This is a genomic window from Streptomyces sp. NPDC002306, from assembly GCF_053593435.1.
The window spans coordinates 346,029-439,096 of record NZ_JBSFCK010000004.1 but is presented as its reverse complement, the minus strand read 5'-3'; the positions used below and the strand labels follow the sequence as shown (position 1 = coordinate 439,096).

The window sequence follows — 93,068 nt, the reverse complement described above, 5'->3', positions numbered from 1 at the left end:
GGGGTGGATCGGTGGCAGGTAGAGGACGTCGAAGCCCATCGCGGCGATGGCGGGCAGCCGGCGGGCGGCGGTGCGGAAGGTGCCGTGGGGGGTGGTGGGGGTGCCCTCGGAGCGGGGGAAGAACTCGTACCAGGAGCCGTACAGGGCCCGTTCGCGTTCCACCAGCAGCGGCAACGGCGCGGAGGCGGTGAGCAGTTCACGTACCGGGTGACGGGCCAGGACCTCGTCGACCTCCGGTGTCAGCGCCGCCGCCAGCCGGGACGCGGCCGGCAGGGAGTCGTCGAGCAGTTTCCTGGCGGCTTCCTTCAGCACGGCGCGTCCGGGTCCCTTGGGCACCTTGGCGGCGGCCCGCTCGTACAGCCGCCCGCCCTCCTCCAGGACCAGGCCGGTGTCGATCCCGGCCGGGATCTTGATCCCGGCGTGCTGCCGCCAGGTGGCGACGGGGTCGGACCAGGCCTCGACCGAGTAGGTCCAGCGTCCCGTCGCGTCCGGCGTCACGTCGGCGCCCCACCGGTCGGTACCCGGGGCGAGTTCACGCATCGGCGTCCACGGGCCGCGCCGGCCCTCGGGGTCCTTCAGCACGACGTTGGCGGCGACGGCGTCATGACCCTCGCGGAACACGGTGGCCGAGATCTGGAACGTCTCACCCACGACCGCCTTGGCCGGGCGTCCGCCGCACTCCACCCGAGGGCGGACCTCTCGTACCGGGATCCGGCCGATGGCCCTGGTGGACTTCATGTGTTGACCTCCGCCGTGCTGGTCGACGGGCCGTTCTCGGCCCGGCTGTCGGAATGTCCAAGCTGCATCGGGAGGGCTACCGCTCCACCGGGGAATGTCCGTGCGTGAGCGCTCCGTTGTGCGCGGGCGTCTTCGCCCTGCCGCGTCCGCTCCGCTCCCGGAGATACGTCCCGCCGCCGGTCCGCAGATAGCGCTCGGCGGCGTCGGCGGCCTCTCGCGCACAGCGCTTGCCCATCAGCACACACAGGGTGTAGCCGGAATCCTCGAAAGCGGCGCGTACCGCGCGGTCGCCCGGAGAGGCGAGCGTGGCGCGCTCCCATGACCGGTAGCGCCTCAGGTGTCGGGCGACTTCGGCTTTCGCGGGTAGCAGCATGGCGCTGTTCACCTTCCGGGATGCGAGAGGTGCGACGCCCGGAAGACCGGGCACGCGGAGGCACCGGTCGGGCGCGGCTCTCGAGGCTTTCACTTATGGTGCACGCGTGATGACCCAGCGTCCTGTTGGATCTTGGTTGTGGTGCGCTCGTGTTGCACGAATGGCGTAGCAACCGCACTGTGGATGTGACTCAGGAGCGATAACCGTTCACGCTTCGTGTTCGGGGTCTCGGCCCGCAGGGTCGAGGAGGAGTGCGTACCTCGCCGGTGAGGAGCCAACGACGATGAAGACCGCAGTGCCCTGTTACTACCACCTCGACGTGGAAGTCGGCCCGGACCGCGTGGGTCAGGTCAGGCGCATCCTGGCCGCCCACCTCCGGCTCTGGGATCTCGAAACACTGGTCGAGCCCGTCTGCCGAGGCACCGAACTGCTGCTGAAGGCCATCGACGAGCACGCCACGGACAAGAAGGCCTCGATCGAGATGTGGTGGAACCGCCAGCATCTGATCACCGCCATCGGCGAGAACGACTGCCATCTGCGCCCGGACCAGGACCTGCGCGGCTGTCTCGAGCACATCGCCGAGATGAGCGACGGCTGGGGCTGCTGCGCCACGCAGACCGGTGCCAAGGTCATCTGGTTCTCCCAGCGCGCCCGGGCCGGCGGCCGTGTCCCGCTGGTGCCCACCGTGCCCGAGCCGAGCCTGCGCGAGGTGCGGCAAGTCCCCCGCGCGATCCCGGTCGCGGCCCTGGCCGCCCCGGTCACGGCGACGGACGGCGTCCTGGTGGACGCCCTGTGACCGCTGCGCCACGTCGCCGAAAGGCAAGGACGAAGGCCAAGGCGGGGGCGGGGGTGCCCGTGCCCGTCTGGAGCGGGCACCCCTACCCGTTGGGTGCCGAATTCGACGGGACGGGAACCAACTTCGCGTTGTTCAGCGAGGTCGCCGAACGCGTCGACCTGGTCCTCGTGGACGACGACGGCGCCCACCGGCAGTTCCCCCTGACCGAGGTCGACGGCTTCGTCTGGCACGGCCATCTGCCCGGCGTCGGTCCCGGGCAGCGCTACGGCTACCGGGTGCACGGGCCGTGGGACCCCGGCTCGGGCCACCGCTGCAACCCCGCGAAGCTGCTGCTGGACCCGTACGCCAGGGCGGTGGACGGGCAGATCGACGAGCACGCCTCGCTCTACGAGCGCGCCGCCGACGGCCCGGACCCGGCCGACAGCGCGGGCCACACCATGCTCGGCGTGGTGACCGATCCGGGCTTCGACTGGGGCGACGACCGCCCGCCCCGCCGGCCGTACGCCGACACCGTGATCTACGAGGCCCATGTACGGGGCCTGACCCGCACCCACCCCGACGTCCCGCCCGAACTGCGCGGCACCTACGCGGGACTCGCGCACCCCGCGGTCGTCGAGCACCTGACCTCGCTCGGGGTGACCGCGGTCGAACTGATGCCCGTGCACCAGTATGTGCAGGACGGTGTGCTGCAAGGCCGCGGACTGTCCAACTACTGGGGCTACAACACCATCGGCTTCTTCGCCCCGCACAACGCCTACGCCGCCCACGGCACCCGGGGCCAGCAGGTCGCCGAGTTCAAGACGATGGTGAAGGCGCTGCACGCGGCCGGCCTCGAAGTGATCCTCGACGTGGTCTACAACCACACCGCCGAGGGCAACGAACACGGCCCCACACTGTCCTTCCGGGGCATCGACAACGCTTCGTACTACCGGCTGGTGGACGGCGACTGGTCGCACTACTACGACACCACCGGCACCGGCAACAGCCTGCTGATGCGGCACCCCTACGTGCTTCAGCTGATCATGGACTCGCTGCGGTACTGGGTGACCGAGATGCACGTCGACGGGTTCCGCTTCGATCTCGCGGCGACCCTGGCGAGACAGTTCCACGAGGTGGACCGGCTGTCCGCGTTCTTCGACCTCATCCAGCAGGATCCGGTGATCAGCCGGGTCAAGCTCATCGCCGAGCCGTGGGACGTGGGCGAGGGCGGCTACCAGGTGGGCAACTTCCCGCCGCTGTGGTCGGAGTGGAACGGCAAGTACCGGGACGCCGTACGGGACTTCTGGCGCGCGGAGGAGCACACGCTCGGCGAGTTCGCCTCCCGCCTCACCGGCTCCTCGGACATCTACGCGCACAGCAGGCGCAAGCCCCGCGCCAGCGTCAACTTCGTGACCGCCCACGACGGTTTCACGCTGCGTGACCTCGTCTCGTACAACGACAAGCACAACGAGGCCAACGGCGAGGACGACCGGGACGGCGAGAGCGACAACCGGTCCTGGAACTGTGGTGCCGAGGGCAGGACCGCGGACCCGGCGGTGCTGGAGCTGAGGGCCCGCCAGCAGCGCAACTTCCTGGCCACGCTGCTGCTCTCGCAGGGCATCCCGATGCTCTGCCACGGCGACGAACTCGGCCGCACCCAGCGCGGCAACAACAACGCCTACTGCCAGGACAACGATGTCTCCTGGATCGACTGGCGGCTGAGCGAGGAACAGGGCCGGCTGCTGGACTTCACCCGGAACGCCATCGCGCTGCGGACCGCGCATCCCGTGCTGCGCCGGCGCCGCTTCTTCCTCGGCGAGACGGTCACCCACGCGGACCAGCCGCTGCCCGACCTCGTCTGGCTGCTGCCGGACGCGCGCGAGATGACCGACCGGGACTGGCGGCGCGCCGACGCGCACTGCGTCGGCGTCTTCCTCAACGGCGACGCCATCGCCGAGCCGGACCCACGGGGCAGACCGGTCGTCGACGACTCCTTCCTGCTGCTGCTCAACAGTTACTGGGAGCCGGTCGACTTCCGGCTGCCGGGTCCCGCCTACGGCGAGCGCTGGACGACCCTGATCGACACCGCGGAGCCGGACGGCACCCCGGACGAGACGGAGCACAAGGCGGGCACCCGCAGGCGCGTCGAGGCGCGCAGCCTGGTGCTGCTCACCCGTCCGTCCCGCCGGGCGGCACGGAAGGGGTCAGCGCGCGAGGTGTGAGGTCACGGTGAACTGGGCGCCGTCGGTGTCGCGCAACACGACCTCGCCGGCGCTCGCGCGCAGGACGCTGCCGCCGTGCCGCTCCGCGGCCCGCGCGCACTCCGTCACGTCGGCGACCGCGAAGTGCACCTGCCAGTGCGGCCGGACGGTGGGGTCGGGAGTCGACTCCAGTGCTCCGGACACGATGCGCGCCACGACGTCCCCCCGGCTGCGCAGCACCACCTCGCCGCCTTCGTAGTGGACCTCGCAGCAGCCGGAACGCTTCGACGCCCAGTCGAGCACCTCGCCGTAGAAGATCGCCGCGTCGAACGCGTCACGTGTGTGCAGCCGGATGAAGGCGGGCGACGCCTGCCGCCAGGTCTCCCAGTCGGAGAAGAGCTTCCCCTCCCAGATCCCGAAGGTCGCGCCGTCCCGGTCGGCCAGCAGCGCCGCCCGCCCGGGCGGGAGGGAGATCGGTCCGACCGCCGACGTGCCGCCGCGCTCCCTGACCCGCGACACCGCCTCGTCCGCGCTGCGCACGGCGAAGTACGGCGTCCACGCCACCGCCATCTGCCACATGTCGGCGACCGCGGCGATCCCGGCGACCGGGACCCGGTCCACCAGCGCGATGCGGAAACGGTCCCCGAGTTTCGCCTTGCGCCATTGCCAGCCCAGCACAGCGGCGTAGAACTCCTCCGTGGCCTCCACGTCCCGACTGGTCAGGCTCACCCAGCAGGGCGCGCCGAAGACGGAGTCCGTCGACAGGACGTTCTTGGTGGAGGTGGAAGGGGGCGTGTACTGGTTCATCGCAGTCGCGTTCCGATCTCGTCGCCCGGAGGGGGGCCACCGGTCCCTCCAGTGTCCGGCCGGAACCGCCCCCGGCGCCTGCCGAGTACCCCCGGCTGCGTGAGCACCCCGATGACGGGCACACACCGGTCGGGTGCCGCGGGGCCGGGCGACGCGCGCACGGCGCGCTCAGTCCGCCTCCGGCCCCCTCCGTGACCGCGACTCCTCGCGCGTTCCGCTCGCTTCGTGCGCCTCGGTCCCGTCCTCCAGCGCCTCGGCCGCGTCCCCCGTCTCGGCGAGGATCTCCGCACGCAGGTGGGCGAAGCAGCCGCTGAGCAGCCGCGAGACGTGCATCTGCGAGATGCCGAGCTCCTCCGCGATGGTGCTCTGGGTCATGCCCCCGAAGAAGCGCAGGTACAGGATCGTGCGCTCACGCTCCGGCAGCGCCTGAAGGCAGGGCGCCACCGACACCCGGTCCACGACGTTGTCGTATCCCGGATCCGGGCCGCCGATCGCGTCCGCGAGCGCGTAACCGTCGGTGCCGGGCATCTCGGCCTCCAGCGACAGCGCGGTGTAGCAGTCGAGGGCCTCCATGCCGGTGCGCACCTCGTCGTCGGTGAGCCCGGTGTACTCGCCGATCTCGGTCACCGTGGGCGGGCGGCCCGGAATGGTCTGCGACAGCTCCTTGGCGGCCTTCCGCACCTGGTTACGCAGATCCTGGACCCGGCGCGGAACGTGCAGCGTCCACATGTGATCGCGGAAGTGGCGTTTGATCTCGCCGGTGATCGTGGGTACCGCGTACGCCTCGAAGGCGCGGCCGCGCGCCGGGTCGTAGTGGTCGACGGCCTTGACGAGCCCGAGGGCGGCCACCTGGTACAGGTCTTCGAGGGCCTCGCCGCGCCCGCGGAACCGGACGGCGATCCGTTCGGCCATGGGAAGCCACAGCCGGACCAGTTCGTCGCGCAGTGCTTTGTGCTCGGGGCCCGCGGGCAGTTCCGCGAGTCGTTCGAAGAATGCGGCGGTGTCCGGGGCGTCGTCGTGCGGATGCTGTTTCGTCCTGATGGCGGTACGCATGTGCGCGCCTCCCTCAGCTGGTGCTGGGTGGACAGTCACACGGGGAGGCGCGCGTCCGGGCCGTGGGGAGGACGGCCTGGGGGTCGGCGAGCGGATTCCCGCGGGGCGTGCCTCCTGTCCGAAGCACTGGAATTCCAATTCCCGGTACGAGTGTATCCAAAACAATTACTTGAATGGTCGCCAAAATGCCACGTTATGAATTCGACGGAATTCGTGGAGTGAAATTCCCGAGGTGGGAGGCGCCGGCCGCGGCCGATCTTGACCCGCCCTCGGGTGCGATACCTCTGCCACAGAGGTAATCTCGCCGGTGTGGAGCACAGGACCTTTGTGGAGCACAGGACCTTTCCCGAAGAACTGGCCGACGCGCTGGTCGGGGTGCAGCGGCTGATCAGGCGCCGGCTGCGGGCCGGCCTGACCGCGCCACGGCTGCGCGGCGCCGAGGTGGAGCTGTTGCGCCTGGTCGAGGCGCGGCCCGGCATCGGTGTCTCGGACGCGGCCAAGGAGCTGTACCTGGCGGGCAACTCGGTGTCGACGCTGGTCAACCAGCTGGTCAGGGACGGCTACCTGCTGCGCGGGACCGACCCCGCCGACCGGCGGGCCGCCCGGCTGCTGCTGACCGAGGCCGCCGAGGCCCGGCTGAGCGCCTGGCAGGAACGCCGTGCCGACCTCGTACGGCGGCATGTGGCGCGGCTCGACGAGGCGGACCGCCAGGCGCTGCTCGCGGCCCTGCCGGCCCTGCGCCAGCTGGCCGTCACCCTGCGCGAGGAGGCTGAGGACGCATGACCCAGGACGCTGCCACCGCCCCGGCCGAGGCTGTGACCTGCGCGGGTCTCGCCTACGCCTTCGGCGCGACCAACGCCGTCGACGGGCTCGACCTCACGGTCGGGGAGGGCGAGATCTTCGGGCTGCTCGGCCCGAACGGTGCCGGCAAGACCACCGCGATCCGCTGCGTCACCACGCTCCTGCCCGTTCCGGCCGGCATGGTCCGGGTCTTCGGCCACGACGCGGCGCGCGAGCGGATGTCCGTACGGCGCCTGCTGGGCTATGTGCCGCAGCAACTGTCCGCCGACGCGGGCCTGACCGGCCGGGAGAACGTCGCCCTGTTCGCCCGGGTCTTCGACGTGCCGCGCCGCGAACGCGCCGAACGCGTGGGCCAGGCCCTCGCCGCCGTGGACCTGGAGGACGCCGCCGACCGCCTCGCGGGCACCTACTCCGGCGGCATGGTGCGCCGCCTCGAACTCGCCCAGGCGCTGGTCAGCGCACCCCGGCTGCTGATCCTGGACGAGCCGACCATCGGGCTCGACCCGATCGCCCGCACCGGCGTCTGGGACCACATCAACGCCGTCCGCGCGGCCACCGGCATGACCGTCCTGGTGACCACGCACTACATGGACGAGGCCGACCAGTACTGCGACCGGGTCGGCCTGATGCACCACGGCCGCATCCGCGCCCTGGGCACCCCGATCGAACTCAGGCGGGCGCTCGGCGAACGGCGGCGCGCCGAAGGCGCCACCACGGACCCGCCGACGCTGGAGGACGTCTTCCGCGACGTCGCCGGCAGCGGCCTCGACGACCGGTCAGGAGACTTCCGCGATGTCCGAAACACCCGCCGCACCGCGCACCGCGTCGGCTGACCGGGTCCGGCACAAGGACATCGGCCTGCTGCTGCGGCCGCCCCGGCCCCGCGCGGGCTGGCGACTGCTGCCCGCCCGGGTGGTGGCGATGTGCGCGGTCGAACTGCAGAAGCTGCGCCACGACCGCACGGAGCTGTACACCCGCGCGGTCCAGCCCGCGCTCTGGCTGCTGATCTTCGGCCAGACCTTCACCAGGATCAAGGCGATCCCCACCCCGGGCATCCCCTACATCGACTACCTCGCGCCCGGCATCATCGCCCAGTCCGCGATGTTCATCGCAATTTTTTACGGCATCCAGATCATCTGGGAACGCGACGCCGGCATCCTCAACAAGCTGCTCGTCACGCCCACTCCGCGCTCCGCCCTCATCACCGGCAAGGCGTTCGCTGCGGGCGTGAAGTCGCTGATCCAGGCGATCGTGGTCGTCGTCATCGCCGCGCTCCTGGGGGTGGCCCTGACCTGGAACCCGCTGAAACTGCTCGGCGTCGCCGTGGCCGTGATCCTCGGCTCGGCGTTCTTCTCCTGCCTGTCGATGACCATCGCGGGCATCGTGCTCAGCCGCGACCGGCTGATGGGCTTCGGGCAGGCGATCACCATGCCGCTCTTCTTCGCCTCCAACGCCCTCTATCCGGTGTCCGTCATGCCGGGCTGGCTCCAGGCCGTCAGCAAGATCAACCCGCTCAGTTACCAGGTGGACGCGCTGCGCGGCCTCCTTCTCGGCACGCCCGCGCACCTGGGCGCCGACTTCGGGGTGCTCCTCGTGGCCGCCGCGCTCGGCATCGCCGCCGCCTCCTCGCTGCTGGGCCGGCTGGCCCGCTGAGTTCACCCTCCCGAACGTGATGTGCGGCACGCCGTGCGCGCGGAACCGCACGGTCCCGATGAGGATTCTTCCTGCGCACGGCTTGATCAACGATCAAATGCGGCGAATTCCCTGGCCACGGCCTATTCCGCTCATTTGACAGTGCGCTGAGCACACGGATAGGAAGCAGCCTCAGAGGTCGAGAGGTAGGACTGTGTACGAGCCGAACGTGGTCGGGGACTGGCACGAGTACGACGAGCATGCCGGTCTGCGTGTCCGCGTCCACGGACTGGAGCCGGCCGAGCCGCCGCGCGGCCGGGACGACGCCGCCGAGGGGATGACGTACTTCCGGCTCAGGGTGACCGTCGAGAACCGGGGCGAGCGGTCCTTCGGCATCCACCTCGAGGACGGCCAGATCGACGTGCGGATCGGGCCCGACGGCGAGAGCGCGTTCGTCGACTGGCGTAACACGCAGTTCATCGAGGGCTTCGACGTCTACCCGCTGCGGCGGGCCACCGCGGTGCTGTACGCCGCGGGTCCCGAGGCCTCTCTCGCCCAGATCGACGTCCAGATCCAGTTGCGGGTCGACGAGGAGTGGGCCGACCGCCGGCTGTGGACCGGCGGCCTCGGTCTGCACGAGGGGTCCGCCGGAGCCCCCGCGGGCGCCGGGCGCGACAGCCTGGCCCGTCAGGTGAGCAACTTCCTGCGCGACCAGGCGGAAGAGGGCACCGCCTGACACGGTCGCGCTCGGGGCGATCGTGTCGGTGGGGGTGTGCCCGTGGTGGTCCTGTCCGGCGCGGCTCGGCCTCCGGCACGCCACCCGCTCGGCCGCGCCACCTGCTAGGCGCTATCCGTTCGGCCGCGCCCCCCGCTCGGCCGTGCTATCCGTTCGGCCGCGCCCCCCGCTCCGATGCGGCCGCGCCCGCGACCCGGCTCCGGCTCAGTGCGGGATGCCGTCGATGATCTCCCGGGCGCCCTGCCGGAGCAGCGCCACGGCGACCGAGGTGCCCAGGGTGGCCGGGTCGAGCCGGCCCGCCCACTCGTGGGCGTTCAGCCGGACCTTGCCGTCGGGGGTGAACACGCAGGCCCGCAGGGACAGCTCACCACTGCGGTCCACGCGCGCGAACCCGGCGATCGGGCTGTTGCAGTGTCCCTGGAGCACGTGCAGGAACATGCGTTCCGCGGTGGCCTCCCGGTGCGTGGCCGGATCACCGAGCCCGCTGACCGCGTCGATGAGATCGGTGTCGCCCTCACGGCACTGGAGCGCCAGGACGCCCGCACCGATCGGCGGCATCATCGCCTCCGGCGACAGCACCTCGCTGATCACGTCCGTGCGGCCGATGCGCTCCAGACCGGACACCGCCAGCAGCAGCGCGTCCGCCTCACCCGCCGCGAGCTTCTCCAGCCGCCGGTTGGCGTTGCCGCGGAACGGCACGCACTCCAGGTGCGGGTGGGTGGCGGCCAGCTGGGCGACCCGACGGACGGAGGACGTGCCGATCCGGGTACCGGCGGGAAGCTCGTCGAGGGTGAGTCCGCCGGGGTGGACCAGGGCGTCACGGATGTCGTCCCGCTTCAGGAACGCGGCGAACACCGTGCCCGCCGGCAGCGGCCGGTCGGCCGGGACGTCCTTGACGCAGTGCACCGCGAGATCGGCCTCCCCGGCGAGCAGCGCCGCGTCGACCTCCTTGGTGAACGCGCCCTTGCCCTCGACCAGGGACAGGTCGCCCATCCACTTGTCGCCGGTCGTCCGCACCGGCACGACCGTGGTCCGTACGCCTGGATGCAGCATCGCCAACTCGGCCCGCACCCGCTCCACTTGGGCGAGCGCCATGGGCGAGTCACGGGAGACGACACGGATCATTTCGGGAACGGACATGCGGGACACCATAGACCCTCACGGGGGTGCCTCAGACGGAAACCGCACTCAACGGTGCACCGGCAGGCTGTAGCGCACCTTCTCCATCGCGCGCCCCCCGAGACGGTCGTAGAAGCGGATCGCGCCCTCGTTCCACGCGGGGGTCTGCCACTGCACCTCGCTCATCCCGCGGCGGCGGCCCTCGGCCACCACCGCGTCCATCAGCAGGGCACCGAACCCCAGACCACGACTGCTGGGCGCCAGGAACAGGCAGTCCATGTGGAGGTACTCGCGGCCGTCCCAGGTGGAGAGCACGGGGGAGCACGTGGCATAGCCGACGACCTCGCCGCCGGGCAGTTCGGCCACCAGACAGACCAGCCGGGGCACGGTGCCGTCCACCCCGTCGGGGCCGTCGCGGTGGCCAGGGGCGTCGGGGCCGTGGGCGCCGCCCCGGCCGTCGAAGAGCAGGGCGGCCAGACGGTCGGCCAGGTCGGGAACGGGTGGCTCGGCCCGCTCGTACCGCGCGTGCTCGGCGGCGAGTGCGGCGACGCGCGGCAGATCGGCGCGCTCGGCGTGCCGGACCCGGGCGGCGGAGGTCATCGCAGTCCCCCCTCGGCGGTGTCGGAGCGCCAGGCGGCCAGGCGGTCCGGGAGGGCGCCGGTGCCGTCCAGGACGTGCCGGGAGAACGCGTCGCGCTCGTGGGACAGCACCGCCGCCTCCCACACGCACGGCGCCAGTCCCGCCCGGCCGGGCCGCAGGGCCTCCGGCCGCCCGGCCGGTCCCGTGAAGATCGCCAGGTCGGCCATGTGGCCCTCGATCCAGGTGTGGACCAGGACGTAGTCGCCGTCGCCGCCCGCGTGCACCAGCAGCACCGCGAGGCCCAGCGAGCCCCGCCGGTCGCCGAGCGAGAGATGGGCGGCCGCGGTCCGCAGCGCCGCCTCGGTGTCCCGCTCGGTCACCGTGCGGCCCGGCGCCTCGATCGCGTACGTCTTGACCAGGTGCCCGGCCGCCTCCCGCGTACCGGTCGCGCGGGCGACGCGGGCGTGGTGGCCCTCGGACAGGGCCAGCAGCGTGTCCGCCCGGACGGCCGACGGCGGTGCGTCGTGAAGATCCATCCGCACATCATGCGGCGCCGGTGCGCGGGAGTCCATGGCCCGGACCGCCCTCGGCGGGCGGCGCCGAGAGCGGCGCCGAGGGGGACTTCGGCCAGGCCGGCACCGCCAGCGCGGCCACCGTGAGCAGCCCGCCCACCAGGAACGCTCCGCGCGCCCCGACCACGGGCAGCAGGGCACCACCCAGCAGCGCACCCGCGGCCACCCCCACGTTGAAGGCCGCCGAGTTCGCCGCGAGGGCCGACTCGGTGCGCCCCGGCGCCACCCGCAGGCTCTCGCTCTGCGTCGCCACGAACACCGGCCCCACGGACGCCCCCAGCAGCATGACCAGCGCGACGACGGCCACCTCGCCGCGCGCCGCGGACAGGCCGAGCAGGGCCACCGCCTGGGCCGCCACCGATACGGCCGGCGTGGCGCGCGGGAACCGGTCCAGCAGCGGTCCGGTCACCGAGACCCCCGCCAGCCCCGCCGCCCCGAAGGCCAGCAGCACCGCGCCCACCGAGTCGGCGGCGAACCCGGTCACGTCCGTCAGGAAGACCGTGATGTACGTGAACCCGGTGAAGGCACCGGTCACCGACAGCGCGGTGGTGGCGAGCACGACGGCGAACCGGCGCCGGTCGGGAGCGGCACCGTACGCCGCGTGACTGTCCTGTGGGCGGGACGTCGGCAGCAGCACGGCGATCACCACCAGGCAGACCGAGGCCAGTGCCCCCAGCACCGCGAACGGCGCCCGCCAGCCGACGTGCCCGCCCAGCCAGGTCCCGGCCGGCACCCCGAGCACCGTGGCCAGCGATCCGCCCACGGACAGCAGCCCGATGATCCGTCCCCGGCGCTCCGGCGGGAAGAGACCGACCGCGACCGGCCCCATCACGGCCCAGAACAACGCCTGCGCGAGCGCGGTCACCAGCCGTGCGGCCAGCAGCAGCCCGTACGACACGGTGTCCAGCGCCGTGGCCCAGCCGGCCAGGGCGAGCAGCCCCAGCAGTGCGGTGAGGACATGACGGCGGGGCACGGACCGGGTGACGTGCGCGAGGGGCAGCGAGACCGCGGCCACGGTCAGCCCGTACCCGGTGACCAGCGCGCCCACCGCCGCGAGGGGCACCCGCAGGTCGGCCGCCATCAGGGAGAGCAGACCGACGGGGAGGTTCTCGGTGGTGTTGAAGGTGAACGCCGCCAGCATCAGCGCCGCGACGACCGCGGCCCCGCGCCACGCGGGCGGACGTGCGCTGTCCATGGATGTGCCTCTCCGGCTGCGGGGTCGACGGCCGGGGGCAAGCGTGTCGGGCCAGGTCCGGGGCCTCTACTCTTTCGGCCGGGGACGAATCGCTCACGGAGGCCGCCTTGCCGCTGACCCTGCATCTGGGCACCGACGACCTGACGCGCTGCCGGTTCGCGATCTCCCCGCTGTGCCAGACCCACGAAGCGCTACGGCTGTTGCGCCGGCCCGCCCGGCACGGCTACCACCGCGCCTGGCTGCGCCGGACCGCGCCGACCGTGGCCGGGCTCGACCTGGCGCCGCTGTGGCTGTTCGTCCCGCGCCCCGGCGGCTACACCCCCGACTTCCTCGGCCCGCCCCCCTCGGAGCCGTACCCCTCCATCGAGGACGAACTGGCCCGGATGCGTGCCACGGACCCCGCCCTCGCCCACGCCGAGATGGTCCGCTCGCTCGCCTGCGCACCCGGACTCGCCGAGTCGCCACGGGGGCGCGCCGCGCTCGACGATCCCGCCGGGACCGTACGACGGCTCGCCGACCTCACCGAGCGCGCCTGGCACGCCCTCCTCGCCCCGGACTGGCCCCGCCATCGCGCCGTCCTGGAGGCCGACATCGCCCACCGCTCCCGGCAGGGCGCGGACGGCGGGCTGGACGCGCTGCTCACCGGCCTGCACCCCGGGATCGACTGGGCCGGCGACACCCTCACCCTGCGGATGTACGGCGATCTCGCCGACGCGCAGGGTGCCGACGGCCGGGGCGTGCTGCTGATGCCGAGCGTGTTCGTCTGGCCGGACGTGGTCAGCGGCTTCGCCCGTCCCTGGCAGCCGACGGTGATCTACCCCGCCCGCGGCATGGGCCGGTTCCACGCCGCCCCGGTGCCGCCCCCGTCGGACGCGCTCGCCCGCCTGCTGGGCGGCGGGCGCGCGGCCGTCCTGGCCGGTCTCACCACGCCCGCCTCGACCACGGAACTGGCCCGCCGGCACGCGCTGGCGCCGTCCTCGGTCTCCGCCCATCTGTCGGTCCTGAGGGAGGCGGGACTCGTCGAGTCGCGACGGCAGGGCTACTACGTGCTGTACCGGCGGACTGGGCTGGGGGACGCCCTGGCGGACCGCCGCTGAGGCTCCCGGCCCTTCGCTGCCTGCTCGTGCCCGCTGAGGCGTCCGGCCCGCCGCTGCTTCACCGTGCCCGCGGCCGAGGCGGTCAGCTCTCGCGGTCGCCGTCGAGCGTGACGTGGACCGTGTGGTGCCCGGATCCGCCGGCCGGCAGGACGGGGTCGGCCGCCCTGCCGTCGATCGCGCAGGAAGCCACCCGGCTGCCGTGGCCGGACAGGCTGATGTCGAGCGTCGTGCCCCGGTACCGCAGGCCGCGCAGGCTCACCGGCCCCCAGGCGCCGGGCAGACAGGGGCGCAGACGCAGCGCGTCCGGGGTGAAGGTCAGGCCGAACAGGCCCTCGTGGACCAGGCGCAGCCAGGCCGTCGCCGACCAGGTCTGGTCGGGCTGGGACACGAAGTGCTCCGGCCGGCCGCTGCCGCCCCGCTGCCAGCCGCCGTCGACGGCGCCGCTCACGGAGTCGTACACCTCCCGGAAGCCGCCCGCGGCGAACAGACCCGCCAGCAGGTCGACGGAGCGCGCGAAGAGGCCGGTGCGGCCGGCGTCGGCCGTGGCCAGGCCGTACAGACCGTGCACCATCGGCCAGAGCATGACGTTGTGCCGGCCCGGCTTGCGGTCGTCGAAGCGCGGGTAGTGCGGCCACACGTTGACGATCCCGTGCGGCTGCCAGTGGGTGCGGTCCAGGATCAGGCCGGCCCGGCGCCGGTCGGCGACGCCGAGGAGCAGGGCGAGGGCGAGTCCGGCGCCCTCCTGCGCGGTGTCGGGCCGTCCGTCGTCGTGCAGCAGGTAGGCGTACGTACCGGCCCGCTCGCGCCACAGATGCCGGTCGATCGAGGCGCGCAGCCGGGCCGCCTCCGTGCGCAGCGGCGCGGCGGGCTGCCCGAGGGCCTCGGCCATGTCCGCCAGGGCCGACAGGGCGCCGTGGTAGAGGCAGTTGGTCGACAGGCACATCAGCCGCTCGGTCCCGGGGTGGTCCAGGACGAAGGAGGAACGGACGTCCTTCGACTCGGGCGGGGCGGGGTAGCCGGAGATGCCGTCGTTCATGAAGCCCGGCCCGCGGAAGAGGCCGTACGCCGGATCGAAGTGCCGGCCGCGGCGCGCGGACAGCGTGTTGACGGCGGTCTCGTGGGCCTTGGCGAGGAAGTCCCGGTCGCCGGTGACCCGGTAGTGGTGCCAGGCGGCCGGGACCCAGACGACCTGGTCCCACCACTGGTTGTCCTGCTGCACGACGAGCCCGTCCGGACCGCGGTCGACGACCGACCAGAGCGTGTTGCGGCCGACGGCGGGCGTCAGGAGGCTCGCCGCGCTCCACGCGTTGACGGCCGCGTCCCGGGTCCACCGTTGCGGTTCCGGGTACCCGCCCCCGGCCCGTACGAGCGTCCCGGGCGGGTCGGTGAGCAGTCCCGCCCTGTCGTACACGGTCCGGTCGGCGGTCACGGTGTTGGTCTCGGTCAGGTCGGTCAGCGCGGCCGCGTACAGACCGCCGAGCCGCCGCTGGGTGGCGGGGTCGGCGAAGGCGAGTGAGGGCATGCTGACACCGTTCCCCGGGGCCGTGGGCCGTGCACCGGCGCCGACGGTTCCCGCCGCGCCCAGTGCCGCGAGGAATCCCCGCCGTGAGACCCCGCCCCGCCGTGAGATTCCGCCCCGTCGTGCGCCGACCGCCGCCACGTCACGCCCTCCCCGCTCGCGCTGCTCCAGGCTCCCGGAGCCGTGGTGACTCCGGGAGCCTGGAGAACGAGCGGGACGGGAATCGGTGGCGCGGTCAGGCGTTGGGGTCGAACGTGATTCCGGACGGCTTCGCCGAGGAGAGGTGCGAGGCGAAGCTGGCGTCCTTCAGACCGAAGTTGGCGCTGCCGAAGTTGTAGGAGCTGAGCTTGTCGCGCAGGCCGGCCGGGTAGCCGTTCCAGCCGACCAGCGGCGGGTACTGCCAGGTGTGCTTGTGGTTCTCCGGCGGCTCGTCGTTGGTGTTGGCCAGCCGGAAGCAGTGCGTGCTGATGCCGTCCTTGTGGTAGACGATCTTCGCGTGCGTGCCCTCGAAGCGGACGGTGGACGCCGCGTGCACGGTGAACGAGCCGTGGTTGGAGGTGGAGACGTACTGCACCTGGTTGTTCTGCACCCACACCACGACGTGCTCCCAGTCGTTGCGGTGGCCGCCGAGGCTGGTGCCCGCCAACGCCTGGTCCTTCTCGAAGTACAGGCCGTAGATGTACGCGCACCAGCCGTTGTTGCACTTGTAGCGCGAGTAGCTGTTCGTGTTGTCGAGGTCGGAGGCGTCCCGGCACGACCCGTTGAGGGCACCGGTCGGGTTGAGACCGGGGTTGATGGTGCCGTCGGAACCGATGGCCGGCGTGGAGTAGCAGCCGTCCGTGTCGTAGTCGAAAGTGGGCTGGAACGTCAGTTCCGCGGCTTCGGCGTTCTGGGGCAGAGCCTGGGGCGGGGCGGCGAAGGCGACGGCGGGGAAGGCGATGACGAGGGCGGCGGCTCCTGCCAGACCGGTGAGCCATCTCCTGCGGTGGGCCTTGAACTTCTGTGACGACACTGCGTCCTCCTCTGTCCGGGCGCAGCCCAACGGCTTTGGGGGAATGGGGAGTTCAGCTTCCCGGGTTTTCCCATCCGGGCCAAGGGGTCACATGCGTACCAGTGGTGAAGCGCAGCCCAATATTTGATCCATGACGTGGTGTCAGGCGGCCTCGCCCGGCAGGTCGGCCGCCGGACAGGGTGTCAGGCGAGCCCGTCCGGCAGGTCGTCCGGCACGTCGGCCGCCGAGTCCTCGGGCGCGAGGTCCGGGCGCAGCCGCAGCCAGGACGGCTGGCGCAGCAGCCCGGCCCGGGTGCGCGTGCTGAAGCGGACCTCGCCGACCAGCCGGGGCAGTACCCAGTGCGCGCCGGGGACCGGCGGCACGGGGTCGAAGGGGCACCGGTCCGTCGCCGCGGTCCGCAGCAGCGCGGTGAGCTCGGCGCGTTCGGCCTCGCTCCAGCCGGTGCCCACACTGCCGACGTAGCGCAGACGCCCGGCGGTGCGCTGGCCGACCAGGACGGCGCCGGGCAGACCGGACAGCCGGCCCTTGCCGGGCAGCCAGCCGCCGACGATCACGTCCTCGCTGCGCAGGTTGCGGATCTTGACCCAGGCCCGGGAGCGCACCCCGGCCTCGTAGACGGAGTCCAGTCGTTTGCAGACCAGGCCTTCGAGCCCGTGCTCGCGGGTGGCCCGCAGCGCCTGCTCGCCATGGCCGACGAGAGCGGTGGGCGTCGACCAGTACGTCCCGTCGAGCCCGAGGTCCTCCAGCTCCGTGCGCCGCCTGCGGTACGGCTCGGTCAGCAGGGAGCGGGCGCCGAGGTGCATGACGTCGAACAGGACGAGGTGGACGGGGACCTCGGCGGCCCGGCGGGCCGCCCTGCCCGGCGCGTGGGCCAGCCCCATGCGGGACTGGAGCAACTGGAAGTCGGCGCGGCCGTGTTCGTCCAGCGCCAGGACCTCCCCATCGAGAACGGCGGGCGTGCCGTCCAGCGCGCGGCCCAGCGTGCGCAGCTCGGGGTAGGCGAGGGTGATGTCCTCCCCGGATCTGGCGCGCAGCAGCACACCGCCGTCCCCGGCCAGGTAGGCCACCACGCGCTGGCCGTCCTGCTTGGTCTCGTAGGCCCAGTGCGCGTCCTGCGCGGCGGGTGGCAGGGCGCCGGACATGGCGAGCATGGGGGCGATCAGCGGCAGGGTCACGGGTGAGGTGTCGACGGCCCGGGCGCCCCTCACGCGTGCCGCCCATCGGTTTCCCCTGAACGGCGCCGTCCGCACCGCCGCCGGCGGCCTCAGTCGCCCGAGCACCCGAAGATGCCAAGGTGCGTCGGCCGGTCGTCCGTGTACAGGACGATGTAGACGCCCGTCCATCTCATCCGGCACTCGTCCAGCAGCGTCCGCGGCCGGGTGCCGGGCGGACCGGAGTGCTCCAGCGACCGGGCGAGCAGGGCGCGGAACTCGGCCTCCGTCGGCCGGTCGGTGCCGAAGTGGTGGGCGACGCGGTCGTCCGGGAGGGGGTGCAGGGTGCCGTACTCCCTGGGGTCGTACTCCCTCGGCGGGGCGCTCGTGCGGTCCACCCGCCGGATGTCGAGGATCGAGTGCGTGCCCTCCTCGCCCATGAACTCCTCGTCCGCCCAGAGTTCGTCGAGGCTCTCGTACGCGTCGTCGTCGCCGTAGTCCTCCTCGAAGACCCGCGCGTGCAGCGCCTCGAGGCACTCCTCGACGCTGCCCGTGTACGAGGTGACGTAGTCCCAGCCGCTCGCGCCCATCGCCCGGTCCTCCCCAGGTGAGATTCATGAAGCGGGCGCAACGCTAGGCGGAGCCACTGACAACGGCCCCGGGCGTGGGCGCGGGGCGCCCGCCTGCGTTTCCGCGCGGCTGCGTAGGCTTGACGTCCCTGGAGACCGCCGGTGCGGCGGCGGACCCGGGACGGCACGGGGACCGGCCGTCCCAGGGCGGTGCGCAGTCCCGGAGCGGTGGTGGTCATGGCGGGCAGGGCGGTGCGGGCGGAGCAGTCCGGCGCGACCCGGGAGCTGATCCTGACCGCGGCGGAACAGCTGTACGCCGAGCGCGGGGTGTACGCGGTGTCCAACCGTCAGGTCAGCGAGGCCGCCGGCCAGGGCAACAACGCGGCGGTCGGCTACCACTTCGGCACTCGCGCCGACCTGGTCCGGGCGATCGCGCGCAAGCACGCCCGGCGCGTCGAGGAGGCACGGGCCCGGCTGGTGGCCGAGGCCGGCGACTCCACGGACCTCCGCGACTGGGTGTCCTGCCTGGTGCGCCCGCTCACCGAGCACCTCGCCGGTCACGGCAGCCCCACCTGGTACGCGCGGTTCTGCGCCCAGGTGATGACCGACCCCGCGCTCCACCAGATCATGGTCGAGGAGTCCCTGTCCTCGCCGTCGCTGCGCCGGGTCCTCGACGCGCTGGACCGGTGCCTGGCCGATCTGCCCGCCGAGGTGCGCGCCGAACGCGCCGCCATGGCCCGCCATCTGATCCTGCACACCTCCGCCGAGCGGGAGCGCGCCCTCGCCGAGCACCTCCCCCCCTCGCGGCACCTGGCACGACGCGGCCACCGGTCTGATCGACGCGATCGTCGGCCTCTGGTCGGCACCGGTCACCCGCGCGCCCTGACGCCGCCGGCCTCCTCCATTTACTTGCGTTACGCAACAAGATGGTAAAGTGGTGTGTATGCCCACGTCACCGCTGCCCGCCGCCCCCGCCGCCTCCCCGGAGGTCGTCGAGATCGAGCGGGCGCTCACCCGCATCACCTACCTGAGCACCCGGGCCCGGCAGCACGAGCGGCTCATGGCCCTGGCCGGGGTGCCACTGGACCGGGCCGCCGTGGCACTGCTGCGGCAGATCGCCGACTCCGACCCGCTGCGGCCGGGGGAGCTGGCCCACCGGCTGGGCGTGGAGGCCTCGCACGTCACCCGTACGGTGCAGCAACTTCAGAAGTCCGGGTACGTCACCCGCGTACCGGATCCCGACGACGGCCGGGCGCAGCGGATCCAGCTGACCGACACCGGCCGGCAGGCCGTCGGCCGGGTCCGGGAGGCCGGCGCCCGCGGGATGCAGCTGGCGCTCGCCGACTGGTCGCCGCAGGAGCTGCGCGAGCTGGCCACGCTCTTTCACCGCATGGTCGACGACTTCCTCTCGTACGCCGTCGACGACGAGGCCGAGCAGCAGACCACCACCGCGACGGGCGGTGCCTGACCTCGCCGGACCCGGCCGCTCTACCGTCGAGTAATATCGCGCGGCAGGTCGTCAGAGGAGGAACCGTGCCACGGTCCGAACGCTCGTCCCTGCTGCTCGCCGGTCTGTTGGCCACCGCGGGCACCGCCCACTTCGCCAGCCCGCGCCCGTTCGATGCCACCGTGCCCCGCGCGCTGCCCGGCTCGCCCCGGGCGTGGACGTACGCGAGCGGTGCCGCCGAACTGGCCCTCGCGGCCGGACTCGCCGTGCCGCGCACCCGGCGGGTCGCCGCGCTGGCCGCCGCGGCGTTCTTCGTCGGCGTGTTCCCCGCCAACGTGAAGATGGCCGTCGACTGGCGCCACCGCCCCACCCCGCAGAAGGCCGCCGCCTTGGGCCGTCTGCCTCTTCAGGTGCCCCTCGTGCTGTGGGCCCGCAGCGTCGCCCGGAGTGCGGAGGGCCAGTCATGAGCACCCAGATCGAGGTCGGCACCCGGGTCGAGGACTTCTCGCTCCCGGACGAGACCGGCACCGTACGCAGCCTGTCCGAGCTGCTCGCCGACGGACCCGTCGTGCTGTTCTTCTACCCGGCCGCCCTGACCGCCGGCTGCACCGCCGAGGCCTGTCACTTCCGTGACCTGGCGGCCGAGTTCGCCGCGGCGGGCGGACGTCCGGTGGGCATCAGCGGCGACTCCGTCGACCGGCAGCAGGAGTTCGCCGGCCGCCATACGCTCGGCATGCCCCTGCTGTCCGACGCCGACGGCGCGGTCCGGGAGCGGTTCGGTGTGAAGCGGGGGTTCTCGCTGGCGCCCACCAAGCGGGTCACCTTCGTCATCGCGCAGGACCGCACCGTCCTGGAGGTCGTGCGCAGCGAACTGCGCATGAACACGCATGCCGACCGGGCCCTGGCCGCGCTGCGCGCCCACGGGGGCTAGGAGCCGGCCGACCGACGGGCCGACCGGAGTGGCTGGTCGCTGATCGCCTTCCCTCCCCGCGCCGCGCCGCCGTCCTTCGTCGGGGACGCGGCTCCACGGTCTCCGCCGCGGCAGTCGCAGCCTGCCGCGGCACCCCGCCCCGTCCCGCCGTACTCGCCTTCGTCGACGGGCGGCCCTGGCGTGTCCTGACGTGATCCGGTGGACCGGCCCTGGGCGCCCCCGGGGCGCCGCGGGCCGCCCTGCGGGAAGCGGAGCCGCCCGCGTTCGATGCGGTGGGACACTCGCGTTCGATGTGGTGGGACACCCGCGTTTGATGCGGTGGGACAATCGGATCATCCTGGATGACATGGAGCATGTCGCCGCCGTGGCGATCGTCGACGTCCGGGGTGTGGTGACCGCTTGGAGTGAGGGTGCCCGCGCGCTGACCGGCCATGCCGCCGAGGAGGTCGTTGGCCGTCGGGCGCGCGATCTGCTCGCGCGGGACGTCCAGGCCGGTTCCCCGCCCCAGCTGACCGGCACCGCCCTGCTGCGGCACCGCGACGGCTCCGCCGTCCCCCTCGACCTCACGGCCTGCCCCGTGCTCGGTACGGACGGCACACCCGGCGCGTACGTGATCACCGCCGAGCGCTCCGGCGGACCGGGGGCCGGCCTCGCGGAGCAGGCCTTCCAGCAGGCGTCCATGTCGATGTCGATCTTCGACACCGAGCAGCGCTACCTCCGCGTCAACGAGGTGGCCTGCCAGGTGATGGGTGTGCCCGAGGAGGCCCTGCTCGGCCGGCACCTCCTGGAGACCGTGGAGGACGCCGAGCAGCACCAGGGATTCCTGGACCATCTGCGCCAGGTCGTCGAGACGGGGCTGCCCGTCCGCTACCAGAGCTTCGCGGGGGCGCCCGCGCTGGAGCGTGAGCATGCCTGGAGCATCGAGATGTGGCCCGTACGGGACCCCGCCGAGGAGCTGACCGGGGTCGCGCTAGTGGCACTCGAAAGCACCGAGCAGTACTGGGCCCAGCGGCGGCTGACGCTCCTGAACGAGGCGGCGGCCGGCATCGGCACCAGCCTGGACGTGGTGCGCACCGCCGACGAACTGGTCGAGCTCCTGGTCCCGAAGTACGCCGACTTCGCCAACGTGGACCTGCTCGAATGGGTCCTCGGCGCGGACGAGCCGCCGCGGGAGCCGGACGCGGAGGACATCGTGCTGCGCCGGGTCGCCCACCGTTCGATCAACGACGGCACACCCGAGTCGGCCGTGCACCTCGGCGAGGCGGAGGCCTACCCGCCGACCTGCCTGCCGGCGCGGGCCCTGCGGGAGGGGCGGGCGGTGCTCGGTCAGGCGGGCGAGCCGGAGTTCCTGAGCTGGCTGGAGCAGCGCAATACCCGCTCACCCGCGGGACGCCCCTTCCGCAGGGGCGCCCACTCGATGCTCGCGGTGCCGTTGCGGGCCCGCGGCACCACGCTGGGCGTCGCCGTGGGTGTCCGGGTGGCCCACCCGGACCAGTACGCGGCCGACGACATCGTGTTCGCCGAGGAACTGGCCAGCCGTGCCGCCGTCTGCATCGACAACGCCCGCCGCTTCGCCCGCGAACGGGCGACCGCGCTCGCGCTCCAGCACAGCCTGCTGCCCCGCGGACTGCCCGGACAGGCGGCGGTCGAGGTGGCCCACCGCTATCTGCCCAGTGGGTCGATCGCGGGTGTCGGCGGCGACTGGTTCGACGTGATCCCGCTGTCCGGCAGCCGGGTCGCCCTCGTCGTCGGCGACGTCGTGGGACACGGCATCCCGTCCTCGGCGACGATGGGACGGCTGTGCATGGCCGTACGCACCCTCGCCGACGTCGACCTCCCGCCGGACGAGCTCCTCACCCATCTCGACGACCTGGTCACCCACCTGGCCACCGACGACGCGGACGACGATGTCGCCGAGCTCGGCGCCACCTGCCTCTACGCCGTCTACGACCCCGTCACGCGCCACCTCACCCTGGCCTCCGCCGGTCACCCGGCCCCCGCCGTCGTCCTGCCCGACGGCACCGCCCAGCTCATCGAGACGGCCCCCGGGCCCCCGCTCGGCGTCGGCGGCCTGCCCTTCGAGGCGACCGAGCTGGAGCTGCCCGAGGGCACGGTCGTGGCCCTCTACACGGACGGTCTGATCGAGGACCGCGACCGTGACATCGACAGCGTCACCACCGAGCTGTGCCACGCGCTGACCGCGCGTACCGACACCCTGGACACGCTCTGCGACACCGTCCTCAAGGCCGTGCTGTCGGAGGAACCGAGCGACGACGTGGCCCTGCTGCTGGCCCGCACCCGCGCCCTGGGCGCGGACCGGGTCGCCACCTGGGACGTCCCGACGGACCCGGCGCAGGTGGCCGTCACCCGGCAGGACGTCGCCGAGCAGCTCGCCGCCTGGGGCCTGGAGGAGACCGCGTTCGTCACCGAACTCGTCGTCAGCGAGCTCGTCACCAACGCCATCCGGTACGGCGAACCGCCCATCCAGCTACGGCTGATCCGTGACCGTGCCCTCATCTGCGAGGTCTCCGACGGCAGTTCCACCTCCCCGCATCTGCGCCGCGCCCACGCCTTCGACGAGGGTGGGCGAGGTCTGCTGCTGGTCGCCCAGCTCACTCAGCGCTGGGGAAGCCGGCAGACCGGCAGCGGCAAGATCATCTGGGCCGAGCAGCCGCTGCCGCCGGAGTGATCACTCGAAGGGGCAGCCCGGGTTCGGCGCGTCCTCGGCGAACGGCGCCCCGTGCGGCAGCACGTAGAGCACGTCGAGCACGACCGGCGTGTCACCGAGGTTGCGGCCGATGTGCACGTTGCCGGACCCGGCCGGCTCCTGGATGGCGCTGCCCGTGCGATAGACACCGTCGGACGCGCAACCGGAGTCGAAGTGACTGAGCGTGCCCTGCCGCACGAAGGCGTAGAGCGGGCCGTCGTGGTAATGCCAGCCGGTGGCCTGGCCGGGCGGAATGGTGATCTCCCTGAGGACGTAGTCGGTGCCCGCGACGGTCTTCCGGGCGATCAGCCGGGCCGCGACCCCGGGGCCGGCCGGGGTGGCGTGGGCGGTGGCGCAGGCGAGCACGGTCGTGGCGGCGACCGCTCCGGTCACGAGGGTGCGGAGCAGGGTGCGCATGGGGAAGGCCTCCTGGGGTGCACGGCGGGCGACGGGCATGTCGCTGTGAACATACGTGCGAGGAAGGCCGGTCGGGGACGGATTCCGCTGATCTCCGTCGGTCGTGTCGGGGCGGTGGCCGCGAGCGGTTCCCGGACCCGTCCGCCCAGGGTCCGGGAACCGCTCGTGCCGGGCTCGGAGTCGGAGCTCCGGGCCCGGCGCGGAGTCAGAACTCCTCGTGCGCTTCCGGGTCCCCGCCCAGTCGCCGGTGCGGGCGGTCGGCGACGGTCGCCATCTGGGCCTGGTCGAGCGCGAAACCGAAGACGTCCAGGTTCTCGCCCTGGCGTTCGGGGCTGGCCGACTTGGGGATGGGGATCGCGCCGAGCTGGGTGTGCCAGCGCAGCACGACCTGTGCCGGGGTCACCCCGAGGGCCTTGGAGACCTCGACGATCGCGGGGTCGTCCAGCAGGTGAGGGCCGCGGCCCAGCGGACTCCAGCTCTCGGTGCGGATGCCCTTGCGCTCGTGGAAGGCGCGCAGGTCGTCCTGCGGGAACAGCGGATGCAGCTCGATCTGGTTGACGGCCGGGAGCACCCCGGTCCGCTCCTCGATGCGCTCGATGTGCTCGGCCGTGAAGTTGGAGACGCCGATCGAGCGGACCAGCCCCTCCTCACGCAGTTTGATCATGGCGCGCCAGGAGTCGACGTACGCGCCGACGCGGGGCAGCGGCCAGTGGATGAGGTACAGGTCCACATAGTCCAGCCCGAGGCGGGCGCGGGACTCCTCGAAAGAGGCGAGCGTCTCCTCGTAGCCGTGGTGCCGTCCCGGGAGCTTCGTCGTGACGACGATCTCCTCCCGCGGAATGCCGCCGGCCGCCACACCGCGGCCGACCCCGGTCTCGTTGCGGTAGTTCGTGGCCGTGTCGAAGAGCCGGTAGCCCAGCTCCAGCGCGTCCACCACCGCCCGCTCCGCCTGCGCGTCGTCCATCGGCCAGGTGCCCAGACCGAGGGCCGGGATCGTCCTGCCGTCGTTGAGTTCGTGCGTCGGAATGCTGATCACCGTCGGACCTTCCCTTGAGTGCGTTCCGCGTCCAGCCTCGTGGACAGGGGCAGGAATGATCAACCGGGCGGACGGCGGACGGCGGACGGGGACGGGCGGTGCCCCGAACAGGCCGGCGACGACGACGCTCGCCCGGCGCGGCGTTCGCTGTCAGGCTCTGACCCGTAGGTGAAGTCGACGAACAGCGGAGTGCGTATGACGACGGACAGCCGTACGGCGGACGAGGCGATGCGGCGTGCCGGGGTGGTGGTGACACCGGTCGCCGGGCACATCGGGGCCGAGATCGAGGGCGTCGACCTGGCGGCCGGCCTGGACGACGTGCAGGTGGCCGTGATCCGGGCGGCGGTGCTGCGGTGGAAGGTGGTGTTCTTCCGGGGGCAGCGGCTCGACCACGCCGGGCACGTGGCGTTCGCGCGCCGGTTCGGCGAGCCGGTCGTACCGGGCAGGCGGGGCGGCGCCTCACCTCCCGACTTCCCCGAGATCGAGACGACCGCCGACCGGCTGGAACTGGGCGGACGGTTCGGGATGGAGCACCAGGAGTGGCTGGAACGCCGTCGGCACACCCTGCTGCGCGGCTGGCACTGCGACCACGGCGCCCGCGTCGACCCGCCGGCCGCGTCGATCCTGCGCGCGGAGACCGTGCCGCCCTACGGCGGCGACACCACCTGGTCCAACCTCGCGGCCGCGTACGCCGGACTGTCCGCGCCGGTGCGGGCGTTCGTGGACGGCCTGCGGGCCGAGCACCGGCTCGGCGTCGGCTACCAGCCGCGTCCGGGCGACGACGCGTACGTCCGGCACCTGCTGGACCATCAGGTCGCCTCCGTGCACCCGCTGGTGCGCGTCCACCCGGAGACGGGCGAGCGGGTGCTGTACGTCAACGGCTACTACGTCGAGCAGATCGCCGACGTGTCCCGCGCGGAGAGCCGGGCGCTGCTGGACATGCTCCTCGAACAGGCGGTCCGGCCCGAGTACACCGTCCGCTTCCGCTGGGAGCAGGGCAGCGTGGCCTTCTGGGACAACAGGGCCACGATCCATCTGGCACCCGGTGACAACGCCCACCTCGGCTTCCCCCGGACCATGCACCGGGTGATGCTCACCGGTGACGTGCCGGTCGGCGTGGACGGCAGGCCGTCGCAGCCGGTCGTCGGGACCGAGGCGGGACGCTGGTGACTCAGCCGGTGGGTCCGGTGGGTCCGGTGGGTCCGGTGGGTCCGGTGGGTCCGGCGGCGTCGGTGGCGGGGCGGCCGAGCGCGGGGCCGAGCCGGGTCGCGATGTCGGTGAGGATCTGCGTGTAGTCCTCGTGCTCGAAGGTGAACGGCAGCGCGAACGCCACCTCGTCGACCTCACGGAACGCGGCGTGCGCGTGCAGGCGTTCGGCGATCTCCTCGGAGGTGCCGACCAGGTCCGGCGCGAACAGCAGACGCGCCGGACCCTGGGGCGCGGTCGTGCGAGGGGTGCGGGTCGCCGCGAACTCCTCGTACTTCGCGCGCTGTTCGGGGGTGGCGGAGTCGGTGGGGATGACCACCAGGCCCTGCGAGACCCGGGCGGCCTCGCCGTCGGGGTGGGCGGCCCGGAAGGCGCGGATGTGGGACAGCTGGATCTCCGCGAAGTCACCGGGCTCGTCCGGGTCGTCCGGCGCCTTGACGACGCTGCTCGTCAGGAGGTTCATGCCGTGCTCGCCGGCCCAGCGCGCCGAGCGCGTGCTGCCGCCGCCGTACCACAGGCGGCGGCCCAGCCCGGGGGACTGCGGCTGCACCCGGTCGGAGAACACCTCGAAACCCTCGGCGCCGCTGAAGTCCGTGACGGGCTTGCCGCGCACGTGGTCCAGCAGCCGTTCCACCCGGTCGTAGCCGAAGTCCTCGGCGTCCGCGGTGTCCGGGTACAGCGCCCCCTTGACCTGGTCGTAGTGCATCGGCGGGCCGACGCTGACCCCCGGGTTGAGGCGGCCCCCGGACAGGATGTCGACCGTCGCCAGGTCCTCCGCGAGGCGCAGCGGGTTCTCCCAGCCCAACGGGATGACCGCCGTGCCCAGTTCGATCCGGCTGGTGCGCTGCGAGGCCGCCGCCAGGACGGCGACGGGGGAGGAGATGCCGTACTGGAGATGGCGGTGGCGGACCCACGCGCTGTCGAAGCCGAGCCGCTCGCCCAGCTCGATGATCTCCAGCGTGGACTCGTGTCCCCGGCGCGGGTCCGCCTCGTCGAACAGTCCGATGGTGAGGAAGCCCAGTTTGCGCAACGGGCGTGAGATGGGCGGCATGGGTTCCTCCGTCGTCCACGGCCCGGCGGGCCGTACCCCGGTCGTCTTCTCGCTCTGCCTCTTGATTGTCGCAGGTGGTCGCCGCGGCGGCCGCTCAGGCCAGCGGGATGACGACCTCGTCCTCCACCGGCGGGTCGGCCTCCTGGGCGAGGTTGCCGGTGGCCGCGAAGCAGCGCAGCCGGACCGTGTCCGGGGTGACGTCCAGCCGCAGGAAGCACTTGAAGAAGGGCGGGCTGTACGTCGCCGAGCCCGGCGAGAACAGCTGGGTGTAGATCTTGCGTACGGGCAGGCGGAAGCGGGAGGGCCGGCCGGGGTCGCCGCCCGCGCCCAGGAGAGTCGCGACGAGGCGGACACGCCGGGTGACCGGGACGGACGGGTCACCGCCACGGACCGGGGCGATGCCGAGCCGTTCGGCGAGCACGGCGGTCGCCTCGGCCTCGGTGAGGGTGAAGAAGCGGCGCAGGCGCAGGCGGCGGCCGTAGAGGCGGCTGTAGAAGGCGAGGGAGTCTCCGCGCAACGGATAACAGCGGAAGTCCCGCTCGCCGACGTTCGCGACGCGGACGCGCGGAATGGTGTGCGTGGCGTGCATGAACGCCCCGCCGCCGCCCGAGACCACGTACTGGACGGTCCGGCCGTCCACGTCCACCGGATAGCGCTGGTAGTTGTGGATGTCGCCGCCTATCGCCGCCACGTAGTGGTGGCCGGGGTCACGGACCACGTCGTCGACCGTGCCGCCGCCCTCGATCGGGCAGGGGTGGTGCTCGCCGTCCACGTAGAGGGGTGAGCCCGTGACGAGGATCTTCGGGCGGGGCCCCTGGGACACCTCGCGCAGCCACGCGCCCTGCTCGGCGTCGATGCCGCCCAGCAGACCGGTGTCGATGCCTACGATCCGTACCGGTCCGGCGTCGATCGCCCAGTACGGGCCGGGCTGGACGGATTGTTGACCGGGCGAAGACCGCAACTTCCGTGCCTCGTCGAGGTGTTGACCGTCTCCCGGACGCGGCCGGTGCCACAGCAGGTGGCGCAGCCAGGCCCGGGTGAGCGGGCGTGGCGCGGGCTCGGCGGCCAGCGGCGGGGCGTCGTCGCAGAAGACGCGCATGAACGCGCCGAGATCCTCGTACCAGTCGTGGTTGCCCGGTATCGCGTAGATGGGCGCGCGATAGTCCTGGTACGGCCGGAAGAACTTGTCGCCGTAGTCGTCGGCGCTGCCCACCGGATAGATCACATCGCTGGTCAGGACGGTGAACCGGGTGTCCTCACCGGCCTTCAGGAAGCCTGGCACGACGGCGTACTGGGACGCGTCGCCCTCGCCGGTGTCACCGATCACCATGAAGGAGAACCGCTCCGGGTCGTCGCGCCGGATCACCTTGTCGGCGGGCGCCCCGGCCGCCGCCCGCTGGGCCGCCCAGCGGCCGCGGGTGCGCCCTGTCGGATCGCCGAACCAGGAGGCCAGGATGCCGTTGCGGGCGGCCCACAGTGTCCTGGGGTTCAGCCACGACAGCTTCTCGACCTCCGTCGGCATGAGCTGCTGGTACGCACCGCGCTCGGCGGCGCCCCAGCCCGCGCCCTCGGCTGTGTCGCGTGAGGAGTCAGACATCGGTGCACCGTAGCAACGATCTCCGCGCGGCCTGTCGGCGGGCCGCTCCGTCGCACGGCCCGGACGTACGACGTCCGACCGGCCGGACGCTTCCGGCAAGTGCGCAGAAGAGGGGGGTAGTTGAGGCCGACGGCGCCCGGCGTGCACGGCACCGCCGCGCGACGCCGGCCCGGTCTCCCGGCCACGCCTCAGGGCAAGCCCTCCGGCCCGGCGGCGGGGCGGACCGACGCATGTCCGCGCCCGCGCCGGGCCGTTCCGTCTCCGCGCTCACACCGCACGTTCCATCTCGGCCCCTACGCCCGGCTGTTGCGGGTCCGTTCCCGGTCGGGCCTCTCGCGTGGGCTTCCGGCCGGGTGGGCGGCGGTCCGTGACCGGGGCTGTCCGTCGCTCACCGCGGCGGCCGTCCGTGCCCAGCCGGCGCGCTGCGGGCCGGTCGCGGTCGAGGCTCGCGGGGGAGCGGGGGCGCGGTTCCACTCGCCCTCGCCGAGGACGAGGAGCGGGTCGAACATCACCACCACCGCGGCCAGCAGCAGGAAGATGACCGGCCCGATGAGCATCGGCAGCAGCAGCGAGGTGGCCGCGTCACCGCCGCGGGCGTCCGTCGTGCCGTGCAGATGGACGCTGACGGAGGCCATGGCCGTGTAGTGCATGCCGGACACGGCCACGCCCATGACCAGGCTGGCCCCGAGGCTGGCCAGGAAGCCGCGGATCGTGACGGCGGCCCACAGGGCGGCGGTCGCGGCGGCGATCGCGATGAGTACGGAGAGGGCGACGGTCCACGAGGCGTACCGGATCGTCCCGTTGACGTGGATCGCCGCCATGCCCAGATAGTGCATCGCGGCGACACCGAGCCCGGTGACGACCCCGGCGACGGCCAGCGCGAGGCCGCTCGCGCCCCGGTGGCCGACGATGAACACCCCTACACCGACCACCACGACGGCCACGACGAGGCTCAGCACGGTGAGCGGGACGTCGTATCCGATCCGGGTCTCCTCGACCTGGAATCCGATCATCGCGATGAAGTGCATCGTCCAGATGCCGCAGCCGATCGACGCGGCCCCGAGCGCCAGCCAGCCCGACTTCCACGACGGTGTGTCGAGCAGTGACCGCACGGTGCAACGCAACCCCAGCGCCCCGCCCAGACAGGCCATCAAGTAGGCGGCGACCGGGGTCACGACCCCGTAGCGGAAACCGTCGATCGTCCCTTGCATTCTGCCAACTCCCCCCAGAGTAAAGGCTGTTGTGGAGGAACATTGCTGGGTGAAGGCCGGGTGGGGCAATGCCTCGTCTCGAGTCTTCGGTCAACTCTTGACTACTTTTCCTTCACTCGTGTCACCAACGGCTGAATTCCGGTCAACATCCTCCGGGATCTGGGCCGGTACATGCAGGGGTCACGTGTACAGAGGGATAACCCTCGATTGCCCCGGACGTGGCTGACATGGCTCGGTCAAGCCTGTCATTCTCGCCCCTGTCGCTGCACACAACCGGCACTCCCCCTTCACGCAGCAACGGTCCCGCACAGCTCGGCTCGTCCCGGACAGCACACCCGTCTGCCCGGTCTGTCATCGGCCGCACCCCGCGGTCGCAGCAGTAGGAGAACGAGTGAGACGCATCCCCCGCAAGCGGACCGCGGTAGGAGCAGCCCTGCTCTCCACCGCCGCCTTCCTCGCCGTCGGCATCCCGTCCGTTCCGGCGTCGGCACAGCCTGCTTCCCCCCACCCCAGCCCCCTGCGCGCCGGGGGCCTGCCGGCCGATCTCACCCCGGCCCAGCACACGGCGCTCATCAAGAGCGCCGCGCAGCGGACCACCGTGACCGCGCAGAGCCTCGGCCTCGGTGCCAAGGAGAAGCTCGTCGTCAAGGACGTCGTCAAGGACAACGACGGCACCGTCCACACGCGGTACGAGCGCACCTACGACGGTCTCCCGGTCCTCGGCGGCGACCTCGTCGTGCACACACCGCCGGCCTCGCAGGGCTCCGGCACGGTCAGCACCACCTTCAACACCCAGCGCGCCGTGAAGGTGGCCTCGACCAGCGCGACCTTCACCAAGGCGGCGGCCGAGACCAAGGCCCTGAAGGCGGCCAGGTCCCTCGACGCGCAGCAGCCCGCCGCGGACAGCGCCCGCAAGGTGATCTGGGCCGCCGAAGGCACCCCGAAACTTGCCTGGGAGACCGTGGTCAGCGGACTCCAGGACGACGGCACGCCCAGCCGGCTGCACGTCGTCACCGACGCCACCACCGGCGCGGAGCTCGGCCGCTTCCAGGACATCAAGACCGGTACGGGCAACACCCAGTACAGCGGTTCGGTCACCCTGAACACCACGCTGTCGGGCTCGACGTACCAGCTGTACGACACGACCCGCGGCGGGCACAAGACGTACAGCCTCAACAACGGCACCTCGGGCACCGGCACGCTGATGACGGACGCCGACGACGTCTGGGGCACCGGCGCCGGTTCCAACACCCAGACCGCCGGCGCGGACGCCGCCTACGGCGCCCAGACGACCTGGGACTTTTACAAGAACACCTTCGGCCGCAGCGGCATCAAGAACGACGGCGTCGCCGCCTACTCCCGCGTCCACTACAGCTCGGCGTACGTCAACGCCTTCTGGGACGACAGCTGCTTCTGCATGACCTACGGCGACGGCTCCGGCGGCACCCACGCGCTGACCTCGCTCGACGTCGCGGGCCACGAGATGAGCCACGGCGTCACCTCCAACACCGCCGGCCTGAACTACACGGGTGAGTCCGGCGGTCTGAACGAGGCCACCTCCGACATCTTCGGCACCGGCGTGGAGTTCTACGCCAACAACAGCAGCGACGTCGGCGACTACCTCATCGGCGAGAAGATCAACATCAACGGCAACGGTACGCCGCTGCGTTACATGGACGAGCCTGACAAGGACGGCGGCTCCGCCGACAGCTGGTACTCCGGCGTCGGCAACCTGGACGTCCACTACTCCTCGGGCCCGGCGAACCACATGTTCTACCTGCTCTCCGAGGGCAGCGGCACCAAGACCATCAACGGCGTCACCTACAACAGTCCGACCTCCGACGGTGTCGCCGTCGCGGGTATCGGCCGGGCCGCCGCGCTCCAGATCTGGTACAAGGCGCTGACGACGTACATGACGTCCAGCACCAACTACGCCGCCGCCCGCACCGCCGCCCTGAACGCCGCGACGGCGCTGTACGGCGCGAGCTCCACCCAGTACGCGGGTGTGGCGAACGCCTTCGCCGGCATCAACGTCGGCAGCCACGTCACCCCGCCGACCAGCGGTGTGACCGTCACCAACCCGGGCAGCCGGACCTCCACCGTCGGCACCGCGGTGACCCTCCAGATCTCGGCCAGCAGCACCAACGCCGGCGCCCTGACGTACGCCGCGAGCGGTCTGCCCGCCGGGCTGTCGATCAACAGCTCCACCGGCGCGATCACCGGTACCCCGACCACCGCCGGGACGTACAGCACCACGGTGACCGTCACCGACAGCACCGGGGCGACCGGTACGGCGACCTTCACCTGGACCGTCAACCCCGCCGGCGGCGGCACCTGCACCCCGGCGCAGCTGCTCGGCAACGCCGGCTTCGAGTCCGGCAACACCACCTGGACCGCGACCAGCGGAGTCATCACCAACTCCAGCAGCCAGGCGGCCCACGGCGGTTCGTACAAGGCCTGGCTGGACGGCTACGGCGCCACGCACACCGACACGCTGACGCAGTCGGTGTCCATCCCCAGCGGCTGCAAGGCCTCCTTCACCTTCTACCTGCACATCGACTCCGCGGAGACCACCACCAGCACGCAGTACGACAAGCTGACGGTCACCGCCGGTTCGACCACGCTGGCGACGTACTCCAACCTCAACAAGGCCACGGGGTACACCCAGAAGACGTTCGACCTGTCCTCGTTCGCCGGCACCACCGTCACCCTCAAGTTCAGCGGTGTCGAGGACTCCTCCCTCCAGACCAGCTTCGTCGTGGATGACACCGCCGTGACGACCAGCTGACCGCTCCCCGCGCGAACGGCGTCCCGCACCCGGGCTCCCTCCGGGTGCGGGACGCCGTCGTTGTTCAGCTCAGCGGGTCCAGGGTCAGGTAGGCCTGCTGCGGGTTGCCGTCGTGGACCAGCGACTCCTGGTTGCCGACGTCGTCGAAGGCGAAGGCGTACGCCTTGCCGTCGGCCATCTGGGCGTGGATGGCACGGGCGTAGTGGTTGGTCACGGCGTCCCGGTAGAAGTTCGCCGTCGTGGTGTCCGGCTGGTTCGGATTGACCAGCAGGGTCGAGCGGTTGAAGCCCGCGCACAGCGTGCGCGAGATCGGGCCGCGCACCAGGTCGTTGGGGGCGTCCAGCAGCCTGTGGCAGCCGAAGACGCTGGACGCGTCGGGCTTCTGGAAGCTGGTGACGACCGCGCCGGAGGTGTTCGTGAAGTTCATGACGTTGCCCGACACCCGCCCGAAGTAGCGGGTGTTCGGCTGGTCGGTGAACGGTGTCACCGTGAGTGTCGCCGTCGTGTACTTCTGCCAGACCCGGTTGATGTAGTCGTCCAGCACGGACGCCGGAAGCGCTCCGGTCTCCAGTCCGTATCCGGGGGACAGGGCCCGCAGGACGGTCCCGTCGGACCGTGTCTGGATCAGGCCGGCCCAGCCGCCGGGCTGGGCCCGCAGGGTGTTGAACACCCCGGTGTAGCCGCCGGACTTGAGGTGTCCGGTGGTGACGGTGCTGCCGTCGGCCCGCTGGACGCCGACCGCGTACGGCGCCGAGAACATGTCGACCTGGGTGCTGTTGAGCCACAGGCCGGAGTCGTTGAGTGTGTACTCCGACCAGTTGAAGAGGATGGGGCGGTTGGGGTCGGTGGGGTTCTGCACGGCCGGTTGTACCAGTCCACCGGTCGTGAGCCGGAACACGAGTTTCTGTCCGTAGGAGAAGTAGATCCGGCCCGAGAACTTCGGGATCCGGATGGTCTTCGACTGCCCGGCCGCCGGACCCGTGATGGACGCGTCGGGCGCGGGGGTCGGCGGATTGCCACCGGCCGGCCAGGCGTGGAACGTGCCGTTCGCGTCCGCCCAGCCCTGCTGGCCGGTCGTCAGCAGGGTGCCGAGGTTGTACACGTAGACCGGCTCGCCGCGGCCGGAGTTGTTGGTCACCTTGAGCGGGATCGTGGCGGGCACCGCGGCCTCGGCCGGCGCGCCGAGCGTGAGCAGTGCGCCGACGAGAGCGGCCACCGCGGCCGCCGCGCCCCATCGGGACATGAGCCTTTCGAACACTCTCCACCTCCGTGCGGGTACAGCTGTGGGGTTGGTCCGTACCTATTCCTGAGAGCGCTCTCAAAGTTGCACCCGGTCGCGTTCATGTCAATACGAAGAACGTGGTGGGCGAGTGCCGCATCGGGCGGGATGGGCCGACCGGCGGGATGGGCCGGCGGGCGCCGCGGCGGTCCGGGCGCCTGCCGGGATCAGAAGGTGCGCGCCAGCAGATCCAGCAGCGCTTCCCAGTGCCGCTCGTCGCCCTCCTTCTGGTACGAGGAGGTGTCGGCCTGGGTGTAACCGTGGTGAGCGCCGGGGTAGACCTCGCAGCGGTGGCGCACACCGGCCGCGGTCAGCGCGTCCTCCAGCCGCCGCATCTGCTCCTCGGGCAGGGACGGGTCGTCGTCCGCATGGCCGAAGTACAGCTCGGCGGTGACGTGTTCGGCCGCCAGGTGCGGGCTGTCGGGCGCGTCGGTCGCCAACTGGCCGCCGTGGAAGCCGGCCGCGGCCGCCACCCGGTCCGGGTAGGCGCCGGCGGTGCGCAGCGCCAGCCGGGCGCCCATGCAGTAGCCGGTGACCGCGACCGGCCCGTCGGCCACCAGCGGGCTGTCGGCCAGCCACCGCAGATAGGCGCCCGCGTCCCGCACGGCGAGCTCCGGGGTCAGGGACTGCAGGACCGGGGCGATCTGCTCCCAGATCTCGGGCCGCGCCGAAGGGTCGATGAACTCGGGGAGGTCGAAGACGGGCGTCCGCCCGTGCCGGTAGAAGACGTTGGGCACCAGGACCGTGTAGCCGGCCGCCGCGAGCCGGTCGGCCATCGACCTCAGGTGCGGGCGGATCCCGAAGGCGTCCTGGTAGAACAGCACCCCCGGGTGGGGGAGTTCGTCAGCGGGGCGGGCCACGTAGGCGTCGGCGGTGCCGTCCTCGGTGGTGATGTCCACGACGGTGCCCTGTACGGAGGTCATGGCGGGTTGCCTCTCTGTGCGGTCGACGACGAGCGGACGTCGGCCCGGCGCGCCGGGCCGCGATCATGGTCGCACGCGTCGCCCGCCCGGTCGGGAACCGCCCTGGCGGCGGGCGACGGCGTGCGCGGCCTCACTCGAAGCGCGTGATGTCACCGGCCCCGCGCCGTACGATCTCCGCCTCGCCGCTGGAGAAGTCGACGACCGTCGTCGGCTCGGTGCCGCAGTCGCCGGAGTCCACCACGCCGTCCAGCACATGATCGAGCCGGTCCTTGATCTCCCAGCCCTGCGTCAGCGGTTCCTCCTCGTCCGGCAGCAGCAGCGTGCTGGACAGCAGCGGCTCGCCGAGCTCGGCGAGCAGGGCCTGGGTGACGACGTGGTCGGGGATGCGCACGCCGACCGTCTTCTTCTTCGGATGCTGCAACATGCGGGGCACCTCCTTCGTCGCCGGGAGGATGAAGGTGTAACTGCCCGGGGTCGACGCCTTGACCGCCCGGAACACGTCGTTGTCCACCCGGACGAACTGACCGAGCTGCGCGAAGTCCTGGCACACGAGCGTGAAGTGGTGCCGGTCGTCCAGGTGACGGATGGACCGGATGCGCTCGATGCCGTCGCGGCTGCCCAGCCGGCAGCCGAGCGCGTAGCAGGAGTCGGTCGGATACGCGATCAGCGCGCCCGCGCGGACGCTCTCGGCGACCTGGGCGATGGTGCGCGGCTGCGGGTTCTCGGGGTGCACGTCGTAGTACTTCGCCATTGGACGAGCTTATGCCGACGCGGGCGGCGGCGCCGCGTCGACGTCCGTCGCCCCCGGTGGCGTACTCACTCCGCTGCCACAGGTGTGAAGAGATGCCCGGTGGGCCACCGGCACGGGCGGAGCCGTCCAGTCCGCTGTGAGGTAACGTCCCCGACCAGGAAAGCGGAGGTCACGGGCGGGAAGGCGGCGAGGCAGGCATGACGGGCGGCGACACCTCGACCTGGGCCGAGGAGCTCCTCGGCCATCTGCGCCCCGCCGGGCGCGACGTCCGCAAGGTCGTCGCCTGGCTCGCCGAGGCGGTGGACGCGACCGTGTCCTTGCGGGACGACACCGGCACGCTCCTCGCCGGGCCGCCCACCGCCCTCGACGGGTCCCCGGCCGCCGACATCGTCGCCGGGCGCCTCGCCTCCGCCGCCTGGCAGGTCCAGGGCCGCCATCTGCGGCTCGTCAGGGTCGAACTCCAGCGCCGGACGTCGGTCGGCCTGCTGACGGTGGAGCGCGCCGCCCCCTTCGACCGCCGCGCCTCCGACATCGTCACCCACACCGCGGCCGTCCTCGAAGTCCTGCTCCGGGCCCGCGAGACGACCACGACGGGACGGCGGCTCAAGCGCGCCGCCGCCGATCTGCGGCTGGCCATCCTGCAACTGCTCATGGTGGAGGACATCGTCTCGGCGCGCCGGGTCGCCTCGGGACTCTGGCCCGGCCTGCTCGACACCGACAGCGCCAGCGTCTACGTCGTCGAGGGCTGCCCCGAGGAACGCGACGAACTCGCCGAGCGATGCCTCGACGTGACCGCGGAGGCGGCCCTGGTCGTCCGCTGTCCCGCCGTCGACGCCCACCTCATCGTCGTCACACCCCAGGAGGGCACGGGCGCGGAACTGCGGGCGCTCGTCATCGGCCGCCCCGGCACCTACCTCGGCGGCAGCACCCGGCAGAGCCTCGCGCACACCGCGACCGCCTACGGCCAGGCCGTCAGCGCCCTCGCCGTGGCCCGCTTCCGCCCGGACAAGGCGGCGGTGTACGCCGAACGCACCCACCCCGAACGACTCATGGACCCGGCCGCCCTGCGCACCTGGACGTCGGCACTGCTGCGGCCGCTCGACGCGCTGCCCCACCACACCCGCGCGGAACTGCTCGCCACCACCCGGCTCGGCCTGGAGTTCACGGCCGTCAGCGCAGCCAAGATCCTCGGCGTCAGCCGCAACACCGTCCGCGCCCGGATGGAACGCGTGGAAGCCCTGCTGGGCACCGACCTCTCCGCGCTCACCGTACGGGCCGCCGTCCATCTGGCGCTGAACACCCAGGTCGGCCTGCCCGCCGACGGCACCACCGCGCGCGCGGCCCGCACCGGCCTGCGGGACCTGCTCGCCGGGCCCCCGCTGGGCGCGTGGGCGCACGACCTCCTGGGCCGGCTGAACACCGATCCGCGCGACCTGCGCCGCACCCTGCGTGCCTGGCTGGCCGCCGGGGGCAACGCCGAACGGGCCGCGCAGCTCGTCGGCGTCCACCCACAGACGGTCCGGGACCACGTCCGCAGCGCCGAACCCGTCCTCGAACGCAGGCTGTTGACCGGGGGAAGTGACCTGTACGAGGTCGTGCTGGCCCACCTGGCGACCGGAGACCTCGAACGGCCGGCCCTGGATCCTGCCCATCGGCCGGACAAAGAGGAGCATCCGGACTCACCTGTGCACGAGTGAGCCCCGAAGGCCGCGCACCGGGCACGGGCGCGATTCACAACCGGCCCGCCGTCCACATAGGTTCGGGGGACCGCCGGGGCACGACCGGAACGGGGGACCGGTCGCGCCCCGGCGCGCGTCTCAGCCGCGCAGCCGGACCGGGATCTCCTGCCAGCCGAAGGCGATGAAGGACGGCACCTGGCGCAGTTCGTCGGCGTCGACGGCGAGCGCCAGGCCGGGGAAACGGTCGAACAGCGCGGGCAGCGCGGTCATCGCCTCCATCCGGGCCAGCGGCGCGCCGATGCACCGGTGCACGCCGACACCGAACGCCAGATGGTCGTCGGCCCCGCGCGCCGCGTCGAAGCTGCCCGCGTCCGGCCCGTAGTGCGTGGGGTCCAGGCCCGCCGCCGCGTACGTCGTGATGATCGCGTCCCCGGCCGGGATCGTCACATCGCCGACCTTCAGGTCGTCGACGGCGAACCGCAGCGGCAGCGAGGCGATCGACGGATGCACCCGCAGCGTCTCCTCGACGACCGCGTCCCAGCCGATCTCGCCCGCCCGCACCGCCGCCAGCTGCGCCGGGTCCCTCAGCAGCGCGACGACCGCGTTGCCGACGAGGTTCACGGTCGTCTCGAAACCCGCCCCGATGACCAGCAGCAGGGTGTAGAGCAGTTCCTCGCCGCTGAGCCGGTCACCGTCCTGGTCCCGTACCCGGATCAGCTCGGTGGTCAGGTCGTCACCGGGGTGCTCGCTGCGGTGGGCGATGAGCGAACCCAGTACCGTACCGATCTGCTCCTGGACGAAGGAGGCGTGCTCCGGGGTCGGGTCGGAGGTGTCCATGATGGCCGCGATGAGCCGGCCGGTCGCGTCCTGCAACTCGTCCGGCACACCGAACAGTTCACAGATGATCCGCATCGGCAGCGGGTGGGCGAGACCGTCCTTGACGTCGACGACCGCGCCGTCGGCTCCGGCGAGGTCCAGGGCGTCGAGCAGTTCCGCCGTGATCGCCTCGACCCGCGGCCGCAGCGCCTCGGTGCGCCGGTGGGTGAAGCTCGGTGCCACCAGCTTGCGCAGCCGGGTGTGGTCGCCGCCGTACGTGGAGAGCATGTTGACCACGCCGACCCAGCCCAGGATCCAGCCCCACGAGGGGTGTTCGCCGATCTCGGGCCACAGCCGCCAGTGCAGTCGCGGGTCCCTGCTGACCTGGGGGTCGAGGATCAGTTCCTTGAGGGTGTCGTAGCCGGTGGGCGCCCAGGCGGGGATGCCGCCCGGCAGCTCCACCGGCACGATCGGGCCGAGCGCGCGCAGTCGGGCGCTCTCGGCCGCGATATCGGTGCCGAACGGGTCCAGCGCGATGCGTTCGGTGACGGTCACGACAGGTCTCCTGGCTGGTCGGGGGATCGGGGGCGGAAGCGCACGGGCAGCGATGTCAGTGAGCGGTGGAAGGGGCCGGGCCGCCAGCTGAGTCGTTCGCGGGGCAGCACCGGTTCGATGTCGGGCAGCCATTGGGTGAGCCGTTCGATCGCCTCGGTCACCAGGAGCAGCGTGTGCTGCCTGACCGGACAGGCGTGCGGCCCCGCACCCCAGGACAGGTGCGAGGCGTCGCCGGGATGCCGTTCCTGGGTGACCTCCCGCTCGGCGAAGTGCCCGAGCGCTCCGTACGAGACCACCACCGGCACCGCGGCCCTGATCCACGCCCCGTGGAACGACAGCGGCCGGACGGCGTAGTAGATGCCGTAGTTGGCCAGGGGCGTCTCGTGGTGGAGCACCTCCACCACCGCGTCCGTGACCGGCCGGGCCCCGTCGGTGAGGGTGGAGTAGTAGAGGGGGTTGCCGAGGATCCTGGACAGCGAGTTGGACAGCAGGTTCGAGGTCGGTTCGAAGCCGGCTCCGAGCGTGAGGAACACCTGCCAGGTGACCTCCTCCGGGGTCAGCCCGGCCGGGTGGTCGAGGAGCCTGCTGGGCAGGTCGTCGCCGCGCCGCTCGGCCTTGGCCGCGATGAGCTCCAGTACGTACTGGGCGTACGTGGCCTCGCCCTCGGCGGCCTGGGCGCCGCCCTCCATCATCTTGCCGAGGCCCTCGTTCAGCCGGTCGCCCTGGCTGTCCGGCAGGCCGAAGAGGTTGTTGAGGACCAGCGCCAGCAGCGGCCGCGTGAAGTCCGCCACCAGGTCGGCCTCACCGCGCGGGCCGAAACGGCTCACCAGCACGTGCACCGCGCGGTGCACCCGGGTGCGCAGGTCGTGCGGTTCGACCTCGTCGAAGACGTCGATGAGCGTGGTGCGGTAGCGGATGTGGGCGGCGCCGTCGGAGAACAGCGCGTTGGGCCGCCAGCGCATCATGCCGAGCACGGGCGAGTCGTCGGGAACCGTGTTCTCCCACGGCCTGGGGTCGTGGGAGAAGGCGTCGGTGTCGCGCAGCACCTCCAGCGCGGCCTGCCGATCGGTGACGACGTACGCCGGTACGCCCGGCGCGAGTTCGCCCCAGCCGACCGGCCCCTGGGCGCGCAGGGCGGCGTAGTAGCGGTCGGGGTCCAGGGCGAAGCCGTCCTCCCACAGCCGCACGGGTGCGGAGAGGGCGAAGGTGTGCTCGGCGGCGGAATGGGTGGTCACCGGTTCTCCGGGGGGTCGCGGTCGATGAGGTGCTCGACCAGGGCGAGCAGCGCGTCGATGGAGGAGTTCGCGTCCCGCGCGTCGCACGTCACCATCGGTGTGCTCGGCTCCAGGTCCAGGGCGGCGCGCAGTTGCTCGGGGGTGTGGTGGCGCGGGGCGTCGGGAAAGGTGTTGAAGGCGACCGCGTAGGGCAGTCCGGTCTCCTCCACCAGCCCGAGCACGTCGAACGACGCGTCGATCCGGCGGCTGTCGACCAGCACCAGGGCACCCAGCGCGCCGTACGCGATGTCCTTCCACAGCGACCGGAACCGTTCCTGGCCGGGTGTGCCGAAGAGGTACAGCACGACACCGCCCGGCAGGCTGATCCGGCCGAAGTCGATCGCGACGGTGGTGGTCGCCTTCTCCCGCACCCCGTCGAGGTCGTCCACCTGCGCGGAGGCCTCGGTGAGGTGTTCCTCGGTGTGCAGCGGCCGGATCTCCGACACCGAGTCGATCAGGGTCGTCTTGCCCACCCCGAAGGGTCCCGCGACCAGGATCTTCACCAGGTCGCGGGCGGTGTCGGGGAGGTGGATGCCACTAGTGCTTGAGGGTGCGGAGGCCATCGGCCACTCTCTTCAGCAGGTCGGGGTCGAACCCTTCGGCGGTCGGGATCGGCGCACGGGCGAGTACCAGGTGGCGGTCGACCAGACCGGCCGTCAGGACCCGCACCGCGGAGACCGGCAGCCGTAGCAGCGCGGCCGCCTCCACCACCGTCAGCGCACCACCCTCCAGGGCTTCCAGCAACGACAGTTGAGCTGCCGTCAGATCGCCGGGACGGGGTTCACCGCTTCCGGTGAGCACCGACAGCCGCTCCAGCTGGGGTCGGCTGGGCCGCGCCACCCCGCCGGTCGACAGGTACGCGGGAACCAGGGGACGGCCGCCTGGGCGGCCGGTCATGCCGGTGCGCTGCCGTCGGCTCCCCGGGGCGCGGCGGCCATCGCCTTCTCGCCCAGTCGCGCCACCTGCGAGTGGACCCGGTGCCCGAGCAGGTCCAGACGGGCCTCCGGGTCTCCGTACGCGGCCACACAGGTGCCGTGGTCCGTCGGCACGATCAGTACGTAGCCGTGGTCGGACTCGATGACGACCTGCCGTAGCTCCGCCCGGTCCCGGTCGGCGAAGGCCGCCGCCGCGGTCCGGCACGCGCCCTGCACGGTGCTGGTGATGGCGGCCACCCGCTCCGCCGACGGCTGGGACAGCGCGTCGGTGTACCCGGTGACGAGTCCGTCCCTGGTCAGCAGGACGGCGGCCACCACGTGCGGCACTTCCAGGATCGGCTCCAGCACCCATGCCGTGTCGCTCGTGTCGCGGCTGGTCATCGAGCCGCTCCCCCTTCGTAGTCGGACTGTTCGGTGTCGTCGGCCGCCTCCGTGGCGCGGCGCCGCGCGGTGACGGGTTCGGGTTCGGCGTCCGCTGCGGTGTCCGGGCCGCTCGCGGAGCGCGCCGCGGCGGTGCCGGACTGGAGCGCGCCGAGGGCCGCGGCGGACTCCTCGGGGCGGCGCGCGGGCCGGGCCGGTGCGGACGCGGCCGTGCCGGTGACCCGGGGCCGGCGGCGGCGCTGCGGCAGCCCGTCGCTCTCCCGGGCCGCCGGGGAGTCGTCGTCGTGCGCCGGGCCGTGGTGCCCGGAGCCGGCCGGCACCGCCTCGTCGTCCGGCTCGGTCCCGTAGCCGTGGGTCGGACTGGCGGGGGCCGGTACGGCGGGAGCCGGGTCCGGCCGCGCGGGGACGCGGGTGGAGCGCGCGGCGCTGGCCGCCGGCGGCTTCTCGGCGGGGTCGACCCGGCTGAGCAGATGGCTGTCGACCCGCAGTACCGCGCGCACGCCACCGTAGGGCGACGGTGAGGACACGTCCACGCCGAGGTCGAACTGCCGGGTCAGCTGGCCGATCGCGGCCAGTCCCATCCGGGGCGGGTCGCCCAGTTCCGTCAGCAGGATCGGCTCGCGGCCGGCCACCAGCCGCTGCGCGCGGGCACGTTCGTCCTGGGTCATGCCCAGGCCCGCGTCGTCGATCGTCACGCACACACCGTGATGCACGTGCTCCAGGTTCACCACGATGTCGGTGTCCGGCGCCGAGTGCCGCAGCGCGTTGTCCAGCAGCTCGGCGACGATGATCGCGACCGGCTCCACCGCGTGCGACACCAGCGCGGTGCCCGGCTGGAGGTGGTTGTGCACCTTGACCCGGTGGTATCCGGGGAGCCGGGCCTGGCCCCCGGTCACCGCGTCGATCAGATGGGACTCCTCGCGGGCGAGCCCGACCCAGGCCCCGCACACGACCGCGGCGACCTGCGCGCGCCGCAGCGACTGCTCGTTCTCGTGGTCCAGCTGGAAGAGGGTCTGCGTCAACTCGGGGTCGTCGTAGCGCTGTTGCAATGCGCGCAGCGCGTCCTGGAGGCGGTACAGGGCTGCCTGGATCTCCCGGGTGGCGCCGCGCATGCCGGCCTGTGCGGCGGCGTCGATGCGCACCGCCTGTGCGGCCAGTTCGATGCGCAGGCCGTCCAGCACGCTCTCCAGCGCGGCGCCCAGCGGGGTCTCGGCGGTCTGTGTCTGTACCGGACCGGGGACCGTGACGTGCGCGTGCGCCTGCTGCCGGGCCGCGGCGGGCAGGCGGCGCAGCGCGAGGTGCTCGACCTCGGCGGTGAACACCTTCGACCGTCCGTCGAGTTGGGCGCGCAGAGCGGCCGTCTCGCGCCGCTGGCGGTTGAGTTGACGCCGTGACCGCAACAGCACCCCGCCGAGGGCGAGTGCGGACAGCGTGCCGGCGGTCAGACCGCCGGCCACCAGGTCCGGTAGTTCGATCATCGAATCGGTTCCAGGGGGAGTCGGGCAGGGCAGAGCGGCCAAGCCCCACTGACGGGGCACGCTCGCAGCACAGTACACACTGTCATCGACCGATCTCGCACGGTCGAGGACTACTTGGCTCCGAATCTGCCCGACCTCTGTGCGCATCTGTGCCGACTGTGCTGAATTGCCGTACGCCAGTGCCGAGTTGATGATCGATGACGGTGCGGAATTCCCTCCGCGGGCCGGCCTCGGCAGTCGTTGTGGTGGTGGGCTGGGTGCCGGCGGTGTCGAACACCGCCTCCGCTCCCGCGCCACGGTGGGTTCGCCCACCACGGCCGCGGCTCCGGAACTCCTGGCCGCACGGGACTGCGTGCCAGGGGGCATGAGGAATGTCCGACGAGGAGATGAGCCGATCAGCGGATGCGGCCGAACGGGGGGCGTGCTCACTCGACCCGGTGAGCGCCGGGGCGCACGCGTACCGCCCGAGCGGGCCCGGCGTTGCCCCGGCATGGACCGAACTTCCCGCGTGCCGTGCCGCACGCCCGGGAGCGACCCGGCTCCCGGCCCCCATGCCGAACCGACCCACGGCCCCTGGTGCCGTGCCCCGATCTACGCCGGACTCGTCGCGGAGTGGCGGGCCCGGGGCCGGACCGTGCCCGCGCGTCCCGAGGTGCAGTGGGTGTCGTCCTTCGCGGGCCTGGCGGCCGGTCTGCGGGGCGAGGGCGAGGAGCCGTCCTGAGGGCTCAGTCGCCGCGGACCGGTGTCAGCGTGGCCAGAGCGCCGTGCGCCTGACGCAGCGCCAGCTCCAGAGTGGTCGGCCGGTGCAGCGCACCCGACCCGTCGGGCGGGACCAGCCACTCCAGGTACCGGGCGGGCCGGTACGGCGGCGGCACGGCGACCCAGGAGCCCCGGCCCGCGTGCCGCAGCCCGGCGCCGACCCATCTGCTGTCCGGTTCGGGCGGCAGGAAGAAGCCGACCCGGTGGGCCACGGTGTCCACGAGCGTCGGCCCGGGAACGGGCAGACCCGGCTGCCAGAGCAGGTCCAGCGTGAGCAGGCCGAGCCGGTCGGGCACGCTGAGCACGTCCCAGAACCGCCCCGCCGCCAGCAGCGCGATGCCCTCGCCCTGGTCCCAGGCCCGCTTGCAGGCCCGGGGGTCCAGCGCCGCCGCCGCGAGCCACTCCACGCCGTGTCCCCACTTCGCATCGCTCATGTCCCGCTCCGGGTGCGGATCGGCCCGTCAGGGCGCAGGAAAGGCCAACGCCGGCCGGGGCCGTCGACGGCGTACCGACCTGGCATATGCATGCTGGTAGATATTTCTACCTGGCGGAAGGGGTGGCGAGGCCTGGCGTTTTTTGGGCCGGCGCGTGTCGGTGGTCGTTCTCCAGGTACACCTTGAGCAGGTCACGCCGTCGCCGCCGCGGTGGCCGCCGTTCGACGTGCGACGGATGGTGTGGACGCGCTGCCGCCGCGGTGTGCCGTGCGGGCCGCGCGTACCGCCGCTGTCCCTGGTGCTGTACGCCGACGGCGACCCGCGCCGTCATCGATCGGCGTGACGGAGCCGTGCGCGCGGTGCGGAGGAGACGCGCGTGTCCCCGGTCCCGCCGGTCCGGAAGAAGTACGTGTCCTCCAGGTGGTCCCGCACCTCCTCCATACGTATCGCGACCCGCCCCTCGTCCGGACAGCCGACGTGCTCGATCCCCACGACGCGGGGGAAGTCGTGCCGGGTGACCGCGGGGGAAGAACTGCCGTGCGGCCGCAAGCAAGTACTGCCGTGCGGCCGCAGGGAAGAACAGCCGGCGAAGTCTGTGAGCGGCCGGTGACGGGCGGACGAGGGGCGGAGAAGGAGGCGCAAGAGGCGGCCCGGGGCCGTGATCACCGTGCGACCGCTGTGCTGCCACTGTCGGCCCGCCCTCCCCGCCCGTAGACTGACAAGTCGCCGACGTGCGCGCGCTGTTGAGGGGGGAGCCGACATGTCAGGGGACTGGTACGGCACGCATCAGAACGGCTTCGTGGTGCCACCGATGCCGTCAGCACCGCCCCCCGCTCCGCCGGACGGCGCGCGGGCCGTCGCGGTGGCCGTGCTCAACCTCAGCGGGCTCGGCCTGGGGTACGCGCTCCTGCGCAAGTGGGTCCTGATGGTGGTGTGCTGGGCCGCGACCGCGGGGCTGCTGCTCGTGGCGCTGCCGGCCGACCCGGACGGCGTCTCACGGACCGCGCTCGTCCTCTACGCCCTGGTCCTCCTCGGGGCGGCGGCGCACGGCGCGGTCGTGGGCCTGCGCACCCGGCTGTCCTGGCCGCCGACCGCACCCCTCGCGCTCGGACTGGGACTGGTGCTGCTCGCCGTCCCGGCCGGCGGCGTGGTGCTGTACGACGACGCCCGCGACGAGGCCGTCGAGCAGATGCTCCTCGAACGCCTCGACGGGGCCGACCGGTTGGTGGCGGCGGGCGGCGGCCAGGCGTTCGACAGCGCACGGGCCGACTACCGCAGGGCCCTGACCGTCTACGGAGACCTGCTGGCCGACCACGCCGGTTCGCGGGCGGCCGCCCAGGTGCCCGACCGGATGGGGACCTTCTACCGGACGGTCGGCGCCTCCTACGGCAAGGGCCAGTACTGCGAGGCGATAGCGCCGCTGACGTATCTGCGCACGGTGCCGAAGAGCCTGCCGGAGGCGGACCTCGACGAACTGGCCGCCTGGCCCGACGACCGGTTGGCCACCTCGCTGTACCAGTGCGCGTCCGACCGTCTGACGGGCGGCGACGCCACCTGGACGACCCACTTCGGCGACCTGCTCACCACCTTCCCCTCGTCGGCACAGGCCGCGAAGGTCGAACCGGCCGTCGCCGCCGCCGTCGGCGCCCAGGAGAAGGCCGTACGCGGCAGTGAACCGTGCGCGGCGGTCGAGCGGCTGGGAACCCTGAGCACTCAGATCGACGGCCTCCCGGGGGAGAAGGCGGGCATCGACGACGCCCTGGCCAAGGACGCCCGGCGCGCACAGGGCAGCGCCGACTCGGGCACCTACACCTGTGGCGTCGACCAGTACAAGGACGGCGACTTCGACGCGGCGCAGGCCACGATGACGAAGTACGCCGCCGCCCACAAGAACGCCGGGAACACCGCGCTGGCCAAGAAGATAGCCATCGCCGCCGAGGTCGCCCAGACCGTGCCGGCCGCGGGCAAGCACCTGCCCACCAACCGCTCCGGCGGCAGCATCTCGGTCACGGTGAAGAACGACAGCCCCGACGAGATCACCGTCCTCTACACCGGACCGGTCACCGGCAGCTTCACGCTCAAGGCCTGCGGCAGTTGCCGGACGTACCCCTTCGCCAGCAGCGTCCTGCTGGGCTTCGACCCGTGCAGCGACAGCGGCAAGAAGTACCCGCAGCGCACCATCAGCCTGCCCGTCGGCACCACCTACTTCGTGCACAAGCCGAAGAAGGACACCCTCTCCTCGGCCGGTTCGGACACCGCCAAGCTCCAGTCCGGCTACATCTACACCGAGTGCGCCTACACCACCGAGGGCCTGGGGAGCGGCTATTGAGCCCGCCGCGGGTGCGCCCCTTTCACCCGTCCGACCGGGACGGCGTCGCGGACGTGTGCGTGCGCACCGCGCACAACGGCGGTGACTCACGGCACATCTACGCCGACCCGCACCTCATGCCGACCCTGTTCGCCGCCCCCTACTGCCACCTCGAACCCGAGCTCGCGTTCGTCCTGGACGACGGTGGCGGCGGCGTCGGCGGGTACATCGTGGGCACGGCCGACACCGAGCGGTTCGCCCGCGCCTTCCGTGACCGGTGGATCCCGCGCGTCGCCGACCGCTATCCGCCACTGTCGGGACCACCCGGGACCCCCACGCAGGAGATGATCGCTCTGCTGCACGAGCCCGAACGCATGGTGCTCCCCGAACTCGAGGCGTATCCGGCGCACTTGCACATCGACCTGCTTCCCGCCTGGCAGCGACGCGGCCACGGACGACAGTTGATGGACACCTTGCGGGCCGCGCTGCACGCGCGCGGTGTCCCGGCCGTGCACCTCGGCATGGTCACCGCCAACACCGGGGCACGTGCCTTCTACGACCGGCTCGGCTTCCACGAGATCCCGGTGGCGGACCCGGGACCGCTGACCTACCTGGGCCTGGCCACCGAGACGCGCTGACCGGGCCGACAGGACCGATGCGATCGACGCGCGCGCGGGGCGCTCGGCTGCCCGGTGCGACCGACGTGAGCGACGGCACTCCGGCGAAGAGGCGGGCGTCATGTCGCCCTGCCCGAAGCCGCGTTACGTTGCCCTGTGACACCTCTGCCCCTCGAGAGCGGCTCGGACGGTCCAGCAGTGCAACCAGATCTCTCGCCGATCGTCGCGGCGACCGCCGAATGGCTGACCCGCGCCTATCCCTCCTGCGGCGGCGCCCTCGCCTCCGCGCTGTGCGAGGTCCAGGCCCGGCAGGCCGTGACCGTCGCCGCCTGGCTGCGCTACCCGACGTCGATGGACGCCGCCCTGGTGGGCCTCGCGGGTCCCGGCGGCTCCGGCCGGCTCGACCGCATCACGGGTCTCCTGGACACCTGCGGGGATGAGGACGCCGACACCGACGCCGACCCGGACGCCGACCCGGATGCCGAGGCCGACGCCGGCACATGGCTCTGGCGCACCTGGGTGGACGAGGTCGTGGCGAGTTGGGCGGTCTGTCTGCTCACCGACCCGGAACTGGCGGGCCGCGCGGTGGCCGCGATCACCGAGACCCCGGACGAGACCGGCAGACGCGTCGACTTCCGGCGTCTCCTCGCCCCCGACGAGGACGACCGGCGCGCGGCCGCCCTGCTGCGCCACCCCGACCTCGTCGCCCCGGTCGCCGAGTTGCACCGTGCCCGGCTCCTGGACCGCCTCGGGCCCGGCCGGGCACCGGTCGCCTGAAGCGGCACGGGCGCCGGTGACGCCGCCCAGCGACCGCCGGCTCTCCGTGAGCCGGCCAGGACACCGGCCCAGCGACCGCCGGCTCTCAGCGAGCCCGGGGCGCCGCGACGGGCCAGGCTTCGCGTCCCACGAGATCGAGCACCAGCGCCGCGATGTTCCAGGCGTCGTCCTCCCCCCGGTGATGGCGCCCCTCCAGCGGCAGCCCGGCCAGCCGCAACGCCTGGGCCATGCCCGGCTTTTTGCGCAGTCCGTAAGCCTCGGTGAACACGGCCTTGGCGTTGGTGTGCGTGCGCTCGGCGGGGTGGCCGAACGGGTACGCCACCCGGTCCGCCCGGCACTGACGGGTGAACTGGTGCCGGTCGTAGTCGCCCCAGCTCGCCCAGGTCCGCGCCCGGGCCCCGTGCCGCTCGGCCAGCGTCGCGCACGCCTCGGCGAAGCCGACACCCCGTTCGACCTCGTCCTGGGTGAGGCCGGTCAGCTCCGTGCAGAACGCGCTGACCGCGGACCGTACGGGCCGCACCACGATCCGATGCCGCTCCGTCCGCCGCCGGGCCCGCAGGTCCACCACGGTCAGCCCGATCTCGATGACCTCGCTCACCGACCCGGGCGGCGGCTGCCCCTCCCAGCAGGTCGCCTCCAGGTCGATCACGTTCAGCAGCCCGTCGGCGTCCGTGGTGTCCATACGCTCACGTTAGGGACGGGCAGCCACCGCGGGCATCTGGTTTTCCGGTGGGGCGTCAGTACCGCTGGGCCTTCGCGAGCCGGGCGGTGAGCTTCATCCCGGCGGACTGCCTGCTGAAGACGATGGGTTCCTTGCGGGCGCCGGGCGCGAGGTCCTCCGCACCGACGTACTTGGTCTCCACCACCTTGCCGTCGGCGTCCTCGAAGTCGACCTGCACCGCGTACGAGGCCTTCGCGTCGGTCTTGTTGGTGATGCGGACCAGGACGGCCAGCACGCCTCCGGTCTGTGCCGTCGGCACACCGCTCATGCCGACGTCGGAGACCGCGTTGCCGCGCCCCTCGACGTTCGCGAGCTGCTTCTTGGCGGCGGCGCTCGACCGAGCGGTCTCCGCGTCGACCGACGCCTCGAACTCGGAGGCGCGGGCGGCGGCGGAAGAGGCCGCCGCGGACGCGGAGGCCTGCGCGGAGGCGACGGCGGACGCCGCGGAGGACGCCAGCGCGGACGGCAGCGTCCCGGTGAACGAGCCGGTGTCCGGCGCGGATGGGCGGCTCGTCGTGGAACCCGTGTCCGTCCCGCTGTCGCCACCGCACCCGGCGAGCGAGCCGACCGCGACGACACACGCGAGGGCGACCACGGCCGGAACGAGTGAACGTGACCTGAGGGTGGTTCCGATGGGGTTACGGGTCATCGCGGTGTCCTCGGCGGTGGTGGTGAAAGGGGTCGCCCTCATCGTCGGTGCCCCCCGGCGCCACCGCGACTCGGCGACGGCCATTCGGCCCGCTCACCCGGCGGCCCGCGCCGTCCGCAGCGCCCGGGCCGTCATGGCGGGGTGGTAGCCCTCGGGGACGCCCTCGACGAGGAGGATGTCGCCGTCCATGTGCCGGGAGCGCAGCGGGATCAGCTCCTGGTAGGCGGGGGAGTCGTACCAGGCCCGCGCGTGCGCGAAGGAGGGGAAGCCGATGAGGACGAGCGCCTCGGGCCAGTCGCCCTCCGGTACGGCCCGCCGGGGCGCCCCGTGGACCAGGAACCGTCCGCCGAAGGGGTCCAGGGTGTCCTGGACGCGCTCGATGTAGACCACCACGTCCTCGTGCACGTCGGGGGTCGGCCGGAGGTTGCCGATGGCGTAGGCGGTCATGGTGTCTCCCAGTCGGTCGTGGTGTCCGCGTGTCCGTCGTGGTGCCGGTGGCGAAGCCGTCGGCGGTGGCCACGGCGGCTGTGGCGGCCATCGCGGGCGGCTACGGCGGCCCCGCGACGACCCCGGGTGCTGTCGAAGCCACCGCACTACTACGGCGGTTGCCGAAACCACCGCGACGGGCGGTGGCCGCCGGGTACCGGGCCGCCCGCGCACGGACCAGGCTGCCGGGCCGGGCGGCCGGGGTCGATTACCCGGGAGGTAATCCCCCGGGCCGCCGCCGTGACGGGCGCGTTCGCCCGCGCCACGTCACCTGTCACCCGTCACCCGCATGGACCAGTCGGCTCCCGTACGGCCCCGGGCCCGGACCCGTGCCGGAGATGCGGCCGTACGCGCCAGCGGGTCAAATGGGGGTCGTGCGAATACCCCTGCGCGCGGCGCTCGGCCGCCTACGTCCGCTTGTCACCGGAGTGCTGGTCGGCGCGTTCTCCCTCGCCCAGCCGCCCTCCTCGATCGCGTTCCCGACCGACGGGCCGCCCGAGCGCGGTCACGCGTACATGGGCATGGGAGTCGCGGTCCACGACGGACACGGTGGCCTGCCCGCCGAACCCAGGACCACGCAGACCGAGGGCGTGGACGTGGCCAGCTATCAGGGCGACGTCGCCTGGTCGACGCTGTCGGCCGCCGGGGTCGGATGGGCCTACAGCAAGGCCACGGAAGGCACGTACTACAAGAACCCGTACTTCTCCTCGCAGTACCGGGGCGCGTACGACGCCGGCCTGATCCACGGCGCGTACCACTTCGCGACGCCCGACACCACCAGCGGTGCCACGCAGGCCGCCTACTTCGTCGACCGCGGCGGCAGTTGGACGGGCGACGGCCGGACGCTGCCCGGAGTCCTCGACATCGAGTGGAACCCGTACGGTGCCGCCTGCTACGGCAAGTCGAAGAGCGAGATGGTGAGTTGGGTCCGCGACTTCCTGACGACCTACAAGCAGCTCACCGGCCGGGCGGCCGTGATCTACACGGCGACCAGCTGGTGGACCGACTGCACGGGCGACTACAGCGGCTTCGCCGCCGACAACCCGTTGTGGATCGCCCGGTACGCCGCCACTCCCGGCCCGCTGCCCGCGGGCTGGTCCACGCACACGATGTGGCAGTACACGTCGTCCGGGGCGACGGTCGGTGACCACGACCGGTTCAACGGGTCCCTGGACAAGGTGCGGGCCCTCGCCACCGGCTGACGTACGCGCCCCGGGGACGGACGGATCCGTCCCCGGGGCGCGCGCGTGCCGGTCAGGTTCGAGCGGTCACGGGAACTGCGTGAGCTTCGACGGTACGGTGTCCGTGCCCGAGGTCGGCGCGCCGGTGCTGTTGACGACGTGGGCGTACTGTCCCTTGCCGCCCAGCGAGATCACCAGCACATCGTGCAGCTTGACGCCGGACTTGACCGGGACCTGGAAGCCGTGTGCCTGGACGATCGTCGGATCCGACGTGTAGTTGCAGTAGCTGCCCAGCCCCCAGGCCTCGTGCGTGTTCACCGTGTCGGCGATCTTGTAGGCCGCGTACCCGACGATGCCGTCGTGGCTGATGGCGGCGGCGTTCGGAGCGTCGTACGCCTTCTCGTTCTGGAAGAAGATCGTCCGGCCGCGTTCGCCGCTCCACAGCACGTCGTATTTGTTGAAGTGCTCGACGAACAGGCCGGTGGCGAGGACGTCGTCGCCGTTGACCCGCAGCCCGTAGTCGGCCCGGTTGGTGTCCCAGCCGACGCCTTCGCCGTGGTCGGCCCGCCAGATCCAGGTGTGGTCCACGACGACGTCGTCACTGTTGACGACGACGGAGTCGGTGGCCAGGCCGGGGCCCGCGCCGCCGATCCGGACGAACACGTCCTGCATCGTGGTGGGGTTGGCGGAGTGGTCGGCGCTCGACGCGGCCGGTCCGATCTGCAGGAGCGTGTCGGACCTGGCCGATCCGGCGTCGATGAGGAAACCGGCCAGCCGGACGCCGTCGACGTCCGCCACGTGCACGGCGTCGACACCGCCGTCGGGCACCAGGGTGGCGAGACCCAGGCCGAGCACCACGGTGTCGGCGCGCGTCACCTCGATCGTCCGGTCGAGGTGGTAGACACCCGGGGTGAACAGCAGGTTGAGGCCCTGGGCGAGCGCGGTGTTGATGGTGGCGGCCGTCGCGCCGGGCTTGACCACGTAGAACTGGCTGAGCGGGAGCGACGTGCCACCGGCGTTGGCCGGCCAGGACACCCCGCGCGCGTTGGTGCGCTTGCCGGGCACGAACACCTTGTAGTCCGCGCCGTCCAGGTAGAGGAACGGCTTCTCGCGTGAGACCGGAGTGGTGTCCAGGGTGGTGTACGGGCCGGTGTCGAAGTTGGTCGCCGGGGCGCCCTGGACACCGGTGAACGTCATGTTCCACACGCCGTTGGTCCAGCCGCCGACCGAGCTGTCGCGGGTGTACCACTGCTGCTGCGAGTACGGGCCGACGGTGCCGTCGATCTTCGAGTCGGCGATGTAGCCGCCGGAGGCCCAACCGTAGCCGTTCGGGGCGAGGTTGAGGCCGCCCTTGACGTGGATCCGGCGGAACGGCGCGGCCTGGGCCACGGCCCAGCGGTCGGTGCCGTTGGACGGGGTGATCGCCAGGTTCTCCGCCGAGCGCCAGAAGTTCTGGGTCGCGTTGCCGTTGAACCAGCCCGCGTCCACGGTGATGTCACCGTTGATCTGGGTGTCGTCGGGGTTCAGGCCGAGCCCCGAGATCGAGGTGTAGAAGCCGAGCTGGGCGTTGATCCCGTTGTAGGTGCCCGGCTTGAGGAGGAACTGGTAGCGCCCGGACCCGAACTGCGCCGACTCCTGCTGGGCGAAGACCTGGTCGAACTTCTGCTGGAGGTTGGGCGTGGAGGGGTCCACGACGATGACGTTCGGGCCCAGGTCGCCGCCGCCCTCGACGGGGCCGGTGCCTCCGGAGCCCGTGTGCACGGCCACCGTCCACAACGAGTAGCCGTAACCGGTCGCGCGGACCGTCCCGTTGACGCGGAGGTAGCGGCCCGAGCCGCTGACGTCGTAGGAGGCCGAGCCGCCGGTCGCGCCGGTCACGCTCTTGAGGGTGCTCCACGACTGGCCGTCGGCCGAGGCCTGGATCTGGAACTCCCGCGCGTAGGCGGCCTCCCAGGTGAGGTCGACCTTGCACAGGCTCTGGACCGAGCCCAGGTCGACCTGGACCCACTGCGGGTCCGACGCCGCGCTGGACCAGCGGGTGCCCGGGTCGCCGTCGAAGGCGGCGGAGGCGGGGGTGCCCGCGTTCTCCGTCGAGGAGGCGGAGGCCGGCTTGCCCCTCGCGGCGTCGGCCGCGCCGCAGGAGCCGGGCTGGGTGCCCCCGCCGGTCCCGAAGACCTGGAACTCCCAGAGCGAGTAGCCCCACGCGGTCGCGCGGTGCACGCCGTACATCCGGACGTAGCGGCCCTGGCCGGAGACATCGAGGGTGTCCGTGCCGCCGTCACCGCCGGTGACGGACTTCAGGTCGCTCCAGGCGCTGCCGTCCGAGGAGATCTGGACCTTGTAGTCCTTGCCGTACGCGGTCTCCCAGTTGAGCACGATCTGGGTGACGGACGACGTGGCGCCCAGGTCGACCTGGAGCCACTGCGCGTCGCTCGCGGCGGACGACCACCGTGTCCCGGTGTTGCCGTCCACGGCGTTGGCGGCGGCGGTGCCGGCGTTCTCGTCGGACGACGAGGTCACCGCCTTGCCCTGGGACAGCGGGGTCTCGGCGGCGGAGGCCGGGGTGTGGGCGGGAAGGGTGACCAGCGCTGCCGTGGCGGCGAGCGCGACACCCAGGGATCTGAGTCTGAGTCTCATGGGTTGGCTCTCTGCGGGTGCGGTGAAAGGGAACGTGCTGAGAGGAACGTGCTGAGAAGGGCGTGCGGACAGGAACGTGCGGACAGGAACGTGCGGACAGGAACGCGTGGCGAAGGGCGTGCCGAAAGACGGTGCTGAGGACAACGTGCTTGCACGGCGCCTTAGTTCAGGATTTGATTTAAGTGATGAGGCAAAGCGGGGGCAAGCCCTCGGTACGGAATTTCCCTACGGGGAAGCCCACTTGGGCGCGTCGGCGCGCGAGGCGCCGACGGCGGACGGCGTGAAACGGCCCAGGCGAGGGCCGACGCGCCCCACGGTGGTGAACCGCCGATCGCCCGAGCCGCTCGCGGACCCGGGGCGGGCCGTCAGAGCGCGCGCAGGGTGTGCTTGGCCAGCTCGTAGGCCGGCAGCATGTCCTCGTGCTCCTCGGTGTCCAGGCCGCCGAGGTGCAGGACGACCGGCCCGTCGGACGTGACGACCGCCAGCGCGTGTTCCTTCTTCGGCTCGTCCAGGACCTTGTCGGTGTACGTGTACTCCACCTCGGCACCGGCGAGGCCGCCCGCGTCGAACGTGCCGTACTTCTGGCCGCTCACCTCGCCCTCGGCCGTCACGAAGGCCTCCAGCACGCCGCGGGCGTCGGCGTCGCCCGCCGCGCCGGTCCAGACGCGCAGGAAGCCGATGTGTCCGGCGGGCTTGGCGTCGATCTCGCAGACGGTGGTGACGGGCCCCTGGTGGAGGAGCGCCTCCAAGGCCTCGTCGGTGGCCGGGTCGCCCGAGCCGTCCAGGCCGGACTTGACGGCCTCGGCCTTCCAGTCCCGGGTGGTGTCGAAGGTGACGGGCAGCTCACAGGCCGAACCGGCCGCGCCGACGGTGCCGCCGCGCTCGGCCGCCGCGGTCGCCGACGCGGTCACCGACGGGCGCGCCGAAACCCCGCTGTCCCGCTCGCCGTCGTCGCCCTGGCCGCACGCCGACAGCGCACCCACCAGCGCCAGCGCCAGCGCAGGCACCAGCACCTGTGCAGGCCCGCGCCATGCCTTCCCCGCCCCGCCCCGCATACCCGTGTCTCCCCTCGGTCCGGACGCGACAGCGTATCCGAGGACGGGGGCGGGTCTCACGGGTGGCCGGTCGGCCCGTCCGCCGTGCGGAGCCAGGTGGTGAGCGCCCACCACCAGTGCAGCGCGCGCACCGGCCCGGAACCCCCGGCGGACGGGAGGTCGGCGAGGGAACCGCCGGTGATCTGCTGGAGCCGGCCGAGCCGGTAGCGGACGGTGTTCGGGTGGGTGAACAAGGCCGCCGCGGTCTGGTCCAGACGGCGCCCGCAGTCGAGGAACATCAGCGCGGTCAGGGCCAGTTGCCGGTGGAAGCCGTCCGCGGGGTCGAGCGCGCCGAGGAGCCGGCGGCTGAGATGGGCGCCGAGGAGCGGCTGCTCGGCGAGCGCGATCTCGGCGGCGAAGTCGGTGAGGTCGTACAGTCCGTGCCGGCCCTGACTCCTGGCGAGGTCCACGGCCCGCACGCACAGCCGGTACAGCGCGTGCAGCCCGGCCGGAGGCGCCGCGGGAGCGACCACGACGAGACTTCCCGGCGCGATCTCCTCGGCTGTGGGCGGGCGGGGGCTCAGGCCGGCGAGGTGTCCTTCCAGCCGTGCGGTGACGGCGTGCGGGAGGCGGAGCGCGTCCGGGTGGCCCGGGTCGGCGACGAGGCAGTGCAGCAGGCCCTCGGCGCCGGGCAGCCCGGCCCGCGCGAGTTCCTCGGCGGCCGGGACCACTCCGCCCACCAGCAGGTGCCGCAGCAGCCGGGCGCGCGTCCCGTCGGCGCCGCCCGGTGCCGTGCCCTCGGCGGCGCGGTAGCCGTGGACGACATGCCGCTCCAGCGCGTCCCCGTACTCCTTCATCCGCAGCACCACCGACAGCAGCGCGCCGTCGGGAACGCCCACCGAACGGCAGCGGTCCATGGTGATCTCCACCGCGCGGGTCAGCGCGGCCTGCACGCCCCGCAGGACGGCGGTGACCGGCACCCCCTGCACGGCGCGGTCCGCACCCAGCAACAGGGCGGCGGTGAAGTCCTGTTCCTCGATCGCCTCGACCCGGTCGAGCGCGGTGAACCAGGAACCGGCCGCCCCGATCATCGCGGTGACGTGGGAGCGGGTCTCCGCCTCGGCGAGCCGGGCCAGTTCGGGCGAGCGGGTCCGGGCCGCGCGGACGAGCTCGCCGCACACGTCCGCGTCGGCGGCCATGCCCCGCAGGATCGCGGCGACCGTTTCGGGTCCGTGGACGACGGTCATGTGCCCCTCTCCGTCCGCGTGCTGTCTCCGGGCCACAACGAGGCGGTGGTCACGTTGACGCCCGGCCACTACCGCAGGGGTGTGACGAGCTGGTTTCCTGTGCGCTACCGACGGTAACAGCGCGGTTCGCGCAGGAACAGCCTCCGCAGTCCCTTGAACTCCCGTCAACTCCGGTGAACTCCCCTCCTCCCGCGCCTCGTTGTGCCCGCTCGTGTCTCCCGCCCGTCCCACCCCGGAAGGCAGTCCATGGAGCACCCCGCACCCCCCACCGGGATCACCCGCCGTAACGCGCTGACCGTGACGGGAGGGGCACTCGCCGGGGCGGCCCTCCTCCAGACGGCCGCGGCCTTCCCCGCCTCCGCCGCCGAGTCCCAGGACGCGGACGCGATCGTCGTCGGCCACGGACTCGCCGGACTCGTCGCGACCGCCGAACTCGTCGCCGCCGGACGCAAGGTGCTCCTGCTCGACCAGGAGCCCGAGGCGAGCCTGGGCGGCCAGGCCTTCTGGTCCTTCGGCGGACTGTTCTTCGTCAACTCCGACGAACAGCGGCTGATGGGCGTCAAGGACACCTACGACCTGGCCTGGCAGGACTGGCAGGGCGCGGCCGGCTTCGACCGCGGCGTCGACGACCCCGCGGGCCAGGACCACTGGGCCTACAAATGGGCCAAGGCGTACGTGGAGTTCGCGTCCGGCGAGAAGCGGTCCTGGCTGTCCGGCCTTGGCGTGCAGTGGTTCCCGATCGTCGGCTGGGCGGAGCGCGGCGGCGGACTCGCGACGGGACACGGCAACTCCGTGCCCCGCTTCCACGTCACCTGGGGCACCGGCCCGGCCGTGGTCGAGCCGTTCGAGAAGAAGGTGCGGGCCGCGGCCGCCGCGGGGAAGGTCGGCTTCAAGTTCCGGCACCGCGTGGACGAGATCGTCACCACGGGCGGCATCGTCACCGGCGTCCGCGGCGCGGTCCTCGAACCCAGCGGCGCCGCCCGCGGCAAGCCCAGCTCCCGCACGGTCGTGGGCGACTTCGAGCTGCGCGCCCCGGTCGTCGTCGTCACCTCCGGCGGCATCGGCGCCAACCAGGACCTCGTCCGGCAGAACTGGCCCGCCCGGATGGGCACTCCGCCGAAGTTCATGGTCACCGGCGTCCCCGCGCACGTGGACGGCCGGATGCTCGCCATCACCGAGCGGGCGGGCGGCCGCATCGTCAACCCGGACCGCATGTGGCACTACACCGAGGGCCTCAGGAACTACGACCCGATCTGGCCGAACCACGGCATCCGCATCCTGCCCGGCCCGTCCTCGATGTGGTTCGACGCGAAGGGCCGGCGGTTCGACGCCCCGGACCTGCCGGGCTACGACACCCTGCACACCCTCAGGACGATCACCGAGTCCGGCCACGACTACTCCTGGTTCGTCACCACCCAGAAGATCATCGCCAAGGAGTTCGCGCTCTCCGGTTCCGAACAGAATCCGGACCTCACCAACAAGAACGTCTGGCAGTTGCTGTCCCGCATCTGGCAGACCCCGGAGCCGATCGAGAAGTTCAAGAACAAGGGGGCCGACTTCGTCGTCGCCTCGACCCTGACCGAACTCGTCGCCGGGATGAACAAGCTGACCGGCGACGGACTCATCGACCTGGCCGACCTCAAACGGCAGATCGAGGCCCGCGACCGGGAGATCGACAACCCGTACACCAAGGACCTCCAGGTGATGGGCATCCGCAACGCGCTCGACTACCCGGGCGACTCACTGAGCCGTACGGCCGCGGTGCACCGGATCCTGGACAGCGGCGCCGGTCCGCTGATCGCCGTCCGGCTGAACGTGCTCACCCGCAAGACCCTGGGCGGCCTCCAGACCGACCTCCTCGGCCGTGTCCTCGACCGGACCGGGACCCCCGTCCCCGGTCTGTACGCGGCCGGAGAGGTGGCCGGGTTCGGGGGCGGCGGAGTGCACGGCTACCGCTCCCTGGAAGGCACCTTCCTGGGCGGGTGTCTGTTCTCCGGCCGACAGGCGGGACGTGCGGCGGCGGAAGCCACCGCGACCTGAGCCGTCCCGCCTCAGCGCGCTTGTCCGCCGAACGCCTTCAACAGGTGTTCGGCGGCGAGCGTCGCTGTCAACTCCCCGTCCCTGACCTGCTGTTCCAGCTCGGGCGCCAGCTCGCGCACGGCCGGATCGGCGTACAGGCGGCCGAGCAGTTCGTCGCGGACCATCGACCAGGTCCAGTCGACCTGCTGCTCCCGCCGCTTGGCGGTGAGCCGGCCGGTGGAGTCCAGCAGGGCGCGGTGCTGCTCGAGCCGCTCCCAGACGGTGTCCAGACCGGCCGACTCCCGCGCGCTGCAACTGAGCACCGGGGGCGACCAGGCCGCGTCCTTGCCGTGCATGAGCCGCAGCGCGCCCGCCAACTCCCGTGCGGCCGCCTGGGCGTCGCGCACGTGCGGGCCGTCCGCCTTGTTCACGGCGATCACGTCGGCCAGTTCCAGCACGCCCTTCTTGATGCCCTGGAGCTGGTCGCCGGTACGGGCCAGGGTGAGCAGCAGGAAGGAGTCGACCATGTTCGCGACGGCCGTCTCGGACTGGCCGACGCCGACCGTCTCGACGAGGACGACGTCGTAGCCCGCGGCCTCCATGACCACGATCGACTCGCGCGTGGCCTTGGCGACCCCGCCGAGGGTGCCGGCGGTGGGGGAGGGCCGGACGAAGGCCGCCGGGTCGACGGCCAGGCGCTCCATGCGGGTCTTGTCGCCCAGGATCGACCCGCCCGTGCGGCTGGAGGACGGGTCGACGGCGAGCACCGCGACCCGGTGCCCGAGCGAGGTGAGCATGGTGCCGAACGCGTCGATGAACGTGGACTTGCCCACGCCCGGCACCCCGCTGACCCCGATCCGCCGGGCCCGGCCGCTGTGCGGCAGCAGCGCGGTCAGCAACTCCTGCGCCAGGGTCCGGTGCTGGGGCCGGGTGGACTCGACGAGCGTGATGGCGCGCGCGACGATCGCGCGCTTCCCGTCGAGGACACCCTTCACATACGTGCCGACGTCGATCGTCATGGGCTCAGCGGCCGTGTCCGAGATCGGCCGACAGGCGTTCCACCAGGTCGTACGCCGCGTCCGGGATCACCGTCCCGGGCGGGAACACGGCCGCCGCGCCCATCTCCAGCAGCGTCGGCACGTCCTGCGGCGGAATCACCCCGCCGACCACGATCATGATGTCCTCGCGTCCCTCCTCGGCCAGCTGCTCCCTGAGCGCCGGGACGAGGGTGAGGTGCCCCGCCGCCAACGACGACACGCCGACGATGTGCACGTCGGCCTCCACGGCCTGACGGGCCACCTCGGCCGGCGTCTGGAACAGCGGGCCGACGTCCACGTCGAAGCCGAGGTCGGCGAAGGCGGTGGCGATCACCTTCTGGCCGCGGTCGTGGCCGTCCTGGCCCATCTTGGCGACCAGGATGCGCGGCCGGCGCCCCTCGGCCTCCTGGAAGGAGTCCACCAGCGCCCGGGTGCGGTCGACGGACGGGGACTCGCCTGCTTCGTTGCGGTACACGCCCGAGATCGTACGGATCTGGCTCGCGTGCCGCCCGTACACCTTCTCCAGGGCGTCGGAGATCTCGCCGACGGTGGCCTTCGCGCGCGCCGCGCGCACCGCCAGCTCCAGCAGGTTGCCCTCGCCCCCGGCGGCCCGGGTGAGCGCGTCCAGCGCGTCCCGGCACTCGTTCTCGTCGCGCTCCGCCCGCAGCCGCCGCAGCTTCTCGATCTGCTGCGTGCGTACGGAGGAGTTGTCGACCTTCAGCACCTCGATCTGCTCGTCCGTGTCGACCCGGTACTTGTTGACACCGATGACGGGCTGGCGGCCGGAGTCGATCCGGGCCTGGGTGCGGGCGGCGGCCTCCTCCACCCGCAGCTTGGGGATGCCGGCGTCGATGGCCTGCGCCATGCCGCCCGCCTGCTCGACCTCCTGGATGTGCTGCCAGGCCCGGCGGGCGAGGTCGTACGTCAGCTTCTCGACGTAGGCGCTGCCGCCCCACGGGTCGATGACCCGCGTGGTGCCGGACTCCTGCTGGATCATCAGCTGGGTGTTGCGGGCGATGCGCGCCGAGAAGTCGGTGGGCAGCGCGAGCGCCTCGTCGAGGGCGTTGGTGTGCAGCGACTGGGTGTGCCCCTGGGTCGCGGCCATCGCCTCGACGCACGTACGCGTCACGTTGTTGAACACGTCCTGCGCGGTGAGCGACCAGCCGGACGTCTGCGAATGGGTGCGCAGGGACAGCGACTTGGCGTTCTGCGGGTCGAACTGACCGACCAGCTTCGCCCACAGCAGCCGGGCCGCCCGCAACTTGGCGATCTCCATGAAGAAGTTCATGCCGATCGCCCAGAAGAAGGACAGCCGCGGCGCGAACGCGTCCACGTCCAGCCCGGCCTCCCGCCCGGCCCGGATGTACTCCACGCCGTCCGCGAGGGTGTAGGCGAGCTCCAGGTCGGCCGTCGCGCCTGCCTCCTGGATGTGATAGCCGGAGATCGAGATGGAGTTGTAGCGCGGCATCCGCTGCGAGGTGAAGGCGAAGATGTCGGAGATGATCCGCATCGACGGCTTCGGCGGGTAGATGTAGGTGTTGCGGACCATGAACTCTTTGAGGATGTCGTTCTGGATGGTCCCCGCCAGCTTCTCCGGCGGCACCCCCTGCTCCTCCGCCGCCACGATGTAGAGCGCGAGCACCGGCAGCACGGCGCCGTTCATCGTCATCGACACGGACATCCGGTCCAGCGGGATGCCGTCGAACAGCTGGCGCATGTCGTAGATCGAGTCGATGGCCACGCCCGCCATGCCGACGTCGCCGGTCACCCGGGGGTGGTCGCTGTCGTAGCCGCGGTGGGTGGGCAGGTCGAAGGCGACGGACAGGCCCTTCTGGCCGGCCGCCAGGTTGCGCCGGTAGAAGGCGTTGGACTCCTCGGCGGTGGAGAAGCCCGCGTACTGGCGGATGGTCCAGGGCTGGTTGACGTACATCGTCGGGTACGGCCCGCGCAGATACGGCGCCATGCCCGGGTACGTCTCCAGGAAGTCCAGGCCCTCCAGGTCACGCCCGGTGTACAGGGGCTTGACCGCGATGCCCTCCGGGGTCTCCCAGAGGAGGTCGTCCCCGCCGGCGGCCGTCTTGAGGGCGTCACGCCACTCGTCGGCGCCGCCGGCGACGGTCGGGCTGCCCAGTTCGATCCCGGCGAAGTCGGGGATTCCCATCAGGACACTCCCATGCGGTCGAGGGTCGCGGACAGCACGGCCACGGCGTCGCAGCCCGCGAAGACGTACGAGTCGACACCGGGGTACTGCCCGGGACGACCGGCGAGGAACACCTGCGAGGCGCCCGCCGACCTGAGCTCCTCGGCCACGGCGGCCGCCCGCTCCTCGTAGAGCGCGTCGCTGGAGCACAGGCAGGCCTCGGTGGCGCCGCTGTCCGCGAAGGACCCCTCCGTGACGGGCTCGATGCCGCCCGCCTGGAAGAGGTTGGCGGCGAACGTGGTGCGCGCGGTGTGCGCGGCGGCGGGCCCGATCGAGGCGAGGAAGACCCGCGGCCGGGACCCGGTGGCGGCGAGATGGGCGTCGGAGCGCGCACGCAGCCGCTCGTACGCCTCGTCGCGCCGCACCCGCGGCAGCCCGCCGGACGGCGGCTCGGGGGCGGCCGGGCGTTCGAGCGCCCGCTCGGCGAGGTGCGGGAACTCGCTGACGCCGGTGATGGGTTCACGGCGCGTGGCGAGCCGGGCGCCGCGCGCCTCCCAGGTGGCGGCGAGCCGCTCACCGAGACGGCCCGAGCGCAGGGCGGCCGCCTGACCGCCCGCCCCCTCGATCCACTGGAAGAACTCCCAGCCGGCACGCGCGAGTTCGTCCGTCAGCCGTTCCACGTACCAGGAGCCGCCCGCAGGGTCGATGACCCGCGCCAGGTGCGACTCCTCCATCAGGATGGTCGAGGTGTTGCGGGCGACGCGCCGCGCGAACGCGTCGGGCAGCCCGATCGAACGGTCGAAGGGCAGCACGGTGACGGAGTCGGCACCGCCGACCCCGGCGGCCAGGGTGGCGACCGTGGCGCGCAGCATGTTCACCCACGGGTCGCGGCGCGACATCATCACCGGGGACGACACGGCGTGCTGCACCTGCGCGCCCGCGTCCGGCGCCCCGCACACCTCGGCGACCCGCGCCCACAGCCGGCGCGCGGCGCGCAGCTTGGCGACGGTCAGGAACTGGTCGGCGGTGGCGGCGTAGCGGAACTCCAGCTGGGCGCAGGCCTGTTCGACACTCAGTCCGGCCTCGGCCAGCTCGCGCAGGTAGGCGACACCGGTCGCCAGGGAGCAGCCCAGCTCCTGCGCGGCCGAGCCGCCGGCCTCGTGGTACGGCAGCGCGTCCACGGTCAGCGCCCGCAGCCCCGGGTACTCCTCGGCGCACCGTCGCGCGAGTCCGGCCGCGGCGGCGAAGCCGAGCTCCTCGCCCGTACGGGCCTCGTGGCCGAGCGGGTCGGCGCCCAGGCTCCCGCGCGCCGCGTCCTTGGCGACACCGCGCTCCTCGTAGAGGCGCAGCAGTTCGAGCGCGGCGGGTTCGGCCGACCGTCCCGCGTCCAGGGCGACCGGGGCCAGGTCGAGAAAGACACCGTCGAGCAGGGCGCCGAGCGACTCCACGGGGACGCCGCCGTCACCGACGACGAGCCACAGCGAGGTGACGCCGTTCTCCAGGTCGGCGAGGACGGCCGCGTTGTCCGCCGTCGTGTGCTGCTGGCGTACGTCCCAGCCGCCGGTCGTGTTCCCCTCGGCTCGGCCCCCGCGCACGAACGGCGCGAACCCGGGCAGGCCGGGGTCCGGCACGGCGTCGCGCGCTGTGTAGAGGGGCCGGGTACGCAACCCGTCCTCGAGGGTGGTGGTCAGGGCGTCCTCGGCTGCGTCGCCCGAGACCTCCTTGCCCGACTTTCGCAGCACACCCGCCACCAGGCGTTGCCACTGCTCATGTGTCGCGTCAGGGAACTCGGCGGCCAGCGAGAGCCCGTCGTCAGGCAGGACCGTCATGCTCGGATGCTAGGCCAGATCGACAAAGGTGCAGCAGAGGGCGCGGCTGTGACCTTGCCCTCGATCGGAATGTGACCTGGCTCTCGCGTGCGCGGGGCGCGGCGCGGCGGTCTCGTCCGTCGGTCGGGTGGCTTCCTTTCGTCGTCAATCACTCCTTCGATTCCCAAGCAAATCTTGACTTGTGCCAGGCATTTTCTTGCAAGGGGCCAGCTTGACCAGGCTTCAGGGGAATCCTGTTTCTTTCATTGACAGCGGAAAATAAGGGGCCTAGGTTCCGGGCCATGTCCTCGCCCTCGCCCGCCGAGGCGTTCCCGGCCCACACGCCGGCCGCCGCGCAGATCTTCACCACGGTGCTGTCCCACGGCCCGCTGACCCGGCTGGAGGCCGCCCGTAGGGCCGGGCTGTCCGCGGCCGCGGTCACGAAGGCGGTCCGTCCGCTGCTGGAGGCGGGGTACCTCGTGGAGAACGCCGACGACGAGACGCGCCGGGCGCTCGGCAGGCCCGCCAACCTGCTGAGGGTCGACGGCGGGCGCGCGCTGTTCGTCGGGGTCAAGGTGACCGGTGAGGAGATCATCGGTGTGCTCACGGACCTGTGCTGCCGTATCCGGGTCGCCCGTCGCGTGCCGCTCGACAGCCATGACCCCCACCAGGTGCTCGCCGCGCTCGCGGAACTGGTGCGCGAACTGCTCGTCGAGGCCGACGGCTACGGCGTCCGCGTGCTGGGCCTCGGACTGGCCCTCTCGGGGGACGTCGACCGTGCCACCGGGACGGTGCGCTACTCGCCCTTCCTGGAGTGGCGCGACGTCCCCTTCGCCGGCCTCGCCGCCGAGGCCACCGGTCTGCCGGTCACCTTGGACAACGACGTCCGCGCGCTGACCGTCGCCGAGCAGTGGTTCGGCGCCGGCGCGGGCCTGACGGACTTCGCGCTGGTCACGGTGGGCGCCGGTATCGGCTGCGGCCTCGTGGTGCACGGCCGGGTGGTCGCCGGGGCGCAGGGCGTCGCGGGCGAGATCGGCCATGTGACCGTCGACCCGGCCGGCCCGCGCTGCCACTGCGGCAACCGCGGCTGTGTGGAGGCGATCGCCGCCGACTCCGCGATCGTCGCCCGCGTCCGGGAGGTGACGGGCGTCCGGGTCGCCGACACGGCCGAGGCGGTGGCCCTCGCGCACGCCGGTGACCCGGGGGCGCGCGAGGTGTACGCCCGGGCGGGAGAGGCGATCGGCCGCGGTATCGCCACCGTCGTCAACCTGCTCGGACCCGAACGCGTGATCATCTCCGGCGAGGGACTGGCCGCCTACGACCTGTTCGCCGGCCAGATCCGCGACACGTTCGCCGCGGCCGCCTTCGGGTCCGCCGCCCGGTGCGACGTACAGACCCGCCCACTGCCCTTCGAGGAGTGGGCCCGCGGTGCCGCGGCCACCGCGATCCAGTCCTTCATCGGACCCGACCCGCGCCAGGAGCGCCGCTGACGCGCCGGAAAGGAGCGCTTCACCCCGTCCCGTCCGTGCGGGACGAGTTCGCCGAGCCGCCCAAGACCCGATGCCACAGGAGGCACGCCCCAATGCGGTCATCCTCGTACTCCCCCCTGCCCGCGCGCGGCCTGAGAGCCGCGGCCGTCCTCGCCCTCACCCTGGGCTTCGCGACGACCGTCCCCGCCGCGCAGGCGGACACCACCGCTCCCGCCACCGCCACAGCGGCAGCGCTTGCCGCGAAGCCCTACATGGGCTGGTCGAGCTGGAGCATGCAGTCGTCCAAGTACCCCGGCCTCAACCCGGACGGCGACTACAGCTACCTGACCGAGGCGAACGTCCTCAAGCAGACGAACGCGCTCGCCGCCAAGCTGAAGAAGTACGGCTACGAGTACGTCAACATCGACGCCGGCTGGTGGCGCGACAAGACGTGGAAGCCCGAGTTCGACCAGTACGCGCGTCAGCAGGCCGACCCGTCGCGCTTCCCGCGCGGCATGAAGCCGGTCGCGGCCGACATCCACGCCAAGGGCCTCAAGGCCGGCATCTACCTCCCGGTCGGCCTGGAGAAGGAGGCGTACAACGACGGCAAGTCGCCGATCTGGAACGCCGACGGCTGCACCACCGCCGACATCGTCTACGGCGACCTGCGCACCACCAACGGCTGGGACAGCTCCTACAAGCTCGACTTCTCCCGCCCCTGCACCCAGAAGTACGTCGACTCCCAGGCCCGGCAGATCGCCGACTGGGGCTACGACTTCCTCAAGCTGGACGGCGTCGGCCCCGGCTCCGGCAAGAGCGGCGACCAGTACGACAACGTTGCCGACGTCGCCGCCTGGCAGCAGGCCATCGCCGCCACCGGCCGCCCGATCCACCTCGAGGTCTCCTGGTCCCTCGACTACGGCCACGCCGCCGACTGGAAGAAGTACTCCAACGGCTGGCGCATCGACACCGACGTCGAGTGCTACTGCAACACCCTCGTCAGCTGGGAGAACTCCGTCGACGACCGCTTCGACGACACCCCCGCCTGGACGAAGCACGCCGGCCCCGGCGGCTGGAACGACCTCGACTCCCTCGACGTCGGCAACGGTGAGATGGACGGCCTCACCAAGGCCGAACGCCAGACCTACGCCACGCTCTGGGCCATCGCCAAGTCCCCGCTGTACACCGGTGACGACCTCACCAAGCTGGACTCCTACGGCCTGTCCCTGCTGACCAACAACGAGGTCATCGCCGTCGACCAGGGCGCGAACCCGCCCGCCGCGCCGGTCACCGCCTCCGACCCGCAGCAGGTGTGGGCCGCCAAGAACCTCGACGGCACCTACACCGTCGCCCTGTTCAACCTCGCCGACAAGGCCGCCTCCGTGACCGCCGACTGGTCCACCCTCGGCTTCACCGGCAAGGCCAAGGTCCGCGACCTGTGGAACCACGAGAACCTCGGCACCTACACCGACAAGGTCACCCAGGCCCTGCCCGCCCACGGTTCGCGCCTGTTCACCGTCACCCCGGGCGGCCGCAGCCTGGCCTGGACCGGCATCGAGGCCGAGGCCGCCGGCAACACCCTCGCCGGCAACGCCTCCGTCGCCGACTGCTCCGCCTGCTCCGGCGCCAAGAAGATCGGCAACCTCTACCAGGGCGGCAAGCTGACCTTCAACGACGTGGTCGTCGCCAAGGCCGGCACCTACCAGATCAAGGTCGCCTACATCAGCGGCGACTCCCGTTCCGCCGCGGTCTCCGCCAACGGCGGCGGAGCCGTGGGCCACAAGTTCGCCGCCACCGGCGACTGGGGCACCGTCAACAGCGTCTACGTGCCGGTGACCCTCAAGGCCGGCGCCAACACGATCACCTTCGACAGCGGTTCCGGCGGCTACGCGCCGGACATCGACCGGATCGACGTACCGAAGTCCTCCTGACATCCCCGGGGGCCCGGCCCGAGGGTCGGGCCCCCGTCTCAGACTTCTGGAGCCGCCATGAACCCCCGCCCGACCGACCCCAGCAGAAGAGCCGTCCTCTCCCTCGCCGCGACGGCCGGCCTCACCGCGGCACTGAGCTCCCTGCCCGCGTTCACCGCCTCCGCCGCCCCCGCGCGCACCGCCGCCGCACCCGCCCCCAGCAGCCCGCGTGACCAGCTGTGGTGGCAGGCCCCGGGCGACGAGCACTCCATGATCGAACAGGGTCTGCCCGTCGGCAACGGCCGCCTCGGCGCCCTCGCGAGCAACGACCCCGGCCGCGAACTGCTGCTCGTCACCGACGCCACGATGTGGACCGGCGGCCTCAACGACACCCTCGACGCCGACGGCCAGTTCCCCTACGGCCGCGCCGACTTCGGGTCCCTCACCCTGCTGGCCCGGCTGACCGTGGAGATCCCCGACCACGACCTCGGCTCGGTCAACGGCTACCGCCGCACCCTCGACCTCGCCCAGGGCCTGGTCACCAGCAGCTACGTCCGCTCCGGCGTCACCTACCGGCGACAGGTCTTCGCCAGCCGCCCCGACGACGCGATCGTCCTGCACTTCAGTCAGAGCGGCGGCGGCCGCTACACCGGCACCATCAGCCTGGAGGGCACGCACGGCGAGAAGCTCTCCGGCGCCGAGTCCTTCGCGGCGTCGCTGTCCAACGGCCTGCGCTACGGCGCGGCGGTCAAGGCCTACGGCAGCGGCGGCCGGGTCCGGGTCAGCGGCTCGCTCATCGAGTTCGCCGGCTGCACCGACCTCACGGTGGTCCTCAGCGGCGGCACGAACTACGCGCCCGACGCGAGCGCCCACTACCGCGACCCCTCGCTCGACCCCGCGCGACTGGCCCGCCAGAAGGTCGCCGCCGCCGCGCGCCACTCGGCCGGCACCCTGCTGCGCACCCATGTCGCCGACTACCGGCCCCTGTACGAGCAACTCGGCCTCTCGCTCGGCACCTCCACCGACGACCAGCGCGCGCTGGACACCTGGGAGCGGATCAACCACCGCTTCCAGAGCGGCGAACCGGACCCCGAACTCGAGGCCGTCTACCTCCAGTACAGCCGCTACCTGATGATCTCCGGCTCGCGCGGCAGTCTCCCCCTCGGCCTGCAGGGCCTGTGGCTGGACGGCAACGACCCGGACTGGATGGGCGACTACCACACCGACATCAACATCCAGATGAACTACTGGATGGCCGACCGGGCCGGTCTGTCCCAGTGCTTCGACGCCTTCACCGACTACTGCCTCGCCCAGCTGCCCGCCTGGACCGACCTGACCCGCCGCCTGTTCAACGACCCGCGCAACCGCTACCGCAACTCCAGCGGGAAGATCGCCGGCTGGACGGTCGCGATCTCCACCAACCCCTACGGCGGGGGCGGCTGGTGGTGGCACCCCGCGGGCAACGCCTGGCTCGGCAACAGCCTCTACGAGCACTACGAGTACACCCGGTCGCGGCAGTACCTGGCGAAGATCTACCCGCTGCTGAAGGGCGCCTGCGAGTTCTGGGAAGCCCGGCTGCTCACCACGACCCTGCCCGGCACCTCGAAGGAGGTGCTCATCGCCGACAGCGACTGGTCGCCCGAACAAGGCCCCCTGGACGCCAAGGGCATCACCTACGCCCAGGAACTGGTGTGGGCGCTCTTCGGCAACTACGCCGACGCGTCGGCCGCGCTGGGCAAGGACGCCGGCTACGCGAAGACGATCGCCGCCCTGCGCGCCAAGCTCTACCTGCCCGAGGTGAGCCCCAAGACGGGCTGGCTCCAGGAGTGGATGTCGCCCGACAACCTGGGCGAGACCACCCACCGCCACCTGTCCCCGCTCGTCGGCCTCTTCCCTGGCGACCGCATCCGCCCCGACGGCTCCACCCCGAAGGACATCGTCGACGGATCCACCGCGCTGCTCACCGCGCGCGGGACGGAGAGCTTCGGCTGGGCCAACGCCTGGCGCGCCCTGTGCTGGGCCCGTCTGAAGAACGCGGACAAGGCCTACCAGCTCATCGCCAACAACCTCCGCCCCTCCGTGGACGGCAGCAACGGCACGGCCTTCAACCTCTTCGACATCTACGAGGTCGAGCGGGGCCGGGGCATCTTCCAGATCGACGCCAACTTCGGCACACCCGCCGCCATGAGCGAGATGCTCCTGTACTCCCGCCCGGGACACCTGGAGCTGCTTCCGGCCCTGCCCGAGGCCTGGGCGGCGCACGGCTCCCTCACCGGGGTCGCCGCGCGCGGCGGCTTCGTCGTCGACCTACACTGGCGGGACGGGACCCCGACGACGGTACGGATACGCAGCGTCGGCGGCCGTACGACGACAGTGGCATACGGCGGCGTCTCCCGGACGGTCGATCTGGGGCCCGGCGAGTCCGTCACGCTGAAGGGCTTCACCCGATGACGGCCCGACTCCCGTGGCTCTGCGGCCTGCTGAGCGCGGTGTTCGTCGCCACGACACCGGCGGCCGCGCCGGCGGTCATGCCCGCGGCCGCGCAGGTCGCCCTGCCCGCGGCCCCGAGCGCGGCGGAGCCAGCCGTCGCGCCCGCCGCGGTCCGTTCCGCGCCGAGCCGGCACGACGTGATCACCTGGGGCGCCGCCGCCGACCGCATGGGCGAGGGCGTCGCCGACCGGGGCTACCGGCTGGTGGTGCACACCAGCGTCGGCGGTGACGGCCTGCGCGTCCGGCTGTCCAACGCCTTCGGTGACCGGCCCGTCACGTTCGACAACGTGTACGCGGGCGTCCAGAAGGCGGGCGCCGAACTGGTCGCCGGCAGCAACCGGCGGCTCACCTTCGGCGGTGCGGGGTCGGTGACCGTGCCCGCGGGTGCCACCGCCTCCAGCGACCCGCTGCCCGGCCGCGTGCCCGCCGCGACCGACCTGGTGATCAGCCTGCACAGTCCGGACGCGGCGGGGCCCGCCACCGGGCACGGCATGGCCATGCAGACGTCGTACCTCGCCCAGGGCGATCACACGGCCGAGGCGGGTGCCGCCCACTGGACCGACGCCGTCGGCTCCTGGTTCTACCTGGACGCCGTCTCGGTCCGGACCGCCACCGCCACCGGTGCCGTCGTGGCGCTCGGCGACTCCATCACGGACGGATGGCAGTCCAGCACCGATCTCAACCGCCGCTGGCCGGACTACCTGGCCCGTCGGCTGCGGAAGGCCGACAGCACGGTCCAGGGCGTGGCCAACGAGGGCATCTCCGGCAACAAGGTGCTGGCCGACGGCGCCGGACAGAGCGCGCTGGGCCGGTTCCAGCGCGACGTGCTGTCCCAGCCCGGGGTCCGTACCGTCTTCCTCTTCGAGGGCGTCAACGACCTCAAGTCCCACTCGGGCGTCACCGCCGCCGACCTGATCGCGGGATACCGGCAGATCATCGACCGGGCGCACGCGGCCGGGAAGTGTGTCGTGGGCGCCACCGTCGGCCCGTTCAAGGGCTGGTCCGAGTGGGACCCGGCCGCCGAAACCGTACGCCAGGAGGTCAACGCCTTCGTCAGGGACGGCGGCGCGTTCGACGGTGTCACCGACTTCGACCACATTCTGCGCAGCCCCTACGACCCCGAGCGCATCCTGCCGTTCTTCGACAACGGGGACCATCTGCACCCCAACGACAAGGGAATGCAGGCCCTCGCCGACGCGGTCGACCTCACTCGGCTGGCATGTGGTCCGACCCACACTTCCCACTACTCCCAGTAACATGATCATGTTGTCGCTTGGATGTGCCATCCAGTAGACCGGCGCCCCGTGAGGGGGGCGCCGCCCCCACTCGGAGAACCGTATGACTACACAGAGCGACGCCCTGCATGAAGCGCGTGCCCACTACGAGAACCACGTCGGGACCTGCCGGCAGTGCCATGTCGACGCCACGCCGTGCGCCGTCTCCAAGCACCTGCTGCGCGTCTACAACAACGCGCGGCGAGCCCGGCCCGAGGCGGCCGCCCGCTGATCGCGAGACCCTCAGGAACACACAAGGACCGACAGGATCGTTGCTTCGGTTGTGTTCGGGTCCTAGGGTGAGCGTGGTTCGGCGGCCACCCCCGCCACCAGCGGCCGAGATCCGTCTCGACGTCAACTTCCGTTCCGTCCCGCTGCGTCCGCCGGCACCGGCACGACGTCCGCACGGACCCGCGATGTTCGGTTTCCCCACAGCATCGCACAGGAGTTGACGCACCCTCAGCCCGCACGGCAGCGCCCGGTCCGTCCTCAGGAGGGTCACGCTCATGGCACACCCGCACGTGTCGTCCACGGACCATTCGGACCGCCCGCCACGTGCGGCCGTGAGCCGTCGCCGCCTCCTGGAGGGGGGCGCCGCCGTCTTCGGCGCGTTCGCCCTCTGCGGCCCGTCCGCCGCGGGACATGCCACGGGCCTGCGTGCGGCGGCCGACGACACCCCCGAGTGGAACGGCCGCATCGACGTCTTCCGCCTCGGCACCGAACCGGCCCACACCACCCTCATGCCGTACGCGGACGAGGCGCAGGCGCTCGCCGCCGACCGCACCCGCTCCCCGTACCGGCTGAGCCTCGACGGCACCTGGAAGTTCGCCCACGCGGACCGCCCCGACGACCGGGACGCCGACTTCCACCGCACCGACCTCGACGACAGCGGCTGGGACACCCTGCCCGTGCCCTCCGCCTGGCAGCTGCACGGCTACGACCGGCCCGTCTACATCAACATCACCTACCCGTGGTGGGGCCCCAACGGCCAGGGCGAGGACGCGCAGCCGCCGGCCGCCCCGACCCGCCTCAACCCCGTCGGCCAGTACCGCCGCACCTTCACCGTCCCGCGCGACTGGGCGGGACGGCGGACCTTCCTGCACTTCGAGGGGGTCAAGTCCGCCCACTACGTCTGGATCAACGGCGAGTTGGTCGGCTACCACGAGGACTCCTACGACCCCGCCGAGTACGACATCACCGCGCACCTCAGGCCGGGCACCAACCAGATCGCCGTGGAGGTCTACCGCTACTCCGACGGCTCCTGGCTGGAGGACCAGGACATGATCCGGCTCAGCGGCATCTTCCGCTCGGTCTACCTGTATTCCACGCCGTCCGTGCACCTGCGCGACTTCCGGCTGGACACCCCGCTGAGCGACGACCACCGGTCGGCCGAGCTGTCGGTCACCGCGAGCGTGCGGGACTACGGCGGTGAGGGCGGCGGCGCCTACGCGGTGGAGACCCAGTTGTACGACGCGGGCGGACACCCCGTGTGGTCCCGGCCGTTGCACCAGGGCGTCGCGCTCGGCTCCGGCGAGGAGGCGACCGTACAGGCTTCGAAGGCCGTGCCCGCGCCGCGCCTGTGGTCGGCCGAGCACCCGAACCTGTACACCGCCGTGCTCCGGCTGCGCGACCCCGCGGGCAAGGTGATCGAGACCCTCTCGCACCGGGTCGGCCTGCGCGAGTTCGCGCTGAAGGACGGCCTGATGCGCATCAACGGCCGACCCGTCTCCTTCCGGGGCACCAACCGCCACGAGATGCACCCGGTCCGCGGCTCGGCCCTCACCCGCGCGGACCTGGTCGAGGACATCGGGATCATCAAACGGCTGAACATCAACAGCGTCCGTACCTCGCACTACCCCAACAACCCGCTGTGGCTCGAACTCGCCGACGAGTACGGCCTGTACCTGGTGGGCGAGACGAATCTGGAGACCCACGGCATCCGCGGTGAGTTTCCGGGCGACCACGCCGACTGGACCACGGCCTGTGTGGCCCGCGCCCAGAACATGGTCCACCGCGACAAGAACCACGCCAGCGTGGTCATCTGGTCCCTCGGCAACGAGGCGGGCGGCGGCAGCACGTTCACGGCCATGCACGAGTGGATCCGCTCCTACGACACCACCCGGGTGATCCAGTACGAGGGCGACGACCGTCCGGGGATCAGCGACATCCGCTCCGAGATGTACGACACCCCCTCCCGCGTCGAGGCACGGGCGAAGGACACCACCGACACCCGGCCGTACGTGATGATCGAGTACTCCCACGCGATGGGGAACTCCAGCGGGAACTTCAAGAAGTACTGGGACCTCGTCCGCCGCCATGACGTGCTCCAGGGGGGATGGATCTGGGACTTCGTCGACCAGGCCCTGAACTGGCCCACCCCGACGCGCAAGATGTTCACCGAGACCGGACCCGCCGCGCTGGCCGGCGAGATCATCGCCCCCAGCGGCACCTTCAGCCGCGACAAGGGCCTCTCCGGCGGTACGGTCTTCGCCCGCGACCCCGGCCTCGACCTCACCGGCTCCCTCACCCTGGAGGCCTGGGTCACCCCGCACTTCACCGGCTACCACCAGCCGATCATCGCCAAGGGCGACACCCAGTACGCCCTCAAGCAGACCGACCGGAACCTGGGGTTCTTCATCTACTCCGGCGGCCGGTGGATCACCGCGAGCTGGGCGCTGCCGGCCGACTGGACCGGCGTCGAGCACCACGTCGCGGGTGTCTTCGACGCCCAGGCGGGCACCCTGACCCTGCACGTCGACGGCGCGGTGCGGGCCACCCGCACGACCACCGTCCGGGGCCCGGCCCGCAACACCGCCGCCCTGTCGCTGGCCACCGATGTGGACAACCCCACCCGCGAGTTCAGCGGCACCCTCCGCCGGGCCCGCGTCTACGCCAGAGCGCTGAGCGCCGCCGAACTGGCCTCCGGCGGCCGGGGCCCCGAGGACGACGGCGTACGGTTCTGGTTCGACGCCGCCACCGTCGCCCACACCGAGCAGCGGCCCCGCGACAAGACGTTCTACGCCTACGGCGGCGACTGGGGCGACAACCCCAACGACGGGGCCTTCTCCGGCGACGGCATCGTCACCGCCGACCGCGGGACCACCGGCAAGTCCGCCGAGGTCAAGCGGATCTACCAGGCCGTCGATGCCGCTCCGGCCGACGGCGCCCGCCTGGTCCAGGGGGCGGCCGTCACCCTCACCAACGAGTACCTCTTCACCAACCTCCGCGAATTCGACGGCCGGTGGGAGCTCACACGCGACGGAGAGGTGGTGCAGCGCGGCAGTCTGAGCCGCGACCAGCTCGACGTGGCACCCCTGTCCGGCAAGGACGTCGTCGTGCCCTTCACACTGCCGGGCGACCCGGCGCCGGGCGCGGAGTACTTCCTGCGCCTGTCCTTCACGACCCGGCAGACCACGCGATGGGCGAAGGCGGGCTTCGAGGTGGCCGGGCAGCAACTCCCGGTCGACGCGGGCAGCCCGGCCGTCACGCCCGTGCCGCTGGACGACGTCCCGGCCCTGCGCCACGACGAGAGCGCCTCGGCGGTCACCGTCACGGGCGAGGGATTCTCGGTCGCCGTCGAAAAGAAGACCGGCGTCATCACCTCCTACCGTGCGGCCGGCGCCCAGCTGATCTCCTCCGGGCCGGTCCCGAACTTCTGGCGGGCCCCGACCGACAACGACCGCGGCAACGGCCAGCACACCCGCAACGAGACCTGGCGCGACGCCGGAGCCCTGCGCACGGTCACCGCCGTGAGCGTGCGGGCGCTGCGCGACCGGGCCGTCGAGATCAAGGTCGCCGGGACGCTGCCCACGACGACGGAGTCGACGTACACCACCACGTACACCGTCTTCGGCAGTGGCGAGATCAAGGTCGACAACACCCTGCACCCCGGCGCCGCCTCGCTGCCGTACCTCCCGGAGGTCGGCAGCCTGCTGCTCCTGCCCGCCCGCCTGGAGCGGCTGCACTACTACGGCCGCGGTCCCGAGGAGAACCACTGGGACCGCAACGACGCCACCGACGTGGGCCGGTACTCCGGCACCGTCGGCGGGCAGTGGACCTCCTACCTGCGCCCGCAGGAGAACGGCAACAAGACCGACGTCCGCTGGGTCGCCCTCACCGGCGACGACGGCACCGGCCTGCTCGTCTGCGGCGAACCCCTCCTCGAGGTGAACGCCTCGCACTTCACGCCCGAGGACCTGTCGGTCGGGGCGCGCCACGACTACCAGCTCACCCCGCGCGCGGAGGTCGTCCTGCGGCTCGGCCACCGGCAGATGGGCGTCGGCGGCGACAACAGCTGGGGTGCGCATACCCACGACGAGTACAAGCTCTTCGCGAACCGCGACTACGCGTACACCTACCGGCTGCGCCCGCTGACCGACGTCCGCCGGGCGACGGCCCTCTCGCGCCGGCCCACGGCGGGAGAAGCGGAATGATCGCTTGCTCTTCGCGGGGGGCCGGGGCACCGGGGCTTTCGGCGCGGTTGACGGAGGGTCAGCCCGGAGCGTCGCCCGCTCCTGACCGGGACGACAACTGCGTCAGTTCCACATCGGATAGGTGACCACGCGCTCATACCCGTCCGGCCTGGAATCGGGGTACACGATGCTCATCTGGCCGTACTGCTGGGTCGCCGGGCTCCTCTTCCAGGTCTTCGGGCGCTCCAGCACCACGATGACCGGGTACGAGTGGAACTTGCCCGCGGCGCAGTACGGCTTGCAGTCGTTCACGGCGTTGTAGCCCGTGCCGACCGCGGAGCCCGACTCCCAGTGGGTCCAGTGCATCGAGGTGAGGCGGCTGTTGCCGTCACCGCAGGCGAGGATGAAGTCGCCGGGGCGGACCTGTGGCTTCCAGAAGCAGTCGACGAGCACGGTGTCGCCGGCCTTCCGGGTCACTTGGCCGTGTGCGCCTGACGGTGCCGCAGCGGGGGAGGCGGAGGCCGGTCCCAAGGCTGTGGCCAATGACGCAGCCGCACAGAGCGTGATCGCTGCTCTCCAGGTGTGTCTCCGCATACCAACTCCCGCCGCCTGTCCGAGCCGCACCCCGTCGGCCTCTTCTGTCGACGCTACGACTATCGACGCTACGACCGTCTCGCGGGATCCACCACTCGGACGGCACCGCGTGCCGCACGGTTCCATGATGTCGGGCCTTGCCACGCCCCGGTGTTCCCCGCGGCAGGTCGCTTCCCCGCTGACTCGCGGCCAGGGACGCGACGCGACCGTCGCCGTCCGAACCGGCTTCACATGGTTGGGGCTAATATGTCCCCGGAGTGATCGATGCCTCACATGCGCCCGTCAGGCGACGCCGACGACCTGCTGACCAGACTCGGGTCACTGACCGCTCAGGCCCGCGAGCGTGCTGAACTTCAGCGCTCGCAGGTCGAACTGGCGATCGCTCTCCAGCGCGGCATGCTGCCGGGGGAGCTGCCCGCCGCCCCCGGATTCCGGGTGGCCGCCCGCTACGTACCGGCCTGTCACGGCCTCAACGTCGGCGGCGACTGGTACGACGCGTTCACCCTCGCCGACGGCTGTGTCGGACTGTCCATCGGCGACGTCCAGGGCCACAACATCGAGGCCGCCGCGTTCATGGGCCAGGTGCGGGTCGGCCTGCGGGCCCTCGCCTCCGTCACGAGCGAGCCGGGGGAGCTCCTGGCCCGGACGAACGACCTGCTTCTCTCCCTCGGCACCGACCTCTTCGCGACCTGCACGTTCATGCGGCTCGACCCGGCCACCGGCGTACTGGAGAGCGCGCGGGCCGGGCACGTTCCCTGCGTCTGGGCCACGGCGGACGGGAAGTCCGGCATCGTCGCGGACCGGGGAGGACTCCCGCTCGGCATCGCGGAGGGAGCGGAGTTCCCGACGACCCGGTCCAGGCTCACCACGGGCGGGGTCCTGGTCCTGCTCACGGACGGCGTGGTGGAGGGGCCCTCCCTGAGCGTCGACGAGGGGCTCGGACACGTCGTGCGGCTGGCCGGTATCGCCGCCGTCGCGGGCCTGGACGCGGAGCCGCTCGCCGCGGCCGTGATCAAGGTCTCGGAGCTGGTGGGACACGAGGACGACGCCGCCGTGCTGGTCGTCCGCCACGACGGGCCCGGCGTCCGGCCGTAGGGCCGGCCCCGCCCGCGGCCGTCGCCAATGGCCGGGCGTCCCCGCGGACGCGCCCCTCGCCTCGCCGACGAGGCGGCCCAGGTGTCTGATGACTGGTGTGGCGCGTACCCAGGAGCTGAGCCGGCCTGTCGTCGTCGGCCTCCAGACGCTGGCTGTGGCCGTCGGCTACTTCGCGGCGGGACGGCTGGGACTCCTGCGGCAGCTCGTCCTCGAAGGCGCGGTGTTCACCCCCATCTGGCCGCCCACGGGTATCGCGGTCGCGGGTCTGCTGATCTTCGGGCTGCGCTGCTGGCCCGGCATCGCCCTCGGCGCCCTGCTGGTCGTCCTGACCATGGCCTCGTTCCAGCCCCATCTGCTCGGCAACCTGATCGGCGGCACCGCGGCCCCCGTCTGCTCGTACCTCATGCTGCGCAAAGTGGGATTCCGCACCGATCTCAGCCGGCTGCGGGACGGTCTCGCCCTCGTGTTCCTGGGGGCCCTCACGGGGATGCTGATCAGCGCGACGACCGGTGTCGGTCTCCTCGTGGCCACGGGCAAGCTCGCCGCGGACGACTTCTGGACGGTCTGGCTCGCGTGGTGGGTGGGCGACGCGATGGGTGTCCTGATCGTCACCCCGATCCTGCTGGCGATGCACGGCGCGCGGTGGCCCCCGCGCTTCTCACGATGGAAGGAGGCCCTGGGGGTGGCGCTCATCGCCTGCGTCTTCGTGCCGCTCGCCACGCTCAGCAGTGTCAGCCTGATGTTCCTCGTGTACCCCCTGCTCATCTGGGTGGCCCTGAGATTCCAGCTCGTCGGCAGCATGCTGTGCGCCCTGTTCGCCTCCGTCATGGCGACCATCGCGGCGACGGACGAGATCGGCCCGTTCGCGGGGCTGAACCACGTCGAGGTGATGTTCAAGCTCCAGGCCTTCAACGGATCCATGGCGCTGACCGCCCTGCTCCTGTCGGCGGTGATCGTCGAGCAGCACAACACCAGACGTTCCGTGGAACAGGCCTGCCAGGAGCTGGTCGAGGTGCTGGAACATCTCACCGCGGGCGAGTCCCCGCCCGGCCGACCGCCACCGCGGCAGGAGCAGGGCCGAGGCCGGCCGCACGGCAGGGAGTGAACTCCACGGCGGCCCCGGGAATCAACCGCGGTCGGCCGCCCGGACGTGCTGTCCGCCGGTGAACAGGGACCAGAGGTCGCTGTCCCAGGCCAGCTGTCGGACCAGTTCGTCGTCGGTGGAGCGGGGGGCGGGGGCGCCCTGTGGTGCGGCGGCGCGCTGCGGGGCGGTCGCGGGGGACTGGTCGCGCCGTGAGATCTGCCCGCTGACGGTGATGTTGTGCTCCACGCGCGGGCGGCGGAGCGCTTCGTAGGCGGTGAGGGCCCGCTCGCTGTCCGGCGCGTCCCGGAGGGCCTTCGCGAGGACGACGGCGTCCTCCAGCGCCATCGACGCCCCCTGCCCGGTCGCGGGCGAGGCGGCGTGCGCGGCGTCGCCGACGAGCAGGACCCGGCCGCGGTGCCATGGCGTGGCGGGCGGCATCTCGGTGGCCCGGGTGACCATGACGCCGTCGGCGGTGGCCTCGACGATGTCGGCCGCGAGCGCGCGGTCCGACCGGGAGGCGTCCGCGCGCAGCAGCGGGACGAGCAGTTCGCGCCATCGGGACGGATCCCCGTCCGTGGGCTCCGGCCCCGCCGACGGCTCACCGGCGACACGGCAGAACCAGAACGTCTCGCCGGCGGGGCTCACGGCGTAGCCGAAGGCGGCCTCGGGGCCGCGCAGGAACGTGATGCGCCCGCTCCCGCGCTCCGCCGTCGAGGGAGCCTCGGTGGTGTGACCGTAGAAGACGTGCTCGCCCGCGTACCGGGGGCGAGCGGCGGGCGCGACGGACCGCCGGACGGCGGAGTTCAGCCCGTCGGCGCCGACGAGCAGGTCGCCGCTCGCGGTCCCGCCGTCGGCGAAGTGCGCGGTGACGGTGTCCGGGCCGTCCTGCACGGACACCAGCCGGGCGCCGTGCTGGACGCCTATGCCCCTGCGCACGGCCTCCGCCTGGAGAACCGCGTTGAGTTCGCCGCGGCGCAGGCACCGGTACTGGAGCAGTGGGTCGCCGGCCTCGCCGAGCGGCCTGCTCGCCAGTTCGGTGCCGGAGCCGTCGAGGACACGCATCGTGGTGAGCGGGAAACCGACGGCGGCGACCGCGGCGGCGGCGTCGATCTGGGCGAGGGCGCGCATGCCGTTGCTCGCCAGCGTGAGGAACGCGCCGAGATCCTCGGCCGCGTCCGGGTGCGCCTCGTACACGGTGGCTTCGTGCCCGGCCCTGTGCAGGGCCAGTGCCGTCGCCGCGCCCGCCGTGCCGCCGCCGATGACGAGTACGTGTGCCATGCCGAACTCCTTCCGTGTGCCCACCGACCGCCCGTGCCTTCGGCTGAACTCCCGGACGGGGCAGGGGAGTTCCACCCGGCGTGAAGCACGGTCCAGTGGGCCGGCGCGGTTCGTGGGGACTCGACCCGCTTGGGGATGTCGCGTACCCATTCGTTTTCTTGTTCGAACCTACGAACCTGCCACACGGCGGGTTACCGCCGCTCCCGAGGTCTGATAGTAAACCTTCCTGTCAGTAAGTGGTACGGACCAACTCCACGCCCCCCACCTTCACTTGGAGCTCCCGTGGTGCACTCTTCCACCGAGGCGGCAGGTCTCACTGCCTCCCGCCGTTCGGTCCTCGCTCTGGTCGGCGCCCTGGCGGCGGCCCCTCTGCTCGGCTCCCCGTCGGCCGCGGCGACCCCCAGGGCCGCCGCCGCCCTCGGCCTCGACGACCCGGCGAAGAAGGAGATCGCCATGAAGCTGGTGTCGAGCGCCGAGAACTCCTCGCTCGACTGGAAGGCGCAGTACAAGTACATCGAGGACATCGGTGACGGCCGCGGCTACACCGCCGGCATCATCGGCTTCTGCTCCGGCACCGGCGACATGCTCGACCTCGTGCAGCTCTACGCCGACCGCAAGCCCGGCAACGTCCTCGCCCGGTACCTTCCGGCGCTGCGCGCGGTGGACGGCACCGACTCGCACAGCGGCCTCGACCCCAACTTCCCCGCGGACTGGCGCAGGGCGGCGCAGGACACCCAGTTCCAGCAGGCGCAGAACGACGAACGCGACCGGGTGTACTTCAACCCGTCGGTCCAGCAGGGCAAGACGGACGGGCTCCGCGTCCTGGGCCAGTTCGCCTACTACGACGCCATCGTCATGCACGGCGACGGCACCGACCCCACCAGCTTCCGCAACATCCGCAAGCGCGCCCTGAACAAGGCCAAGCCGCCGGCGCAGGGCGGCAACGAGACGACGTACCTCAACGCCTTCCTGGACGCCAGGGTCTGGGCCATGCGGCAGGAGGAGGCGCACAGCGACACCAGCCGGGTCGACACCGCGCAGCGCGTGTTCCTGCGCAACGGCAACCTCGACCTCAATCCGCCGCTGGACTGGAAGGTGTACGGCGACAGCTTCCACATCGGCTGACCGACAGGTACGTCAGCCACCGCGGGCGGCCCGACCGCTCCGTTCCGCTTCGTTCGGCGGGCCGCACCGCGGGCAACCTCACCGGATCCGGGTCGAGTTGACTCGTGCCGACCTCTGGTCCCGGGAACGTACCGACCGGTATACAAACCGAGTCGAACGTGCGAACGCCGCACTGGCGCGGTGTGGCACGCCGGCCCGAATCCTGGGGGAGTGCTTCATGAAGGATCACGGCAAGCCGGCCGCGGGTGTCCCGCGCCGCCGACGCGGCCTGGCGGTGGGAGCGGCGGTCAGCGCCTGCGCCCTCGGCCTGGCCGCCGCGTCGCCGGCCACGGCCCACGGCGCGCACCACGGCCACGGCACGCGCTACGTGGCCCTCGGCGACTCCTACACCTCGGGACCGCTGATCCCCCGGCAGGTGGACGCGAACTGCGCCCGCTCGGACCACAACTACCCGTCGCTCGTGTCGGCGTGGGGGAGAGCGACCGCGTTCAAGGACGTCAGCTGCGGCGGGGCGACGACCGCGCAGATGTGGAAGGCGCAGGGGACGAACGGCCCCCAGCTCGACGCGGTGCGGCGCGACACCGACCTGGTGACGGTCCAGATCGGCGGCAACGACGTCGGCTTCGGCTCCATCATCGCCACCTGCGCCCGGCTCGGCGCGACCGACCTGGCCGGCAACCCGTGCCAGCGTTACTACGCCTCCTCCGGCACCGACCAGTTGGTGCTCAACATCCTCGACACCGCGCCCAAGGTCGCCGCGGTGCTGCGCGCGGTGCACGCGAGGGCGCCGCATGCCCGGGTGCTCGTCGTCGGCTACCCCGACCTGCTGCCCGACGACGGCAGCGGCTGCTACCCCTCCGTGCCGTTCGCGGCGAAGGACTTCCCCTACCTGCGGGACACCGGCAAGCGGATCAATCTGATGCTGCGTCTGGTGGCGCTGACCAACCGCGCGGAGTACGTCGACACGTACGGGCCCACCCGCGGCCACGACATGTGCAAGGCGCCGGCGGACCGCTGGATCGAGCCCCTGCAGCCGGCGTCCGCGGCGGCCCCCGCACACCCCAACGCCAAGGGCGAGGAAGCCATGGCGCGCGCCGTCATCGCGCGGCTCAAGTCGGGCCACGGGCACCGCTGATCGCACCGGATCTGGCAGTATCGGCCCATGACGATCCGTACCCGCGCCGACGGCGGTTCCCGGTACTCGCTGTGGTCGAGGGACTCGGTGCTCTCCATCGGGTCGGTGAACTCGGTCCTGTCCATCGGCTCGGTGGGCAGCGCGCTGTCCGTCGGGTCGATCGGCAGTGTGCTGTCCGCCGGTTCCGTCGGGTCCGCCGCGTCGCTCGTGTCCGGCGGATCCTGGCTGAGCACGGGGTCGGTGCTGTCCGCCCGGTCCTCCTGGTCGGTCATGTCCTGGCGCTCCCGTGGCGGCCTGGTCGCGGCCGGAGCCCTGACGGCGACGGTCGGCGCTACGGTCCTGCTGCGCGCGCTCGCCACGGAGGGCGGGCGAGGCGGTGCCGGCCGGGGCCGTCTCCTCGACCGACGCGGCTCGGGCGGCAGTTGATCCGGGAGTGGTCCGGGAGCGATCGGGGAGTGATCCGCGACTGGCTCGGCAGGTGACTCGGGAGGCGGTTCGGCGGGTGAGGAACGCCTCCTGACGTCAGAACGCCTCCCACAGACACACCAGTGTCCGGTCGGTGTCGCCGCCGGTCGTGCGGAAGGCGGTCTGCTGCAGGAAGCCGACCAGATCGGCGGCGCCCGGCCGCCAGGCCTCCGCCAGGAACTTCGCGACCTCCGGCGAGCGGACCAGCTCCGCGGTGGCGCCGGTGCACAGCACCAGGGTGTCTCCCGGGCGGGTGTCCACGCTCTGGCGGCGCAGCGCGCAGCCGGTCGGCAGGGCCCGCGCGGTGGTCCACGCGGTGTCCGGGCCGAGTTCGAGTACCGGGTGCCAGGATCTGTCGCGCAGCAGGAGGGCCACACCGCTGCCGGTGCCGAGCACGAGGTGCCGGCGGACCGAGGTCTGGCCGAGGGGAGTGAGGACCGCCAGTACGTCGGCGGACACGTCCTCGGCCTCCGCCTGATGGCGGTGGGCGAGCCGTTCGAGGCTGCCGGCCGTGCCACGGATCGCGGTACGCAGCAGGTCGGTCACGGCCTCGGCCGACTCGTCGCTCGCCAGGGCGCTCTCCAACGGTCTGGCGAACGCGCCGAGTTGCGTGGCGAGCGACTCGCACAGCAGGTCGGCCGCGGCCTGGGACCAACGGCCCAGGGGATGTCCGGCCGAGACCGCCGACAGCAGCGTGGGGCGGGGGAACTCGGGCAGGATCCGCGTCAGGAACGCGTCGCGCCGGAACCGCTGGTCGGCCCGGTTGCGGCCGCCGCGCTGCGAGGTGCCCCGCACCCGCAGGGAGCCCAGGTCGGCACCGTCCACGACGGTGTCCGGCACGCTGTCGCGCCCCAGCGCCAAGCCGCCGGGCACCCCCATCGGAAACGGACCGGCGCCGAACCGCGACACGGCTCCGACCCGGATGACCCGCTCGGGCCCCGGCACGTCCACCCGTACGACCCTTTCCGGTCCGGGAACCCGCACGACCCGTTCGGGCCCGGGAATCTCGACGACCCTTTCGGGTCCGGGAACCTCGACGAGGCGCTCGGGACCTGGCACGCGTACCACCCGTTCGGGGCCGGGGACCTCCACCGGCACCTCCCTGACCTCCACCCGCACCTGCTCGGGGCGGGCCGCCCGCGCCTCCGCCTCCCGCCGACGCCGGTGCAGGAGCCCGAGCAGCAGGGCATTGACGAGCAGGGAGAGGCCCAGAACGACGAGGACGAGGACGTTCACCGTGATTCCTCCTTGACCGCTCGCAGCGCGAGGGTGGTGAGCGGGCCGCACGACACGGCGAGGAACAGAGCGTGCGACTCGGCCGTGTACACGGGGTCGAGAAGCCGGCCGGGGTCCGGCGGGGACGCGTCCCGTCCGGCGTCGGCCGTGCGGGCGAAGCCCTGACGGGCCGAACGCAGGGCGGAGGTGTAGCGGTGCCGGGCCAGCCGGTCGACGGCGTCCGCGGCCGACTCGGTCCACGGGCCCAGGACCCGTTCGGCCAGCTCGGTCAGCCCCGCCGCGGTCCGCTCGCGTGGCGTCCCGGCCGCGGCGGCGTGCTCGGGCATCACGGGGACGACGGTGAGGACGGCCCCCGGCTCACCGAGCACCCGCCGTACGGCCGCCGCCGACCAGTCGCGCAGTTGGGGACGTGTGCCGACGCCCTGATGGTCCGCGCCCAGGACCACCACCGCGGTGCGTTCCTCGCCGACGGCCGCGAGGGCGGTCGGCAGGATCCTGCGCAGGGCGCGCGCCTCCGCGCCGAGCCGGGCGCCGGTCTGCACCCCGCGCGCGGCCGCCGCCAGCACCGGGTAGGAGACGGCCACCAGCACGGCGTGGGCCTGGCGGACCGTACGTTCCGCGGTCCGTCCCTCCTGGTCGGGTGCGGCCGGGCCCACGGGAGCGTCGACCATTTCGTGGCGCACGGGAGGTTCCGGTGCGGGCCCGGGGCCGGGGGCGAGCAGCGCGCCGAGCACGTCCCGCGAGGACGCGGGCAGACCGCCGGCGTGCAGCAGGGCGATCCGATGGGCCACCGGTGTTCCGGCGGCCCGGTGGTGCCCCAGGTCCTCGGCGAGGGTGGCCCGCAGCCCGGACCGCTCCCCGGTCGGGGTCGCGCTCAGGACGCGGGCCACCTCGGCCGCCCAGGCCGGCGACGGGTCCGGCCCGCTACGGGGTGTGCGGCGGGGGCTGCCATGTCACCGCTTGTCGCGCGGGGTGAGGATGGCCCGACCGCACAGTGCCGTGGCGTCGCCCTCGTTGACGACGTAGGGCAGCCGCAGCCACCACAGGACCTCGGCGGTGTCGCCGCGTTTGCGCACGGGGATCTCGTCCTGGACGAGGCCCTTGAAATTCTCCTTGACCTCGTACTTGACGAAACCGCCCCGGTGGTCGGCGCCCTGGGCCCGGAGCAGGGTCCTCAACTGTGCGGCGGACTCGCCGCGTTGCCGCTGCCACCAGCTGTCCGGGTGGGGTACGGGGTCGGGCACGATCTGGGCGAGGACCTCGTCGAACTGGATCAGGGCCGTCAGGTAGGCCTTCCGCTCGGATCCCTCGGCTCGGTTCGACGAGTGCAGACGCAGGGTGCGGACACAGCTGTAGAACCGCCGCTTCCAGAGTTCGGTCCGCGCGGCGAGGAGGTGGACACCTCGGTCGGCGCCCGGCGCGTCGATGAAGGCGAGGCCGCTGCACCCGACCAGGGTGCTCTCCCGGACCACCGCGGCCAGGTCCAGAGCCCGGCGGGCCAGCCGGCACAGCGCCTCGGTCTCCGCGGACGAGACCGTGTGCGGAGCGGAGCCGTCCGGCACCGTGTCCTGCCCGTCCGCGGCCACCCGCTCCAGCTCGCGCCACAGTGAGGGGAGGTCTTCGAGCTCCGCGTGCGGGGAGTTGCGGGCTCCCACGGCGGGCAGCGCCTCACCCCAGCCCGGCAGCAGGGACTCTCCCGGAGCACGGCTGCCCAGCACCCGGTCCAGGTCTTCGAGCGGCGAGCGGGTGGCCCCGGCCGGCACCCGGAGGGCGTCGAGGCGCAGCCCTCGGGCGAGGCCCTCCAGGGTGCCTGCCCCGGCGATCCGCTCCTTCGCCACCTTGTCCTCGTGCCCGAGCTCCTGGATCTCCGGGCGGAACCCGACGCCCTCCTCGGACCGGGCGGACTTCGTGGGCCACCAGGTCTCGACCGCGGCCCGCAATTCGACCAGCCGAGGGTCCTCCTCACTCCGCCCGGCGGCGGGCCGACGCTCCTTGTCGGCGGCGGCGGCGGCGACGACGGCGGCGGTCGTGGCCGCGCCGACGCCCGGGCCCGGCACGCTCGGCGGCACCTTCGGCCGCTGCGGCGCCACCACCACGAGGGACGCCGGCCCCCGCGCGGGCGAGGGCGCCTCGACGGGCGGGGGCGCGGGCGCCGTCACGTCGATCGGCACAGCCGTCACGTCGACGGACGGGACCCCCGCCGGAGGCGCACCCGGTGTCGAGCCCGTGTGCGGCGCGATTGCGGGACGCGTACCCGGTCCCGCCTCCGCAGCCGTGCCCGGCCGGACCCGCGGCACGGGCGTGGGCCTCGCGTTCGTGGCCGCCGTCACGGACAGGCCGGACGCCGGTCTGCCGTGGGCCCTCGTGACGGCCAGTTCGAGGACCGAGAGTTGGGCGATGAGGTTCTGCAGACCGACCTCGTGCTCCGCCTGCGGCGGGTCCGCCTCGGCGAACACCCCGCGCAGACGGCTCACCGCGTCGCGCAGCCACCTGCGTGCCTCTCTCCTGTCCTTCTCGGTCTCCAACGCCGCCAGGGCGTCGGCGACCTGTAGGGCCGCCTGCCGCACGGCGTCCGCGGTCTCCTCCGGCATCGGGTCCGCCTCCCTTTCCTCTCCGGCTCGTTCGCCGTGCCGTTCGCGCTGCCGATCAGTGCTTGCCGTTGAAGGGGTTCCAGTCGGGATAGAGGCTTTCGAGGTCCTGGGACATCGGCGTGGAGTAGACCGCGCCGGGGTGGTCCTGGAGCGTGTGGATGCTCTTGGTGGTCAGATACGGGGGCCGCCCGCCGTGGACCCGCAGCCGCCCGCGGCTGTCCAGGCTGACGTACTGCTCGGTGCCCGCCCGTCGCCGGGCCGGGACCGGAAGGCGGTCGAGGGTGTGCGAGCGCCCGTCCGCGTCCACCACCTCGATCACGTACTGACTGGAACCGGCCATCGGGGAGACCGGGACCAGCAGTCCCGGCAACGGCTCGCCGGAGCCAGGCAGTTCGTGGTCCGGGTGGAAGACCTCGGGCAGCCGCGCGCTCAGCGGGGTGCCGTCGTCCGCCCAGGCGGGCACGACCACGACCGGCTCGGTGCGCTCACCCAGCCGGTTGACGCCGTACATGCGGATGGTGCCGAGCAGGGCGGTGAGGTGGCCCTCGGCGCCGAACACCGCGTGCCCGGTACCGGCGAGTTCGACGGTCCCGCCACCGGCGCGGTCGACGACGAGGTGTGCCTGGCGGCCGTTGCAGAAGTGGAGCCGGGGCTCCAGCCGCTCGTCGATCTCCACCTGCGTCCGGATGCCGGGCCGGACGCCCTCCGAGAGCCGCCCCCACCACAGGTCGTCGTCGAGCTGGACGTCCTCGGCGATGGCCCTGCGGGTCACCGAGAAGGACCCCCAGCTCATACTGACCCGCCCGTTGAGCGGACGGTGCAGATCGAGCACCGGGCTCGCCGCCTGCCAGGGCGACCGGACGGCCAGCCGGTCGTTGGCGAGCGCCTCGTAGGGGGTGCCCACGGTGAAGACCTTCTCCAGGTCGTTGTCCGCCGTCACGAGGCTGAAGTCGCAGGGGAGCGTGGGGCAGATGTCGCCGACCATGATGTCCACCGTGCTCGTGCGCGGGGCACTGCCGGGGCCGTCGGTCCACTGGTGCCGGGCGGCCCGGCTACGCGCGTGGGCCCAGGCGGCGCCGATCGAGGTCGCCTGCTTGGCGAAGGGCGCCTCGACCTCGATCGCGGCGGGGTTGCGGAACAGCGGCCTGCCGTCGGGAAGCCGGAACGGCGCGATCTCGTCCGCGACGGACTCCTTCGCGAGGGGCATGGAGGTGCTGCGCCCCGAGAGGATGATCCGGTCCAGGGCGAGCGTCTCGTCGAGCGCGAAACGGCTCTGCACCAGCTCCACCGCGATGGTGGCGGCCTCCCGGAACACGGGTGCCGCGATCCGGTCGAAGTCGTCCTTCGCCAGGGTGAGGATCTCCGGATCGTCGATCTGTTCGACCAGGTCCAGGACGGTGCGGCCGGGTCCCTCGGTCGGTACTCCCGACAGCCACTTGATCACATCCGGGCGGAGCGCGCGCCAGGGACCGGAGCCGTCGGCCCCGAGATGGATCTTGGCCTCCTCGGCCGCCGCCCACAGCGCGTGGAAGACGGGGTTCTCCCGGGCGTCACCGCGGGCCCAGCCGGTGGGCAGCACGTTCGCCAGGGCCGTACGGACCGGATCCTGGGCCAGTCGGTGGGGGAGTTCCGAGCCGGACAGATGGGCGAGGACCGCCGGGGCCAGGCGCGGCGGTCCCGACGAGCCGGTCGTCAGGGACTCGGGGATCAGGTCCAGCAGTGCCCGGTACGCGCCCGTGCCCGGCGATCCGCCCGTCCCCGGCGATCCGCCCGTCCCGGCGGAGCCCGCCTGCTCGCTCTCGTACGCCTGCCGCACCAGCCGGTCGATCAGGGTGGCCTTGAGCAGGTAGTACACCCGCAGGGTGAGGTAGTCGCCGCCGAGGTCCGGGTGGCCGGTGGAACCGAGCACCTCCGGGCGCAGCTCGTAGCGACGCCCTCGGGTGCGGGCCTCGTCGTCGGTCAGGGGGCCGCTGTAGTCGGTGAGGGTGAGACCGAGCAGGGCGATGTCGGTGGTGCCGCCGCCGATGTCGACGACCAGCATCGTCTGCCGCCAGCTCGGGAACGGCCGGCCGGGCAACGGCCGGGCCGCGGCCCGCAGTGCCTCCACTCCGGAACCGGTGTTGCCGGAGAAGTCACGCAGGACGAAGAAGAGTCCCGCCGCGACCCCTTCGTCATAGCTGACGAAGACCTGGCTCAGACCGGCCTTCGCGCGCAGCACGTTCTCCAGCCGCTTCTGCACGTCCGGCGAGGTCGTCGTCGGATACGTGATGACGGCCTCGACCAGATGGCGCTGTTCCTGCGACTGCGGGTGGCGCGTCCTGGTCTCGACGGCCTCGATCAGCCGGACGAAGGCGAGCGCGACGAGGTCGTCCGAGTGATGGACCACTTCCTCGCCCAGCCGAGGCACCGGGACACGGTCCGGACGCCGCAGCATCCGCTTGAGTCCGCGCAGTGACCCCGAGTGCTGGTCGGACAGGTGCAGGGCGCCGTCGCGGACGTTGAGCGCGCTGGCGACCTCGTAGGTGTCGGTCGTCTCGCCGAAGTTGATCCGCTCCAGGCCCAGCCGCTTCAACGGCGGTACCCGGAACGCGCGGTCGTAGGCCCGGAAGAGCCGGGGCACCAGCCAGTCGGCGTGCTCCGCGGTCCGGGCCAGGCGTTCGAGTTCCTGGGCGGTGCGCTCGACCAGCCGCCGGTCCGGGCCCTCGCCGCCGACGGTGAGCAGTTCGACGAGCCGGCTCGCGGTGCGTTCCGCCTCGGGCCGCGCGGACAGCACCGCCGCCGCGAGCTCGTCGGCCCGCTTCGTCCACTGAGCGGGAGGCGTGCGCAGGCCGTCCGAGGCGGCCGCGGAGCCGCCGGCCGCGGCGGTGTGCGGGCGCAGCGCGGCGGCGAGTTCGACGGCGAGGGTACGGCCCTGGGCGGGGTCGATGCGCCAGGTGATGTTCTCCTCGCCGTTGTAGAGCGTCGCGGTCGAACTGGTGTTGCCGAAGTCCACGGCCGCGAAGTGCACGAAGACGGGACGGTCGCCGACGTGCCGGGGAATGCCGTCGAGGAGCGGCGCGGCCGACGGCGTGGCCGCCTCCGTGCTGAACGTGAGCTCCACGGGCGCGAAGTCCTCGCCCGAGACGCTCTTCTCGTCGTGGAAGGACAGCTTCCAGCTGATGGTGACGCGCACGTCACCGGCCGGAGTGCCGGGCGGGCGGACGACCTCGGCGGGAATGCTGAAGCCCGGGATGACCACCTGGCGGCCGTAGACCGGGTGCTGGCCCGTGAACGCGTCGCAGATCCAGTTGTTCTCCAGCCACTGGCGCAGCGCGGCGGGGCCGCCCTCGGTCTGGACGACCGACAGCTCGCGCGGGTATCCCAGCACCGCGTTGACGGCGTCCAGCGTCACGGCCGGCAGGGGATAGCGGCCGTCCTGCTCGACGCTGGTGAACACCTGGTCGGTGCCGAGCAGTCCGGCCACCGGTTCGAAGGTGATGTTCAGGATGCTCACTTGTCGGCCTCCCAACGGCGCAGTACGGCACGCAGCTTCTGCCGGGGGCCGTGCTCCTTCTCCCCCTCGGACTCGTCGCCGCGGGCGGCCGCGGCGACCATCTCCGCGACCTGGAGTTCGTCCGGTACCGCCCCGGCGTTCTCCTGGACCATGCTGATCATCTGGGTCAGTGCCGCCGACAGCATGTCCGCGAAGGCGGCGGCGGTCTGCTCGTACACCGAGGCGACGAGCCGGCTGCGGAACAGGGCGACCGCGTACTGGCTGCTCTCGGTGTTGCGCCGCTCGGGAGACGGATCGTCCTCGTACTCGTGGCTCCACGGCAGGACGTGCCGCTCCAGCTGCGGGAATCCCTCCACGGGGGCCCCGACGCGCGCCTTGGCGAGCAGTCCTGCTCCCCCCTTGGCGGCCGCGGCGAGCCGTTCGGTCCGGGCCAGCACCTTCAGCTGGGTCAACCGGAACGACGGCGGCAGGCTCCGGTCCGGCAGCGCCGCGAACAGGCTCTCCAGGCGTACGGCGGTCTCCTCGTCGGTCAGCCAGTCCCGCACCTCCCCGAACGCCTCCCCGCGCTCCGCCGCCCAGGACTCCGCCCACCGGGAGAGCTGCTCGAACGCGGCGTCGTACAGGGACCGTACGGTCTTCTCGTACTGCTCGTGGAAGGCGGCCGTGGTGTCCGCGTGACGCTCACGGGTACCGCCCCGGAGGTGGTCGAGGAACTCCTGCCGCTCGTCGTCCGGCAGGAACTGCACCCACGCCGGCACTTCCTCCTCCTCCGGCTTGACGGTCTTCGTGACCACCCCGTCCTGCAGCGCGGCGTACAGGTCGCCCCACAGCTTCCAGGCGAACACCGCCGCGACGGTGCGCTCCTCCAGCCGCGCCAGCACCGAACCGCCGCCGTCCTGGCGGGCCTTGGCCGGGTTGCGCAGCTCGTGAAGGCTGGTCATCAGCTTCTCCGCGGCCGTCCGCAGCTGTTCGAACCGGGCCATGATCCCGGCGTGTTCGGGACTGCCGGCCGCGACGCCCCGGGCGCCGGCACGTACCTCCACGGTGCGCCAGGCCCGATGGGCGCGCGAGAACTGGTCCTTGATGGTCTTCCGCTTCAGCCGGGCGCCGTGCTCCTCGATGTGCCGGGTGAGCAGCCCGCGCAGGGCCAGCAGCCCGCCGTCGCGGGCGTACTCCCCGAGCTGGTTCACCCAGTGGTGGTCGGGGTCGACGGCGGCGATCCGCCCGGCGAGCGTGCCCCACTCCCGTCGCTTCCTGCTGATGTCGGTGACCTTCTCCTCGGTCAGCGAGGCCAAGTCGGCCAGTGCGCAGTCCAGTTCGGTGCCGTCCGTGGTCAGCGCGGCGAAGACGGAGACCGGCTGGAACCGGTCCCGCCGCTGGAACAGCAGCTTGGCGGCGTCGGTCCGCAGGGAGTGCAGGTCGTCGGAGTGCTCGGTGACGGTGTCGCCGGCCGGGCTCACGCCGTCGGGCAGCCGGGGGACGGTGGCGGTGTCCCACTTGTTGAAGGCGACCAGGATGGCGTCCCGCAGGGCCTCCCGGTCGGGCCGCTGGGCCTCCATCATTCCGTAGAAACTGGCGGCCAGGTCGGAGCCCATGAGCTCACTGCGGGCCACCACGAGGATCGTCTCGACGTTCTTCAACTGCGACAGGCACAGGTAGTCGTCACGGCGTCCGGCCGCGCCCAGCCCGGGGAAGTCGAGCAGTACCGCGCCGCCGTCGTCAGACTCCACCGGCGCCCAGGTGCCGGGGCGCACGGCGACCCCCAGATTGATCCTGCGGATGAGCGGGGAGATCAGCCTGCGCTGTTCGGCGGTCTCCTGCGGATCGGAGGCGAGGATCACCGCCAAGGCGGCCTCGTCGACCCGGCCGTAGGCGTGAGAGCGGCCCGGATAGGGGGCGCCGGGGTCTTTCGCGCGCCCCATGTCCGCGAGCGCCAGCGCGTTGTCGCGCGAGAGGCCGACGGTGCCGCCGAGCAGCGCGGGCGAGAGGCTGAGGGCCGCCTCGCTCAGGGCGTGCAGTTCCCGCACCCGGTCGCGTAGCTGCTCGTTGTCCTCCGGCGCGGCCCACAGGGCGCCGCGCGCCCAGGTGTCGAAGCGCTGCCAGGTGCCCGGGTCGCGCCAGACGGGGAGCCCCGCGGCGGGCGTCTCCTCCGCGCCGGGACCCGGTGCCGTCGCGGTGCCGCCGAGCGCCTCCAGGAACGCCTGCAGGGGGCGGCGGTCGAGAGACGCCTTCGCTCGTCTGAGGTCGTCGCCGAGCTTCTCGCCCATGTAGGTCAGGCAGGCGACCACCTCGGCGGGGCTGAGCAGTTCGACCGTCGCCCCCGGATCCAGCGCGGTGGCGCTCCCCTCGGGGCCGGGGCGCAGCCGCAACGCGGTGACCTGCGCGGTGGACGCCCGCTGTGCCACCGGCAGCAGGTCGGGCTTGCCCAGGATCGCGCCGATCACACTGGACTTGCCCGCGGTGAACTCGCCCACCACGCCGATCGTCACCGGTGTGACGGCGACCGTCTCCAACTCGTCGGCGTGCTGTGTGGCGTTGGTGAAGTCGTCCATCGCCTCTTCCGGGATGTCCCGCCAGCCGTCGATGGCTTCGCGGACCTCCCGGACGAAACGCGCGGCCTGTGCCGGGTCGTCCCATGTCACCTGCGGTCTCCTCGGAGGTAGTGCTCGCTGCGGACCCGCGCTGGGCGGGCGGGGTGTTCGGCTGTCGGTGGCCGGCCGTGGCGGCGCTCAGGAGTAGTAGAAGAAGACCTCCATGCGCAGGGTCCCGGAGGCGCCGCCCAACTTGATGTAGCCGCGGTAGAAGGCCGTCGCGCGGGGCAGCAGGGGATGACGGCTGCGCTGGATCGCCGTCGCCGCGGCCTCGGCGTAGGCCGTGCTCGGCCCCGACGTCGCCGCGCAGTTCGCGCAGCCGCCGTCCGTGCCCCAGACGAAGACCATCGCTCCGCGTCGCTTCTCGCCCGCCAGCACCCGGTCCACCTCCTTGGCGATCCGGCGTACCGCCCTGTCGCGGGCGGCGCCGCCGGGGCCCCGCAGGGCGTCCGCGACGCTCTGGTCGGTGAGCAGGGGCAGGTTCCTGCTCACCGGGTCCATGCCGGAACGGTTCGGGGAGGGCTTGGCCGACGACGGAGACGCCGACGTCACGGGTGCGGCCGGTGCCGAAGCGGACGCGCCGGCCGAGGGCGCGGGGTCCTCGGCCTCGGTCGCGTGGATGCTCTGGCCGCCGAGCACGATCAGGACGAGGACGAGGAGCAGGTCGGCGAAGAGCCACCCGGCGAGGTGCGTCGGCGCCGGGGCCTTCATCGGATGCCGTCCGGCCCGGCGTCAGGTCCGCCGTCCCGGCTGCCGTGGTGGCCGTCGGCGGGGCGGTCGTCGTGACGGGCGTCTTGGTTGTTGTCGTGACGGTCGTCGTGGTCGTCGTGGTGTTTGTCGTCGTGACGGTGGTGGTCCTGATCGTCGTGGCGCGGAGCGTCCTGCGGGTGGTGCGGCCGTTGCGGGTGCGTCGGCACGGCCATCGAGGGCGGTTCGGCCGGTGGTTCGGCCGGTGGTTCGTCGTGTGGCTGGTTGGTGGGGCCGGTACGCGGCTGGTCCTGTGGCCGGTCTCCGAGTCCGGTCGGTGGCTCGTCCTGTGGCTCGTCCCGCGGCTCGGTCCGCGGATCGCGGGGGAGGGTCGGGCGGGGCGTGGGGCCGTGTCCCGGCTCGCGGGAAGTGTGGGGCGCGCCGCTCGGGTGGGGCTGGGTGAGGTGGACGGTGCCGTTGACGGCGCCGACGAGTGGATGGCCCATGTGGCCGTCCCCGTCGACGTCGACCTCGCCGTCCGCGTCGACCCCGCCGGGCTGGGGCCGGCCTGCCGGGTCCGCTTCGGCGGCCGGACGCTCGTGGGGCGGGTGGAGCGCCGTCTCGTGCAGTGTGTGGACCGTGCCGTCGAGTCTGCCCACCGCGTCGGTCAGTCCCGTCAGAGCCGTCTCGACACCACCGCCCGCCTCGTGGAACCGCCGGCTGAGCTCCACGGCGGCGGTGGCGATGGCGAGTTCGTAGGTACGGGCGATCCGGTCGGCGCCTTCACCCAACGCGTACTGGAGCCATTCGGCCAACCCGCCCCCGGCGGAGCCGAGTCGGGTGCTGGAGCGGTCCAGGGCCGCGGCCGCCACCCGCACCTCGTCCAGCAGCCTGGTCAGTGAGGCACCGGCCTGGGCCGAGGCGTTGCCGACGAGCCGTTCGCCCCGCACGGAGGCGCGGTCGAGTGCCTTCTCCACCTGCGCGCCGAGGCCGTTCATCTGCCAGGTCGCGGCGTCCGAGAGCGCGGAGAGCGTCCGTACCGACTCGTCCGTCAAGGCGGACACGGTCCGGACCGCCTCGTCCGTCAGCGCCTCGACCTGCACCGACGAGGTCTCGGCCGCGCGTCTGATGTCATCGGCCGTCCGGGCCGCGGCCTCCGCGAGCCGGCCGCGGGCCTGTTCGATGTCCTCCTTCACCAGCCGGCTCATCGCCTCCGCCGCCGCGGTCGTGCGGTCGGTGGTCGCGGTCATCCGTTCGCCGGTGTCGCGCAGCCGGGCCGCCGCGTCGTCCAGGGCGGACGCCGCGGAGGCGAGCTTGGCGGTGTCCTGCTGCGCCGCCCGCAGCAGTTTCGCCGTGATGTCGGCGAGGCCCCGGCTTTCCGTGTGGGTGCGATGAGCCGACTCCAGCAGGGGGGTCAGCTGGGCGGCGGCCCTGCTCAGCTCGGCGGCGAAGCGGGCCGGTGTGTCCATCCGCAAGGGCAGCAGGGTCAGTTGGGCCTGGGCGAGCAGCGGATGCAGCAGCGCGGTCGCTTCCTCGGTGGCCCGTTCCGCGGATCTCTCCTCCGCGCGGCGCACCAGCCCGGCGGCGAGGGTCGCGAGGACGAGGACGACGAGGGACGCGATCGTCCACCACACCTGCGCGCCGAAGGTGAGGGCACCGCTGAGACGACCGGCGAATCCGTCCTGCCACAGATCGAGGAACGTGCGCCCCTCGGCGATGCGGCGCCCCTCGGGGCTGGAACGCAGCTGCTGGTAGGCATGGGTCGCCCGGCTCAGGCCGTACCAGGTGACGGCGAGCGGGAGGAACACCAGGAGCGAGGGGAGCAGTCCGAGCACCGCCCGCGAGCGTGTCCCGCGCTCCGCCGCGATGGGGGTCCGGTAGGTCTCGGTGCGCC

At 72.4% G+C, this 93,068-nt stretch carries 76 protein-coding genes and 1 pseudogene (1 of these 77 only partly in view); 32 read left to right on the top strand and 45 right to left on the bottom strand.

From position 1 onward, the window contains the following. Together ACWCQK_RS11995 and ACWCQK_RS11990 are read right to left on the bottom strand one after the other, a co-directional pair. Positions 1–738: maltotransferase domain-containing protein (locus ACWCQK_RS11995; protein ID WP_451154610.1), on the bottom strand; the 738-nt coding region annotated here is incomplete at its 3' end. Positions 739–814: 76 nt separating this feature from the next. Continuing rightward, positions 815–1,111 carry a DUF5133 domain-containing protein gene (locus ACWCQK_RS11990; RefSeq protein WP_451154608.1) on the bottom strand — a complete coding sequence of 99 codons (297 nt, stop codon included), beginning with the start codon at positions 1,109–1,111 and terminating at the stop codon, positions 815–817. Positions 1,112–1,394: 283 nt separating this feature from the next. On the opposite strand from ACWCQK_RS11990, the gene ACWCQK_RS11985 reads away from it, so the two are divergent. Together ACWCQK_RS11985 and glgX are read left to right on the top strand one after the other, a co-directional pair. After that, positions 1,395–1,907, top strand: a complete 513-nt coding sequence (locus tag ACWCQK_RS11985) for a pep a2 (protein ID WP_451154606.1) — start codon at positions 1,395–1,397, stop codon at positions 1,905–1,907. 53 nt (positions 1,908–1,960) lie between these two features. Continuing rightward, the gene (gene glgX / locus ACWCQK_RS11980) at positions 1,961–4,108 is read left to right on the top strand and encodes a glycogen debranching protein GlgX (RefSeq protein WP_451154604.1); all 2,148 of its coding nucleotides are present in this window, start codon (positions 1,961–1,963) and stop codon (positions 4,106–4,108) included. On the opposite strand, the gene ACWCQK_RS11975 is transcribed toward glgX, so the two are convergent. After that, on the bottom strand, positions 4,091–4,894 hold the full coding sequence (locus ACWCQK_RS11975; RefSeq protein WP_451154602.1) for a VOC family protein: 804 nt from the start codon (positions 4,892–4,894) through the stop codon (positions 4,091–4,093). The genes glgX and ACWCQK_RS11975 overlap by 18 nt on opposite strands. 168 nt (positions 4,895–5,062) lie before the next feature. Beyond that, positions 5,063–5,947 carry an RNA polymerase sigma factor SigF gene (locus tag ACWCQK_RS11970; RefSeq protein WP_451154600.1) on the bottom strand — a complete coding sequence of 295 codons (885 nt, stop codon included), beginning with the start codon at positions 5,945–5,947 and terminating at the stop codon, positions 5,063–5,065. Between the two features lie 327 nt (positions 5,948–6,274). Between ACWCQK_RS11970 and ACWCQK_RS11965 the strand changes: the two genes are divergently transcribed. The 4 genes from ACWCQK_RS11965 (at position 6,275) to ACWCQK_RS11950 (ending at position 9,116) form a co-directional block, all read left to right on the top strand. Further along, a complete protein-coding gene (locus ACWCQK_RS11965; RefSeq protein WP_451154644.1) occupies positions 6,275–6,730 on the top strand; it encodes a MarR family winged helix-turn-helix transcriptional regulator in 456 nt (151 codons plus the stop codon). Continuing rightward, the gene (locus tag ACWCQK_RS11960; protein WP_451154598.1) at positions 6,727–7,581 is read left to right on the top strand and encodes an ABC transporter ATP-binding protein; all 855 of its coding nucleotides are present in this window, start codon (positions 6,727–6,729) and stop codon (positions 7,579–7,581) included. The genes ACWCQK_RS11965 and ACWCQK_RS11960 overlap by 4 nt, the downstream gene beginning before the upstream one ends. Continuing rightward, positions 7,541–8,401: an ABC transporter permease gene (locus ACWCQK_RS11955; RefSeq protein ID WP_451154596.1), complete on the top strand. Its 861-nt coding sequence runs from the start codon at positions 7,541–7,543 to the stop codon at positions 8,399–8,401. Before ACWCQK_RS11960 ends, ACWCQK_RS11955 begins: the two co-directional genes overlap by 41 nt. Before the next feature lie 193 nt (positions 8,402–8,594). Then, positions 8,595–9,116 carry a hypothetical protein gene (locus ACWCQK_RS11950; protein ID WP_451154594.1) on the top strand — a complete coding sequence of 174 codons (522 nt, stop codon included), beginning with the start codon at positions 8,595–8,597 and terminating at the stop codon, positions 9,114–9,116. Positions 9,117–9,320: 204 nt separating this feature from the next. Here the strand turns inward: ACWCQK_RS11950 and hemC are convergent, their stop codons facing one another. The 4 genes from hemC to ACWCQK_RS11930 are packed head-to-tail and all read right to left on the bottom strand — an operon-like array spanning position 9,321 to position 12,581. Beyond that, positions 9,321–10,256 (bottom strand): hydroxymethylbilane synthase, encoded by a 936-nt coding sequence (gene hemC, locus ACWCQK_RS11945; protein WP_451154592.1) that lies wholly within the window; start codon positions 10,254–10,256, stop codon positions 9,321–9,323. 48 nt (positions 10,257–10,304) lie between these two features. Next, positions 10,305–10,835: an N-acetyltransferase family protein gene (locus ACWCQK_RS11940; protein WP_451154590.1), complete on the bottom strand. Its 531-nt coding sequence runs from the start codon at positions 10,833–10,835 to the stop codon at positions 10,305–10,307. Then, positions 10,832–11,350, bottom strand: a complete 519-nt coding sequence (locus ACWCQK_RS11935) for a hypothetical protein (protein WP_451154588.1) — start codon at positions 11,348–11,350, stop codon at positions 10,832–10,834. Before ACWCQK_RS11935 ends, ACWCQK_RS11940 begins: the two co-directional genes overlap by 4 nt. A 7-nt stretch (positions 11,351–11,357) precedes the next feature. Next, positions 11,358–12,581 (bottom strand): MFS transporter, encoded by a 1,224-nt coding sequence (locus tag ACWCQK_RS11930; RefSeq protein ID WP_451154586.1) that lies wholly within the window; start codon positions 12,579–12,581, stop codon positions 11,358–11,360. A 107-nt stretch (positions 12,582–12,688) separates the two neighbouring features. On the opposite strand from ACWCQK_RS11930, the gene ACWCQK_RS11925 reads away from it, so the two are divergent. Then, positions 12,689–13,678 (top strand): DUF5937 family protein, encoded by a 990-nt coding sequence (locus ACWCQK_RS11925; protein ID WP_451154584.1) that lies wholly within the window; start codon positions 12,689–12,691, stop codon positions 13,676–13,678. Between the two features lie 82 nt (positions 13,679–13,760). Here ACWCQK_RS11925 and ACWCQK_RS11920 read toward each other — a convergent pair whose 3' ends face one another. The 4 genes from ACWCQK_RS11920 to ACWCQK_RS11905 form a co-directional block, all read right to left on the bottom strand. After that, on the bottom strand, positions 13,761–15,200 hold the full coding sequence (locus ACWCQK_RS11920) for an MGH1-like glycoside hydrolase domain-containing protein (protein ID WP_451154582.1): 1,440 nt from the start codon (positions 15,198–15,200) through the stop codon (positions 13,761–13,763). A gap of 232 nt (positions 15,201–15,432) precedes the next feature. After that, positions 15,433–16,209, bottom strand: coding sequence for an NPP1 family protein (locus ACWCQK_RS11915; protein ID WP_451154580.1), 777 nt, complete (start codon positions 16,207–16,209; stop codon positions 15,433–15,435). A gap of 182 nt (positions 16,210–16,391) precedes the next feature. After that, a complete protein-coding gene (locus ACWCQK_RS11910) occupies positions 16,392–17,384 on the bottom strand; it encodes an ATP-dependent DNA ligase (RefSeq protein WP_451154578.1) in 993 nt (330 codons plus the stop codon). A gap of 89 nt (positions 17,385–17,473) precedes the next feature. Then, positions 17,474–17,950, bottom strand: a complete 477-nt coding sequence (locus ACWCQK_RS11905) for a hypothetical protein (RefSeq protein ID WP_451154576.1) — start codon at positions 17,948–17,950, stop codon at positions 17,474–17,476. A 216-nt stretch (positions 17,951–18,166) separates the two neighbouring features. Here ACWCQK_RS11905 and ACWCQK_RS11900 point away from each other — a divergent pair. The 5 genes and pseudogenes from ACWCQK_RS11900 to ACWCQK_RS11880 all read left to right on the top strand — a co-directional run bounded on the left by ACWCQK_RS11900 (position 18,167) and on the right by ACWCQK_RS11880 (position 22,996). Next, positions 18,167–18,815: pseudogene (locus ACWCQK_RS11900) on the top strand (TetR/AcrR family transcriptional regulator). 57 nt (positions 18,816–18,872) lie between these two features. Continuing rightward, complete coding sequence (locus ACWCQK_RS11895; RefSeq protein WP_451154574.1) at positions 18,873–19,397, top strand: MarR family winged helix-turn-helix transcriptional regulator; 525 nt, start codon at positions 18,873–18,875, stop codon at positions 19,395–19,397. Between the two features lie 65 nt (positions 19,398–19,462). Continuing rightward, a complete protein-coding gene (locus ACWCQK_RS11890) occupies positions 19,463–19,843 on the top strand; it encodes a DoxX family protein (RefSeq protein ID WP_451154572.1) in 381 nt (126 codons plus the stop codon). Next, the gene (locus ACWCQK_RS11885; protein WP_451154570.1) at positions 19,840–20,307 is read left to right on the top strand and encodes a peroxiredoxin; all 468 of its coding nucleotides are present in this window, start codon (positions 19,840–19,842) and stop codon (positions 20,305–20,307) included. Before ACWCQK_RS11890 ends, ACWCQK_RS11885 begins: the two co-directional genes overlap by 4 nt. Before the next feature lie 346 nt (positions 20,308–20,653). After that, positions 20,654–22,996 carry a SpoIIE family protein phosphatase gene (locus ACWCQK_RS11880; RefSeq protein ID WP_451154568.1) on the top strand — a complete coding sequence of 781 codons (2,343 nt, stop codon included), beginning with the start codon at positions 20,654–20,656 and terminating at the stop codon, positions 22,994–22,996. On the opposite strand, the gene ACWCQK_RS11875 is transcribed toward ACWCQK_RS11880, so the two are convergent. Together ACWCQK_RS11875 and ACWCQK_RS11870 are read right to left on the bottom strand one after the other, a co-directional pair. Continuing rightward, positions 22,997–23,431 (bottom strand): cupin domain-containing protein, encoded by a 435-nt coding sequence (locus ACWCQK_RS11875; RefSeq protein ID WP_451154566.1) that lies wholly within the window; start codon positions 23,429–23,431, stop codon positions 22,997–22,999. It lies immediately after the preceding gene. Between the two features lie 205 nt (positions 23,432–23,636). Next, positions 23,637–24,467, bottom strand: a complete 831-nt coding sequence (locus ACWCQK_RS11870) for an aldo/keto reductase (protein ID WP_451154564.1) — start codon at positions 24,465–24,467, stop codon at positions 23,637–23,639. Positions 24,468–24,662: 195 nt separating this feature from the next. On the opposite strand from ACWCQK_RS11870, the gene ACWCQK_RS11865 reads away from it, so the two are divergent. Further along, positions 24,663–25,637: a TauD/TfdA dioxygenase family protein gene (locus tag ACWCQK_RS11865; protein ID WP_451154562.1), complete on the top strand. Its 975-nt coding sequence runs from the start codon at positions 24,663–24,665 to the stop codon at positions 25,635–25,637. Position 25,638: 1 nt separating this feature from the next. On the opposite strand, the gene ACWCQK_RS11860 is transcribed toward ACWCQK_RS11865, so the two are convergent. From ACWCQK_RS11860 to ACWCQK_RS11850, 3 genes are all read right to left on the bottom strand, one after another. Next, positions 25,639–26,724, bottom strand: a complete 1,086-nt coding sequence (locus ACWCQK_RS11860; protein WP_451154560.1) for an LLM class flavin-dependent oxidoreductase — start codon at positions 26,722–26,724, stop codon at positions 25,639–25,641. A gap of 94 nt (positions 26,725–26,818) precedes the next feature. Beyond that, on the bottom strand, positions 26,819–28,321 hold the full coding sequence (locus ACWCQK_RS11855; protein ID WP_451154558.1) for a metallophosphoesterase family protein: 1,503 nt from the start codon (positions 28,319–28,321) through the stop codon (positions 26,819–26,821). A gap of 293 nt (positions 28,322–28,614) precedes the next feature. Further along, positions 28,615–29,532 (bottom strand): MHYT domain-containing protein, encoded by a 918-nt coding sequence (locus ACWCQK_RS11850; protein WP_451154555.1) that lies wholly within the window; start codon positions 29,530–29,532, stop codon positions 28,615–28,617. 391 nt (positions 29,533–29,923) lie between these two features. Between ACWCQK_RS11850 and ACWCQK_RS11845 the strand changes: the two genes are divergently transcribed. Further along, the gene (locus ACWCQK_RS11845; protein ID WP_451154553.1) at positions 29,924–32,320 is read left to right on the top strand and encodes a M4 family metallopeptidase; all 2,397 of its coding nucleotides are present in this window, start codon (positions 29,924–29,926) and stop codon (positions 32,318–32,320) included. A gap of 64 nt (positions 32,321–32,384) precedes the next feature. Here ACWCQK_RS11845 and ACWCQK_RS11840 read toward each other — a convergent pair whose 3' ends face one another. From ACWCQK_RS11840 to ACWCQK_RS11830, 3 genes are all read right to left on the bottom strand, one after another. Next, complete coding sequence (locus tag ACWCQK_RS11840; RefSeq protein WP_451154642.1) at positions 32,385–33,563, bottom strand: glycoside hydrolase family 64 protein; 1,179 nt, start codon at positions 33,561–33,563, stop codon at positions 32,385–32,387. A gap of 203 nt (positions 33,564–33,766) precedes the next feature. Then, positions 33,767–34,522, bottom strand: a complete 756-nt coding sequence (locus ACWCQK_RS11835) for a dienelactone hydrolase family protein (protein ID WP_451154551.1) — start codon at positions 34,520–34,522, stop codon at positions 33,767–33,769. A gap of 130 nt (positions 34,523–34,652) precedes the next feature. Then, positions 34,653–35,273, bottom strand: coding sequence for an L-threonylcarbamoyladenylate synthase (locus ACWCQK_RS11830; protein ID WP_451154549.1), 621 nt, complete (start codon positions 35,271–35,273; stop codon positions 34,653–34,655). A gap of 197 nt (positions 35,274–35,470) precedes the next feature. Here ACWCQK_RS11830 and ACWCQK_RS11825 point away from each other — a divergent pair, with 197 nt between their 5' ends. Beyond that, complete coding sequence (locus ACWCQK_RS11825) at positions 35,471–36,970, top strand: helix-turn-helix domain-containing protein (RefSeq protein WP_451154547.1); 1,500 nt, start codon at positions 35,471–35,473, stop codon at positions 36,968–36,970. Between the two features lie 120 nt (positions 36,971–37,090). Here the strand turns inward: ACWCQK_RS11825 and ACWCQK_RS11820 are convergent, their stop codons facing one another. From ACWCQK_RS11820 to ACWCQK_RS11795, 6 genes are read right to left on the bottom strand one after another with little or no spacing between them, the layout of a single operon-like run. Continuing rightward, positions 37,091–38,323, bottom strand: coding sequence for a cytochrome P450 family protein (locus ACWCQK_RS11820; protein WP_451154545.1), 1,233 nt, complete (start codon positions 38,321–38,323; stop codon positions 37,091–37,093). Continuing rightward, entirely contained in the window at positions 38,320–39,558 is a 1,239-nt protein-coding gene (locus ACWCQK_RS11815) for a cytochrome P450 (RefSeq protein WP_451154543.1), read from the bottom strand. Before ACWCQK_RS11815 ends, ACWCQK_RS11820 begins: the two co-directional genes overlap by 4 nt. After that, positions 39,555–40,160 carry a GTP-binding protein gene (locus ACWCQK_RS11810; protein ID WP_451154541.1) on the bottom strand — a complete coding sequence of 202 codons (606 nt, stop codon included), beginning with the start codon at positions 40,158–40,160 and terminating at the stop codon, positions 39,555–39,557. Before ACWCQK_RS11810 ends, ACWCQK_RS11815 begins: the two co-directional genes overlap by 4 nt. Beyond that, a complete protein-coding gene (locus ACWCQK_RS11805; RefSeq protein WP_451154539.1) occupies positions 40,135–40,494 on the bottom strand; it encodes a DUF742 domain-containing protein in 360 nt (119 codons plus the stop codon). Before ACWCQK_RS11805 ends, ACWCQK_RS11810 begins: the two co-directional genes overlap by 26 nt. After that, positions 40,491–40,913, bottom strand: a complete 423-nt coding sequence (locus ACWCQK_RS11800) for a roadblock/LC7 domain-containing protein (RefSeq protein ID WP_451154537.1) — start codon at positions 40,911–40,913, stop codon at positions 40,491–40,493. The genes ACWCQK_RS11805 and ACWCQK_RS11800 overlap by 4 nt, the downstream gene beginning before the upstream one ends. Beyond that, positions 40,910–42,391: an ATP-binding protein gene (locus ACWCQK_RS11795; protein ID WP_451154535.1), complete on the bottom strand. Its 1,482-nt coding sequence runs from the start codon at positions 42,389–42,391 to the stop codon at positions 40,910–40,912. Before ACWCQK_RS11795 ends, ACWCQK_RS11800 begins: the two co-directional genes overlap by 4 nt. Before the next feature lie 490 nt (positions 42,392–42,881). Here ACWCQK_RS11795 and ACWCQK_RS11790 point away from each other — a divergent pair, with 490 nt between their 5' ends. After that, positions 42,882–43,112 carry a hypothetical protein gene (locus ACWCQK_RS11790; RefSeq protein WP_451154533.1) on the top strand — a complete coding sequence of 77 codons (231 nt, stop codon included), beginning with the start codon at positions 42,882–42,884 and terminating at the stop codon, positions 43,110–43,112. 4 nt (positions 43,113–43,116) lie between these two features. On the opposite strand, the gene ACWCQK_RS11785 is transcribed toward ACWCQK_RS11790, so the two are convergent. Beyond that, positions 43,117–43,584 (bottom strand): hypothetical protein, encoded by a 468-nt coding sequence (locus ACWCQK_RS11785; RefSeq protein ID WP_451154531.1) that lies wholly within the window; start codon positions 43,582–43,584, stop codon positions 43,117–43,119. A gap of 760 nt (positions 43,585–44,344) precedes the next feature. On the opposite strand from ACWCQK_RS11785, the gene ACWCQK_RS11780 reads away from it, so the two are divergent. The 3 genes from ACWCQK_RS11780 (at position 44,345) to ACWCQK_RS11770 (ending at position 47,286) form a co-directional block, all read left to right on the top strand. Next, positions 44,345–45,913: a hypothetical protein gene (locus ACWCQK_RS11780; RefSeq protein WP_451154529.1), complete on the top strand. Its 1,569-nt coding sequence runs from the start codon at positions 44,345–44,347 to the stop codon at positions 45,911–45,913. An 11-nt stretch (positions 45,914–45,924) separates the two neighbouring features. After that, on the top strand, positions 45,925–46,530 hold the full coding sequence (locus ACWCQK_RS11775; protein ID WP_451154527.1) for a GNAT family N-acetyltransferase: 606 nt from the start codon (positions 45,925–45,927) through the stop codon (positions 46,528–46,530). Between the two features lie 177 nt (positions 46,531–46,707). Further along, positions 46,708–47,286: a hypothetical protein gene (locus ACWCQK_RS11770; RefSeq protein ID WP_451154525.1), complete on the top strand. Its 579-nt coding sequence runs from the start codon at positions 46,708–46,710 to the stop codon at positions 47,284–47,286. A gap of 85 nt (positions 47,287–47,371) precedes the next feature. Here the strand turns inward: ACWCQK_RS11770 and ACWCQK_RS11765 are convergent, their stop codons facing one another. The 3 genes from ACWCQK_RS11765 to ACWCQK_RS11755 form a co-directional block, all read right to left on the bottom strand. Next, positions 47,372–47,968, bottom strand: coding sequence for an exonuclease domain-containing protein (locus ACWCQK_RS11765; protein WP_451154523.1), 597 nt, complete (start codon positions 47,966–47,968; stop codon positions 47,372–47,374). Positions 47,969–48,023: 55 nt separating this feature from the next. Continuing rightward, complete coding sequence (locus tag ACWCQK_RS11760) at positions 48,024–48,656, bottom strand: hypothetical protein (RefSeq protein ID WP_451154640.1); 633 nt, start codon at positions 48,654–48,656, stop codon at positions 48,024–48,026. A 93-nt stretch (positions 48,657–48,749) separates the two neighbouring features. After that, the gene (locus ACWCQK_RS11755; protein ID WP_451154521.1) at positions 48,750–49,103 is read right to left on the bottom strand and encodes a DUF1330 domain-containing protein; all 354 of its coding nucleotides are present in this window, start codon (positions 49,101–49,103) and stop codon (positions 48,750–48,752) included. 404 nt (positions 49,104–49,507) lie between these two features. On the opposite strand from ACWCQK_RS11755, the gene ACWCQK_RS11750 reads away from it, so the two are divergent. Next, positions 49,508–50,344 carry a lysozyme gene (locus ACWCQK_RS11750; protein ID WP_451154519.1) on the top strand — a complete coding sequence of 279 codons (837 nt, stop codon included), beginning with the start codon at positions 49,508–49,510 and terminating at the stop codon, positions 50,342–50,344. A gap of 66 nt (positions 50,345–50,410) precedes the next feature. Here ACWCQK_RS11750 and ACWCQK_RS11745 read toward each other — a convergent pair whose 3' ends face one another. From ACWCQK_RS11745 to ACWCQK_RS11735, 3 genes are all read right to left on the bottom strand, one after another. After that, the gene (locus tag ACWCQK_RS11745) at positions 50,411–52,960 is read right to left on the bottom strand and encodes a discoidin domain-containing protein (RefSeq protein ID WP_451154517.1); all 2,550 of its coding nucleotides are present in this window, start codon (positions 52,958–52,960) and stop codon (positions 50,411–50,413) included. A gap of 365 nt (positions 52,961–53,325) precedes the next feature. Next, complete coding sequence (locus ACWCQK_RS11740) at positions 53,326–54,015, bottom strand: lipoprotein (protein WP_451154515.1); 690 nt, start codon at positions 54,013–54,015, stop codon at positions 53,326–53,328. A gap of 56 nt (positions 54,016–54,071) precedes the next feature. Then, positions 54,072–55,241: a PucR family transcriptional regulator gene (locus ACWCQK_RS11735; RefSeq protein WP_451154513.1), complete on the bottom strand. Its 1,170-nt coding sequence runs from the start codon at positions 55,239–55,241 to the stop codon at positions 54,072–54,074. Positions 55,242–55,487: 246 nt separating this feature from the next. Here ACWCQK_RS11735 and ACWCQK_RS11730 point away from each other — a divergent pair, with 246 nt between their 5' ends. Then, positions 55,488–57,281, top strand: coding sequence for an FAD-binding dehydrogenase (locus ACWCQK_RS11730; protein WP_451154511.1), 1,794 nt, complete (start codon positions 55,488–55,490; stop codon positions 57,279–57,281). Between the two features lie 11 nt (positions 57,282–57,292). On the opposite strand, the gene meaB is transcribed toward ACWCQK_RS11730, so the two are convergent. The 3 genes from meaB to ACWCQK_RS11715 are packed head-to-tail and all read right to left on the bottom strand — an operon-like array spanning position 57,293 to position 62,266. Further along, the gene (gene meaB / locus ACWCQK_RS11725; protein WP_451154509.1) at positions 57,293–58,279 is read right to left on the bottom strand and encodes a methylmalonyl Co-A mutase-associated GTPase MeaB; all 987 of its coding nucleotides are present in this window, start codon (positions 58,277–58,279) and stop codon (positions 57,293–57,295) included. Between the two features lie 4 nt (positions 58,280–58,283). After that, positions 58,284–60,458: a methylmalonyl-CoA mutase gene (gene scpA / locus ACWCQK_RS11720; RefSeq protein WP_451154507.1), complete on the bottom strand. Its 2,175-nt coding sequence runs from the start codon at positions 60,456–60,458 to the stop codon at positions 58,284–58,286. Beyond that, entirely contained in the window at positions 60,458–62,266 is a 1,809-nt protein-coding gene (locus ACWCQK_RS11715) for a methylmalonyl-CoA mutase family protein (protein WP_451154505.1), read from the bottom strand. Before ACWCQK_RS11715 ends, scpA begins: the two co-directional genes overlap by 1 nt. A 281-nt stretch (positions 62,267–62,547) precedes the next feature. Between ACWCQK_RS11715 and ACWCQK_RS11710 the strand changes: the two genes are divergently transcribed. From ACWCQK_RS11710 to ACWCQK_RS11685, 6 genes are all read left to right on the top strand, one after another. Then, entirely contained in the window at positions 62,548–63,735 is a 1,188-nt protein-coding gene (locus ACWCQK_RS11710; protein ID WP_451154503.1) for an ROK family protein, read from the top strand. A gap of 92 nt (positions 63,736–63,827) precedes the next feature. Beyond that, positions 63,828–65,645, top strand: a complete 1,818-nt coding sequence (locus ACWCQK_RS11705) for an alpha-galactosidase D (RefSeq protein ID WP_451154501.1) — start codon at positions 63,828–63,830, stop codon at positions 65,643–65,645. Between the two features lie 57 nt (positions 65,646–65,702). Further along, positions 65,703–68,075 carry a glycosyl hydrolase family 95 catalytic domain-containing protein gene (locus tag ACWCQK_RS11700; protein ID WP_451154499.1) on the top strand — a complete coding sequence of 791 codons (2,373 nt, stop codon included), beginning with the start codon at positions 65,703–65,705 and terminating at the stop codon, positions 68,073–68,075. Positions 68,076–68,152: 77 nt separating this feature from the next. Beyond that, the gene (locus tag ACWCQK_RS11695; RefSeq protein WP_451154638.1) at positions 68,153–69,370 is read left to right on the top strand and encodes an SGNH/GDSL hydrolase family protein; all 1,218 of its coding nucleotides are present in this window, start codon (positions 68,153–68,155) and stop codon (positions 69,368–69,370) included. An 82-nt stretch (positions 69,371–69,452) separates the two neighbouring features. Further along, positions 69,453–69,620, top strand: coding sequence for a hypothetical protein (locus ACWCQK_RS11690; protein ID WP_451154497.1), 168 nt, complete (start codon positions 69,453–69,455; stop codon positions 69,618–69,620). Positions 69,621–69,894: 274 nt separating this feature from the next. Continuing rightward, the gene (locus ACWCQK_RS11685; protein WP_451154495.1) at positions 69,895–73,821 is read left to right on the top strand and encodes a glycoside hydrolase family 2 TIM barrel-domain containing protein; all 3,927 of its coding nucleotides are present in this window, start codon (positions 69,895–69,897) and stop codon (positions 73,819–73,821) included. Between the two features lie 102 nt (positions 73,822–73,923). Here ACWCQK_RS11685 and ACWCQK_RS11680 read toward each other — a convergent pair whose 3' ends face one another. Continuing rightward, a complete protein-coding gene (locus ACWCQK_RS11680; protein WP_451154493.1) occupies positions 73,924–74,277 on the bottom strand; it encodes a hypothetical protein in 354 nt (117 codons plus the stop codon). Positions 74,278–74,658: 381 nt separating this feature from the next. Here ACWCQK_RS11680 and ACWCQK_RS11675 point away from each other — a divergent pair, with 381 nt between their 5' ends. Both ACWCQK_RS11675 and ACWCQK_RS11670 read left to right on the top strand, forming a co-directional pair. Then, a complete protein-coding gene (locus tag ACWCQK_RS11675; RefSeq protein ID WP_451154491.1) occupies positions 74,659–75,489 on the top strand; it encodes a PP2C family protein-serine/threonine phosphatase in 831 nt (276 codons plus the stop codon). A gap of 88 nt (positions 75,490–75,577) precedes the next feature. After that, a complete protein-coding gene (locus tag ACWCQK_RS11670; RefSeq protein WP_451154489.1) occupies positions 75,578–76,594 on the top strand; it encodes an MASE1 domain-containing protein in 1,017 nt (338 codons plus the stop codon). Positions 76,595–76,615: 21 nt separating this feature from the next. On the opposite strand, the gene ACWCQK_RS11665 is transcribed toward ACWCQK_RS11670, so the two are convergent. Continuing rightward, positions 76,616–77,851 carry an FAD-dependent oxidoreductase gene (locus ACWCQK_RS11665; RefSeq protein ID WP_451154487.1) on the bottom strand — a complete coding sequence of 412 codons (1,236 nt, stop codon included), beginning with the start codon at positions 77,849–77,851 and terminating at the stop codon, positions 76,616–76,618. A gap of 282 nt (positions 77,852–78,133) precedes the next feature. On the opposite strand from ACWCQK_RS11665, the gene ACWCQK_RS11660 reads away from it, so the two are divergent. The 3 genes from ACWCQK_RS11660 (at position 78,134) to ACWCQK_RS11650 (ending at position 80,537) form a co-directional block, all read left to right on the top strand. Beyond that, positions 78,134–78,976, top strand: a complete 843-nt coding sequence (locus ACWCQK_RS11660) for a chitosanase (RefSeq protein ID WP_451154485.1) — start codon at positions 78,134–78,136, stop codon at positions 78,974–78,976. A 217-nt stretch (positions 78,977–79,193) separates the two neighbouring features. Continuing rightward, entirely contained in the window at positions 79,194–80,111 is a 918-nt protein-coding gene (locus ACWCQK_RS11655) for an SGNH/GDSL hydrolase family protein (RefSeq protein WP_451154483.1), read from the top strand. 27 nt (positions 80,112–80,138) lie between these two features. Next, a complete protein-coding gene (locus ACWCQK_RS11650; protein WP_451154481.1) occupies positions 80,139–80,537 on the top strand; it encodes a hypothetical protein in 399 nt (132 codons plus the stop codon). Positions 80,538–80,633: 96 nt separating this feature from the next. Here the strand turns inward: ACWCQK_RS11650 and ACWCQK_RS11645 are convergent, their stop codons facing one another. From ACWCQK_RS11645 to ACWCQK_RS11615, 7 genes are all read right to left on the bottom strand, one after another. Continuing rightward, positions 80,634–81,812, bottom strand: a complete 1,179-nt coding sequence (locus ACWCQK_RS11645) for a protein phosphatase 2C domain-containing protein (protein WP_451154479.1) — start codon at positions 81,810–81,812, stop codon at positions 80,634–80,636. Beyond that, a complete protein-coding gene (locus tag ACWCQK_RS11640) occupies positions 81,809–82,702 on the bottom strand; it encodes a hypothetical protein (RefSeq protein WP_451154477.1) in 894 nt (297 codons plus the stop codon). Before ACWCQK_RS11640 ends, ACWCQK_RS11645 begins: the two co-directional genes overlap by 4 nt. A gap of 63 nt (positions 82,703–82,765) precedes the next feature. Next, positions 82,766–84,403 carry a hypothetical protein gene (locus ACWCQK_RS11635; protein ID WP_451154475.1) on the bottom strand — a complete coding sequence of 546 codons (1,638 nt, stop codon included), beginning with the start codon at positions 84,401–84,403 and terminating at the stop codon, positions 82,766–82,768. A gap of 55 nt (positions 84,404–84,458) precedes the next feature. After that, entirely contained in the window at positions 84,459–87,896 is a 3,438-nt protein-coding gene (locus tag ACWCQK_RS11630) for a hypothetical protein (RefSeq protein WP_451154473.1), read from the bottom strand. Further along, on the bottom strand, positions 87,893–90,538 hold the full coding sequence (locus ACWCQK_RS11625) for a dynamin family protein (RefSeq protein ID WP_451154471.1): 2,646 nt from the start codon (positions 90,536–90,538) through the stop codon (positions 87,893–87,895). Before ACWCQK_RS11625 ends, ACWCQK_RS11630 begins: the two co-directional genes overlap by 4 nt. An 87-nt stretch (positions 90,539–90,625) precedes the next feature. Then, positions 90,626–91,198, bottom strand: coding sequence for a hypothetical protein (locus ACWCQK_RS11620; RefSeq protein ID WP_451154469.1), 573 nt, complete (start codon positions 91,196–91,198; stop codon positions 90,626–90,628). Beyond that, positions 91,195–93,068: the 3' portion of a hypothetical protein gene (locus tag ACWCQK_RS11615; protein WP_451154467.1), read on the bottom strand. Its footprint extends 217 nt past the window's final position; 1,874 of the gene's 2,091 nt are visible here — the last part of the coding sequence; the start codon falls outside the window, past its right edge; it ends in the stop codon at positions 91,195–91,197. The genes ACWCQK_RS11620 and ACWCQK_RS11615 overlap by 4 nt, the downstream gene beginning before the upstream one ends.

What these genes read in the sequence shown, in the direction of transcription:
- ACWCQK_RS11805 (WP_451154539.1), bottom strand. Translation starts at nt 40,494, where the DNA reads ATGACCGGCCGCCCAGGCGGCCGTCCCCTGGTTCCCGCGTACCTGTCG.
- ACWCQK_RS11810 (WP_451154541.1), bottom strand. Translation starts at nt 40,160, where the DNA reads ATGGCCTCCGCACCCTCAAGCACTAGTGGCATCCACCTCCCCGACACC.
- ACWCQK_RS11755 (WP_451154521.1), bottom strand. Translation starts at nt 49,103, where the DNA reads ATGACCGCCTACGCCATCGGCAACCTCCGGCCGACCCCCGACGTGCAC.
- ACWCQK_RS11875 (WP_451154566.1), bottom strand. Translation starts at nt 23,431, where the DNA reads ATGCGCACCCTGCTCCGCACCCTCGTGACCGGAGCGGTCGCCGCCACG.
- ACWCQK_RS11960 (WP_451154598.1), top strand. Translation starts at nt 6,727, where the DNA reads ATGACCCAGGACGCTGCCACCGCCCCGGCCGAGGCTGTGACCTGCGCG.
- hemC (WP_451154592.1), bottom strand. Translation starts at nt 10,256, where the DNA reads ATGTCCGTTCCCGAAATGATCCGTGTCGTCTCCCGTGACTCGCCCATG.
- ACWCQK_RS11675 (WP_451154491.1), top strand. Translation starts at nt 74,659, where the DNA reads ATGCCTCACATGCGCCCGTCAGGCGACGCCGACGACCTGCTGACCAGA.
- ACWCQK_RS11795 (WP_451154535.1), bottom strand. Translation starts at nt 42,391, where the DNA reads ATGATCGAACTACCGGACCTGGTGGCCGGCGGTCTGACCGCCGGCACG.
- ACWCQK_RS11650 (WP_451154481.1), top strand. Translation starts at nt 80,139, where the DNA reads ATGACGATCCGTACCCGCGCCGACGGCGGTTCCCGGTACTCGCTGTGG.
- ACWCQK_RS11665 (WP_451154487.1), bottom strand. Translation starts at nt 77,851, where the DNA reads ATGGCACACGTACTCGTCATCGGCGGCGGCACGGCGGGCGCGGCGACG.
- ACWCQK_RS11850 (WP_451154555.1), bottom strand. Translation starts at nt 29,532, where the DNA reads ATGCAAGGGACGATCGACGGTTTCCGCTACGGGGTCGTGACCCCGGTC.
- ACWCQK_RS11975 (WP_451154602.1), bottom strand. Translation starts at nt 4,894, where the DNA reads ATGAACCAGTACACGCCCCCTTCCACCTCCACCAAGAACGTCCTGTCG.
- ACWCQK_RS11765 (WP_451154523.1), bottom strand. Translation starts at nt 47,968, where the DNA reads ATGGACACCACGGACGCCGACGGGCTGCTGAACGTGATCGACCTGGAG.
- ACWCQK_RS11920 (WP_451154582.1), bottom strand. Translation starts at nt 15,200, where the DNA reads ATGCCCTCACTCGCCTTCGCCGACCCCGCCACCCAGCGGCGGCTCGGC.
- ACWCQK_RS11715 (WP_451154505.1), bottom strand. Translation starts at nt 62,266, where the DNA reads ATGACGGTCCTGCCTGACGACGGGCTCTCGCTGGCCGCCGAGTTCCCT.
- ACWCQK_RS11780 (WP_451154529.1), top strand. Translation starts at nt 44,345, where the DNA reads ATGTCAGGGGACTGGTACGGCACGCATCAGAACGGCTTCGTGGTGCCA.
- ACWCQK_RS11745 (WP_451154517.1), bottom strand. Translation starts at nt 52,960, where the DNA reads ATGAGACTCAGACTCAGATCCCTGGGTGTCGCGCTCGCCGCCACGGCA.
- ACWCQK_RS11860 (WP_451154560.1), bottom strand. Translation starts at nt 26,724, where the DNA reads ATGCCGCCCATCTCACGCCCGTTGCGCAAACTGGGCTTCCTCACCATC.
- ACWCQK_RS11790 (WP_451154533.1), top strand. Translation starts at nt 42,882, where the DNA reads ATGGACCGAACTTCCCGCGTGCCGTGCCGCACGCCCGGGAGCGACCCG.
- ACWCQK_RS11760 (WP_451154640.1), bottom strand. Translation starts at nt 48,656, where the DNA reads ATGACCCGTAACCCCATCGGAACCACCCTCAGGTCACGTTCACTCGTT.
- ACWCQK_RS11635 (WP_451154475.1), bottom strand. Translation starts at nt 84,403, where the DNA reads ATGCCGGAGGAGACCGCGGACGCCGTGCGGCAGGCGGCCCTACAGGTC.
- ACWCQK_RS11685 (WP_451154495.1), top strand. Translation starts at nt 69,895, where the DNA reads ATGGCACACCCGCACGTGTCGTCCACGGACCATTCGGACCGCCCGCCA.
- ACWCQK_RS11840 (WP_451154642.1), bottom strand. Translation starts at nt 33,563, where the DNA reads ATGTCCCGATGGGGCGCGGCGGCCGCGGTGGCCGCTCTCGTCGGCGCA.
- ACWCQK_RS11930 (WP_451154586.1), bottom strand. Translation starts at nt 12,581, where the DNA reads ATGGACAGCGCACGTCCGCCCGCGTGGCGCGGGGCCGCGGTCGTCGCG.
- ACWCQK_RS11935 (WP_451154588.1), bottom strand. Translation starts at nt 11,350, where the DNA reads ATGGATCTTCACGACGCACCGCCGTCGGCCGTCCGGGCGGACACGCTG.
- ACWCQK_RS11735 (WP_451154513.1), bottom strand. Translation starts at nt 55,241, where the DNA reads ATGACCGTCGTCCACGGACCCGAAACGGTCGCCGCGATCCTGCGGGGC.
- ACWCQK_RS11800 (WP_451154537.1), bottom strand. Translation starts at nt 40,913, where the DNA reads ATGACCAGCCGCGACACGAGCGACACGGCATGGGTGCTGGAGCCGATC.
- ACWCQK_RS11705 (WP_451154501.1), top strand. Translation starts at nt 63,828, where the DNA reads ATGCGGTCATCCTCGTACTCCCCCCTGCCCGCGCGCGGCCTGAGAGCC.
- ACWCQK_RS11825 (WP_451154547.1), top strand. Translation starts at nt 35,471, where the DNA reads ATGACGGGCGGCGACACCTCGACCTGGGCCGAGGAGCTCCTCGGCCAT.
- ACWCQK_RS11700 (WP_451154499.1), top strand. Translation starts at nt 65,703, where the DNA reads ATGAACCCCCGCCCGACCGACCCCAGCAGAAGAGCCGTCCTCTCCCTC.
- ACWCQK_RS11835 (WP_451154551.1), bottom strand. Translation starts at nt 34,522, where the DNA reads ATGACCTCCGTACAGGGCACCGTCGTGGACATCACCACCGAGGACGGC.
- ACWCQK_RS11880 (WP_451154568.1), top strand. Translation starts at nt 20,654, where the DNA reads ATGGAGCATGTCGCCGCCGTGGCGATCGTCGACGTCCGGGGTGTGGTG.
- ACWCQK_RS11855 (WP_451154558.1), bottom strand. Translation starts at nt 28,321, where the DNA reads ATGTCTGACTCCTCACGCGACACAGCCGAGGGCGCGGGCTGGGGCGCC.
- ACWCQK_RS11970 (WP_451154600.1), bottom strand. Translation starts at nt 5,947, where the DNA reads ATGCGTACCGCCATCAGGACGAAACAGCATCCGCACGACGACGCCCCG.
- ACWCQK_RS11740 (WP_451154515.1), bottom strand. Translation starts at nt 54,015, where the DNA reads ATGCGGGGCGGGGCGGGGAAGGCATGGCGCGGGCCTGCACAGGTGCTG.
- ACWCQK_RS11985 (WP_451154606.1), top strand. Translation starts at nt 1,395, where the DNA reads ATGAAGACCGCAGTGCCCTGTTACTACCACCTCGACGTGGAAGTCGGC.
- ACWCQK_RS11750 (WP_451154519.1), top strand. Translation starts at nt 49,508, where the DNA reads ATGGGGGTCGTGCGAATACCCCTGCGCGCGGCGCTCGGCCGCCTACGT.
- ACWCQK_RS11830 (WP_451154549.1), bottom strand. Translation starts at nt 35,273, where the DNA reads ATGGCGAAGTACTACGACGTGCACCCCGAGAACCCGCAGCCGCGCACC.
- scpA (WP_451154507.1), bottom strand. Translation starts at nt 60,458, where the DNA reads ATGGGAATCCCCGACTTCGCCGGGATCGAACTGGGCAGCCCGACCGTC.
- ACWCQK_RS11695 (WP_451154638.1), top strand. Translation starts at nt 68,153, where the DNA reads ATGCCCGCGGCCGCGCAGGTCGCCCTGCCCGCGGCCCCGAGCGCGGCG.
- ACWCQK_RS11690 (WP_451154497.1), top strand. Translation starts at nt 69,453, where the DNA reads ATGACTACACAGAGCGACGCCCTGCATGAAGCGCGTGCCCACTACGAG.
- ACWCQK_RS11785 (WP_451154531.1), bottom strand. Translation starts at nt 43,584, where the DNA reads ATGAGCGATGCGAAGTGGGGACACGGCGTGGAGTGGCTCGCGGCGGCG.
- ACWCQK_RS11710 (WP_451154503.1), top strand. Translation starts at nt 62,548, where the DNA reads ATGTCCTCGCCCTCGCCCGCCGAGGCGTTCCCGGCCCACACGCCGGCC.
- ACWCQK_RS11670 (WP_451154489.1), top strand. Translation starts at nt 75,578, where the DNA reads ATGACTGGTGTGGCGCGTACCCAGGAGCTGAGCCGGCCTGTCGTCGTC.
- ACWCQK_RS11865 (WP_451154562.1), top strand. Translation starts at nt 24,663, where the DNA reads ATGACGACGGACAGCCGTACGGCGGACGAGGCGATGCGGCGTGCCGGG.
- ACWCQK_RS11940 (WP_451154590.1), bottom strand. Translation starts at nt 10,835, where the DNA reads ATGACCTCCGCCGCCCGGGTCCGGCACGCCGAGCGCGCCGATCTGCCG.
- ACWCQK_RS11885 (WP_451154570.1), top strand. Translation starts at nt 19,840, where the DNA reads ATGAGCACCCAGATCGAGGTCGGCACCCGGGTCGAGGACTTCTCGCTC.
- ACWCQK_RS11990 (WP_451154608.1), bottom strand. Translation starts at nt 1,111, where the DNA reads ATGCTGCTACCCGCGAAAGCCGAAGTCGCCCGACACCTGAGGCGCTAC.
- ACWCQK_RS11620 (WP_451154469.1), bottom strand. Translation starts at nt 91,198, where the DNA reads ATGAAGGCCCCGGCGCCGACGCACCTCGCCGGGTGGCTCTTCGCCGAC.
- ACWCQK_RS11655 (WP_451154483.1), top strand. Translation starts at nt 79,194, where the DNA reads ATGAAGGATCACGGCAAGCCGGCCGCGGGTGTCCCGCGCCGCCGACGC.
- ACWCQK_RS11955 (WP_451154596.1), top strand. Translation starts at nt 7,541, where the DNA reads ATGTCCGAAACACCCGCCGCACCGCGCACCGCGTCGGCTGACCGGGTC.
- meaB (WP_451154509.1), bottom strand. Translation starts at nt 58,279, where the DNA reads ATGACGATCGACGTCGGCACGTATGTGAAGGGTGTCCTCGACGGGAAG.
- ACWCQK_RS11895 (WP_451154574.1), top strand. Translation starts at nt 18,873, where the DNA reads ATGCCCACGTCACCGCTGCCCGCCGCCCCCGCCGCCTCCCCGGAGGTC.
- ACWCQK_RS11730 (WP_451154511.1), top strand. Translation starts at nt 55,488, where the DNA reads ATGGAGCACCCCGCACCCCCCACCGGGATCACCCGCCGTAACGCGCTG.
- ACWCQK_RS11905 (WP_451154576.1), bottom strand. Translation starts at nt 17,950, where the DNA reads ATGGGCGCGAGCGGCTGGGACTACGTCACCTCGTACACGGGCAGCGTC.